Origin of the sequence: Marinobacter sp. W-8 (assembly GCF_044342215.1) — a bacterium.
GTDB lineage: Bacteria > Pseudomonadota > Gammaproteobacteria > Pseudomonadales > Oleiphilaceae > Marinobacter > Marinobacter nauticus.
The window spans coordinates 2580887-2695155 of sequence record NZ_CP172297.1 but is presented as its reverse complement, the minus strand read 5'-3'; the positions used below and the strand labels follow the sequence as shown (position 1 = coordinate 2695155).

The following is a 114269-nucleotide window of genomic DNA, read 5'->3' as shown; positions in this document are numbered from 1 at the left end:
GTATTTGATGCCATGGCACGCAAGTCCGTACCCGAGCTGGATCGCCTGCTGGGGGATTGTGTGCCGGGCTCTGCTGGTTGCCGGTTGCGCCAGCTGGCCAGGGTCAGCGGTGGGGTGGAATCTCTGGCCGATGCCCGGGAAATCCTCAGTGGCGCTTCTGGCGCCATCGATGCGGCGCTTGATCAGCTTGCCCGCGTCGCGGACATGCTCAACCGGGATTTTCCGGAAGTCAGTCTGGGCTTCGATTTTTGTGAATTGCGCGGATACAACTATCACACCGGTCTGGTGTTTGCGGCCTACGTGCCGGGCCATGGCGATGCCGTGGCGAAAGGTGGCCGATATGATGCTATTGGCAGTGACTTTGGTCGCGCGCGGCCTGCCACCGGGTTCAGCCTGGATATCCGTGCACTGGTGTCGCTGGGCGAACGCCCGTTCCGTAAAGCCGGGGCCATATGGGCGCCAGCGGACAACGACGCCGCGCTGGAAGGCGTGATTTCCGGCCTGAGAATGACTGAAACGGTGATCCGGGCATTGCCGGATGATCGTGAGACGGATCCTTCGGAGCGGGGGTGTGACCGTCAACTGGTGAATCGTGATGGCCAATGGGTGGTAGAAACCATCGCCTGAGCCGTTTTTGTTTAATTTCCGGGGTAAATCTTCAGGGCGTGTGCTTCTGGCCCGTCTGAATTGAGAGAGAATCATGGGTAAAAACGTAGTTGTGCTGGGCACCCAGTGGGGTGATGAAGGCAAGGGCAAGATTGTTGACCTTCTGACAGACAAGGTGGCTGCCGTTGTCCGCTTTCAGGGCGGGCATAATGCCGGTCACACACTGGTGATCGAAGGTAAGAAGACGGCTCTGCACCTGATTCCGTCCGGCATACTGCGGCAGGATGTCCAGTGCCTCATCGGTAACGGTGTGGTGCTGTCGCCGGAAGCCCTGCTGAAAGAAGTGCGGGAGCTGGAGGCTAACGGTGTTGCCGTTCGTGACCGCCTGAAAATCAGCCTGGCTTGCCCGATCATCCTGCGCACCCACGTGCGTATTGATCAGGCCCGCGAACGTGCCCGTGGCAATGACAAGATTGGTACCACCGGCCGGGGAATTGGCCCTGCGTATGAGGACAAGGTTTCCCGCCGGGGTGTTCGGTTGGGTGACCTGTGCAACCCCGCCGATTTCGAGATCAAGCTGCGGGAAATCATGTCGTACCACAACTTCGTTCTCACCGAGTACTTCAAGGAAGAGGCCGAGGATATCGATGCGGCCCTGGAAGAACTCAGACAGATGGGCGAGGAAATCCTGCCCATGGCCGCAGACGTAACCGACATTCTGCACGACTACCGCAAGCGCGGAGAGCACATCCTGTTCGAAGGCGCTCAGGGCTCGTTGCTGGATATCGACCTGGGTACCTATCCGTACGTGACGTCCTCCAATACCACCGCTGGCGGCACCGCTACCGGCTCCGGTTTTGGTCCGCTGTATCTGGACTATGTGCTGGGTATCACCAAGGCCTACACTACCCGGGTAGGTTCCGGCCCGTTCCCGACCGAACTGTTTGACGACATGGGCAAGCACCTCGCCGTCAAGGGCAACGAAGTGGGCACCACCACCGGTCGTTCCCGCCGTTGTGGCTGGTTTGATGCGGTCGCTCTGCGCCATGCTATCCAGATCAACAGTGTGTCCGGTATCTGCCTGACCAAGCTGGACGTTCTGGACGGTCTGGAAACGGTGAAGGTGTGTATTGGCTACAAGACTCCGAACGGCGAAATTACCCGTCCCCCCATCGGCTGCGACAGCTACAGTGATATCGAGCCGGTGTATGAGGAGCTGCCGGGCTGGAGCGAGAGCACGGTTGGCCTGACCAGCGTGGATCAACTGCCGGAGAATGCCAAGGCCTATATCCGCTTCCTGGAAGAGCAGATCGAGGCGCCGATTGATATTATTTCCACCGGTCCGGATCGTGTGGAAACCATTACTCTGCGGCATCCGTTCGGAGAGTAAGTTCAGAAGCTAATAAAAACCGCCTGTGGTGGATGCCCCAGGCGGTTTTTTGTGCCGGTTTTCTGGTGCAGGGTGTCAGGGCTTTTCCGCGATCAGTGTCGCCCGCTTGGGGCTCGGGTAGCCCTCAATGGTTTTCGAGGGATTGTCTGGGTCCAGAAAGTCCGCCAGTGAATTGAAACGCATCCAGTCGGTCTGGCGCTGCTCATCGGTGGTGGTCTCACTGACGTCTACCACCCGGGCGTTGCGAAAGCCGGTTCTGTCCAGCCACCGGAGCAGGGTCGGGCAGCTCGGCAAGAACCAGACGTTGCGCATCTGGCCGTAACGGTCTTCGGGCATCAGGCTGTAGCCCTCCGGGCCGTCTACAACCAGGGTTTCCAGCACCAGTTCGCCGCCGCGACGCAGCGTGCCCTTGAGTTCCAGCAGATGATCCAGCGGTGAACGACGATGATACAGCACGCCCATGGAGAAGGTGGTGTCAAAGCATTCCATGTCGGCCGGGAGGTCTTCCATGCGCACCGGGAGCAGATCGACCGGAGCCTGGCCCAGATACCCTTTGACCGCCAGGAACTGGAACATGAACAACAGCCCCGGGTCGATGCCGATCACCTGCCTGGCCCCCGCTCCAGCCATGCGCCAGCAATGGTAGCCGGAGCCGCAGCCCACATCCAGAATGGTACGCCCCGCCAGATCCGCCAGATGCGGTGCTACCCGGTCCCATTTCCAGTCTGAGCGCCATTCGGTGTCAATGTAGGTGCCGAAGAAATCGAACGGGCCCTTACGCCAGGGCATCAGTCCCCGTAATCCGTTCTCAAGGCGGCTCATGGCGTCTGGATCCAGGCCGCCGGGGCTGGTCAACGTGATTGCAGACTGATTCAGGTCGACCCTGGCATCGGCAACGTCTGGCAAGGACTGCAGTGCGTTGTGCCAGCGTTCCATATCGCCGTGGGGGTTGTCCTCAAACCGTCGAGTGAGTTGTTCTTTCAGGGCTGTGGTCCACCGGGTGTTACCGGATTCGTTCAGGTAGGAAAGAACGGGATCAAAGTGCTTGTGCCAGTCAAACAGTGCCATGGAGTGTCTTTCGGTGGATAAGTCAGGAATTCTTGATGGCCAGCATCGAGACAAAGTTGAAGCACTGGTACCACACCAGTACCTGGTCAAAGCCGGCGCGCTGCAGTCGGTCCCGGTGGTTTGCCAGGGTTTCCGGGATCAGCACTTTCTCGATGGCGGCACGCTTTTGGCTGATTTCCAGATCCGAATAGCCGTTGGCCCGCTTGAACTCGTGGTGTAGTCGGGTCTGGATGGCCTGTTCCGCGTCGGATTCAAATCGGATCTTCTCGGACAGAACCAGCACGCCGCCGGGCAGGGTGGCGTCACTGATGCGAGTCAGCAGGGCCAGCCTCTGCTCGGGCGGCACGAACTGCAGCGTGAAGTTCAGGGTGGTGACGGAGGCATTGCCTAATTCGGTGCTCAGGATGTCCTCGCAGCGCAGTGTTACCGGCAGGTCGTGGTCATCCAGGGCGACATAATGCTCGCAGCGCTCAATCATCGCCTCGGAGTTGTCCACGCCCACCAGAGTGCAGTCCGGGTAGGGGATGCCATGGCGCATGGCCAGAGTGGAAGCGCCGAGCGAGCAGCCCAGGTCGTAACAATGTGAGCCCGGCTGAACGTACTGTTCCGTGATCACCTCAATCATCGGGATGATGGTGGTGTAGCCGGGGACAGAGCGACGGATCATGTCCGGAAACACCCGGGCGACGGACGCGTCAAAGCGAAAATCCTCGGGATTGCGCTCAGTGGCAAATAACCGGTCGGTCAGTTGCTCCGGGGGCGTACGATTACTCATCGCCCGCTCCGGCCTCGCGCTCATCGGGGCGAGGTGTCGCCAGATCCTTGTCGGTAGGGGACGGCCGTGCGCAGCGAACCCCCCGGTTCTTGTAATCGACCAGGATGCCCCGGAAGGATGGGTCGACGTCAGCGGCAATGGCCAGGTAACCGTTTTCACAAACGGCATGCAGCTCCGAGGATTTTCGGGACATACGGAAGGTTTCGCCGGGTTTGATGTGGATGGCGGTAAATTCACCCACCGGAGCGTGGTCCTTGTTGTCGGAGTGATCAATCCGGCCAGACGCTTCCAGCACCAGTACCGTGCCGACGATGGCAGCAACTCCGGTCACAATCAGGCTCTTGGCTGTGAAACGCCGTTCGTTATCGCTCATGGGTACCTCGTGTCGGAAAATCAGAATTGGCCCGGCAGGCTGATGGCCGGTTCCTGTAACGCGGCCAGCTGTTCCCGTAAAGACAGGATCTGGTCTGACCAGAAACGCGGCTGTGAAAACCAGGGGAAGAATCTCGGAAACGCCGGATCTTCCCAGCGCCTTGCCAGCCACGCACAGTGGGCGATTTGCCGGTAGCATCGCAGGGGTTCAATCAGGTGGCGTTCGCGACGATTGAAATCCCGGAACATTTCATAGCCTTCGAGCAATTCGCCAAGCTGGGCGCCCCGCTCACTGGCGTCCCCGTTCAGAAGCAGCCACATGTCCTGGACTGCCGGGCCGGTGCGGCAGTCGTCCAGATCCACAAACAGCATGGTTTCGTCCCGGCACAGTATGTTGCCGGCGTGACAATCACCGTGAATGCGTAAGGTGTCTACCGGGCCGGCTTCAGCTATCCGCTCGCGGCAGTTGGCGATCAGGTCGGGAATCAGGGAATTCCAGGCCGGTTTGAGATCATCCGGAATCCAGTTACCTTCCACCAGCAGCTGGTTGTTCTGTTCCAGCCCCGCCAACAGATCAAACCCAGGTCTGTGCTCAAACGGTTTCAGGGCACCAATGTTGTGAATCTGCCCCAGCCACTGGCCCAGTCTATACAGGGTGTCGGTCACACTGGTATCCGGGGCCTGGCCGCCGCGTTGCGGAAATACCGCGAATCTGAAATCCCCGTACTGGCCGAGGGAATGCCCGCCCGGGAGCACCACAGGGGCGACAACCGGAACGCCGGCCTCCTGCAGTGACAGGGTAAATTCGTGTTCTTCCAGAATTGCCGCATCCGGCCAGCGGCCAGGACGGTAGAATTTGGCAATTACCGGTGGCTGGTCTTCAATGCCGACCTGATAGACGCGGTTCTCATAGCTGTTCAGGGCAAAGAGCCGGCCGTTGACCTCGAATCCCTCCACCTCAATGGCATCCAGAATGACTTCCGGGGTGAGGGCATCGTAGGGATGCGAGGACGGGGTGATCGCCGGAGGTTCAGTCTGCATAGGGCTCAGAATGTGGTGTCGTATCGGGTTTTCATGGATTGCAGATGGTACCAGTTTTCGTCCAGCTCCCAGCGAATGCGGTTGACTCGACCAGTGGCCAGGACAAGATCCCCGGCTCTGGCCTGAACCTGAGCAAGCTCCCGTTCAGCTTTCTGCCATTCACGATGGGTATCCGCCAGATGGCGCATGCCCGGGAACACGGCGGTCAGGGCCTTCTGGGTCGATACCGAGTGGGATCGAAGAGAACTGATTACGGCAGTATCTCCCTCTACCCGCAATACCCGGTGCTGGTACGGGTAACTGGCGACGGTTCTGTCTTCTTTCAGTTGCGCGTTCAGGTGGGTCACTTCAAAGCCGCGCCAGCCAATCCAGCCGACAAAAAGCGCGGCAACCACCATGACGGTAATAAACTGTTTTCGATCAGACATCGCCAGGCTCCCTGCGTTCGTTCTGTCTTGGGGCAAGTATAACGGTTCTTGGCGGGCAGGTAATGCAACCAGCGTTGATCTGCGGTAATTTCCTGACCAGAGAATAGCGTAGAGGAAAGCAGATTGGCCCAGGAGCAGTTCAGTATACAGACCGTAGTGATCGGTGCCGGTGTGGTCGGGCTTGCCATTGGGAGGGCGCTGGCCCGTTCCGGGCGGGAGGTGCTGGTGCTGGAAGCCGGTACCGCCATTGGTGAAGGCATATCCTCCCGCAACAGCGAAGTCATTCATGCCGGAATCTATTACCCGGAGCGCTCCCTCAAAGCCCGGCTGTGCGTGGAAGGCCGACAACAGCTCTATGAATACTGCGCCAGCCACAAAGTGGCGCACCGAAAATGCGGCAAGTGGATCATCGCCAGTGATGCCGCGCAGGCCGAACGTCTTGTTGGCATTCAGGCGCAGGCGGGCCGAAACGGTGTGTCCCTGGCGTTATATGAGGGCGCCGCGATGGCGTGCCAATTGCCCTCAATCCGGGCCACTGCCGGGCTCTGGTCTTCGGAAACCGGGATTGTGGACAGCCATGGCCTGATGCTGGCGCTGCAGGGTGAACTGGAAGACGCCGGTGGCCAGATTGCGTTCAACAGCCCGGTGGTGTCTGCCGAATCCGGTTCGGAGGGGCATGTTTTGACCGTGGGTAGGGCCGGAGATCTATTGCTGAAGGCACGGGAAGTGATTAATGCGGCGGGCCTGGGCGCTCCGGCGCTTGCGGGAGGATGGTCGGGATTGCCTGAGAGGGCACGGCCGAAACAATGGTTGGCTCGGGGTGTTTATTTCAGCTTCAGTGGCCGGCATCCGTTCAACACCCTGATTTATCCCATACCGGAACCCGGTGGGCTCGGCATTCATCTGACTCTCGATCTGGCTGGCCAGGCCAGGTTTGGGCCGGATGTGGAATGGATAGACGAGGAAAGCTATCGGGTCGATCCGCAGCGGGTTCGTGGATTTGCTGACAGTATCCGGCGCTGGTGGCCGTCCCTGGACGAGGCCCGTCTGCAGCCGGCTTATGCGGGCATTCGCCCTAAACTGGCGGGCCCGGATGGCGGCTTTGCGGATTTCCGCATCGATGGCCCTGAGGACCATGGTGTTGGTGGCCTGGTCAATCTGTTCGGGATTGAGTCGCCTGGACTCACCTCCTGTCTGGCCATCGCCGGGCACGTGCTGACAAAACTGGACAATTGATCAGCCGGGTGTGCGCGCCAGTGCCCAGACCTGGATGTCCCTGGCTCCCGCTCTGGTCAGCACCGATGCCAGCTCGCGAACGGTAGCGCCGGTGGTGACCACATCATCGACAATGGCGACGTTTGCCGGCACTGGCCCGGTAGCCTCAAACAGCCCCTGAAGATTGGCTAACCGGCTTGTCCGGTTCAGTTTCCGTTGTGCGTGAACGCGCCGTGTCCGTCTCACCAGGCCGGTGTTGACCGGGATGTTCAGCTGTTTTGCCACCGCCTCGGCAATATCCTGAGCCTGATTGAAGCCCCGCTGCCAGCGCCGGGTCCAGTGCATGGGGGCGGGGATCAGAACCTGCGGTCGGCCCTCGGTTGCCAGATGATGCTCAATGTAGTCGGTAAAACCCGCCAGTAATGGTCGCGCGAATTTGTGCTGGCCGTGGTATTTGTAGCGGCCGATCATGCCATCAACCGGGAACTGGTAACGCCAGGGGATCAGCGAACGGCTATAGCACGGTGGTGAGGCCTGGCATTCGCCACAACGTCCATCCGGGGTTGGAAAGGGCAAGGGCAGCGCGCAGGTCTGGCAGCACCAGCGGTTGGCGGGCAGGTCGTTCCGGCAGTCCTGGCAAAGGCCATCCTGGGCAGCGCCTGCGAGGCAGGTGACGCAGCGTCCGGCGCGTCTTGAGCTGTTAACCTTAACCTTTGTCGAGGTTGACAGCGAGATCAGTCCGTTTATCATCGCGGTTTATCCGTAAACCAAAAATCCCGGAAAGGTTAACAGGACTCTCACATGACTGCCACCGCTACCCGTCACGACTGGACGCTTCAGGAAGCTCGCGAGCTTTTCAATCTTCCGTTCAATGATCTTCTGTTTCGCGCCCAGAGCATCCACCGGGAGCACTTTGACCCGAATGAGGTTCAGGTGAGCACGCTGCTCTCGATCAAGACCGGTGCCTGCCCTGAAGACTGCAAGTATTGCCCGCAGAGTGGTCATTACAACACCGGGCTTGAAAAGGAGAAGCTGCTGGAAATCGAGAAGGTGGTGGCTGAGGCCCGCGTTGCCAGAGAAAAAGGGGCATCCCGGTTCTGTATGGGTGCCGCCTGGCGTAGCCCGTCAAAGAAAGACATGCCCTACGTTCTGGATATGGTCCGCCAGGTGAAATCCCTGGGCCTGGAAACCTGTATGACACTGGGCATGCTCAAAGAAGAGGAAGCCCGGGAGTTGGCAGACGCTGGCCTGGATTACTACAACCACAACCTGGATACCTCCGAGAAATACTATAACCACATCATCACGACCCGTACCTACCAGGACCGCCTGGATACGCTCGACAATGTGCGCAAGGCCGGTATGAAGGTTTGTTGTGGCGGCATCATGGGTATGGGTGAGGATGAGGATGACCGCGTCGGTCTGCTGGTTCAGCTTGCCAATTTACCCCAGCACCCGGAGAGCGTGCCGGTGAACATGCTGGTGAAGGTGAAGGGGACGCCGCTGGAAGATGTGGAAGACCTGGACCCATTTGATTTCATTCGCATTATCGCCGTCGCCCGGATCATGATGCCGGCTTCCCATGTACGTTTGTCCGCGGGCCGTGAGCAGATGAATGAGCAGATGCAGGCACTCTGTTTCATGGCGGGAGCCAACTCCATTTTCTACGGTGAGAAACTGCTGACCACCTCGAACCCGGAGGCGGATGCGGACATGCAGTTGTTCCGCAAGCTGGGTATCCGGCCGGAGCAGCGGGAGCAGTGCGCGACCGAGGAGCAGGAGGAAGAGGCCATTGCCGAGGCGGTGGAATATGAGGCCACACGGCACATGTTTTACGACGCGACCCGGGAGTCTGCGTGATTCCGCATGCGTGACTTCGCCAAAGAGATAGAAGAACGAAAGCAGGCCGGGTTGTACAGAACCCGCCGCCTGATCGCCGGCCCCCAGCAGCCGACGCTGACGGCGGATGGCCGGTCGTTGCTGTCGTTCTGCAGTAACGACTATCTGGGCCTGGCCAGTCATGGCGAAAACATGCGGGCGCTGGAGCAGGCGCTGCCGGAGGTTGGCCTGGGCGGAGCTGCTTCGCATCTGGTTTGCGGCCACCACGAGGCCCATCATCGCCTTGAGCAGAGGCTGGCAGCGTTCACTCGGCGGAGTGCGGCATTGTTCTTTTCCACCGGGTACATGGCAAACATGGGGGTCATTTCCGCACTGGCGGGCCGTGGCGATACCATCTTCTCGGATCGACTGAATCACGCTTCGATCATTGACGGCTGCATTCTCAGCCGTGCCCGCGTGCGCCGCTATGCTCACGGTGATGTGGCCGCGTTGGAAGCCATGCTCTCAGCAACCTCCGGCCACAAACTGGTGGTTACCGATGGCGTGTTCAGCATGGACGGAGACATTGCGCCACTCACGGAACTGGCTCGCGTCTGTAAGGCTCACGATGCGCTTCTGGTGGTGGACGATGCCCATGGCATTGGTGTTCTCGGGCCACAGGGCCGGGGGAGCGTGCTGGAAGCCGGGTTGTGCCAGGAGGATGTGCCGGTGTTGATCGGTACTCTGGGCAAGGGCGTGGGAACCTCCGGGGCCTTTGTCGCTGGCTCTGACGTGTTGATTGACTACCTGGTACAGAAGGCCCGGACCTATATCTACACCACCGCCATGCCGCCGGCACTGGCCGCGGCAACCTGCGCCAGCCTGGATGCTGTTGAGAGCGGCGATGAGCGACGCGCTCATCTTGACGCGTTGATTCAGCGATTCAGGGCAGGTGCTCAGGATCTGGGTTATGAGCTGATGTCATCCCGAACGCCCATTCAGCCCATCATGATTGGAGATAACTGGACCGCGCTGGCGCTCAGCCGCGCACTGGAGGATGAGGGGCTGCTGGTAACGGCGATACGGCCGCCCACGGTACCGGAGGGCGAGGCCCGCTTGCGGGTTACGCTCAGCGCCGCCCACACGGAAGCGGATGTTGACCGGTTGCTGCGGGCCCTGGCGAAGAGCCGTTCCGTCCTGAGTGAGGCCGTGGCCCGGGAGCCAGCACTATGACCATCTATACCCGAATCGAACCAGCGGCTCAGGCGGAAGGCGGAACCGGAAGCAAGCAGTCCATCGCCCGGGGGTTCGGGGGCGCCAGTGCCACCTACGACGGTGCATCCCGCCTACAGAAAATCATGGGCGACGCCATGCTCGCCGAGCTTGCAGACACGCCAGTGCCCGAATCGGTTCTTGATTTGGGCTGCGGAACCGGCTGGTTTAGCCGGAAGTTAGCGGAGCAATACCCCCATTCCGCAGTTACCGGCGCAGACCTTTCACCAGGCATGCTGGCTGAGGCTGCGAATCGGAGCCCGGGAGCAATCTACTGGCTACACGCTGATGCCGAACAGATTCCGTTGGCGGATAACAGCGTTGACCTGATCTTCAGTAATCTGATGATTCAGTGGAGCGCCCGGCCGGAACTGATCCTTCGGGAGTGCCGCAGAATTCTCAGGCCTGGCGGACGACTGGCCATATCGACACTGCTAGACGGCACCTTGTCTGAATTGAAGCAGGCCTGGGCCGAGGCCGATCCGGGACAGGCGCACGTAAACCGGTTTGTTCCGGAAGCACAGTGGAAAGCGCTCGTGGAGACGGTTCTGTCAAACGCAAAACAGGTTACTGAAACCATCTCACTGCCGTACCAGTCACCCATGCACCTCAATCGTGAGTTGAAAGAACTCGGTGCGGTGTTTAAAGGCGAAGAGCGCCGGCGGACGGTGACAGCGCCGGGGCGTTTTCGGGCGATGTGTCGTGCCTATCCGACGCGAGCTGACAACGTCGTTGAGGCTGGGTACTGTGCGGCTTGGGCGTATTGGGTTGGTTAGTTGAGCTGTTAGTATTTAGTGGTTGGACTTCCTCTGAAACATTTGGGCGAGGGTGCCATTTCTCCTTCCAGGACTGTTGAGGGCCAAGGACGGCCCGAAACAAGCGCACATGGGCGTAGCAAACGCTCTAGAAGCAAAGCTTCGAGTGCCGCGTAGGGACAGCAATCTGTGATTGCTGGCTGGACCCGCTTGCGGGTGCTTGTAGCGTGTCCTGGAAGGAGAAGTGGCACCCTCGCTTGCGCCAAAAGTAGGAATATAAAGCATGGCGAAACATACTTTCTTCGTTACAGGCACCGACACCGGCGTCGGCAAAACCATTGTCTCCGCCGCCATTCTCGAGGCAGCCAAAGCCGCCGGCAAACGTACCCTGGCCATGAAGCCTATCGCTTCCGGCTGCGACCAGACACCTGAAGGCCTGAGAAACGAAGACGCCCTGATGTTGCAGGCCGCCATCACCGAAAAACTTCCGTACGACACCATCAACCCCATCGCCCTGGAACCAGCCATTGCCCCCCACGTAGCTGCCCAGCAGGCCGGAAAACAGGTCACCGCCCAGCGAATCGTCGGGTTTTGTCGTGGCATGCAGATCCGCCCCGCCGATCTTCTGCTGATCGAAGGCGCCGGTGGCTGGCGAGTACCACTCAATGATCGGGAAACCTACGCAGCGGTGCCGGGAGAGTTGAAACTGCCGGTGATACTGGTTGTGCCGCTGCAACTGGGCTGTATCAATCATGCCATGCTCAGCGCCGAAGCGATTCGCGCCGACGGATTGGTTGTTGCAGGCTGGGTAGGTAACCATCCCGAAGAACAGGTGATGAGTTGCGAACAGGATACCCTGAACTACCTGTCCACCCACCTCGGCGCCCCTTGCCTCGGTGTGCTTCCCTGGTTGGAAAATACCGATACCGCCGAGATGCCGGCGATCCTGTCTCGGTATCTGAATATCACACCGCTGATTGAAAATTGACCAGAAATGTGAGTTAATCAGGTCAAAGGTTCGTCACAGGAATGGCTGCTCATGATCAACAACACACTTGCTATCGGGATTCAGGGTATCCAGGACGGCATGGTGGGCATGGAGAACGCGGCCCGGAAAATTGCCCGAGGTGGCGTTGACGGTCCTCAGGGCTCAGCGGAGGGCGCTGGAAATCTGGTGGAACCCATGATCGACCTGAAACTATACGAGCGCAGCGTCGAGGCCTCTGCTCAGGTCGTTAAAACCGCCGATGAAACGCTGGGTACCCTGCTGGATATTCGCGCCTGAGCCAGGTTTCTGTGAACGTATTCTCCTCAATCGCTCCCATCTTCTCCGGCTCTCCCACCGGTGTGTCCGCGCCGGTCGCAGGCAGTGGCCGAACACCGGAGGCTTCCGGTGAAAAGCCTGCCAGCGGCGATACTTCATCAACCTCAAAATCGGTTGAGCAGTCTTCCGAAGGACGAAAATCCGACCAGTCTTCCGAATCACGCTCTGACGAGCGCGAGAATCCGCAAGGCCTGACCGATGAAGAGCTGAAGCAGCTGACTGATCTCAAAGCCCGGGACAGGGAAGTGCGTGCTCACGAGGCGGCACATCAGGCCGTTGGTGGGCAGTACGCGGGTGCTATGTCGTTTACCTACCAGCGAGGGCCGGATGGCGCCCAGTATGCGGTAGGCGGTGAAGTTCCCATTGATGTTTCGCCGGTGGCGGGGGATCCTCAGGCTACCATTGAAAAAATGCGCGTGGTGCGGGCTGCTGCCATGGCTCCTGCCCAGCCCTCCGGTCAGGATCGCGCTGTTGCCGCCCAGGCCATGCAGACCATGTTGCAGGCACAGTCGGAGCTGGCGGCAGGTGAGGGCGAATCCCGGACGGCGGAAGCCTCTGCCCGTGTTGAGGGAAGCCAGGGTGATGTTCGCAGTGCCCGTTCCCGCGAGGCAGAAGAGAGCTACCGCAATGTCTCTGCCATGGCTGGCGACTCCCGCTATTCCGAGTCTGTGACTTCCCTGTTCGCCTGATCGCTTCGTCTGGCCTTTCTCTTTGTCTTCCCGTTTTCTCCGGGCCTTTCTGCCCTGAAAATTTACTGATCGAACACAAAACCAACACAAATTTCCGTCAAGGCTATTGACAATTCTGTGCCTCAAAACGTATGTTTCAAACAAGTGTTTAATTAAGGCCGTGATGCGGTGCATCATGGTGTCTGAGCAAACCCGAGGCCAGAAGCTGTAAACCCGTTTCAGCTGAGACCCAGAACCGAGGTGGATTCCATGCCTGAATACAAAGCGCCCCTGCGTGACATTAAATTCGTAATGAACGAGCTGCTGAACAGCGAGCAGCACTACGCCAATCTGGAAGGTGCCGAAGATGCAACTCCGGATATGGTTGATGCCATTATCCAGGAAGGTGCGAAATTCTGTGAGCAGGTACTGTCTCCGCTGAACCAGGTGGGTGATCAGGAAGGCTGTACCTGGAGCGAAGACGGCGTGAAAACCCCGACCGGCTTCAAAGAAGCGTACCAGCAGTACGTTGAAGGTGGCTGGCCGTCCATGACTGCCGATCCCAACTACGGTGGCCAGGGCCTGCCGCATTCCATCGGCCTGGTTATCAGCGAAATGGTTGGCACCTCTAACTGGTCCTGGGGTATGTACCCGGGCCTGAGCCACGGTGCCACCAACACGATCGAAGCCCACGGCACTGAAGAGCAGAAGCAGACCTACCTGACCAAGCTGATCAGCGGTGAGTGGACCGGTACCATGTGTCTGACCGAGCCGCATTGTGGTTCTGACCTGGGCACCCTGCGCACCAAGGCCGAGCCGAACGCTGATGGCAGCTACAGCATCACCGGTACCAAGATCTTCATCTCTGCCGGCGAGCACGACATGGCTGAGAACATCGTTCACATCGTACTGGCTCGTCTGCCGGGTGCTCCGGACGGCACCAAGGGTATCTCCCTGTTTATCGTGCCCAAGCAGTTGCCGAACGAAGACGGTTCTGCCGGTGAGCGCAACTCGGTTTCCTGTGGCTCCCTGGAGCACAAGATGGGTATTCACGGTAACGCGACCTGTGTGATGAACTTCGACGGTGCCAAGGGCTGGCTGATCGGGCCGGAGAACAAAGGCCTGAACTGCATGTTCACCTTCATGAACACTGCCCGTATCGGTACTGCTATCCAGGGCCTGGGTTCTGCCGAGCTGGGCTTCCAGGGTTCCCTGGCCTACGCCAAGGAGCGTCTGGCTATGCGTTCCCTGAGCGGTCCGAAGAATCCGGACGGCATCGCTGACCCGATCATCGTGCACCCGGACGTACGCCGCATGCTGCTGACTCAGAAAGTTGTGGCCGAAGGCGCCCGTGCTCTGATCTACCTGGCTGGCCAGCAAGTGGACGTGGTTCACTCTGGCAAGACTGAGGAAGAGCGCAAGCACGCTGACGCGCTGCTGGGCTTCCTGACCCCGATCGCCAAGGCATTCCTGACCGAGATCGGTTACGAGTCTGCCAACCTGGGTATGCAGGTATTCGGTGGTCACGGCTTCATCACCGAGTGGGGCATGGAGCAGAACGTTCGTGATTCCCGCATCGGCATGATCTACGAGGGTACCACCGGTATCCAGGCGCTGGATCTGCTGGGCCGTAAGGTTCTGATGACCCAGGGTGAAGCTCTGAAAGTGTTCACCAAGCAGGTTCACGTCTTCTGCAAAGAGAACGCAGACAACGAGCAGCTGAAAGAATTCATCGAGCCGCTGGCTGCGATCAACAAGGAGTGGGGCGATCTGACCATGAAGGTTGGTATGACCGCCATGAAGAACCGCGAGGAAGTCGGTGCTGCTGCTGTGGACTACCTGATGTACTCCGGTTATGCGGTCTTCGCTTACCTGTGGGCCCGCATGGCCAAGGTAGCACTGGACAAGATGGCCGAAGGCACCTCTGAGGAGATGTTCTACAACGCCAAGGTTCAGTCTGCACGCTTCTACTTCAAGCGTCTGCTGCCGCGCACCCGGACCCACGCAGAAACCATGCTGGCCGGTGCAGACAGCCTGCTGGATATGCCGGAAGAAGCCTTCGCTATCTAAGGCGGGGTTGCTATCTGGTTGATGGCACTGAGAAAGCCCGTTCTCCCGCAGGAGGCGGGCTTTTTTCATGAGTTGCCGGCGTGTTTTGAGGTAGAATAGCGCGCCATAGAACAACAACCTTGTTTCGGACACATAGCCGAGCGGGTGGGCTCCGACCTCCAACAGAAGAGGCATCAACACCGCCCCCCAAGTGACTGACTGAATTTCTGGAGAGTTTTACATGGCTGATTATCAGGCACCCCTTCGTGACATGCGTTTCGTTCTGAACGAAGTGTTTGACGCACCCTCCCTGTGGGCGTCACTGCCAAAGATTGCAGAAAACGTAGATCCCGACACCGCTGACGCCATCCTTGAAGAAGCGGGCAAGATCACCAGCGGCGTGCTGGCGCCCCTGAACCGCGAAGCCGACGAACAGGGCTGTAAGTGGAACGAAGGCGAAGTTTCCACGCCGGAAGGGTTCAAAGAAGCCTACCAGACCATCGTGGAAGGTGGATGGAATGGTTTGGGCGGTAACCCGGACTTCGGTGGTATGGGTATGCCGAAGACGCTGGTGGCCCAGTTTGAAGAAATGATGCAGGGCGCCAACATGGCCTTCGGTCTGGCTCCGATGCTGACCGCCGGCGCCTGCCTGGCCCTGGATGCCCACGGCAGCCAGGAGCTGAAAGAAAAGTACCTGCCGAACATGTACTCCGGCGTCTGGTCCGGTGCAATGGATCTGACTGAGCCCCACGCCGGAACCGATCTGGGTATTATCCGGACCAAAGCTGAACCGAGCGACGACGGCTCCTTCAACATCACCGGCACCAAGATTTTCATCACTTGGGGCGAGCATGACATGGCGGAGAATATTATCCACCTGGTGCTGGCCAAACTGCCGGACGCGCCGAAAGGCCCGAAGGGTATTTCTCTGTTCCTGGTGCCCAAGTTCATGGTGAACGACGACGGTTCCCTGGGCGAGCGTAACCAGTTCAGCTGTGGTTCCATCGAGAAGAAGATGGGTATCAAAGGCTCCGCCACCTGCGTGATGAACTTTGACGGTGCCAAAGGCTGGCTGGTTGGTGAAGAAAACAAAGGCCTGGCCGCCATGTTCACCATGATGAACTACGAGCGACTGGGTGTGGGCATCCAGGGCATTGGGGCCGCCGAAGCGTCCCTGCAGAGCGCCCGCGAATACGCCAACGAGCGTATCCAGAGCCGTGCGCCGACTGGTGCCCAGCAGCCCGAAAAAGCCGCTGACCCGATCCTGGTACACCCGGACGTACGCCGCATGCTGCTGACCATGAAGAGCTATGTGGAAGGCGGCCGTGCCTTCTCTACCTACGTAGCCCAGTGGCTGGATATTTCCAAGTACTCCCAGGACGATGAACAGCGCAAACACGCCGAAGGCATGGTTGCCCTGCTGACCCCCGTCGCCAAGGCCTTCCTGACCGACCGCGGCCTGGAAACCACCATCATCGGCCAGCAGGTCTTTGGTGGCCACGGCTTCATCCGCGAGTGGGGCCAGGAGCAGCTGGTACGCGACTGCCGCATCACCCAGATCTACGAGGGTACCAACGGCATCCAGGCCATGGACCTGATGGGTCGTAAAGTGGTGGGCAGCCAAGGCAAGCTGTACGAACTGTTCGCTCAGGACGTTGCCACCTTCATCGAAGCCAACAGCAGCGACGAAGCCCTGCGCCCCTACCTTGAGCCGCTGGCGGCCTCCCTGGAGCGCCTGTCAGACGTTACCGAGCACGTGGTGAACCAAGCGGCTAACAACCCGGAAGCCATTGGTGCCGCAGCCGTCGATTACCTCGATATGTTCGGCTACACCGCTCTGGCGTACATGTGGGCCAAAGTGGTCAAAGCTGCCGCTCCGAAAGCCGAGGGCGATACCTCTGGCTTCTATACCGGTAAAGTCAAGACTGCTCGCTTCTACTTCGATCGCCTGTTGCCAAAGACCGTGTCTCTGGCCGAAGGCATTCGCAGTGGCAGCGACGCCATGATGGCGCCGGCTGCTAACGAAATCTGATCAGATTTCTGAAGCAGAAATGAAAAAAGCAGGCCTCGATGGCCTGCTTTTTTTATGGATGCTATTAACTCAGGTTTGGGCCAGGAGGTGGGGTAGAGCTTTCCGAAACCTTGTGGAGCCAGGGATGGCGGAACAGAGCGTACATGGAAGTATTTACAGCGTGTTTCGGAAAGCTCTACCCCGCCTCCCGGCTTGCGTCAGTCTATAGACGTTCTATCAGTCCCGGATTCACCACAAACGGATTCTCATTGCCCTGAATTTCGGCAATTCGCTTATGCCGGCTCAACTCCCGGTCATCCGGAGGATCCAGTTTGCTCCAGCCCTTGAACACCGGTGTGGCCCCCAGCCAGGGCAGGCCATAAGTATCCACCATATAGGCCATGGTGCGGGCAACGTCGCCTTTAACCCGCTCTGGGGGTTCAAAGAACTGGGCGCTTTCACGGATTCCGCAATCATCGGCGCCCGTGGTTTCGCCAAGGTTTTCATACCGGGCGTTACGCCGCCGCATTTCAACCCGGGTTCGTACCGGCACCATATTGTGAAGGTCAGACGTAATCTGCCGATAACGATTGTCCTGGCGACACTGGGAGGTGGTTCCGCAGTCCAGGGCAGTGCGAATGTCGGCAAGTGGATAGACGTAGCCATCGGTCATGACAAACCCTTTGCCGGTGAAGGGCGCATCACAGAAGAACGACGAGCCACCGTCGGCATACAGGTTGCCCCAGAATTCATTATCAATGACCGTTTGAGGGTCGCTGAAACGGGTGTTCTGGCCCACGACCATGCCAGCGGTAAGTGAGAAAGTCAGGGTGACAGAGAGTGCGATTATTTTTTTCATATGACCGTTATACCTCACAGCACGTGTCATACGCCGTGGCCAGCCAGACGGCTGGTTGATGGCAAAATGAACAGTTCGACGAAATTATGACGAACTGTTCAGTCTTTACTGTGAAGTATGGCACAGAGGTAGTGAGACAAAAGCCCCTGTGCGCGGAGAGATGTGTCTATTTGTTAACCAGTTAACGCTTTATTTCAGTTTGTTACGGATGTTCTGATATCCAGTTTTCAGATCTTCACCCAGCTTTCGGGCGGTTTCCCTGGCCTCATTGCTGGCATTCTCGGCATCATGGAAAATCTGATCCAGCTTTGACCGGAACCGATCCCAATCCTGCTCCAGATCGTCCCATTCGTCTTTTACATCTTCCCTTGCAAGGTGCAACTGAACGCGCGCCTCGTCACGATATTGCTTGATCTTGTCGGACAGCTTGTTGAAATCGTCTTGCAGACTCATGGTATTTCTCCTTCCCTGATGAGTTGGGAGTTTTACAATGCGCCCGAACGTGAAAAAGTGTCAAGTCCCTGAGCGGGCCGGTGTTATCCCGCTTTGATTCAGATCAGCTGGCCCGCTTGCCGGCCAGAATAAGGGAGAGATCCCGGAGGTGATGCCAGGGGGAAAGATCATCGAAGCCCTTGGCAGCCCGATCAATCAGACTACAAAGGTTGATTGCCTGGTGTAACTGGGCCAGTGAAAGTCTTCGAGCCGCTTGCTGGACGGCGGACGAGCGCTTTGGCTGGAAAACGCCGCGCTTTTTCAGAAAGCCCGCGGGGTTTTCTCCACCGGGCAAGGCGGTTTTAAGCTCAACAATAAGATGAAGGTCACGAACGAGCACAGTGAGTAGTCCAAGAGGATTTTCGCCCTCCTGCTCCAGCACCCCGATCATGCGGCCGGCATGAACCGCCTTGCCGGATAGCAGTTCCGTGACCAGTTCAAAGCCGTTGAACCTGGCACTATCCTGTACGGCCTGTTCCACCGTCTCTTCATCGATGGTTTTGCCGTTGGTGAGCAGCGTCAGACGGTCCAGCTCCTGGCTGGCGGCCAGCAGATTGCCCTCCAGGCGCTCTGCAAGAATACCGAGTGCTCCACGTGTCAGGCTGAGGCCTTTTGCGGTGGCCCGTTGCTGCAACCATCCGGGAAACTTGTCTCCCTCGACCGGCCAGAGCGGAACGTGCACGCCATGGCCCTGAAGTTCCTTGTACCATTTGCGCTTGGTTTCGGCGGCATCCAGTCTGGCGCTGATCAGCAATAGAATGACGTCTTCCGGCGGGGATTGCAGTACCTGCTCCAGAACCCGGCGGCCATCGCCAAGTTTGCCGGTGGGCAGATGAATCTCAATGCGACGTTTTTCAGCGAACAGGGACAGGGCGTTGCATTCGTCAGCAACCGTATTCCAGTCGAACTGATTGTCTGCGTGAAAGGTGAGCCGGTCCAGATAGCCAGCTTCACGGGCGGCGGCGCGGATCTGGTCACAGCATTCCTGAACCAGCAGGGGTTCATCGCCGGAGATCAGGTAAACCGAAGCCAGGCCTTTCTTCAGAAGTTGCGGGAGTTGGCCGGGCTGGGTTTTCATGGTGATTCAGGCTCCCCGCCATCGACGGTGTGTTCCTGAACCAGGGCATCAATTCGTTGCCGGGACATGGGCGCCAGCCGGAAGATCACCTGCTGGGCAAGGCGATCGCCCAATTGTTGCCGCAATTCGTCTTCCTCGCGCTGTTTGGCGAGTACATTGGTCTCGTCGTAGCGGTAGGTTTCACTGGCGTTCAGGTCGGTGGTGGCAATCAGCGGGATCTGGTCCTTGGTCACCAGCTCCATGGCGACCGTGTGGCGCAGAATGTACTCAGCCGCCGCTGCCTGTGCGGTAATGGCTGAAGCCCGGCGGTCCTGGCGGTAGTCCGACAGGCGCAGCAGGTAGTCTGCCTGGCCCGGATTCCGCAGCTCGATGCCACCGAGCTCCAGCTGCTCATGCAGAGACTGGCAGAACTGTCCGGGCAGGGAGGACGGGCAGTCAATAGCCAGGGGTTGCAGGGCAGCCGGAACGGGGGAGCTGCCCCGTAACTGAAAGCCACAGCCGGTCAGGGTGAGCAGCGAGGCAAGCAGTGCCAGAAGGCCCAGCTTTTTCAGTTCAGGGGCAGGGCCGGGCATCTTAGTTAGCCACCACGTTCACGAGTTTGCCAGGCACAACGATCACTTTGCGTACGGTCTTGCCGTCGGTGAAACGCATGACGTTTTCGTTCTCCAGGGCAAGCTTCTCCAGATCTGCCTTGCCAATATCCGCCGGTACGTTCTCCTTGGCCCGGACCTTGCCGTTCACCTGCAGAACCACCTCGATTTCGCTGCGAACCATGGCGCTTTCATCGGCAACCGGCCAGGAGGCGTCGACCACCGTGTCGGAGTGCCCCAGGGCCTGCCAAAGGTTGTGACAGATGTGCGGGACAATGGGTGACAGCACCAGTACTGCGGTATCCAGGGCTTCCTGGCGAACCGCTCGGCTCTGGGGCTCGTCATCACTGAGGCGGCCGACCTCATTGAGCAGCTCCATCACCGCGGCAATGGCGGTATTGAAGGTCAGGCGGCGGCTGATGTCATCGCTGACTTTGGCGATGGTTTCGTGGGTCTTGCGGCGCAGGTCTTTCTGAGCACCATTGAGGCTGGCAGGATCAACCGCCGGAGCTTCGCCACTGGCGGTATGCTCATTGACCATCCGCCACAGTCGTTTGAGGAAGCGATGGGCGCCCTCAACGCCGCTGTCGGACCACTCCAGCGACTGCTCAGGTGGTGCCGCAAACATCATGAACAGCCGCACGGTGTCGGCACCGTGCTGATCGATGATGGCCTGGGGATCGATGCCGTTGTTCTTGGATTTGGACATCTTGGTAACGCCACCGATTTCCACAGGCTCGCCGTCCGATTTCAGCACCGCTCGCACTACCTGGCCCTTGCCATCGCGCTCAACCGTCACATCGGCCGGGTTGAACCAGGTTTTCCCGCCATTTGCTTCATTGCGGTAGTAGGTCTCGGCCAGAACCATGCCCTGGGTCAGCAGGCGCTTGAATGGCTCGGAACTGTTCACCAGACCAACGTCGCGCAGCAGCTTGTGGAAGAACCGGGCATACAGCAGGTGCAGAATCGCGTGCTCGATGCCGCCGATGTACTGGTCGACTGGCAGCCAGTAATTGGCGGCAGCCGGGTCCAGCATGCCCTTGTCGTAGTTCGGGCTGCAGAAACGGGCGTAATACCAGGAGGACTCCATGAAGGTATCGAAGGTATCGGTTTCCAGGGTTGCGGGTTGGCCGTTGTATTCGGTCTTGCACCACTCCGGATCAGCTTTGATTGGCGACTGGACGCCGTCCATTTCAACGTCTTCGGGCAGACGAACCGGCAGCTGGTCGTCCGGTACCGGCATTTCGGTGCCGTCTTCCAGCGTCATCATCGGGATGGGCGCACCCCAGTAGCGCTGACGGGACACACCCCAGTCGCGCAGACGGTAGTTCACAGTACGTTTGCCAATTCCCTGGGCTTCAAGATAATCCGCGATTTCCTCAAAAGCTTCTTCGCTGGTCAGGCCGCTGTATTTGCCGGAAGACACCAGAACACCTTTCTCGGTGAAGGCCTGCTCCTGGATATCGATATCGCGGCTGTCGTTCGGTGCAATCACCTGTTTGATGGGCAGCTTGTACTTGACGGCAAACTCGTGATCCCGTTCATCATGGCCGGGAACCGCCATCAGGGCTCCGGTGCCGTAGTCCGTGAGTACAAAGTTGGCGACCCAGACCGGGATTTCTTCCTGGGTCAGCGGGTGAATGGCCTTGAAGCCGGTATCTATACCTTTCTTTTCCATGGTCGCTAGCTCGGCTTCGGCCACCTTGCTGTTACGGCACTGGTCGACAAACTCGGCCACATCGCGGTGGCGCTCGGCCGCCGCCTTGGCCAGCGGATGCTCTGCGGCCACTGCCATGTAACTCACGCCCATCAGGGTGTCCGGGCGGGTGGTGTACACGGTCAGGCCGTCGTCACTGTCTTTCAGGGGGAAGGTCAGCTCGGTACCCACCGATTTGCCGATCCAGTTGCGCTGCATGGTCTTGACCTGCTCGGGCCAGCCTTCCATGTCTTCCAGATCGTTCAGCAGTTCTTCCGCGTAGTCGGTAATGCGAATGAACCACTGAGGAATTTTTTTCTGTTCGACCAGCGCACCGGAGCGCCAGCCCCGACCGTCAACCACTTGCTCGTTGGCCAGCACGGTCTGGTCAACCGGGTCCCAGTTGACGGTGGACATTTTCTTGTACACCAGGCCCTTCTCGTAGAGGCGGGCGAAGAACCACTGTTCCCAGCGATAGTATTCCGGGTCGCAGGTGGCCAGTTCGCGGCTCCAGTCGTAGCCAAACCCCAGCTGCTTGAGCTGGTTCTTCATGTAATCAATGTTGGAGCGGGTCCACTTGGCCGGTGCAGACTTGTTGGCAATCGCGGCATTTTCGGCAGGCAGGCCGAAAGCGTCCCAACCCATGGGCTGCATTACATTCTTGCCCTGCATACGCTGGTAGCGGGAAATCACGTCACCGATGGTGTAGTTGCGGACGTGGCCCATATGCAGCTTGCCGCTGGGGTAGGGGAACATGGACAGGCAGTAGTACTTGGGCTTGCCCGGCTCTTCCTTGACCTTGAAGGTCTCGTTGGTTTCCCAGAAAGTGCGGGCGGTCTGTTCTACTTCACGTGGGTTGTATTGTTCGTCCATTCCTGCCATTGCCAAAAGTACCCTGTGTGAAAAGGATGTTCGAGAAAAGGCCGAACATTCTAACGCACACGCGGCTTAACAGGTAGTCTGCCAATTCCGTGGGTTTGTGCCAGACTGAGAGTATGGTGAAAGGTGCAGATAAGGAGCCCAAATGAGCGAGCCAGAACGCAGTCACCTCTCCGGAAAAGCCCTTGAGGTTTACGACCGAATGCTTGAGCGGGTACAGATACGCCTGCATGAGCTACAGGAAACGTCGTTGCAGACGCTGGAGGAAGAAGTTCAGAAAGCGATAGAAGTGGAATACGAGATCGAGGAAATGACCCGGGAAGAAGCGGATCTGCTCGGGGCGTATCTTCAGCGGGATCTGGAGCACCTGTTGCATTTCGTGGAGGAGACCGGCGAAGGCCTGGGAGAATGGCTGCAACTGGATATCGCATTACTGGAACACACCCTGGCAGACCGGCTTCTCTCGGTGGCCGATCAGACCCTGGTTGATACTCTGGAACTGAAGCAGAAGCTGGAGAATCAGGACGTCAGTCACTATATCTCCGGTGAAGTGGCCACGGCGGGTATGTTCCGGTGCATGAACTGCAGCCACATGCTTTGTCTGACCAAGACCAGCCACCTGCATCCCTGCGAGGCCTGCGGCTCCCATTACTTTGAGCGGGTAACCAGCCGCTGGCCACCGAAAGAAAGCTGAAGCCATCGCCTCGAGCCTGCAAGCCATTTGAGCGGCAGGCTCAAGGCGCTCAGCTTTTCGGAATCACCCGTTCTCGGATGAACACAATCAGGATGATCGCCAGCGTCAGCACCGGCCAGGATCCTGTTTGCATGTAGGGTGTGCTCCCGGTTGCCGTAAATACCTCACCGGTCAGTACTGCGCGCTCGAACTGGGGGATGCGCTCGGTAATCTCGCCCTTGTGATTGATGATCGCAGTGACGCCGTTGTTGGTGCCCCGCAGCATGTAGCGGCCGGTCTCCAGGGCTCTCATGCGGGCAAGCTGCAGATGTTGCAGCGGCCCGATGGAATCACCGAACCAGCCGTCGTTACTGATCGTCAGCAGCAGATCGGTGTTGCGGGCATTAAACGCCACGAAATCGGGGTAGGCCACTTCATAGCAGATGTAAGGGGTGATTTTCATGCCATTGGCGACCAGCGGCGCTTGCTGCTCTGGCCCCGGCGTGAAGCTACTCATGGGCAGGTCAAAGAAACCGATTAGCCCCCGCAGCAGACCCTGAAGTGGCACATATTCGCCAAAGGGCACCAGCTTCTGTTTGTGGTACATGCCCTCGCCATTGCCGATGGCCATAATGCTGTTGTGGAAGGTGTAGTCTTCAATCTGGCCGCTGTAACCATACCAGGGGATGCCGGTGATCAGCGTGCTGTTTTCCCCTAACTGTTCCCGGATATGATCAATGACCTTGCCAGCCTGGTCCTGAGGAATGGGGATGGCTGTTTCTGGCCAGAGGATCAGGTCGGTTTGCCAGTGCGCTTCGGTCATGCCCAGATAAGCCACAATCTGATCGCGCAGGAAATCAGGATCCCACTTGATCTGTTGCGGTATGTTGCCCTGCATCGCCGCAAAGCTGACGGGTTCTTTGCTGAGCTCGGTCCAGTCAGCTTTGTTCATGGCCGGGGCAATCAACCAGGGCATCAGGGCTGCTACCAGAATGGCTCCAGCAGTGACCTTCCTGTCAAGTTTGAACAGCCACCAGGCGCCGTAAGCAGCCACTGCGGTAACGGTGATCCAGAAGGTAATGCCATGCACGCCAGTCAGTGGCGCCAGCCCGGCCAGGGGGCCGTCGGTATGGGCGGTGCCCAGATACAGCCATGGAAAACCAGTCAGCAGCCAGCCGCGCAGCCAGTCACCCAGAATCCAGATGGCAGGGAACAGCAAGAGTCGGCGTGGTGCGCTGTCTTTGGCGAGTTTGCCCCAGAACCAGAACGCCAGCCCATGGAACAGGGCCAGCCCGGCAATAAACAGGACCATGAGTACAATGGCCAGAGGTACCGAAGTATTGCCGTGCTCGCTGATGCTGACGTAAATCCAGCTGGCACCGGAGGCGAACAGACCAAGCCCGGCCAGCCAGCCGGAGCGGAACAGCTTGTCCGGCGCCTGATGGACGGTGACCAGCAGGATCAGAAACACCGACAAGGGCCCCAGCCACCACAGATAGAATGGCGAGAAGGTCAGTGTTTGCAGAGCGCCGGCAATCACAAGGATTGCGGCGCCCAGCCATTTTCGGGTGGTGAACGGGAGTTTCAGTGGCGGGTGCTGTGGATCATGACTCACTGCGGGTTACCTGCAACAGACGGATGACTCGGTTATCGGCGTTGGCAATAGTAAACTGCAAGCCGCCGAATTCAACCGTTTCGCCCCGTCTGGGCAGGTGTCCAAATTCTTTCAGTACCAGGCCGCCAATGGTATCGAACTCTTCTTCATCCATGTCTGTCTCGAAGAATTCGTTGAAATCATCGATGGGCGTTACGGCCTTCACCGCAAAGGTCCCGTCGCCCCGGGCCTTGATATGGGTCTCCTCATCGAAGTCATGTTCGTCTTCGATTTCACCGACGATCTGTTCCAGCACGTCTTCGATGGTGATAAGGCCAGCGGTTCCGCCGTACTCATCCACCACAATCGCCATGTGATTACGATTTTCCTTGAACTCCTTGAGCAACTGGTTCAAACGCTTGCTTTCGGGAACAAAGGTGGGCGGCCGCAGGATTTCGCGGATGCGGTTCCAGTTCAGATCGTTGTTGAGGGCAAGAGGAAGCAGGTCTTTCGCCAGCAGTACCCCGATGACGTCATCCTGGCTCTCGCCGATGACCGGAAAGCGGCTATGGGCGGAAGACATAATCTCGGGCAGGAACTCTTTGGGTTCCTGAGATGCCTTTACGGTGATCATCTGGGAGCGGGGGATCATGATCTCGTCCACTCGCATGTCGATCACCTGCATGGCGCCTTCAATGATGCTCATGGAGTCAGCATCAATAATGCTCTGGGATTCAGCATCCCGCAGGATTTCCAGCACGTCCTCTACGGACTCAGGCCCGCTGGAAAAGGCCTGTGATATACGCTCCAGCCAGGACTTGTTGCCCTGACTGCGACTCGACTGATCGTCGCTCATGAGTCTGGTTCCGTTTCCTCTGCTTCGTAAGGGTTAGCAAATCCGAGCTGCGCCAGCAGCCGGATCTCGAGGGCTTCCATGACCTCGGCTTCATTATCTTCAATATGATCGTAGCCCTGGAGATGCAACATACCGTGCACCACCATATGGGCCCAGTGGGCGACAGCGTCTTTGCTCTGCTCCCGCGCTTCCTGTTCAACAACTGGCGCGCAAATCACGAGATCTCCGGCCAATGGCACCGTTATACCCGCTGGTGCTTCAAATGGGAAGGACAAAACATTGGTAGGCTTGTCCTTGCCCCGGTACTGGTGATTCAGCTCACGGCTTTCGTCGTTATCGACAATACGGATGGTAACTTCGGTTGGATTCTCATCCTGCCACGCCGCCTCTGCCCAGGCTTCAAACAACGCCTCGGTAGGTACGCCCGTGCCGTCAAAGGCCATCTGAAGGTCCACAGTTACCTTGCTCATTGGCCTGTGGCACTCCCGTCGTTGAAAGAATCGTAGGCTTCAACAATGCGTTGAACCAGGGGGTGACGCACCACATCCTTGGCGTCGAAACGGGTAAAGCCAATACCCGGGACCTTGCTCAACACGCTGGCGGCATGAATCAGCCCGGAATTCTGTCCGCGGGGCAGGTCCACCTGGGTGGTATCGCCGGTAATGACCGCGGTAGAGCCAAAGCCTATCCGGGTCAGGAACATCTTCATCTGCTCCCGGGTGGTATTCTGGCTTTCGTCCAGAATAATAAACGAGTTGTTCAGGGTACGGCCGCGCATGAATGCCAGGGGGGCAATCTCGATCACACTTTTCTCGATCAGGCGGGTGACCTGATCGAATCCCAGCATTTCGTAGAGAGCGTCGTAGAGCGGGCGCAGGTACGGGTCCACCTTCTGGGCCAGATCGCCCGGCAGAAAGCCCAGCTTCTCGCCGGCTTCCACGGCCGGCCGAACCAGCAGAATCCGCTTCACCTGCTCGTCTTTCAGGGCCTCGACGGCGCAGGCCACGGCCAGCCACGTCTTACCGGTACCCGCCGGCCCGATGCCGAAGTTGATGTCATGAGTGCGAATGTTGTGCACGTACTTCTGCTGATTCCGGCCGCGGGGTTTGGCGGTCAGCTTCGGTGTCTTGATAACAGTGACCTGGCCTTCATCGTAAGGCACATCATCCGGCAGCCGTTCCAGGCCGGTTTCGCGGATGAACAGGTGCACGGTATCGGGCGGTATGTCGTCACTGGCCTCGGTTTCCCGGTACAGGTGCCGGATAACCTCGGTGGCCGCCGCTACGTTTTCAGTGCTGCCTTCCACCCGAAAATGATGCCCGCGCCGGCCGACTTTCACTTGCAAGCGCTGTTCGATCATTTTCAGGTGTTCATCAAACTGTCCGCACAAGGTTGCCAGGCGCCGCTGGTCCACCGGGTGCAGGTCAAATTGTCTGGTATCGTGAGTGTTCAATCTTGCTCCGTTCGGTGTTGCTCTCCGGCTTTAGTCTGCCGGGAGTATGTCTTTCAATTCTGGAGTATGGCCGATGTGCGGTACGGCTTCCACAGACACGCTACAAGCACATCCCTGTGCGCTTGTTTCGGGCCGTCCCTGGCCCTCAACAGTCTGTGGAAGCCGTACCGCACACCGGCCTACCTGAATATGTGCAGGTCCGCGACTCGAAAAACAAGTATGTGTTTATCTGGGGCTTGATTTCGCGTTAACAAGCGTCTTCGCAAACCGGGAGACGACAGGTATTTTTCAGCATGCCATCGTGCGGTCAGATGGAGGTGGGCTGGAAGGGCCTCCCAAAAATGTCGGAGGCCATGGATGGCCGGAGAGAAGCGCACAGGGATGTGCTCGAAGCGGTTTTTGGGAGGCCCTTCCAGCCCGCCTCCCAACTCCAAGCAAAGAGCACATGCGTTCCAGCGTTTAAAGCAACTCAGAGTTAACAGGCACACCGCGAAGAGAATTGGGATAGGCCTCCACAATCTCCACATCGATAAAGTGCCCAACCACCTCAGGATTCTCGTGGCGGAAATTCACAATACGGTTGTTCTCCGTACGTCCCGCATACTCGCCCGGATCCTTCTTGGACAAACCAGTCACCAGAATACGCTGAGTAGAACCCACCATCTTCCGGCTGATATCCATTACATTCTGATTCAGGCGATCCTGAAGAATGCTCAACCGCTGCTTCTTCACCTCCATCGGCGTATCGTCCGGCAAGTCAGACGCCGGTGTACCCGGGCGGGCGCTGTAGATGAAGCTGAAGGACATGTCGAAGCCGATGTCGTTGATCAGCTTCATGGTGTCCTCGAAATCCTTGTCGGTTTCACCCGGGAAGCCGATGATGAAATCCGAAGAAAAGCTGATGTCCGGGCGGATCTTGCGCAGGCGGCGCAGCTTGGATTTGTACTCCAGCGCCGTGTGGCCTCGCTTCATTGCCGCGAGGATGCGATCAGATCCGCTCTGTACCGGCAGGTGCAGGTGGCTGACCAGTTCGGGAACCCGCTCGTAGACTTCAATCAGCGCATCGCTGAATTCCACCGGGTGAGAGGTGGTGTAGCGGATGCGGTCAATGCCGTCGATGGTGGCGATGACTTCGATCAGTTCTGCAAGGTCCATCTGGTCGCCGTCGTGGGTTTCGCCACGGTAAGCGTTCACGTTCTGGCCAAGCAGATTCACCTCCCGCACTCCCTGGGTAGCCAGATGGGCCACTTCGGCGATGACGTCGTCCACCGGGCGGCTGACTTCCTCGCCACGGGTGTAGGGCACCACGCAGAAGGTGCAGTATTTGCTGCAGCCTTCCATAATGGAGACAAACGCAGAGGGGCCGTCGGCGCCGGGCTCAGGCAGGTTGTCGAATTTCTCGATTTCCGGAAAGCTGACGTCGACCACGCCAACGCCGTTACCCTTGGTGCGTACCTCGGTGATCATGTCGGGCAGGCGATGCAGGGTTTGCGGGCCAAATACCATATCCACGTAGGGCGCGCGGTCGATGATGGCCTGGCCTTCCTGGCTGGCGACGCAGCCGCCGACGCCGATGATCAGGTCGGGTTTTTTGGTTTTGAGACTTTTCCAGCGGCCAAGCTGGTGAAACACTTTCTCCTGGGCTTTTTCGCGGATGGAGCAGGTGTTCAGCAGCAGGATGTCGGCGTCATCGGCGTTGTCGGTGACTTCGACCGCTTCGCCGGTTTTGAGCAGGTCTGCCATGCGGGCAGAGTCGTACTCGTTCATTTGGCAGCCGTGGGTTTTGATGTACAGCTTCTTGGCCATGGGTCTCACGTAGTTTGGTGTGTTGGCGCCGGGGTGGAGTGGGGCGCTGGCAAAAATGGACTGCGTATTATAACGGGGTGCTTAATCTTCAACCACCGTTGTCTCGGTATTCCTCATTTGGCTCTGTGCTATTATTCGCCGCTTATGTGCATGAAGGCTTTTGGGGTGGGCTTTCCAAAAACCGCTACGAGCACATCCATGTGCGCTTCTCTCAGGCCATCCATGGCCTTCGAAATTTTTGGAAAGCCCACCCCAAAACCCTTCCCAGACACCTGTACTGGATTCTACAAGCTTGATTGTTGGTTTGTGGGAGCCGGAAAATCATCGCTAGCCAATTTACTAATGACTCCCGAACGCCTCGCCCGAATCAAGCAAGTCCTCAACACCCGTCAACCCGACCTGCGGGTGCTGACGGATCAGGTGCACAAACCCAGAAACCTGTCGGCCATTATTCGGTCCTGCGATGCCTTCGGCCTGGCCAATATGCACGTGGTCTGGCCCAAGGAGGGTTTTCGGGCATTTCGTAAGACAGCCGGTGGCAGCTTTCATTGGGTAACAACGCATACCCATCCGACCATGGATAACGCGGTAACGGAGCTGAAGGCCCAGGGGCACAAGCTGTATGCGGCGCAATTGTCAGACCGGGCGGTGGATTTTCGGGAGGTGGATTACACCGTGCCGTGCACGATTATCATGGGTAACGAAGTGGACGGTGTGAACCCGGTGACCGCCGAGCAGGCGGATGAGCATATTGTGATTCCGATGATGGGAATGGTGGAATCGCTGAATGTGTCTTCAGCCTGCTCGATTATCCTTTCCGAAGCCCAGCGTCAGCGGAAGCTGGCGGGGATGTTTGACCAGCGACGGATGCCCGATGACGAGTACAACCGTCTGCTGTTCTGTTGGTGCCAGCCAACAGTGAAGCGGTACTGTGATGATCGCAACCTGCCGTATCCGCCTATTGATCATGAAACCGGGGAGTTGATCGATGGCGTGGGCTGGATGCAGGAGGTCAGGAAGCTCAGGGCCAATCGCCCCCGGTGGGACGATCAGCCGGAGAATGTGGCAGAGGACTGAGTTTTGATCAGTCCTCGCGGGCTTCCAGGTACCGTTGCAGTTGTTCTCGCAGCGCCTTGGGCAGGCGGGTGATGGTGAGGGCATCTTTGTCACGGTCGTAGTACACCGCCTGGTTCACCAGGTCCGAGGAAAAAGACACGCTCATACCTCCACCGGAGCCCGCGATGCGCACCAGTTTTTTGACCTTGCGGTGGTCCGGGTGCAGTACGCCGGTTTCCGGTAGTTCGGCGTTCTGGCTGGCGAATTCCTTGAAGCGCTGGGGTTGGCTTTCGTCCAGGTAATTCGACAGAGCTTCGATTTCCACGGGCTCGCCCAGGGCGTGCTGGTCTTTGCAGAATTCGTAGGCCTTGGCGCGCACTTCGCCGGCTTTTTCCGGTTCGCTGGTTTTGGCGAATGCTTCCACTGCGTCCAGGAAGGTCATGGTTTCCTTTTCCACGTCCACGCTGTTGGTGAAGGCGCACAGGCGGATGAACAGCTCGCCGGGGTCGCCGGTGCCGCGGCCGTGGATCAGGGTCATGTAGTTTTCGCTGCCGTTGGCGTTGCGCCAGTCGTCCAGTTCAATTCGCACGGCCAGGTTCAGGCGCGACAGGCTGAGTACGTCGGTGGCGTCCAGTTTCTGGCTGCCGTCGAAGCGCATGGCGCTGTCGGTTTCCAGGATAAACAGGTACACCACTTCGGCATCGGCCAGGGCGTCGTGTACGATCATCAGGTGGCCGTCGAATTCTTCCTGGCTGCCGGTCAGCAGTTCCTGCCACTGGCCGAAAAGACGGTCAGTCATGGCCGCGAAGGTCTGTTTGTCTTCCAGGTAGTCTTTGAGCCAGGCGCTGAAGGGGCATTCGCCGATGTCGTCTGAGAAGCGGCCGTATTTCTTGCCGGGTTTGCTGTTGAACAGGCGCTTCATCTGCTTGTGCAGGGCTTCGTAGTCGCCGCCCGGTTCCTGCAGGGCCTCGCCCGCTACGAGGCGGGCAGGTTGGCCCGGCTGGTATTGGCTTGCGAAGGCGGTGCGCAGGTGTTTGATGGCCATGGGTCAGCTCCTGTCAGATTCAGTCGGCTTGGCGGAGCGTGATTGTGCCACGGTTGGCAGAGAAAGAAACCCCGGTCCCGACGTCTTCGTTCGGGCCGGGGTTCTCAATGGGCGTGTATGGAAATCAGATTCGCTTGCTGCGAATCAGTTCCTGGACCAGTGTCGAGACGGCGCCGGGAATGTCAGCTTCGTTCTCTGCGTTGGCACTGGCGTTGGCAATGTCCGAACCCAGGTTCACGGCAATGGCTGCCAGTCCGTGAGCGGTCAGCAACTGCGCTACCCGACGGCGTTCGTCTGCGTCGCCCGCATTTTCTTCGGATACCACGACGGCGGTCTTGCCCTGATCGAACAGAGCTCGCTCAACGGCCTGTGCCAGTTCCGGGCCATGTTTGCCGTTACAGGCGATGATGGCCGGTTTCTGGGCCAGGCGTCGTTCGCGTTCCTCGGCGGTGACCGGGTCCAGGGATTCCAGACCATCGGCCAGGCCAGCGATCATACCCGCCCCGATGGTTACGTTGGTCAGGCGGTCTATGACGATGAAGCTGCCGGTGGCGTGGTTACGCTGATAGGCGTCGAACGCGACCGGTTGGTTCAGGGTCAGTTCGCACAGGCCGATTTCGTTCAGGGCCAGTTGGCTTGGATTGGCTTGCTGATCCAGAGTGTTTACATCGGTCTGGTGGTGGATTTTCTTCACGGTGCCGGAGGTAAAGGTGGGGCCCAGCTTGATGTCATACAGCCGGCCGGTTTCCAGCGGTGCGTCGGTCATCCAGACAATGTTGGCATTGAAGCGGTTGTGGACTTCCGGTTCGTCCTCCACTTTTACCAGCATGTCGCCACGGCTGATGTCGATCTCGTCTTCCAGGGTCAGGGTAACCGCCTGGTCGATGTAGGCTTCGTCCAGGTTGCCGTCGAAGGTCACGACTTCCTTTACTTTGCTGGTACGGCGTGAGGGCAGGGCCATCACTTCATCGCCAGGGCGAATCACGCCTGAGGCGATGGTGCCGCAGAAGCCGCGGAAGTTCAGGTTCGGACGGGTCACGTACTGCACCGGGAAGCGGAAATGCTCCAGGTTCTTGTCACGGGACACTTCCACCGTTTCCAGAATTTCCATCAGCGGCTGGCCGGTGAACCAGGGAGTGTTTTCGCTCTTATTGACGACGTTGTCGCCGTCCAGCGCCGAGATGGGCACAAAACGGATGTCCTTGAGGCCCAGTCGCGTGGTGAAGGCCAGGTAGTCGTCGCGGATTTCGTTGAAACGCTCTTCGCTGAAATCCACCAGGTCCATTTTGTTCACGGCGACCACGATGTGCCGGATGCCTAGCAGCGAGGCAATATAGGAATGCCGGCGGGTCTGGGTGAGTACGCCGTGGCGGGCATCAATCATCAGGATGGCCAGTTGTGCGGTGGATGCGCCGGTGGCCATGTTGCGGGTGTACTGCTCATGGCCCGGGGTGTCCGCGATGATGAACTTGCGCTTGTCGGTGCTGAAATAACGGTAGGCGACATCAATGGTGATGCCCTGTTCCCGCTCGGCCTGAAGGCCATCCACCAGCAGCGCCAGGTCCAGTTTTTCGCCGGTGGTGCCCATTTTCGCGCTGTCAGTTTTCAGGCTGGCCATATGATCTTCATAGATCATTTTGGTGTCATGCAGCAGGCGGCCAATCAGGGTGCTTTTGCCGTCATCCACGCTGCCGCAGGTGAGCAGGCGCAGGAGTTCCTTATTCTCGTGTTGCTTCAGGTAAGCCTGAATATCTTCTGCAATCAGATCAGACTGGTGTGACATGTTAGAAATACCCTTCCCGCTTTTTCTGTTCCATGGAGCCCGCTGAGTCGTGGTCGATCACCCGGCCTTGCCGCTCTGAGCTGGTGGCCAGCAGCATTTCCTGAATGATGTCGGGCAGGGTGTTGGCCTCGGATTCAATGGCGCCGGTCAGCGGATAGCAGCCCAGGGTGCGGAAGCGTACCGATTTCATCATCGGCTTTTCACCTTCTTTCAGGGGCATGCGGTCGTCGTCCACCATGATCAGGGTGCCATCGCGCTCTACCACGGGCCGCACGGCTGCGTAATAGAGCGGCACAATGTCGATGTTTTCAAGGTAGATGTATTGCCAGATGTCCAGCTCGGTCCAGTTGGAGAGCGGGAAGACCCGGATGCTTTCGCCCTTGTTGACTTTGCCGTTGTAGATATTCCAGAGCTCCGGGCGCTGGTTCTTCGGGTCCCAGCGGTGGTGTTCGTCACGGAAGGAATATACCCGCTCCTTGGCGCGTGATTTTTCTTCGTCCCGGCGGGCGCCCCCGAAGGCGGCGTCGAACTTGTACTTGTTCAGGGCCTGCTTCAGGGATTGGGTTTTCATGATGTCCGTGTGCTTGGCGCTGCCATGAGTAAAGGGGCCGACGCCTTGCTTTACGCCTTCTTCGTTGATGTGCACGATCAGGTCTAGCCCGAACTTCTCCGCTACATTGTCCCGGAACGAGATCATGTCCCGGAACTTCCAGGTGGTATCCACGTGAAGCAACGGGAACGGTGGCTTGCCCGGGTAGAAGGCTTTCAGGGCAAGATGCAGCATCACGGCAGAATCTTTACCGATGGAGTAAAGCATGACCGGGTTGTCGAACTCGGCGGCCACTTCCCGAATGATGTGGATGCTTTCGGCTTCCAGCTGTTTGAGATGGGTGAGGTTATATGTGGTCATGTTCATCCGTTGCCATGGAGGGCGAAGTAATGGCTGTAATTTAGATGAACAACTATATCAGAGCAGCTTAGGGTATAAGAAGGAGTGCTGTAAGAATTTCAGGTTCTAATAATATAGCCTTCGCCGGTGTCTGGAGGCGGGGGTAAACGCCAGCGACGTCGCCACTGGCTTCCGTCAGTGAGCTTCGCTGGAGGGATTACGTGCGTCCGAAAGCAATTTGGCAACGTAACGATCGACATAGTCAAAGCCGTTACCTTCGAATTCACAGAACTGGATACCAATCTGGAACTCGTCTCGGGCAATGCGACGCATGTGTACGATGTTCCCATCCGCAAGCACCGTGACCGGCTGGTTTGCAATGACGGGCACCGAAAAACGGGTTTTGACTTCGATCCAGTGGCCGGGGGCCGGTGTTTTCAGGCCCGGAACCAGCTGTTTGACGGTGTCCTGATCACAGGAGAGCATCACGCCTGAGCGGGACAGGTTGGATACCTGGCAGGTAAGGCAGCAGCCATCCGGCTTTTCGATGGTAATGTCGGTTGAAACGTCCACCCGCTGCTGGTTTCGCAGATTGGGTTTGGCGGCAAGAGGTTTCATGTTCACTCTTCTGGCATGTGTGGTTTGAAAAGAAATTGCCTTTCCCATAAACGCCTTCCAGAAAAACGCATAAACGATTGAAAGTTTAGCTGTTTAAAAAGTGAACAGCAAGAATCCTGTCGGTAATTGTGGCACTTTTACTACAAATTTCTGAACACGGTGTCACAGTTTTAGTCGGTAAGTTGATCTGCGTCAGCGGATTTGTGGTGGCGGAGTAGGTGGTGCTACTGCTGCAGTTCTTCCGGTCGTGAGGTAAAATTGCCCGCTACACTCATCGGGAGCATGGCTCCGGACATCCTGCAGGCTTTTATGACCGAGAAAACGCAAAACGCGCCCCAGAGCGGAAAAGTAGGCTTTATCAGCCTTGGTTGCCCGAAGGCGCTGGTAGATTCTGAACGTATCCTGACCCAGTTGCGCCTGGACGGCTACGATGTGGTGCCCACCTACGACGACGCCGATATTGTGGTGGTGAACACCTGTGGTTTTATAGATGCCGCCAAGCAGGAATCCCTGGACGCCATTGGTGAGGCAATCAGTGAGAATGGTAAGGTCATCGTCACCGGTTGCATGGGGGTTGAGGCCGACCGGATCCGTGAAACCCATCCGGGCGTGCTCGCAGTGTCCGGTCCTCATGCCTACGAAGAAGTGGTCGGCGCCGTCCACCAGTATGTGCCGCCCAGGAAAGAGCATGACCCGTTTGTGGACCTGGTGCCGCCCCAGGGCGTCAAGCTGACGCCCCGCCACTATGCCTACCTGAAAATCTCGGAAGGCTGTAACCACCGTTGCACCTTCTGCATCATTCCCTCAATGCGGGGCGACCTTGTCAGTCGCCCGATTGGCGACGTGATGGACGAGGCCAAACGGTTGGTGGATGCGGGGGTGAAAGAGATTCTGGTGATTTCCCAGGACACCTCCGCCTACGGCGTCGACATCAAATACCGCACCGGTTTCTGGCAGGGGCGCCCGGTAAAGACCAAAATGCAGGCGTTGTGTGAAGCGCTGGGTGAGATGGGCGTGTGGGTTCGGTTGCACTATGTCTATCCCTATCCCCATGTGGACGACATCATTCCGCTGATGGCCGAAGGCAAGATCCTGCCGTACCTGGACATCCCGTTCCAGCACGCCAGTCCGAGAGTACTCAAAGCCATGAAGCGCCCGGCCCATGACAGCAAGACCCTGGAGCGCATCAGGAAGTGGCGGGAAATCTGCCCGGAACTGACCATTCGTTCCACCTTCATCGTGGGTTTTCCGGGGGAAACCGAAGAAGATTTCCAGTACCTGCTGGACTGGCTGGACGAGGCTCAGCTGGATCGAGTCGGCGCCTTCACTTATAGCGCGGTGGAAGGGGCGCCGGCGAACGAGCTCGAAGGTGCGGTCCCCGAGGACGTGAAGGAAGATCGCCTGGCTCGCTTTATGGCCAAACAGGCAGAAATCTCGGCTGCCCGCCTTAAGGCAAAGATTGGCAAGACCATTGATGTGCTGATTGATGAAGTGGACGAGGAGGGTGCGATTGGCAGATCAAAAGCCGACGCGCCTGAGATTGACGGGATGGTCTACCTGAACGACGAAACCGACCTGGTTCCCGGTCAGATCGTTCAGGCCGTGGTTGAGCATGCCGACGAGCATGATCTCTGGGCGGTTCTGGTTTGACCTGATCAATGCGTCGGCGAAGCGGGGCAGCCAATCGGTTGCCCCGCTTGCGTTTGGGGTCAGGCGATTTCGATCAGCACTTCGCCTGGCGTGACCCGATCGCCTTTGGCGACATACACACCTTTCACCGTGCCATCAACACTTGTATGTACCTCGGTTTCCATTTTCATGGCCTCGGTAATCAGCACCGCCTGGCCAGCTTTTACGGTGTCACCTTCCTTAACCAGCACGTCCACCACATTGCCCGGCATGGTCGTGGTGACGTGGCCGGGATCGGTGGCCTGTTTCCGACCGCTGCCGGCGCCGGCTTCGTATTCGTTCAGGGATTCAAACACCACTTCCTGGGGCATGCCGTCCAGAGACAGATAGAGCTTGCGCTTGCCCGGTCCTGAGCCGCCAACACCGGTAACGGCCACTTCGTAGCTTTCGCCGTGTACGTCAATGCGGAACTCGGTGGCGATGGCGGTGCCCAGGCGGTCCCGGCCCTTGTGCTCGGCCGGTTGCAACTCTTCGGGCTTCAGTGTGCCATCCTGCCGTTGTTGCAGATATTCCCGGCCAAGATCCGGAAACATGGCGTAAGTCAGCACGTCTTCCTCGCTGGTGGCCAGGCTGCCAATGTCTTCTCGCAGCTTGTTCAGTTCCGGGCTAAGCAGGTCGGCGGGGCGACCGTCATTGACGGTTTCGTTGCCGATAGCCTTTTTCTGGATTTCGGCGTTCACCTCGGCAGGTGGCTGGCCGTAACCTCCCTGAAGGTAGCGTTTCACTTCGTTGGTGATGGTCTTGTAGCGTTGACCAGCCAGCACGTTATAGACCGCCTGGGTCCCCACAATCTGGGAGGTGGGGGTGACCAGTGGCGGGTAGCCCAGATCCTTGCGCACACGGGGAATCTCGTCGAAGACCTCGCGTATGCGGTCCAGGGCGTTCTGCTCTTTGAGCTGGTTGGCCAGGTTGGACATCATGCCGCCCGGCACCTGATTGATCTGTACCGAAATGTCCTCGCGGGTAAATTCGCTTTCAAACTGGTGGTACTTCTTGCGCACTTCCCGGAAGTAGTCGGCAATCTCGCTTAACAACTCCAGATCCAGCCTGGTGTCATAGTCCGTGCCCTTCAGGGCGGCCACCTGGGATTCTGTTGCAGGATGGCTGGTGCCGTTGGCAAAGGCGGAAATGGCGGTGTCGATACGGTCTGCGCCGGCTTCCACCGCTTTCAGTTGGCACATGGCGGCCAGGCCGGCGGTTGCGTGGCTATGGATGACCAGAGGCAGATCCACGGACGATTTAATGGCTTTGGTCAACTCGTAGGTGGCGTAAGGAGTTAGCAGCCCGGCCATGTCCTTGATGGCAATGGAGTCGGCGCCCATGGCCTTGAGTTCCTGGGCCTGCTTCACGAAAAGCTCGGGTGTATGCACCGGGCTGGTGGTATAGCAAATGGTACCCTGAGCGTGCTTGCCCGCCTTCTTCACCGCTTTCATGGCGGTTTCCAGATTGCGCAGATCGTTCAGGGCATCAAAGATGCGGAACACATCAATGCCGTTGTCGGCGGCTTTTTGCACGAACGCTTCCACCACATCGTCAGCGTAGTGACGGTAACCCAGCAGGTTCTGCCCCCGCAGCAGCATTTGCAGGCGGGTGTTGGGCAGCGCCTTGCGCAACTGGCGCAGGCGTTCCCAGGGGTCCTCTTTCAGAAAGCGCACGCAGGCGTCGAAAGTGGCGCCGCCCCAGACCTCCAGGGACCAGTAACCCACCTGGTCCAACTTGTCACAGATCGGCAGCATGTCTTCGGTGCGCATGCGGGTCGCAATCAGGGACTGGTGGGCATCACGAAGGATAAGATCGGTAACTTCAATTTTTTTGGCGTTGCTCATATTCAATCCTCCTGTGGATTACCAGCCGGCGTGGGCCGCGATCGTGGCTGCGATGGCCAGCGCAATTTCGCTGGGGTGGCGTTTGGTGGAATAGTTCAACAGCTCCGGATGGCTGGGCACGAAACTGGTGTCAAACACGCCAGCCTGGAAATCCGGATGATCCAGTATTTGCTGGTAATAGTTGGCGGTTGTGGTGATGCCATGCAGGCGCATGTCATCCAGAGCCCGCTTGCCGCGCGCGATAACTTCATCCCAGGTCAGTGCCCAGACCACCAGTTTCAGGCACATGGAGTCGTAGTAGGGCGGAATCTCGTAGCCCGTGTAGATGGCGGTGTCCACTCGAACACCTGGGCCACCGGGGGCGTAGTAGTGGGTAATGCGCCCGAAACTGGGCAAGAAGTCGTTTTTGGGATCTTCGGCGTTGATGCGGAACTGCAGCGCATAGCCCCGGTACGAAATATCCTCCTGCCGGTAGCTGAGGGATTCCCCCGCGGCGACCCGCAACTGTTCCCGGACAATATCCACCCCGGTAATGGCTTCGGTGATGGTGTGCTCCACCTGCACCCGGGTGTTCATCTCCATGAAGTACACCTCGTTGCCCGAGAGTAGAAACTCCACCGTGCCGGCATTCTCGTAGCCCACTGCTTTTGCGGCCTTGACGGCGAGGCTGCCGATGTACTGGCGCTGTTCCGGTGTCAGTTGCGGGCTGGGGGCGATCTCAATCAGTTTCTGGTTACGACGCTGAATGGAACAATCGCGCTCATACAGGTGAATGGCGTTGCCCCGGCTATCCGCTAGAATCTGCACCTCGATATGGCGCGGATTGACGATGCATTTTTCCATGAACACCTCGGCCGAGCCGAAAGCCTTGGTGGCCTCCGAAATCACCCGTGGGTACTGGGTTCTAAGCTCCTCCGGTGTATCGCAACGGCGAATCCCCCGGCCGCCACCGCCGGAGGTGGCCTTCAGCATCACCGGATAGCCAATCTCATTAGCCAGCTTCAGGGCCTCATCCAGATCGGCCAGATTGCCCTCGGAGCCGGGAGTAATGGGCACGCCGGCCGCCCGCATGCTGTCGCGGGCCTGGGTCTTGTCACCCATCTTGTGAATAACGTCGGATTTCGGGCCAATAAAGGTCAGACCCTTTTCTTCGCACAGCTGAGCGAAGCGGGCGTTCTCCGACAGGAAGCCATAACCAGGATGGATGGCATCGCAGCCCACCTCCAGGGCGAGATTGACGATGCGGGCGGGATCCAGGTAGCCGGCAATCGGATCCTCGCCCAGGGAGTAGGCTTCATCAGCGCGCTTGACGTGCAAGCCGTAGCGATCGGGCTCGGTGTAGATCGCCACAGACCGGATCCCGGCCTCGGCGCAGGCCCGCACGATACGCACCGCAATTTCGCCTCGGTTGGCGATCAGTACTTTCTTCAACATGGGCGATTCCTCGTTTCGTCGTCCCGAATGAAGGTGTTAAAAGCCTAACGATGGCAACTGATGAGTTAAAATTGATATTATTTGGGTTATATATAAGTAATGACTTATGAATAGGTGAGGCGGGAGAAGTTGTGCCATTAAGTGTCCAGAAACTGGCTAGCCGCCTTACATTTCGGCAGCTGCAGGTGTTCAAGGCCGTTTACGATCTGAAAAGCTACAGCAAGGCCGGTGACCTGCTTGGACTGACCCAGCCCGCCGTATCCAGCCAGATGCGTCATCTGGAGCAGGCCGTGGGCATGCCCATGTTCGAATACGTGGGCCGGAAGCTGTATTGCACCGCCGCCGGCGAGGAGATGGCCGCGTGCGTGGGCGCGGTATTTCGCGAGCTGACGGACATGCAGAACCGGCTGGCGGCGCTGGAAGGGCGGGTGGCCGGTGATCTCAAGCTGGTGGCGGTCAACACCGCGCAATATGTGGTGCCCTACCTGTTGCGGTCGTTTCTGCAGATTAACCCGCAGGTGAACGTCTCTGTGGCTGTCGTCAACCGGGCGGCGGCCCTGGAACGGCTGAGCGATAACAGCGGCGATCTGGTCATTATGGGCATGGTGCCTCCAGACCGGCCGCTGACCTCGTTTCCCTTTCTGGATAACGAGTTGATTCCGATTGTTCCTGATGGACATCCATTGCTGGATCAGCGTTCTGTCAGTGCCGAGGAATTTCTGGATAACCAGCTTCTGACCCGTGAGCCTGGTTCAGGCAGTCGTCTGGCGCTGGAAGTCTATTGCCAGCAACACCGTTTGAAAATGGAATCCACCATGGAGCTGGGTTCGAACGATGCGGTAAAACACGCGGTATTGGCGGGGCTCGGGGTGGCGGTGGTGCCGAAGCTCAGTGTTGTTTCAGAACTGGCACTGGGTTCGCTGCATGCCCTCAACATAACCGGCTTCCCCCTGCGCCGCAGCTGGTGCGTGGTCTACCCACAGGCCCGGCATCCGACGCCGGCCATGCAGGCCTTTATTGATTACATCCAGCAAAATATAGCGCAGTTTGAGAGGGTGTTTAGAAGGCTGGGGTCTTAGTGGTCGTGTTTTCTGAGGGCAGAGGGTTTGGAAAAGACTATTTCACTGGGGTTCGAGAGGGTGGGTTTTGAGCCCCTTCCCAAAAATGTCGGAGGCCATGGATGGCCGGAGAGAAGCGCACATGGATGTGCTTGTAGCGGTTTTTGGGAAGGGGCTCAAAACCCACCCCTCCCCAACGTCAAAAGGCTAGGGCCAAAACAAGATGGCCCACGCCAATGCTAGCCGCCAAGCTTGCGAACGAGAATCTCATTGAACAGCTTGGGATTGCCCTGGCCCTTGGAAGCCTTCATCAGAGGGCCCATGAAGCCGCCAAGCATCTTCTTGCGCTTCTTCGGATCTTCCTCGCTCTGGTATTGAGCCACCTGATCCGGCATGCCGGCCAGAACCTCGTCCACCATGGACTCCAGGGCGCCGGTGTCAGACACCTGCTTCAGGCCCTTGGCCTCGATGATGGCGTCTACATCGTCGTTCTCGCCCGTCCACAGGGCTTCGAACACCTTCTTGGCGCCGGCAGAGGACAGGGTGTTGTCGGCGATGCGGGTTACCATGGCACCCAGCTGTGCGCCGGTGATCGGTGCTTCGGCTACGGACTTTTCTTCTGCATTCAGGCGTGCGGAGAACTCGCCCTGAATCCAGTTGGAGGCCAGTTTGGCATCTTTGCCGTGTTCAGCGGTTTCTTCGAAGAACGCGGCCAGTTTGGCATCGGCAGACAGGATGCCGGCGTCGTAGTCGTTCAGGCCGTATTGCTCCTTGAAGCGGGCCTTGCGGGCGTCCGGCAGTTCCGGCAGGCGAGAGCGGGCGTCTTCGATGAAGGCGTCGTCGATTTCCACCGGAAGAAGGTCCGGGCAGGGGAAGTAGCGGTAGTCGTTGGCTTCTTCCTTGGTGCGCATGGAGCGGGACTCGTCGCGGTCGCCGTTGTACAGGCGGGTTTCCTGGGTGATGCTGCCGCCGTCTTCCAGGATGTCCATCTGCCGCTCCACTTCGTGGGCGATGGCCTGTTCCATGAACCGGAAGGAGTTCAGATTCTTGGTTTCGGTGCGGGTGCCCAGGGTGTCGGAGCCTTTTGGCTTCAGAGAGATGTTGACGTCAAAGCGCATGGAGCCCTGAGACATATCACCGTCGCAGATGCCCAGGGAGGTCACGATGCTGTGCAGCTTCTTTGCGAAGGCTACGGCTTCCTCGGCGGTGTTCATGTCCGGCTCGGTCACCACCTCAATCAGCGGTGTGCCGGCGCGGTTCAGGTCGATGCCGGACATGCCATGATAGTCCTCGTGCAGGGATTTACCGGCGTCTTCTTCCAGGTGGGCGTGGTGAATGCGCACGCGCTTGGTGCTGCCGTCAGCCAGGTCGATGTCCACGTAGCCCGGGCCGACAATGGGCTGGGCCAGCTGGGTGGTCTGGTAGCCTTTGGGCAAGTCCGGGTAGAAGTAGTTCTTGCGCTCGAAGACCGAGCGCCGGCCGATTTCGGCATTGGTGGCCAGGCCGAACATCACCGCGTAGCGGAACGCCTGCTCGTTGGGCACCGGCAGGGTGCCGGGCATCGCCAGGTCAACCGCGTTGGCCTGGGTGTTGGGCTCGGCACCGTAGGCGGTGCTGGAGCCGGAGAAAATCTTGGTCTGGGTGGCGAGCTGAACGTGAATTTCCAGCCCGATCACGATATCCCACTGCATGTGTTCGTCTCCTAATCCGGGCTTATTGAGGTTCACGCTGGTGCCAGTCGGTCACCTGCTGGAACTGATGGGCGGCGTTCAACAAGCGCGCTTCGGAGAAGTAATCCCCGATAATCTGCAGCCCCACCGGCAAGCCGTCAACAAACCCGGCCGGCACCGACATGGCCGGAATGCCTGCCAGGTTGATGGCGATGGTGAACACGTCTTCCAGGTACATGGACACCGGATCGGTGTTCTTCTCACCCAGCTTGAACGCCGGTGTTGGCGATACCGGGCTCATCAACACGTCCACTTCCTTGAACGCATTGATGAAATCCTGCTGGATCAAACGCCGAACCTTCTGGGCCTTCAGGTAATAAGCATCAAAGTAACCGGCGGACAGGGCATAGGAACCCACCAGAATCCGGCGCTTCACTTCGTTGCCGAATCCTTCCGCCCGGGTGCGGGTGTACATATCCATCAGGTCTTTCGGATCTTCACAGCGGTAGCCGTAACGCACACCGTCAAACCGGGACAGGTTGGCGGACGCCTCTGCCGGCGCAATCACGTAATAAGCCGCAATGGCCAGCTTCGCGTTGGGCAGGGACACTTCCTTTACCGTCGCGCCCAGCTTTTCATACTCTCGAATCGCGTTGCGAACCTGCTCTTCCATAGCCGGAGCCAGCTGGTCGCTGAAGTATTCCTTCGGCAGGCCAATCTTCAGGCCCTTCAGCGGCTCGTTCAGGGTGGCCGTGTAATCCGGAACCTCCCGGTCGATACAGGTGGAATCCTTCGGATCGTGCCCCGCCATCACATTCATCATCAGCGCCGCATCTTCCGCCGTGCGCGCCATCGGCCCGCCCTGATCCAGGGAAGATGCAAAGGCAATCATCCCGTACCGGGACACCCGGCCGTAAGTCGGCTTCAGGCCAGTAATGCCACACAACGCCGCTGGCTGGCGAATAGAACCGCCGGTATCCGTCCCCGTCGCCGCCGGCACCAGCCTCGCGGCAACCGCAGCGGCAGAACCACCGGAAGAACCACCCGGCACCCGCTTGTCACCGCTGGACAGCCCCCAGGGATTGGTCACCGCGCCATAAAAACTGGACTCGTTGGACGAGCCCATGGCGAACTCATCCATATTGGTCTTGCCCAGACACACCGCACCGGCCGCCTTGAAATTGGCGGTTACCGTGGCGTCGTAAGGAGGCACAAAATTATCCAGCATCTTCGAACCACAGCTGGTGCGAACCCCGCTGGTACAGAAGATGTCTTTATGGGCAAACGGCACCCCGGTCCACACCGTGGCCTTACCGGCTGCGCGCATCTCATCAGCGGCCTTCGCCTCAGCCAGCGCCTGCTCGTCGGAGATGGTAATAAAACTGTTGTACTTGCCGTCTTCAGTCTTCAGACGGTCCAGGAACTGCTGAGTCAGCTCCACACTCGAAATCCTGCCACTCTCCAGTTCTCTGGAAAGCTCTGCTACAGACTTGTTATGCATGATAAATCCCGAAATCTCTGATGGACGACCAAATCACTCAATAACCCTGGGCACCAGATACAACCCATCCTCGGTAGCCGGCGCAATCGCCTGGAACGCCTCCCGCTGATTGGTTTCAGTAACCACATCCGGCCGCAGCTTCTGCACGGCATCCAGCGGATGCGCCATAGGCTCCACCGAATCGGTATCCGCGGCGCTCAACTGATCCACCAGATCCAGAATATTGCCAAGATCCTTCTCCAGAGCCGAAACCTGCTCGCTGTCCACCTTGATGCGGGCGAGCACGGCAACTTTCTCGATGTCCTCGCGGGAAATGCTCACGTTGCCTCCAAAAGCGTGTGTGAAAACAATTTAATGTCAGTTTTGAAGCCAGGAATAACGTATGGGGATGCTTGTGGGGATGGCTTTCCAAAACTGTGCGGAGCCATGGATGGCGGAGCTCAAGCGACACAGGGATGTGCCGAAGGAGCGTGTTTTGGAAAGCCATCCCCACAAGCAGCCATGCTCCACTGTTAACTGCGCGCGGAATCCTGGCGACAACAAAGCCCGACATATTAGCAGAATCGCACGCAACATTGGCCCCGTGTAAACCCATAAAATGTGAGAATGGTAAGCGCCAAAGCCCCGATGGCGCCTTGCCTGAGTAGGTGCTCACTGCTAAAGTTGCCGCATTCTTTTCTGCAACCGCAACTCTCAGGTTGAAACAACACGAATGTTAATCAAAAGACTCCGAGGCTTATTCTCAAGCGACCTGTCCATCGACCTGGGCACCGCCAACACCCTTATCTATGTACGCGAACGCGGCATTGTACTTAACGAACCCTCTGTCGTGGCCATCCGTACCAACAACTCCCAGAAAATGGTCGCCGCCGTCGGGTCCGAAGCCAAACGCATGTTGGGCCGCACCCCAGGCAATATTACTGCCATCCGCCCCATGAAAGATGGTGTGATCGCCGACTTCGTCGTGACTGAAAAAATGCTCCAGCACTTTATTCACAAAGTGCATGAAAACAGCTTTATTACTCCTAGCCCCCGCGTGCTCGTGTGTGTGCCCAGCAAATCTACCCAGGTAGAACGCAAGGCCATCCGCGAGTCGGCCCTGGGTGCGGGCGCCCGCGAAGTGTTCCTGATCGAAGAACCCATGGCGGCCGCCATTGGTGCCGGCCTGCCGGTGGAAGAAGCCAGCGGCTCCATGATTGTCGACATCGGTGGCGGTACCACCGAGATCGCGATTATCTCCCTGAATGGCATCGTCTATGCCGAATCCGTCCGGGTTGGTGGCGACAAGTTCGACGAAGCCATCGTTACTTACGTCCGTCGCAACTACGGCAGCCTGATCGGCGATTCCACAGCCGAGCGTATCAAGCATGAAATCGGCTGTGCCTATGAAGGCCTGGAAGTGCGAGAAATCGACGTTCGTGGTCGCAACCTGGCTGAAGGTGTGCCCCGGGCCTTTACCCTGAACAGCGAAGAAATTCTCGACGCGCTTCAGGAATCCCTGGCCCAGATCGTCCAGACCGTGAAGAGCGCCCTGGAGCAGTCTCCGCCTGAACTGGCCTCCGACATTGCTGAGCGCGGCATTGTGCTGACCGGTGGCGGTGCGCTGCTGCGGGGCCTGGACAAGCTCATCAGCGAAGAGACCGGCCTGCCGGTCATTATTGCGGAAGATCCGCTGACCTGCGTAGCCCGTGGCGGCGGTAAAGCCCTGGAAGTGATTGATCGCGGTGGCATCGGAATGTTCTCCCAGGAGGGGTAACCCCGTGGGAGGGCTAAGCCATTAAGACCATATTCGTCCAGGGGCCGGTACCCGGTTTCCGGCTGTTTCTCGTCGTTCTGTTATCGGCAGCGTTAATCGCTGCCGATGCCCGTTTTGACAAGCTCACCACCGTCCGCAGCACTCTTGCCACCGGTCTGGCACCGGTGTACTGGCTTGGCAATGCCCCATATTCCTTTGCTGACTGGTTTTCCGGCCTGTTTGTTAGCCGTGATGATCTGCAGCAGGAGAACGAAGAGCTCAAAACCCGCCTGCTGATTCTGGAGCGTCGTGCTCTCAAGTACGCGGCTCTGGCGTCGGAGAATAACGAGCTGCGCCGGCTGCTGAATTCTTCCGAAGTACTGGATGACCGGGTCATTGTGGGCGAAGTGGTGGGGGTCTCCCCGGATCCGTTCTCCCACGAGATCATCATTAACAAGGGCGAGAGTGATGGTGTCACGACTGGTCAGGCGGTACTGGACGCAGAGGGCCTGATGGGCCAGGTGATCCAGACCAGCCAGTTCACCTCCCGTGTCCTCCTGGTGTCCGACAGCAGTCACGCCGTTCCTGTTGAGGTGGTACGTAATGGTCTGCGTTCGATTTTGCTGGGTAACGGCGAAACCGATGAACTGGATCTGGTTCACGTACCAGATACTGCCGACATCCGCGAGGGCGACATGCTGGTGAGCTCCGGCCTTGGCGGGCGCTTCCCCAGAGGTTATCCGGTGGCTGAGGTCAGCTCGATCGAGAAAGAGCAGGGTGAACCGTTTGTGACTATCCAGGCTGCGCCGAAAGCCCGACTGAACCAGAGCCGACTGGTGCTGATCGTATTCCAGCCGGAAGAGCGTTCAGCGCCTGAAAACGGGCAGGCAGCTCCGGACAATGAGGAGACAAACTGATGTTGTCTGTCATCAGTTATCCGCTGTTCGCCATCACCGTAGTGTTATCGTTGGTACTGAGTATCTCCCTGTTCCCGGTGGACTGGTTTCAGTTTCGCCCGGAGTGGCTCGGACTGATTGTCTTCTACTGGACCTTCCGCGCCCCGGCCCAATTCGGCATCCTGATGGCCTGGTGCCTGGGGTTGTTGCTGGATATTCTGGAATCCACACCGCTGGGCGTGAACGCCATGGGTATGGCCCTGATCGCCTTTCTGGTACTGACCATTCACCAGCGGTTACGCATGTATCCGCTGCCTCAGCAATGCTTGATGGTGTTTCTGTTGTTGGGGATCAACCAGATGCTGGTGCATTTCGTGAAACAGTTACTGGGCGCCGAAAGCGCCGGGTTCAGTTACTTGTGGCCAGCCTTGACCAGCGCTCTGGCCTGGCCTGTGGTCAGTGGCGTACTGGACACAATCAACCGTAAACTGGGATAACTGTATGAGCTGCCTCATTCTGGCCTCGGCGTCACCGCGCCGGGCCGAGTTGCTGAGACAGATCGGTGCCGACTTTCAGGTGGCGCCTGCCGAGATAGACGAGACGCCGCAACCGGATGAAGCGGCTCAGCACTATGTTGAGCGCCTGGCCAGGGAGAAAGCTCTTTGTGTTGCCGATGGAGCTCCGGGAGCCCGGGTACTGGGATCCGACACCTCCGTTGTTGTAGACGGGGAGATTCTTGGGAAGCCGGAGTCCGATGAACAGGCTTGTGAGATGTTGCGTCGGTTATCTGGAAGAACCCATCAGGTGATGACCGCGATCGCACTGGCGCAGGAAAAGACGTGTCGGTCATTAGTGGTGGTTACCGATGTCACCTTTCGGGAGCTCTCAGAGGCCGAAATCGTCGCCTACGTTGCTACCGGTGAACCCATGGACAAGGCGGGAAGCTACGGAATTCAGGGACTTGGTGGTATCTTTGTTCGGGAACTCAAGGGCAGCTACAGCGCTGTGGTGGGTTTGCCCTTGCAGGAAACCGCAGAGTTATTGGCTGATGCCGGCGACCCTGTCTGGCGCCACTGGCCATGCAGTAAGGAGAGCCAAGCATGAGTGAAGAGATCCTGATTAACGTGACTCCGGTAGAAACCCGGGTGGCCCTCGTTGAAAACGGCATGTTGCAGGAAGCCTATATCGAGCGCACCAGTCGCAAGGGGATTGTTGGCAACATCTACAAGGGCAAGGTGGTTCGGGTGCTGCCCGGCATGGAAGCGGCATTCGTGGACATCGGCCTGGAACGGGCGGCTTTCATTCACGCGTCCGATGTCGTCAGTGGTCAGGCCTCTGGCGACGAACCGTCAGACACCCCCAGGACCGTACCCGATATCCGTACTCTGTTGCGGGAGGGGCAGTCTCTGGTGGTGCAGGTAACCAAGGATCCGATTGGTACCAAGGGCGCGCGACTCACCACCCAGCTTTCCATTCCGTCCCGTTATCTGGTGTTCATGCCCGGGGTTTGTCACATCGGGATTTCCCAGCGTATTGAAGATGATAATGAGCGCGCGCGACTGAAATCCCTGATTGAGGAAGGCGCAGCGGAACACGACGATGTGCAGGGTGGCTATATCATCCGCACGGCGGCGGAGGCTGCCTCGGCAGAAGATCTGATTGCCGATATGACCTATCTGCACCGGCTCAGCCAGTCGATTCAGGAACGCATCGCCAAAGCACCGGCGCCGTCGGTGGTCTATCAGGATCTGCCGTTGTTTATTCGCACCATCCGGGATCTGATCCGACCGCAAACGGAAAAAGTGCGTATTGATAGTCGCGAGAGCTATCAGCGGGTAATGGAGTTTGTCAAAGAGTTCGTCACTGAGTTTGCCGACAAGGTGGAGTACTACCCGGGTGAGCGGCCTATCTTTGACCTGTATTCGGTTGAAGATGAAATCCAGAAAGCCCTGAGCCGCAAGGTGCAGCTCAAATCCGGTGGCTATGTGATCATCGATCAGACCGAAGCGATGACGACCATCGACATCAACACCGGTGCCTTTGTGGGCCACCGCAATCTGGAAGAGACCATCTTCAAAACCAATCTGGAAGCCGCCCGGGCGATCAGTCGTCAGCTTCGGCTGCGGAATCTGGGCGGGATCATCATCATCGACTTTATCGACATGGAAGATCCCGAACACCAGCGCCAGGTGCACCGGATGCTGGAGAAAATGCTGGAACGGGATCACGCCAAAACCAAGATCACTGGCGTTTCCGAGCTGGGCCTGGTGGAGATGACCCGCAAACGCACCACCGAGAGTCTGGGCCAGGTTCTGTGCGAGCCGTGCCCGATCTGTGACGGCCGGGGGTTCCTGAAAACCGCCGAAACCGTGTGCTACGAAATCTTCCGGGAAATCCTGCGCGTTAACCGGGCCTATGAAGCAGAGAATTATCTGGTGATGGCGTCCCAGAAGGTGGTGGACCGCCTGCTGGATGAAGAGTCAGACAACGTGGCAGACCTTGAAACCTTTATCAGTAAAACCATTCGCTTCCAGGTTGAGCCTTTCTACAGCCAGGAACAGTACGACGTTGTTTTGCTCTGACACCTGAGCAGCAGGGCGTTGCAGGGAGCTGAGTCTTATGTCGATCCGCGAGCCGGACAGTTCGCAACCAGCCGAGGATGAGCGTGATCTGGTTGCCCGCGGGTTGGCGGGCTTTGCCAGCGTGGTCTGGTGGTCAATCCTGGCCCTGCTGGTGTTGTTCGCATTGTATGTTGGTGTCGGTCGCCAGCTCACCTCTAATATCAACAGCTTTTCTGATGAGCTGGCGGCTTCGCTCTCCGAAGCCACAGGCCTGGATGTTTCTGTTGGCAGCTTATCGTCCCAGTGGTATTGGCTGGACCCCTCAATTACCGCCAAAGACATCACTATTGTCTCCCCGGATTCAGACCGTATAGCTGCGGAACTCGAGCATCTGGAATTGCGGCTCGATTTTTTTGCCTCCCTGTTCCGCTTCCGCCTGGTGTTTCGCAATTTTGACGCTGATGGTCTGGCGTTAACAGTAGTGCGCCCTACCGAGGATCCGTTTATCAATCCGGTGGAGGAGATTGTGGAGCTGGCCGAGCCGGGTGCGCCGGAACTCCAGGAGTGGATTCGCCTGGCGGGCCGCTGGTTGTCTAATCCGGAAGTGCGGGTTACACGGGTCAGTCTGGCACTGGGCCCCAGCCGACAGAACCTCCGCTTTCTGGATATTCCCCAGCTCGATCTGTCCTACCAGGGCGGCTTGTTCCAGGCCGCCGGTCGGGCCATGCAGAGTGGCACAACCACGCAGCTGGCGAGTTTTGCCCTGGTCGGGCAGCGGTTTTTCAGGGGTGAATTTACCGGCCAGCTCTATCTGGATGTGGATTCCGGTCGTCTGTTCGACGGCCTGATTGATGATCTGAACTGGCGGGGTATTCGCGTTGAAGGCTTCGATCTGGGAGGCAGTGCCTGGCTGAGCTTTGAGGATGGCGAGCTGCAGCAGGTTCAGGGCCAGGTTCGCACCCCTTATCTCCAGTTGGGTGTTAACCGTGAATCCCTGGCGCCTCTTGAAGACATCCAGGCTCACTTCGGGTGGCGGCAGGGGGAGGCCCTCCGTTTACAGAAGCTTCGCTGGGACTGGATTGGTGATCAGGTTCTGCCGTTCAGTGTTCGCATCGAAGACGGACCGGATGAGCTCAAGCTGGTGGCGGACTCGTTGCCGCTCAAGCCTTTGCGGCGACTGGTTCAGGCACTGGAGCTGCTGCCGGATGCCGCCAGCGAGGCGCTGGAGCATTACCAGCCTGCGGGTTTTCTGGATGATATGTTGTTTAGTCTGCCAGAGCAGGGCTCCCGGTTCTCGTTAAGTGCCAGATTGCGGGAGTTCGGGGTGCGGGCCTGGTCTGGCGCCCCCCGCGCCGAGGGGCTATATGGCTTTATCCAGATGACTGCAGACAGCGGCAGGGTAACCCTGGATACGCCTGAACCTGCCGTGCTGGGCTTTCCGCAACTGTTCAACACCGACTGGACACTCGACTCTTTATCCGGAACCGTCGCCTGGACCCTGGCAGACGGAATAACCAGAGTATTCTCCGATGATCTGGAGTTTGTCTATCAGACAGATACCCGGTTAACCGGCGCCTTTGATCTGCGGCTGGACCGATACGGAGAAGACAATCTTGGTTTGAGCGTCGGCGTAGAAGGCGGCAATGCCGGTATGCTGGCGGATTTCGTGCCGGCTAATGCCGTGGGTGACGGACTGTATGAATGGCTTACCAACAGTATTCCGGAGGCCGGTATCCGGGGGCAGTACTACGGCCACGGTCGTATTGATTCCTCCGCGCCGGCTGGATCCTTTGTTTCCTCCATGTGGTATGAATTCGATAATGCCAGGATTCGATACGACCAGCGCTGGCCATCTGTGGAGCGGGCCAGCGGGCGGGTTGAGATCCAGAATGCTGACACCCGGGTAACACTCGCTCGGGGCGAGATTGGTGGGTTGGAGCTGGAAAACGCCAGTGTTCACGTCCTTCCCGGAGATGGGGAGGCTGGCACGCTGGTGCGCGTAGATGCAGTGTCGACGGTTCCGGCAGAGAGAATACCCTGGTGGCTGGCCAATACTCCGTTGGGGGAATTGTTGGGATACGGTAACACCCGTGCCCGTTATGAAGGGGAGTTTGAGCTGAGTCTTGGGCTGGAGCTACCGCTATCGCAAGGGCAGGACACCCGGGTTACGGCGCAGGTAAAAACCGATAATGCCGGATTCCAATTACCGGATGCGGGACTTCGCTGGCGGAATATTCGGGCTGACCTGACTTACGACAGTGTTGATGGTTTTTCCGGGCCACCGGTTACTGCCCGCTTTTTTGACCAACCGGTCAGTGTCGTTTTTTCCACCGCTGAGGCCGGTGATGCAATGCTGATACGTCAGCAAGGTGGTCTGAAGTTGCCTGGTTCCCTGGCGGCCTTTGGCCTGACCGACGATGCTGCCCCCGGGCTTGCCGGAGAACTGCTCTACACCGCAGAGCTGGAATTAGGGGGTGCCAACGAGCCGGTGATTTCCCTGTTTTCGGACCTTGAAGGCCTGCAAGTGGATTGGCCTGAACCGCTGGCAAAGACCCCGCGCGAGCGGACCCCTCTGTCGGTTCGGGTTGACCCGCTCCAGAGTGAGGGCGTGTCCATCTCGGCCCAGTGGCAGGATCGTCTGGACGCGGAACTCCGTTTTAAGGAGACGTGCTTCGAGCTGGTGTTCGGACATTTGAATCTGGGCGCTCACCACCTGACCAATATCAGCATTGATGCGCTTGAGCTGGAGGACCGGTGGGTCGTTCATACCGACTCGGATCGAGCCCGGGGGCGGGTGGTACTGCCCAAGGAAGCAGGCGCGGTAGAGGCGGATTTCGAAACTCTGCGCCTGATGCGCGAGGCCAGTGCCGCAGAGCAGGACAACGAATTTCTGACTCTTGAGGAGCAGTTGCAGGCGTTCAGGGAGCTGGATATGGGAAATTGGCCCGACATTGATGCCAGAATCTCGGATCTCCGGCTGGATGGCGAGTCAGCGGGAAGCTGGCGTTTCAAGCTGCGCCCTGAGCCCTATCGGTTGTGGGTGCAGGAGGTGGAAGGCCGGCTAGGATCCCTGGTGTTGTCCGGCGATATGACCTGGAGCATTGTGGACGACCGGGAGACCACCCGGTTCAACGGTACGCTGGCGGGAGGGGCCCTTAAAGACCTGGAAGCGCTGACCGGCACCACGATCCCGATGACCAACGAAGAAACCGCGGTTGAACTGGATCTGGATTGGCCGGGAAGCCCGGATGACATTGCTCTCAGCAAGATCAGCGGTACGGTCAGTGCCCGCCTGGATGACGGCATGATCATGGAGCAGAGCAATTCGGCGCAACTGTTCCGGATCTTCAACCTGCTGAACACCGATACGCTCTGGCGCCGCCTGCGGCTGGATTTCTCGGATCTGTACGAGCGGGGCGTAGCCTTTGACGCCATTTCCGGTAAAGCCAACATTATTGATGGCCTGGTAACCATGGACCCGGAACTGCAGCTGGTTGGCCCGTCCGGCGCGTTCAAACTCAGTGGCAATACCAACATGGCCAATGAAACGCTGGATATGCGCCTGGTCCTGGTACTACCCGTGACACAGAATCTGCCCCTGGCTGCCATACTGATGGGGGCGAGCGCCCCCATCGGCGGCGCCTTGTTCGTGCTCGATAAAATTCTGGGCGACCCGTTGAGCAAACTGACCAGTGCCACGTACAGTGTCACAGGAACCTGGAGCAATCCGGAAGTGGATCTGCGGGGCGTGTTCGATACCGGTGAGTAAGGAGGCCATGATGGTTCAGGTAGCGGCAATACAAATGGTCAGTACCCATGACATCGATGCCAACCTTGAAGAGGCCCGCAGACTGCTGGCTGAAGCGGCAGGCGCAGGGGCGAAGGTGGCGGTGTTGCCCGAGAACTTCGCCGTTCTGGCGACCGCACAGATGCTGGAGTGCGGCCGCCGGGAGGCGGGTAGCGAGCCTGTTATCCGTCGCTTTCTGGCCGAGCAGGCCCGGGCATTGGGGCTCTGGATTGTTGGTGGCTCCCTGCCGTTGGCCAGTCGACGAGATGGCTCAAAGATAACAGACCGGGTGCGCGCCACCTGTCTGGTGTACAACGATCGTGGTGAGGAAGTGGCCCGCTACGACAAGATTCATCTGTTTGACGCCATGGTTGAAGACGCCCACGGCCAGTATCGGGAATCGGATACCTTTGAGCCGGGTGATCAGGTGATTACGGTGGATACGCCGGCCGGGCGATTGGGGCTGGCGATCTGTTACGACCTTCGCTTTCCGGAGCTGTTCCGGGCCTTGAGAAAGCAGGGCGCCGAATGGGTTTGCCTGCCCAGCGCCTTTACCTGGCAGACGGGTAATGCCCACTGGCACGCCCTGATACGCGCCCGCGCTATTGAAAACCAGGTCTGGGTGGTGGCACCGGGGCAAGGGGGGCAGAACAGTAGCCGGCGCAGAACCTTTGGCCACAGCCTGATCTGCGATCCCTGGGGCAAGGTCGTCAGTGAGTTCGACGAAGGCCCCGGCATGGCTTGCGCCGACCTGGATTTAGAGCAACTACATCAGTTGCGCAGCCGTATGCCCGTGTGGGAGCACCGGCGGCTCTGATTACTGCTCGGCGTCGTCGATCCATTCCCGCAGAGCCCGGAACAGCTTCCGGGCCTGGCCGGTATTCTTACCTTTCTCGACTTCCTTGCGGGCGTTGCGGACCAGATTGCGCAGGTGCTGCACGTCGGCCACAGGACAGTAATCAATAAACTCTCCTACCACCTTGTCGCCTTCGGAAATCATCCGGTCGCGCCAGCGCTCGGCCAGATGGTGCCGGCGGGTATGTTCTTCACTGCCGGCGTGAAAGGCGTCGATGGCACGGCCAATAGCTTCGGGGTCGTCCTCCTGGCGCAATACCTTACCGATGTATTGCAAGTGCCGACGGCGGGCCTCACGCTGGGGAATCCGGCGTGATTCAATGATCGCCGCTTTCAGGGTTTCGCTGATGCTCAGGGTGGCCAGCTGTTCGTCGTTAAGGTCGAGCATGCGTTTGCCCAGATCCTGAAGCGCGTGCATCTCACGCTTCAGCTGCGATTTGCTGGGGCCAAGGTCGTCCTGGAATTCGTCGTCAAATTGGTCAGTCATGGTAGGTCACAGATTGCTCAGGCATAGAAAATGGTGGCCAGTCCCAGGAAGGCCATGAAGCCGACAACGTCGGTTACGGTGGTGAGTATCACACTTCCGGCCAGGGCCGGGTCGATGTTCCGGGATTTCAGGAACAGCGGCAAGACGGTGCCCACCAGCGCCGCTGCCACCAGGTTAATCACCAGTGCCGCCGCGATGATGGCACCAATCAGCCAGTCCTGGAACCAGACCACGGCGGCGGTGGCAACCACCACGGCCCAGAGCAGGCCGTTCAGTACCCCGGACAGAAACTCGCGGTTCAGAAGCCAGCCCACGTTGGCACCGCTGATCTGGCCAACGGCCATGCCCCGGATCACCAGGGTCAGGGTCTGGCTACCGGCAATGCCGCCCATGCTGGCCACAATAGGCATCAATACAGCCAGGGCAACGACCTTGGCGATGGTATCTTCGAACAGACCAATCACCGCAGATGCAGTAAAGGCGGTAATCAGGTTGATACCCAGCCAGACCGCACGCCGGCGGGTGGTCTTCATCACCGGGGCAAAGGTGTCCTCGTCTTCATCCAGACCGGCCATACTCATCAGGGAGTGGTCGGCATCCTCACGGATAACGTCGACCACGTCATCGATGGTAATCCGGCCCAGCAGCTTGTTGTTCTCATCCACCACCGGAGCAGAAATCAGGTCGTAGCGCTCGAACAGGGTGGCGACCTTGGTATCGGACAGCGACACCGGAATTGGTTCAATGTCCGTGTCCATCACTTCCCGCACGGTAGCGGCGGGGTTGGATACCAGCATCCGGGTAATGGGCAGCATGCCGATAAACTCGTCCCGGCGGCTGACCACAATCAGGCTGTCGGTCATCGGGGGCAGGCTGCGGTGCCGGCGCAGGTAACGCAACACTACGTCGATGCTGATGTCCGGTCGCACCGTGATGGTGTCGGTGTTCATCAGGCCGCCGGCGGTGTCCTCCGGGTAAGCGAGGACTTCCTCTACCCGCTGACGATCCTGCTCGTCCATGGTGTCCAGTACTTCCTGGATCACCGTGTCCGGCAGTTGCTGAAGCAAGTCGGCCAGGTCATCCGACTCGAAATCTTCCAGAATGTCCGCCAGTTCCTGTGCGTTCAGCTGGCTCAGGAAATAGCTACGGATGTCGTCGCCAAGGTACTGGAGGACTTCCCCTTCCAGCTGCTTGTCGACCAGGTTCCACAGCAGGGCCCGCTGGCGTGGTGGCGAGGATTCCAGAAGGTGAGCAATATCGCTGGGGCTCAGACCGCCATTCAGAATGCGGGCCACCTGCTTGAGGGCACCACTGTCCAGCGCTTCACTGAGTGAGCGAAGACGTTGGCGGGCCTGGCTTTTTTCCAGAATATCGGTCATTGAACCACCTGCGATCAGAAAACCTTTGCATTATAGCGGAGTTAGGTGGCACACGTGAGAAAGGATTGTAGGTGAATGACGAAACCGGAGGTTATTCCCCTTCACCAAAATAATCGTCAATCAAGGCAGTCAGGGCATCGATGGCGTCCTGTTCATCCGGGCCATCGGCAACCAGCTCCACTTCGGTGCCCTGGCTGGCAGCCAGCATCATCACCTGCATGATGTTCTTGGCGTCTACGTCCCGGCCTTTGCCCCGGATTCGTACCTTGCTGTCAAAGTTCGAAGCGGTGGCCACAAGCTTTGCTGTGGCCCGTGCATGCAGGCCCAGTCTGTTGATGATGGTGATGGAGCGGCAAATCATAGGCGCTCAGATTTCTCCCCGGGCTTGGAGGTGCGGCAGTTCGGTGTGGCGTACCTGCACATTGCGGTAATGATCCCGGAAATAGCGCCCGAGCTGCTCACACACATAAACCGAGCGGTGCTGACCACCGGTGCAGCCGATGGAAATGGTCATGTAACTACGATTGCTGTCGGCAAACGAGGGCAGCCAGGTGTTCAGGAAGCCGGTAAGGTCATCCACCATCTGACGGGTCAGCGGCTCCCGCTCCAGAAAGTCAATAACCGGCTGATCAACACCGGTATGCTTGCGCAGGCTGGTGTCCCAGTACGGGTTGGGCAGGCAGCGTACGTCGAAGACGTAATCCGAATCCACCGGCACGCCGTGCTTGAAGCCGAAGGACTGGAACAGCAGAGCCAGTTCCTGATCCTTGCGGCCGGCTACGCGCTGCTTGATCATGTCGCGCAACTCGTACATGGAAAGGCCGGTGGTGTTCACATACAGGTCGGCCAGTTTTGACAGGGGTTCCAGCAACTGCTTTTCGTTGGTGATCGCCTCCCGCAGCGAAGTCTTGTCATCGCTCAGCGGGTGTTTGCGGCGGGTCGCGTGAAAGCGCTGCAGCAGAGACTGCTCGTCGGCATCCAGGAAAATGATTTCAAGCTCGACACCGGTCTGCTTCAGTTGCTGGTAGATGGTTTCAAAATTGGCCAGCTCGGCAGAGAGGTTGCGGGCATCAATACTGACGGCCATTTTCTTCAGCCGGCCCGGTGCTTCCTGGGTGGCTGCCTCCCGGGTCAGCGGGAACAGCAAACCAATGGGCAGGTTGTCGATGCAGTAGAAGCCCAGGTCTTCCAGTACATGCAGGGCTGTACTCTTGCCGGAACCGGATCGGCCACTGACGATAATCAGCTTCATGGGGCTGTTACTCCTTCAATCTGCCTGGCAGCCTGTCAGACGTCAGGCTGATCTCAGTGATGACTTTCCGCCATACGCTGGTAAAGGGTAGCGGCGTCTTCGCACTGGCGCAGCCGGGCGCAGAACGTGCTGTCATTGAACCGTTCCGCCAGCTGGCTCAGTAGCTCCAGGTGTTCACTGGTGGCTTCTTTGGGGACAATCAGCGCAAACACCAGGTCCACCGGCTGGTTATCGATGGCATCAAAGTCTACCGGCTCCTCCAGGGTCATCAGCACGCCGATGACGCGGTCCAGGCCGTCCAGCCGGCAGTGGGGGATGGCAATGCCTTCGCCGATGCCGGTGCTGCCCAGCCGTTCGCGGGAGACCAGATTGTTGAAGATCTGGGTGTCGCTGAGAATTTCATCCTGAAAGTGAATCCGTTCAGCGATGAACTCCAGCACACGTTTCTTGCTTGAGGCCGGCACCTTACACAGGGTCAGTTCAGGGGCAAGAATATTGTCGATGGTCAGGGATGGCTCGCTCATGGATCGACTGCATGTCCGTAAAAAAAAGGCTGCGGCCGGTTAGCCCCGCCGCAGCTCGTTTCATGAAACACCCGGTAAGGTTCGCGCTTCAGCGACCGCCGTTACCGTGCATCCGGTCTACGTTCTTTTCCTTGTGCTTGAGGATCTGACGGTCCAGCTTGTCGACCAGAGCGTCGATTGCGGCGTACATGTCCTCATTTTCTGCCTTTGCGTGAATCTCACCACCAATCACGTGCAGCGTGGCTTCCGCCATCTGGCGCACCTTCTCGACCTCCAGGGTGACCTGGCAGTTACTGATGTGGTCGAAGTGACGCTCCAGCTTCTCGAACTTGGTGTTGACGTAATCCTTCAGAGCGGGAGTCAGTTCTACGTGATGGCCTGAAATGTTGAGTTGCATAGGCGTCTCCTGTTGTCATACTGCCGGCGTGCTTGCCGGCTTGCATGCCAGTGCATCTTGCACCAGCGAAAGTTTAAACCAGGCGTTTTCGTTCGTTCGAGGGAGGAATATGCATGGCCTCCCGGTATTTGGCCACGGTACGCCGCGCCACGTTGATTCCCTGTTCCCCTAGCATGGCTGCAATTTTGCTATCGCTCAATGGCTTTTTCGGGGTTTCCTCGGCAATCAGCTTCTTGATCATTGCCCGGATGGCTGTAGACGAGCATTCGCCGCCCTCGGCGGTGCTGACGTGGCTGGAGAAAAAGTACTTCAGCTCGAAAATACCGCGGGGCGTGTGCATGTACTTCTGGGTGGTAACCCGGGAAATCGTGGACTCGTGCATTTCCACCGCCTGGGCAATGTCAGACAGGATCAGAGGCTTCATGGCTTCTTCGCCCTGATCCAGGAACCCTTGCTGGTGTTCAACGATGCGGGTGGCAACTTTCAGCAGGGTTTCATTACGGCTTTGCAGGCTCTTGATAAACCATTTCGCTTCTTGCAGCTGGTCGCGCAGGTAGGTGTTATCGGCACTGCTGTCAGCCCGGCGGATCAGTGACGCGTAGCTGGCATTCACCCGGATACGCGGAGCGATTTCCGGATTGAGTTCAACCCGCCATCGGCCTTCGTGTTTGCGTACGATAACGTCCGGGATAACGTAATCCGGTTCGGCCCGGTCCACGACATCGCCAGGGCGCGGGTTCAGGCTCGTGATCAGGGCCAGTACCTGTTTCAGCTGGTCTTCCTTGAGCCGGCTGCGGCGCAACAGCTGTGCGTAGTCCCGGTTGCCAAGCAGATGCAGGAACTGGGTAACCACCAGTCTCGCCTGGCGCAGCCAGGGGGTATCCGGTGGCAGCTGGTTGAGCTGAATCAGCAGGCATTCCTGGAGATCCCGAGCGAACACGCCTGGCGGGTCGAAGTGTTGCAGGCGGTGGAGTACCGCTTCCACTTCGTCCAGTTCCAACGGGTCTTCTTCGGTTTCGTCCAGCAGGCCTGCGTGAATGTCCTCAATGTCAGACGTCAGGTAGCCGCGCTCATCCACAGCATCCAGCAGCGCGTGGGCAATGGCCTGATCCCGCTCGCTCAGAGGCGTCAGGTTCAGCTGCCACTCAAGGTGATCCTGCAGGGTTTCGGTAGGCGAGTTCCGGGTTTCGAAATCCGATTCGTGCTCGTCTTCGCCTTTGCTGGCCGGAGCCGGGGCAGACTGGTAGATGTCGTCCCAGGCGGTATCCACTGGCAGATCATCGGGAATGTTGTCCGGAATATCGTTCTCGGACGACCAGTCAGGGCCGTTCTCGGTTTCGTCCCAGTCCGGGCTCGCGTCCTGGTGGCTGTCGTCCTGGTTGGCCTCAGAGCTGGAAGCGTCACTGTGCTCGTGCTCTTCGCGCTCGTCGCCTTCAGCGTGCTCATCGTCCTCTGAGGTTTCCAGCATTGGGTTGGATTCCAGCGCCTGCTGGATTTCCTGCTGGAGATCGAGGGTAGAAAGCTGTAGCAGGCGTATGGCCTGCTGCAGCTGGGGCGTCATGGTCAGACTCTGGCCCAGCTTAAGCTGTAATGAGGCTTTCATAACCATGGCTCAAGATCCATAACTCGTGGGCATCCCGGTTGTTGCTTTGCCGGCGCACAGGCCGAAAAAAATGTTGTACGCTGGTTACTTGCCATTGTCTGTGAACAGTATAAGCAAGTTTTTTGCCGAGTTTACTTGCTACAGATCATCAAAACAATCAGACCTCGGATAAACCCAGTTTTATCAGGTCAGAGCCGGAACTCATCACCCAGATATACTTCTTTCACCTGCTGGTTTGCCAGAATGGCTTCGGCATTGCCGGAGGCGATGATGTGGCCGCCGGAAACGATGTAGGCATTCTCGCAGATGTCGAGGGTTTCCCGAACGTTATGGTCGGTAATCAATACGCCAATACCTTTATCCCGCAGGTGCCGGATAATGTGCTTGATGTCACTGACGGAGATAGGGTCTACGCCCGCGAAGGGTTCGTCCAGCAGGATAAACGCGGGCTCCATGGCCAGCGCCCGGGCGATTTCAACTCTGCGGCGTTCGCCGCCGGATAGCGCCATACCCACGCTGTCACGGATGTGAGTAATATGAAACTCTTCCAGCAACTCTTCCAGCTTGGCCTCCCGTTCCGCCCGACTCATGCCTTTGCGGGTTTCGAGGATGGCCATGATGTTGTCCCGCACGGTCAGTTTGCGAAACACGGAGGCTTCCTGGGGCAGGTAACCGATGCCCTTGCGGGCGCGCCCATGCATTGGCAGCGGGGTGATGTCCTGGGTGTCGATGGTGATCCGGCCGTGATCCGCAGGCACCAGGCCCACGATCATGTAGAAGCAGGTGGTCTTGCCGGCGCCATTGGGGCCGAGCAGGCCGACAATCTCTCCGGAGCGAATTTCCAGAGAAACGTCCAGTACTACTTTTTTCTGCTTGTAGCTTTTTGCCAGATTACTGGCCCTGAGAACTGCCATCCGAACCTTTCCCGTCACTGGATTGAGCTGAATTACGAGGCTGAATCACCATTTCCACCCGGCCGGAGCCGCCGTCGGATGGCGTGCCGCCTTCCGCAGTAACAACGCGGCGAACGGTGTCGTAGTGAATGACGTCGCCCCGGAATACGTTGCCGTCTTGTTCAATAACGGCCTGGCGTTCAAAAATAACCAGGTTTTCATCGCCAGACCAGGTGATGTTCAGGGCCTTGGCATCGGTCGTGCCTTCGCCTTCCTGGCTGGGTTGCCGGTAATGGGCGGGGTTGCCGGCGGCTTCAATCCGGCTGACACCCTGTTGGTTGCGGTAAAGTACCACCCGATCCGCGTCCAGCCGGGTTTCGCCCTGAATCAGTTCGACAGCGCCGGTGTAAACGGCCGTTCCGGCGCTTTCATCCAGGCGGGCCGAATCTGCACTGACCTTTATGGGGATATCGGAATCCAGGTTGAATGCCGATGCCGGGCCGGCCAGCAATGCCAGAGCCAGGAGTGCTGGCCGGCAGAAAGATCGTTTACCTGACGGTTTCATATTGTCCCTCTACCCGGGAGTTGAGTTCGAGAATGCGTTCGTTGATCCAGGCTTTCATGCCGGTGGAGCGGGTGACGCCGAAAGGCTCGGTGATGGTCACCGGCTGGTCGGTGTAGACGGTGCCGTTGCTGTTGTCCAGGGTCAGTGCCTCGGTCTCCAGAACGGCTTCGCGGCCTTCGGCCTGTCGGGTCAATCGGACGTTCCCCGTAAGTTCCAGCTTTTCATTGTTCTGCTGAAGGCTACCTTCATTGGACTCGACGAGCCAAGGGTCGGGGCTGCCCTCACTGAAAAGTCGGGCTCTCGGCGTATCCAGATGAGCCGTGCCGGTTGCTTCAAACTGCTCAATTCTGGGGCTTTTGAGATCAATCTGGAGGTTCCCTTGCTCATCCCAGGCGCGGTATTGGCCGCCGATCACAAAGCCGTCGGGCTCGGCGGGCCCCCGTAGTTCGCTGGCGGCATTCCGCGAACTGACAGGCTCGTCACTTTGCCACAGCAGAAAAACGGTTGCTGTTACGGTGGCGGCAAGGGCCAGGGCTGTAATCCGCCGTTTGCCGCGATCGCCGAAAAGCCGCTCGGTGATCATGCTGGCTCATCCAGATAGGGGGCAAGCGTGTTGTCCAGGTGCCCTTGAGCCCAGAGCAGAAGATCGCAGGCCTCGCGCACAGCGCCCTGTCCACCGTGGCTGCGGGTACAGTAGTCGGCGTGTTGCTGAACCAGCCAGTAGCCGTTGGGTACCGTGATGCCAAGGCCGGCAAAACGCAGCGCAGGCAGGTCGGGCAGGTCGTCGCCCATGTAGGCAATCTGCTCCGGCGCAAGGTTCATATCCCGGATCAATTCCAGCAATGCGATTTTTTTGTCTTCGCGACCCTGCATCAGGTGCGGGATGCCCAAGTCCGACATTCGTCTTTCCGTAAGAGGAGAGCGTCGTCCGGTAATCACCGCCACGGTGATGCCTGCCTGCATCAGTTGTTTCAGGCCCAGGCCGTCAAGAATGTTGAAGGCCTTGAGTTCATCGCCGCTGGCACTGAAATAGATGCGGCCATCGCTCATGATGCCGTCCACGTCCAGGGCGATCAGGCGAATGTCCGAGGCTTTGGCCTTCAGGGCTGCGTCCCAGTGGGTTTGTAACGGATGCGCTGTCTGAGTCATCAAATCACTCCGGCCCGGAGCAGGTCGTGCATATTAATGGCGCCCACCAGGGTGCCGTTGGCGTCGGTAACCGGCAAGGCGTTGATCTTCATTTCTTCCATGATATTCAAGGCTTCTGCCGCCAGGTGGTCTGCCCGGATGGTTTTGCCGTTGCGGGTCATCACGTCCTGGATGGGGGTAGTGTGCACATCCACGGATTTGTCCAGGGTCCGGCGCAGGTCGCCATCGGTGAAGATGCCCGTCAGGGTGCCGGCGGCATTAACGACCGTGGTCATACCTAGGCCCTTGCGGGTTATTTCCAGCAGTGCCCCGCTCAGGGTTGTGCCCTCGGCAACCTGAGGAATCTGGTCACCGGTGTGCATGATGTCGGATACCCGCAGCAGCAGGCGGCGTCCAAGGCTGCCGCCAGGGTGGGAAAACGCGAAATCCTCGGCGCTGAATCCCCGGGCTTCAAGCAGCGCTACGGCCAGGGCATCCCCCATGACCAGGGTGGCGGTGGTGCTGGAGGTCGGGGCCAGGCCCAGCGGGCAGGCTTCAATGGCCACGCTGACATCCAGGTTGGCAACGGCCTCCTGTGCCAGTACGGAATCGGGTTTGCCTGTCATGCTGATCAATGGTGCGCCCATGCGCTTGATCAGAGGGAGAATGGTGACCACTTCGCTGGTGCTGCCGCTGTTGGATATGGCGATGACCACATCCTGGGGTGTTATCATGCCCAGATCGCCATGGCTGGCTTCGCCGGGATGAACAAAAAAGGCGGGCGTGCCCGTGCTGGCGAGCGTGGCGGCAATCTTGTTGCCGATGTGCCCCGATTTGCCCATACCTGTCACCACAACCCGGCCTTTGCAGGCCATGATGACCTCGCAGGCGCGGCTGAAATCACCGTTTATACGGCTTTCCAGCGCTTCAATGGCTTCGCGCTCGATGCGGATTGCCCGTAGGGCCGAGTTGCAAAAGTCCTGGGTGTTGAAGGTATTTGATTCGGTCATGTCGGCTGGCTGTCTGCTCGATCTGGGATTTGAGGCCGAAGTATATCACTTCTGGTGCCCCCGGCTCGCCTGCATCAGGGATTCTGATCATTGCCATCAAGACATTTTACGTTGCTTTAATTGAGGTCTGGGAGAGCTTGTCATAATGTAGGCGCTCCTTGAAAGGGATGGATTATGGAGTCATCTGCGTACATAACACTTAGGGATGTGGTGTTTTCCCGTTCCGGGCGCCGGATTTTTGATGGAATCAGTCTGGATATTCCCAAAGGGAAGGTGACTGCCATCATGGGGCCCAGTGGTACCGGTAAAACCACGCTCCTCAGGCTCATCGGAGGTCAGCTTCGCCCGGATTCCGGCCAGGTGAGTGTGGCAGGCCATGACGTGCCCCGGCTAAAGCGCAAGGCGCTTTACCAACTGCGCGAAAAAATGGGCATGCTGTTCCAGAGTGGCGCGCTGTTTACCGATCTCAGTGTCTACGAGAATGTCGCTTTTCCGCTGCGTGTGCACACGTCGTTACCCGAGGATATGATCCGGGACATTGTCCTGATGAAACTGGAGGCGGTGGGCTTGCGTGGTGCCAGAGAGCTGATGCCCTCAGAGTTGTCTGGTGGCATGACCCGGCGGGTGGCCCTGGCCCGCAGTATCGCGCTGGACCCGGAGTTGATCATGTACGACGAGCCCTTTGCCGGGCAGGATCCGATTGCCATGGGCGTGCTGGTCAAGCTGATCCGGGATCTCAACAGTTCCATGGGGCTGACCAGCGTTCTGGTGTCGCACGATGTGCCTGAATCCCTGAGTATTTGCCATTACGCCTGCATTATTGCCGACGGCAAGGTGATCGGTGAGGGCACTCCCGAGGAGCTGCGGGCACATCCGTCTGAGCGGGTTCAGCAGTTTCTTGAAGGGCAGCCTGATGGCCCGGTGCCGTTCCATTACCCGAGTGGCGATGCAGCGGCTGATTTTGGTGTGGGAGGGCGGTCTTCATGATGGATCGTATTGCCGGCCTGGGGCGGCTCGGGATCGCGATCATCGCCTCCTTCGGTCGTTCCGGGCAGTTTCTTTTTGGCGTGCTGGCCGGCGTCCCCAGGCCTGCAACAGGTTTCCCCCTGCTGGTCAAACAGCTATACGCAGTCGGCGTGTTGTCGCTGGCGATTGTGGTGGTGTCTGGCTTGTTCATCGGGATGGTGTTGGGGCTTCAGGGCTATACCATTCTCAGCGATTACGGCTCGGAGTCGGCGATTGGCCAGATGATCGCGCTCACGCTGGTGCGCGAATTGGGGCCGGTAGTGACGGCCCTGCTGTTCGCCGGTCGCGCGGGCTCCGCCCTGACGGCAGAAATCGGCCTGATGAAGGCGACGGAACAGCTCTCCAGTATGGAAATGATGGGGGTAGATCCGTTGCGCCGGGTTGTTGCACCGAGACTTTGGGCCGGTTTTCTCGCCATGCCGGTACTTGCCATGATTTTCTCGGTAGTGGGGATCTGGGGCGGCATGCTGGTTGGCGTGGAATGGCTGGGTGTGTTCGAGGGCTCCTTCTGGGGCAACATGCAGTCCTCCGTCGATTTTGTGGATGACGTGCTTAACGGCTTTATCAAGAGTGTGGTGTTCGGGTTCGTATGTGCCTGGATTGCGGTCTACCAGGGCTATGACTGCGTGCCCACCTCTGCTGGTATCAGTTCGGCGACCACCAAAACCGTGGTCTACTCATCGCTGGTAGTGCTCGGTCTCGATTTCGTACTGACTGCCGTCATGTTCGGTGATTTTTAACAGGATTCAGGGAGCCTTTCATGGCACAAAGAAGCACAGAAATCATTGTTGGGCTGTTCATGGTTGCCGGTTTGGCCGCGCTCATGTTTCTGGCGCTGCAGGTGAGTGGCCTGTCGCCGAAATCCGCGGAGCAGACCTATACGCTGTATGCCAATTTCAACGATACCGGTGGCTTGACGCCCCGAGGCAAGGTTTCCATGGCTGGTGTCACTGTCGGTACCATCGAATCCATCACCCTGGACAGGGACACTTTCCAGGCGCGGGTAACCATGTCTATCCACGCTGAGGTTGATAACATCCCGGCCGACAGTGCAGCAGTAATACGTACATCCGGACTGCTGGGTGAGCAGTACATTGATATATCGATTGGCGGGGACCTGGAGTCGCTGAACGCGGGGGATACCTTTTATTCCACCCAGTCCGCCATGAATCTGGAACGGCTGATCAGTAACTTTGCCTCCGGCCGCTGAGCCAGAGCCATGCACAGGAGAAACTAATGAGTGTCCTTAAACACCGTTTGACGTTGATGATTGCCATGGTCGCCCTGATGGTGGGCCAGGTCTGGGCCGGCCCGGAGGAGGATCTGAAGCGTTACGTGGACGAGAATACCCAGAAGCTGGTGCAGAAGCTCAATGCCGAGAAAGGGTTGTACGAAAAGGATCCCGAGGCGTTTTATGCCAGCATGGATGAAACCCTTCAGGAGTTTGTCGATTTTCGCCGGATTGCTGCCCGGGTGATGGGGCGATATGCCCGCCAGACCACGCCAGAGCAGCGGGATGCTTTTGTCGAGAAGTTCAAGCGCAGCCTGTTTGACAGTTACGCCCAGGCCCTGGTTTCTGCGGAAGATTTCGAGATCATCGTCAAGGAAGCCACCATCCTTCCTCAGAATGAGGATCGCGCTTCGGTAGAAATGGAGTTGATCAGTGCCTCCGGCAACCGTTATCCGGTCACTTACTCGATGTACCGGACAGGTGACGACCGCTGGATGATGGAAAACGTCATCGTAGAGGGCGTCAACATCGGCCTTGCCTTCCGGGATCGCTTTGCCCAGGAAATGGAAGAGAATCGTGGCCAGGTTCAGGCGGTCATTGACGGCTGGGGTGACGCAGTTGAGGCCCTGAATCTGGACGAGCAGGTGGATCGTTCATGAGTGATCGGTTGCCGGGCATCGTCCGGAACGGCAAAACTCTTTGCGTAACCGGCGATGTCGATGCCGACACGGTCCTGGCGCTGCGCAAGCAGGGCGAACAGGAAATAAAGCAGGCCGATGGGACGCTTGAGGTTGATCTGTCCGGGCTTGGCACCGCGCACAGTGTGGTGCTTTCGATGCTTTTGTGTTGGCAGCGTCTGGCGCTAAGCCGACATTGCCATCTCTCCTTCACAGGCGCCAGTGAGCGACTTCGTTCTCTGGCCGCACTCAGTAATCTTCAGGATCAGATTCCCGGATTTGCCGAGCACAGCTGACCGGCGCCCGGGAATTGGTTACAATTCCGCCCCTGATTTCAACTTAGTCGAGGAATCCTTATGGACGCCGCCCAGGTTACCGAACTTGTCAAAGAAGCCCTGCCCGGTTGCGAGGTTCAGGTACAGGTTGATGGCAACCACTATCTTGTTGTGGTGGTGGGTGACGTATTTGAGGGACTGCCCACCATCAAACGGCAGCAAATGATCAACAAGGTGCTATTCCAGCATGTCATGGACGGCACCATTCACGCCCTTCACCCGAAAGCCTTTACCCCGAGCGAGTGGGCCGATCAGCAGGCCGGCGCCTGAACCGAACAGGATAATTACCGTGGACAAACTATTGATCAGGGGTCGAAAGCCCCTGGATGGCGAAATTCGCATTTCCGGTGCCAAGAACGCGGCCCTGCCCATTCTGGCGGCGACACTGCTGGCGGATGAGCCGGTTACCGTCGGCAACCTGCCGCACCTGAACGATATTACCACCATGATCGAGCTGCTCGGTCGTATGGGGGTGGAGCTGCTCATTGACGAAAAGATGAGTGTTGAAGTGCACGCCAACACCATCAAGCACTTCCATGCACCGTACGAGCTGGTAAAGACCATGCGCGCCTCCATACTGGTGCTTGGCCCGCTGGTGGCACATTTTGGCGAAGCCGAAGTCTCCCTGCCGGGTGGCTGTGCCATCGGTACCCGACCGGTTAACCTGCACATCCACGGTCTGGAAATGATGGGTGCCGACATAAAGGTGGAGAATGGCTACATCAAGGCCAAGACCAACGGCCGGCTGAAGGGCGCCCACATTTTCCTGGATACGGTCACCGTAACGGGTACCGAAAACCTGATGATGGCAGCTGCGCTCGCCGAGGGTAAAACCATCCTCGAAAACGCGGCCCGTGAGCCGGAAGTGGTGGATCTGGCCGAGTGCCTGATCGCCATGGGTGCCGATATCAAAGGCCACGGTACCGCGACCATTGAAATCAATGGTGTGGAGCGCCTGCACGGATGCCACTACAACGTGTTGCCGGACCGGATCGAGACCGGAACCTACCTGGTGGCGGCGGCTGCGACCGGTGGCCGGGTGAAAGTAAAAGATACTCGGGAAGATATCCTGGAAGCGGTGCTGCTCAAGCTGGAAGAGGCGGGGGCGCACATCACGACCGGCCCGGACTGGATTGAGCTGGACATGAAAGGCAAGCGGCCCAAGGCTGTCAGCCTGCGGACCGCGCCGTATCCGGCGTTCCCAACGGATATGCAGGCTCAGTTTGCGGCCATGAATGCGGTCGCCGAGGGTTCCGGAACCATCGTCGAAACCGTATTTGAAAACCGCTTCATGCATTTGCAGGAACTGATCCGGATGGGTGCAGACATTACCCTTGAAGGTAATGCGGCCATCATCAAGGGCGTTGAACACCTGACCGGTGCTCCGGTGATGGCAACCGATCTGCGGGCCTCAGCCAGTCTCGTGATCGCCGGTCTGATGGCAGACGGCGATACCATTGTCGACCGCATTTACCACATTGACCGCGGTTACGAGTGCATTGAAGAGAAATTGCAGCTGTTGGGTGCCAGCATCCGCCGTCTGCCAGCCTGAATTTGACCAACGGGAACCCGGAAGGATACATGACAGATTCCATCACCATCGCCTTGTCGAAGGGTCGCATTCTGGAAGAAACCTTGCCGCTGCTGGCGGAAGCGGGCATTGAGCTTGTCGACGACGTGAAAAAGTCCCGCAAACTGGTGTTTCCCACCACCGACCCGAACGTGCGGATTCTGATCATCCGGGCGACCGATGTGCCCACCTATGTTCAATATGGTGGCGCGGATCTGGGCGTTACTGGTAAGGATGTTCTGATGGAGCACGGTGGCGACGGCCTCTACGAACCGCTTGATCTGAACATCTCCCGTTGCCGGTTGATGACCGCAGGCAAAAAAGGCGAGCAGCCACCGGCAGGCAGGATTCGTGTTGCCACCAAATTCGTCAACCTGGCCCGGCGCTACTATGCGGCTCAGGGCCGGCAGGCCGATATCATCAAGCTCTACGGGGCCATGGAACTGGCACCGATCCTGAATCTGGCCGATGAGATTGTTGATATCGTGGATACCGGCAATACCCTCAAGGCCAACGGGCTGGAGCCAAGAGAACTGATTGACCACATCAGTAGCCGACTGGTGGTTAACCGGGCCTCCATGAAGATGAAACACAGCCAGATAAACCCCATAATCGAGAAGATGTCCGCGGCCGTTGAACGACGCCGCGATTCGTAGTGTTACTCCAAGACAGGATCTGAAAAATGACCGACAGAATCACCAGACTGAACACCACCCAGAGCGACTTTGACAGTGCGCTGGCCCAGCTGCTGGCCTGGGACGACAGTGTGGATCATCAGGTGAATGAGTCGGTTCGGCATATCCTGCACGAGGTGAAGACCCGGGGCGATGCGGCGGTGCTGGAGTTTACGGCCAAGTTTGATCGCCTGGACGTTGGCTCCATGGCTGAGCTGGAAATGGATAAAAGCCGTTTGCAGGCAGCTTTGGACCGAATTCCCCAGGATCAGCGTGAGGGTCTGGAAAAAGCGGCGGGACGCATCCGTGACTACCACGAACGCCAGAATCAGCAATCCTGGCAATACCAGGACGAAGACGGAACCGTGCTGGGCCAGAAGGTAACGCCGCTGGATCGCGCCGGTCTGTACGTGCCGGGTGGCAAGGCGGCCTATCCTTCGTCGGTACTGATGAATGCGATTCCGGCCAAAGTCGCTGGTGTGTCTGAAGTTATCATGGTGGTGCCGACCCCGGATGGTGTGGTGAATGACATGGTGCTGGCAGCGGCCGCCATTGCCGGGGTAGACCGCGTGTTTACTATCGGTGGCGCCCAGGCCGTGGCCGCGCTGGCCTATGGCACGGACACGGTGCCCTCTGTCGACAAGATCGTCGGCCCCGGTAACATCTTCGTGGCCACCGCCAAGCGCGAAGTCTTCGGAGTTGTCGGTATCGACATGATTGCCGGCCCTTCGGAGATACTGGTGATCTGTGACGGCAAGACCGACCCGGACTGGATCGCCATGGACCTGTTTTCCCAGGCCGAACACGACGAGCAGGCCCAGAGCATTCTGGTCAGCCCGGACGCAGACTTCCTGGATGCGGTGGAAGCCAGTATCAATAAGCTGTTGCCGACCATGGAACGAGAAGAAATTATCCGCACCTCCATGCTGGGACGGGGTGCACTGATTCAGGTGGCAGATTTGAAAGAAGCCGCTGAAGTGAGTAATCGAATTGCACCGGAGCACCTGGAGCTCTCAGTGGAAGACCCGCAGGCCATGCTCGATGACATCCGCCACGCCGGTGCGATTTTCATGGGCAGGCACACGGCCGAAGCCCTGGGTGATTATTGCGCAGGCCCGAATCACGTTTTGCCAACCAGCGGCACAGCACGGTTCAGTTCACCTCTGGGTGTGTACGATTTCCAGAAGCGCTCTTCCCTTATTGGCTTTACTGCTCAGGGTGCCGACCGTATGGGGCGGGTGGCATCGGTTCTGGCTCGTGGCGAAGGTCTGACTGCACACGCACGTTCAGCGGAGTACCGGATCAATGAGTAAGTACTGGAGCGACCTGGTCAGTGAACTCAAGCCTTATGTGCCGGGTGAACAGCCGAAAATGGCCAATCTGGTTAAGCTGAACACCAATGAAAACCCGTTCGGCCCATCGCCAAAAGTGATCGAAGCCATTCAGAGAGAACTGAATGACAGCCTGCGTCTGTATCCGGACCCGGAAGGCCAGGCCCTGAAAGATGCCATTGCCGAATACCACGTGGATTTTGGAATCAATCCCAAACAGGTGTTTGTTGGCAACGGCTCCGATGAAGTGCTGGCGCATATCTTTCAGGGGCTTCTGAAACACGACAAGCCGATCCTGTTTCCGGACATCAGCTATAGCTTTTACCCGGTGTATTGCGGCTTGTTCCAGATCGAGAGTGCGGTTATTCCGTTGACCGACAGCTTCGAGATCGATCCGAACGACTACAAGCGTGACAACGGCGGCATTATCTTCCCGAACCCGAATGCGCCGACGGGACGCTACCTCGGACTTGGGCACGTAGAGGATATCCTGCAGGCCAACCCGGATAGCGTGGTGGTGGTTGATGAAGCCTATGTGGATTTCGGTGGCGAGACGGCGATTCGTCTGGTGAACCAGTACCCGAACCTGTTGGTGTGCCAGACCCTCTCCAAGGCCCGTTCACTGGCTGGCCTGAGAGTTGGCTTTGCGGTTGGTAATGAAGATCTGATCGAGGCTCTCAATCGTGTCAAAGACAGCTTCAATTCCTATCCGCTGGACCGTCTGGCTCTGGCTGGTGCCGTGGCTGCGTTTGAGGACAAGCAGTGGTTCGAGGATTCCTGCAGTGGCGTGATCCGCGAGCGCGAGCGGGTGACCAGGGAGTTGGAAACTCTGGGTTTTGAGGTGCTGCCATCCAAGGCAAACTTTGTTTTTGCCCGCCATCCCGGCCATGAAGGGGCTGAGATTGCGGCGAAGCTTCGGGAGCAGGGCATTATTGTCCGGCATTTCAACAAGCCACGAATAAGTGATTTTCTGCGAATCACGATTGGTACCAGTGACCAGAACAATGCACTGATAAAAGGCCTGGATGCGCTGTAGTCGAATGTCGAAGTAGAACGAGGAATCGGCGCGCTGAGTTACGCTGGCGTTTCAGCTTCGAGGTGCCGCAAGGGTCAGCAGGGGTTTCCGGAAACCGCTACAAGCACATCCATGTGCGCTTCTCTCCGGCCATCCATGGCCTCCGACATTTCCGGAAACCCCTGCTGACCCTTGCTTTCAAACGTTGTGCACGCCAGCTGCCATGCGTCCAGAAACCGAAATGTGTTCGAGGTGTTTAATGGCGAGCAGAAACGAGATTATAGCCAAGATAAATCAATGGCTTCAGCCGGATACCTTCCAGGATTACTGCCCGAATGGCCTCCAGGTTGAAGGTAACGAGCAGGTTATGACCCTTGTTACCGGTGTAACGGCCAGCCAGGCACTGATTGACGCCGCAGTCGCACAAAACGCAGACATGATCCTTGTCCACCACGGCTATTTCTGGAAAGGCGAAGATCAGGCCATCCGTGGCATGAAGAAAAAACGGATCAAGCAGCTGCTGGATAACGACATCAACCTCGTTGCCTACCATCTGCCACTGGACGATCATCCGGAGTACGGTAACAACCGACAACTGGCCGACGTGCTCGGAATCCAGAATCCGAGGCCGCTCGGTGGCCTGGTTTGGCAGGGTGAGTTGCCGGAGCCCTTATCAGTGGAAAAGTTTGAGTTGCAGATGGCCCGGGCTCTGCACAGGCAGCCGTTGCACGTTGGTGCCGGGGCAGACAAAATCAAAACCGTCGCCTGGTGCACGGGTGCCGCTCAGGGCTTCATCAACGTTGCTTTGGAGGCGGGCGTAGACGCCTACATCAGTGGTGAAATCTCGGAGCCGACAACTCATACCGCCCGGGAATGCGGCATTCATTACTTTGCGGCGGGCCATCACGCGACAGAGCGTTATGGAGTGCAGGCGTTAGGGGCGGCGATTGCTGAGGCGTTTGGTGTTACACACCGTTTTGTCGACTGCGATAACCCGGTTTAAGCGCAGCTATTGGGTTGCACCTAACGTATGGGCGTAGTCAGGGGAGAGCTTCCCAAAACCTTGTGGAGCCATGGATGGCGGAACAGAGCGTACAGGGAAGTATTCACAGCGTGTTTTGGGAAGCTCTCCCCTGACTGCGCCTGGTACCACTCTGGTGGAGAATCAAGCCGGGCGCTTCTCGCCCTTGTCCAGGCCGTAGTCCTCGGCAAGCGTGCCTTTGGCCTCAGGGTCGGCCTTGGGTGCATAATCCCTGGGAGGTTCTGAAGGCTCGCCATCACTGCCATGCTCCAGTCTGCCCTTGGATTCCTGATCCAGCTCTTCCATCCAGTCTTCGTCATTGCACAGACGGTTGGCGCCACGAGCCATATGCTGGTTCACATCCCGGTAGGCGTCGTTGAACCGGCGCAACAAGTGCGCGGATTCCATAAAGTGTTCGTTCACCTGGGCCTGATAGCGCGTAAACTCGCTGCGGAGCTCTTCAATCTGCTGCTCCGCCCGGCGCTGCCGTAACGTTGCTCCCTGGCCGGAACGGCCAACCAGAATCCCGATGACAATGCCAACTACCAACGCGGCAACTGCCGCCAGAATCAGGTTTGTCATATGAAAATCGTCCTTATATTGCCTGGAAGTGAGCCAATCCCCGTAAACGGAGTATAACGCCCCAAACCGATTGAGCCCATGCTGAAACACTGAGCCAATCGTCGTATTGCCTCGAGAGCCGCCCGGCGTGGCGAAAAAACGCGAAATAGGCGACAATACCGCGCCGATTTCTCACTCGACTCAACTATTCAGGAAGCCTGATGACTGCAGCTACGTCCTCCGATACCGTTGCGAACCTGACCCCTTGGGAGCGTTACCAAAAGGATCTTGAACGCCCGGATTTTCACAAGGACCCCGCCCAGGTAGATGCAGTTCAACGCTTGCAGGCACTTTACGATAAATTGGTGGCTGCTGAAAACGAGCGCAACAAAGGGCTGGCCAAACTGCGCCGCAAACTCAAGAAGGGCCGGGAAGAGCCGGTTAAAGGCCTGTATTTCTGGGGCGGCGTTGGCCGGGGTAAAACCTATCTGATGGACACCTTTTTTGAGTCGCTGCCGTTTGAGCGCAAGATGCGGGTGCACTTCCACCGTTTTATGCAGCGCGTTCACAACGAATTGAAAGCTTTGAAAGGGGAGAAAAACCCCCTTGAGATGGTGGCTAAAAAGTTTGCGGACGAGACCCGTGTCATCTGTTTCGACGAGTTCTTTGTTTCCGATATTGGCGATGCCATGATCCTTGCCACGCTGATGGATGGGCTTTTTGGTCGTGGTGTTACCTTGGTGTGTACGTCCAATATCGTCCCCGATGGCCTCTATAAAGATGGTCTCCAGCGCGCGCGGTTCCTGCCTGCCATTGAGCTGGTAAAGAAGTACACCGATGTGGTGAATGTGGATGGCGGCGTGGACTATCGCCTGCGTACCCTGGAGCAGGCAGAGCTTTATCACTGTCCGCTGGATGATGAGGCGGATATCAGCTTGCGGAACAGTTTCGACGCCCTGGCCGTCGAAGCGGCGAAGCACAGTAAAACCATGGAAATCAACGGTCGCAAGATTCCGGCCCAGGCCCACGCAGACGATGTGGTCTGGTTTGACTTCAAAGACGTGTGTGACGGCCCCCGGAGTCAGAACGATTACATCGAAATGGCGCGCCAGTTCCACGCCATTATCGTCAGCAATGTACCGGTGCTTGGTGGCGACAAGGACGACCAGGCGCGCCGTTTTATCAACATGATCGATGAGTTCTACGACCGCAACGTCAAGGTCATTATCTCCGCTGCGGCGCCCATCACCGAGCTCTATTCGGGCGGGCGTCTGAGCTTTGAATTCGAGCGCACGGAATCCCGATTGCTGGAAATGCAATCCCAGGAGTATCTCGAAGCGCCCCACAAACCATAACCAGAATCATAAAGAACCAACAGAGAGGTCACAGCATGAGTCAGGACAACGTTGTCATCGTGAGCGGTGTTCGCACCCCCATGGGTGGTTTTATGGGTAGTCTTGCCCCGGTTTCCGCGCCGGAACTGGGCGCAATTGCCATCGCTGAGGCGGTGAAGCGCGCCGGCTTGCAGTCTGCCGATATTCAGGAAGTCATTATGGGTAACGTGCTGCCGGCTGGCCTGAAACAGGGGCCCGCTCGCCAGGCCATGCGCAAGGCGGGACTGCCAGACAGTACTGGCGCCACCACCATTAACAAACTTTGTGGCTCCGGCATGAAAGCCACCATGTTTGCCCATGACCTGATCAAAGCCGGCTCAAACGACATTATGGTAGCCGGTGGTATGGAGAGTATGTCCAACGCGCCTCACATTTTGCTGGGCGCCCGCCAGGGCTACCGCATGGGGCCTGGGCAGGCGCCCCAGGACCATATGTTCCTGGATGGCCTCGAAGACGCCGAGACTGGCCGTTTGATGGGATCTTTCGCCCAGGAAATGGCGGACAAGAAAGGCTATACCCGGGAAGAAATGGACAACTACGCGATTTCCTCCCTGAATCGTGCCAAGAAAGCGATTGAAGAAGGCCTGCTCAAAGAGGAGATCATCCCCGTTACCGTCAAGACCCGTAAGGGCGAGGTGGTGGTAGAGGATGATGAGCAGCCCCACAACGCCAACATTGAGAAGATTCCGACACTGCGCCCGGCGTTTGCCAAAGACGGTACCGTGACTGCGGCAAACGCGTCTTCCATTTCTGACGGCTCCTCAGCACTGGTGCTGATGCGTGAATCCGAAGCCGAAAAACGTGGCCTCAAGCCCCTGGCGCGGATCGTTGCCCATAGCACTCAGTCCCAGCATCCCAGCGAGTTCACCTGTGCGCCAGTGGGCGCGATCCAGACACTTTTCCAGAAAACCGGCTGGACCAAGGACGATGTTGACCTTTACGAGATCAACGAAGCCTTCGCCATGGTGGCCATGATGCCTATCAAAGAGCTGGGCCTGGATCCGGACAAAGTCAATATTCACGGTGGCGCCTGTGCCCAGGGGCATCCGGTTGGGTCTACCGGTTCCCGTCTTCTGGTTACCCTGATGCATGCCCTCAAGCGCTATGGCAAAAACAAGGGTGTCGCCGCGCTCTGCATCGGCGGTGGTGAAGCCACTGCAATGGCAATCGAAATGCTGTAAGACGACAGGTGGTTGCACTCCTGAATCTTGTCTATAGTGAGGGAGTGCGAGCCCCGGCTGAACAGAGAGTGACAGCAAAATCATACTTTTGACTGATCAAAGCCCCCGAAAGGCTTAGCTATAGTGCAATCATCACGGTACTGTGTGTACAGCCGTCAGGACACCTAACACCAGAACAATCGAGCAGCGACTCAGAACAACAACGGAGTAGCCTTCCAATGACAAGAAAAACTCAACCGTGGCAGCGTTGGACCAAGTTACCACTTGCCGTAGCCATAGCCGCCGGTGTGTCCGGCCAGGCAGCAGCATACTCGTTCTATATGGGGGATGTTGAGGCTCAGTTCAATACCACGTTATCTGCCGGTGCTTCCTGGCGAGTAGAAGAAGCTGACAAGCGTCTTCTGGCTCCGCATGATGGGCGGGGTACTGCTTCCACCAACAACTATGACGACGGTAACCGCAATTTCGACAAAGGCGATACCATCTCCAAGATCGTCAAGGGTAACAGTGAGCTGTTCCTGGATTATGCAGTCGACAGTCAGTATCTGACCCGCGTAGGTGGTTTTGTTCGTGGCCGCTATTGGTATGACTTCGAACTCAAAGACGAGAATCGCCGTTACGTAGAGCTCAACGAGAAAGCAAAGGATAATGCCTCAGGCGGCGAAATCCTCGATGCCTACGTGTTTTCTGACTGGTACTTCGGCAACATCCCTGTGAGCCTGCGCTATGGTAAGCAGGTAGTGAGCTGGGGTGAGAGTACTTTTATCCAGGGTGGTATCAACACCATCAACCCGGTAGACGTTCAGGCGTTCCGTGCTCCAGGCTCCGAATTGAAGGATGCGTTGCTGCCGGTTGAGATGTTCTACATGTCTGCCGGTGTGACTGAAAACGTCTCCATTGAAGCCTTCGTTCAGGCCAAATGGGAGCCGGTCCGGCCGGACGATTGCGGGACCTTCTTCTCCACCATTGATTTTGTCGCCGATGGCTGTGGCCCTATCTGGCCAGCGGGTGACGTGAGCGAGGCTCAGAGTCAGATACTTGATGCGGCCGACTCATTGGGCCTTGGCGGCTATGCCATTAATCGCCTTGCTGATGTAGAGGCGGATTCGAAGGATCAGTTCGGTGTTGCTGTTCGTTGGTATGTGCCTGAGCTGAATGATTCAGAACTGGGCTTCTATTACATCAAGTACAACAGCCGCCTGCCGTATGTAAGTGGTGTGCTGAACGATGGTCCTGGGCCCCAGGCGGGTGGGTTCCCTGAGTACTTTATGGAGTACCCGGAGAACATTGACCTCTACGGTATCAGTATCAATACCACCACGCCCGGCGGCTGGTCGCTGGGCGCAGAGTACAGCTTCCGTGAGGATGTGCCCCTTCAGTGGAACGCTTTTGAGCTGATCTATGCTGGTCTGCAACTGCCGACCAATCCCAATGATCCAAATTCGACGCCTGTTAGCCTCTTGCAACAACAGCGGCAAAAAGAACTTGGAGCGGACTTCGATATCAACGGTCTGAGGGCTTCTGGCTATGACCGTTACAATGTCTCCCAATTCCAGTTCACGCTGATCAAGTTCTTCGATCAGGTTATGGGAGCCAGCCGTCTGTCCCTGATCAATGAAGTGGGTATGACCTGGGTACACGATCTGCCGGGCTACGACGAGGCACGTTATGGGCGCTCCGGGACCTTTGGCGTAGGTCCGGTGCCCACGCCTGCGGGTGATATCTGTCCCCAGCTGAATCTGAACCCGGACTACTGTGAGAACGACGGCTATACCACAGACTTCTCCTGGGGTTATCGCACGCGTCTGGTTTGGGACTACCCGAACGTGTTTGCAGGCATTAACCTGTCGCCGCAGCTGGCCTGGAGTCACGACGTAGAAGGTTACTCTCCGCAGCCGGGCGGTGCCTTCAATGAAGGAAGCAAGGCGCTTGGTCTGTCCGTTCAGGCGGTTTATCAGAACAAGATCACAGGCAACATCGGCTACACAAACTTTTTCGGTGGCAAACCGTATAACGAGTTGACCGACCGTGATTTCGTGAGTGCGAGCGTTTCCTACTCATTCTGAACCGGACCGAATTCGTTCAACGAGGTAACTTAGATGAAACTGAACAAGAAACTACTGGCCACAGGTGTACTGGCTGCAAGTCTCTTTACCGGTCAGGCCTGGGGCGCGGTTTCTGCAGAAGAAGCGGCCAAACTGGGAGACACTCTGACCCCGATGGGTGCAGAGAAGTCCGGTAACGGTGGCGCCATCCCGGCGTGGACCGGCGGGTTAACGACTCCGCCAGCCGGTTACAAAGGCGACGGTATTTATGTGAATCCGTTCCCTGATGAGCAGCCTGAGTTTGTTATCGATCAGAGCAATGTTGATCAGTACGCCGACAAGCTGTCACCGGGCCAGGTAGCGATGATTCGTCAATACTCTGATTACAAGATTCCGGTGTATCCGACCCATCGTACGGCGGCGTACCCGAAAGAGGTGATGGACGAGACCGTTGAAAACGCCACCAAGGTGGAGTTGATTCAGAACGGTAACGGCCTGGGTAATTACGAGAGCGCAACGCCGTTTCCGATTCCCCAGAACGGCCTGGAAGCTATCTGGAACCATATCACCCGTTATCGTGGTGGTTCGGTGCAGCGGAACGTTGGCCAGGTTACCCCGACGGCTGGTGGCGACTACTCAGTGGTCAAGTTCCAGGACGAGCTGACATGGCGTACTTACCTGAGCGATTACAAGCCGGGTGAGGACGACAACGTTCTGTTCTACTTCAAGCAGGCCATTACTGCCCCGGCACGTCTGGCGGGTAACGTACTGCTGGTTCATGAAACGATTGATCAGGTGAAAGAGCCGCGCCGGGCGTGGATCTACAACGCCGGTCAGCGTCGGGTTCGCCGTGCTCCGCAGGTTGCCTACGATGGCCCGGGTACTGCAGCCGACGGCATGCGTACCTCTGATAACTTCGATATGTACAACGGGGCGCCAGACCGCTACAACTGGGAGCTGCTGGGCAAGAAGGAAATGTACATTCCGTACAACTCCTACAAGCTAGTGGATCGCAGCCTGAGCTATGACGAGATCATCAAGGCCGGCCACATCAATCAGGACCTGACCCGTTACGAGCTGCACCGTGTATGGCACGTGCGTGCAACTCTGAAAGACGGTGAGCGCCACGTTTACGCACAGCGTGACTTCTACATTGATGAGGACTCCTGGCAGGCGGCGGTTATCGATCACTACGATGGCCGTGGTGAGCTCTGGCGTGTAGCAGAAGCACATGGAATGCAGTTCTATGACCAGAACGTACCCTGGTACGCCATTGAAGTACTGTACGATTTGCTCTCCGGTCGCTACCTGGCCCTTGGCCTGACCAACGAGGAAAATCAGCCCTACGCCTTTGGTGTGGAGCGTCAGTCCCGGGACTACACGCCGGCTGCTCTGCGTCGCGCTGGAACCCGTTAATACCGGCGATGTAAAGTTGTTAGAAAAAACGAGCCCCAAGGGCTCGTTTTTTTTTGCCCCCAATTTTCCCGTGGCGTTAAAAATTCGCCTCTAACCTCTTTTTTCCCCGTCAATTTTTTGCAGCGGGCACCTGCTTTAGTTTAACCTCTCCCTGAAGACTCATACTAAAGGCGTACCCCATGCAGGGCGCCATGCCGTTTTCGGCAAGAGCAAGACTCTTATTTTCCGGTTCAGGCTTTCGTCTGGCCGGTTTCAAACGGGGCAGTGCGTGAAATCCTTTAAAGAAGGCTGTGCAGCCAACGACGAGTTCCAGACCGCGAACAGTGGTCTACAGAGCGGTGAGCTGGTGCGGGATCTTATGGAGCACCGGTTGCGGGTCCCCTCTGTACCAGGTGATACCCTGGCAAGGCCGAATCTGGATCGAATAATCTGCCAGGCCTTGCAGCCGGGGCGGTTGCTTCAGTTAGAGGCACCGGGAGGCTATGGCAAAACCCACGCGCTGGTCAGTGCGCTTGCCAGTGCACCGGATGTGAATGTTCGCTGGATCTCCCTGAATGCCGGCGACAACGCGCCCTCCCGCTTTCTGTCAATACTTGCGATAGCGTTAGGGCTGGCAGAGGTGCTGCCGCCCAATGGCGGTACCTTTGAAGATCATATGACCATGCTTCTGGTCAATCGAGGTCGGCAGGCCCGCGCGGCCAGAGAAGTGCTGGTCCTCGACAATGTCCATTATCTTACCAACCCGGCGGTCAGTGGCTTATTGCATCAGCTGGTCACCCATTTGCCTTCGGGTCTTTCAGTTGCTATGGCTTCTCGGCGTCCGGTGCCATTTGAGAGCCACACACTGGAATTGAATGGCAACTACACCAGGCTGGGGCCCGATATCCTCGAGTTTTCACGGTCTGAAACCTTTGAGTTTTTTGCGAAAGCGCGTTCCGACGGCCTGATTACCAGCGTCGCGATTGATCATTTATTCGGGCTCACTGAAGGTTGGCCAACGCCACTGGCACTGTATCGGCGAGAGCTGAAACAGGGCGGGGAGCGTAGGGCCCTGCATGAAACCCCTTCGGTAGAGCGTTTCCTGAAAGACTGTATTGCGGCCCAGTTGGGTTCTACCCAATTGAAATCAATGCGGGCGATTGCCGAGCTGGACACCTGTTCGGATGAGTTGTTTTTCGCTATCGAGCCCTCTGTGTCCGAGTCGGGGATGCCACCTTCAGAGGCTGCTGAACGTGGGCTGCCCCTGAAGCCGGTCCCTGGCCGGGGCCGGTGGTATCGCCTCAATCCATTGCTACAGGCCTGGCTGCAAACCCCGGTGATGGGGGGCTACATAACCCGCATGTTGATGGCCAGCCGATGGTTCGAGCAACGTCAGCAGTTCCCGGAGGCGCTGAAATATGCTGTGTTGGCGGGAGATAGCAATGAGGTTGTTCGTATTGCCTCAGAGAGTACCGAGGCTTTGTTACTGGGCCAGGACACTGCCTCTTTGCTGAGCTTGAGAAAAAACCTGCCGGCAGAGTTGCTGGAGCGAAGCGCCCGGTTGCGTATTGTCTATGGCTGGGTACATGCCATTGGTGGTCAGTTCCAGCAGGCAAAGCAACTTCTTGAAGGCTTCAATGACCGGGACCGGAAAGAGCATGAGGCCCGCATCTACGCTTTGAAGGCGTTTATATTGCGCGGCGAGGGTTTTGTGCAGCCAGCGTTGGCCATGGCTGACAAGGCACTGGCGATGGGTAGCATGTCGACCCAGGCGCAGCTGGTGACTCAAATTGTTCGTTCCAGCGCGCTTTGTGCGGCCGGGTGTTTTCAGGAGGCACGGGATGCCAACCGTATCGCCTCCAAGCTGGCCCGTGAAGCTGGCGATTCCGGGTCCGAGGCCTTGGCCGTTTACGCCCACGCCCGTATTGAATTGGGTAAAGGGGCACTGCGCCACGCGGAGCAACTGTTGCGAACCGGGCTGGATACGGCCATGCAGGAGCTTAGCCGGCCGGCACGAATCGGGGAAACCCGCCTGCAGCTGAATCTGGTTCTGGTGCTCTGGCATCAGGGGCGTCTGACGGAAGCCGATCGACTGCTGGTCAACTGTGCCCGTCATGCCGAACAGACCCGCGATCTTGGGTTGCTGCTCGCCATGGCGTTGAGGGTGCTGATGTGTCGCGCCCAGGGCCGGATGGATGATGCCTTCGTCTGGGTGGGCCGGGCAGAGCGCACCATGCATACCTGGCAGGTGGATGAGAGCCTGTACGTACCGGTGCTGGAAGCGTTAAAAGCCAGCTGTTGGCTGGCCCAAGGCCAACACGACAGTGCGACGCAGGCGATCGCCAAACTGGAACCTTACCGTAAAGGTGGATGTGTACCAGAGCTTTTCCCGATGATGCCAGGCCTGCTGGATTGCTTGCAGGTGCGGGCTGATATGGCCAATGGCGACCTGGTGAGAGCCCGGGAGCATCTGGATGCTGTCTCTGAGAAATACCAGGGCAGCATGCCCTGGGGGCTGCAGCTGCATGCGGGTTTGCTGGATGCTGTTCTGCTGGAAGCCGAGAAAGGCCTTCCTGCCGCCCGGAAGAGGCTGGAGAGCGTCGTTGCCCAGGCGAGCCGGGAGCATTTTATAAGCCCGTTTGCAGAGCTTATGAAAGAGCTTGGGCCACTGATGGAAAAATGTTATCGCCATCTGGATAATGGGGACTTTACCGCAGCGCTTGGGCAGCTGTTTGGTTGTGAGCCAGTGGCAGCGGCGGCAGATCCGCTGGCCGAACCTATCAGTGATCGGGAGCAGGGCGTTCTGGAATTGATCGCCCAGGGGCTATCAAACCAGGAAATCGCCGACAAATTGCATATTTCGCTGCATACCGTGAAAACCCATGCCAGAAGGATCAACGCCAAGCTGGATGTAAAATCACGGACGCAGGCAATTGTCCGGGCCCGGGAGCTGGGGCTGCTGTAATACTGCAGCCCCGCGTGGGTTATTCGTTAGCTGTTCTCGGCCAACAGTGTTTCAATTCGCTGGTCTTTCTCCGCCCAGATCTCACTTACCCATCGCTGGAAGTCGACCCTGACCTCCCGGTTGTTTTCGTAATCCATTCCAAGAAAACGCTCCGGCACTTCGCGGGTGCGAATATCGATCACGATCTTGTGCACCCGTCCGCACAGGTAGTCCCAGATGCCGGGTCGACCACCGGGATACACGATAGTGACATCCAGCATGGTATGAATCATCTCGCCCATGGCGCCAAACACAAAGGCCGTACCGCCCGCTCTGGGTTTCAGCAGATGCTTGTAGGGTGAATTCTGGCGCTGATGTTTTTCCGGGGTGAAACGGGTGCCTTCCATAAAATTGAAAATGGTCACTGGTGTGTACCGGAATTTTTCACAGGCGGCCTTTGTCGCTTCAATGTCCTTGCCTTTCAGTTCCGGGCGTTTGGCGATCTGTTCCTTGGTATGTCTGTGCATAAACGGGAAATCCAGAGCCCACCAGGCCACCCCTAATAAAGGCACCCAGATCAGCTGCTTTTTCAGGAAGAACTTCAGCAGCGGGATTTTGCTGTTCAGTACATACTGAATAGCGGGAATGTCAGCCCAGCTCTGATGGTTGCAGGTGACAAAATACCAGTGCTCCTTGCTGAGTTCTTCCGCACCACGGACCTCCCATTCCACCCGGTGGAGTAGGTTCATCAGGGTGTTGTTGAAGCCGATCCAGTACCAGGCAATGGCATTCAGCACGATAGTGCACGCCTTACGAAACGGAAGGACTGGAACAATGAGTTTGGCCAGTGCTACCAGCAACAGTAGCGGAAGGAACAACAGGGTGTTGGTCAGTATCAACAGCACCGCAAGGATGCCTTTTAGCGGCGCGGGCAAGAAATCAAGCATCGGAGAATCTCGAATCTGTCAGGTTCAGGGATTAGCCTTCAAACGGGCTTACTTGGCCACCGGTTCCACCGGGCAGGAGGGTTGTGTCCGGTATGGCGGATGCCAGCCGTTCAAACTGCGCAGGGGTTCGGTCACCCAGCAGGGTTCTGAACTCCTTGTCGTAGAACCCCAGGTTGTTGTAACGGATCATGGCGCGAATCTCTTTTATGTACTCTTCACCGCGTTCGGAATAGCCCAGCAGGCCCTCTGCAAGCTCCCATCCAGACAGGGGTTTCCGGGCTTTGCGATCAGCGAGCCGAATGTCGCGAACTGTTTGGTAAGTGGGATGACGGTTCAGGTTCTGAATGTAGGAGCGTACGGAGTAATAAGGTGACGGGAATTTTGCCACTTCGTGATTGGCACCCTCGATTCGACTCTGCGGAACCAGCCCGCAGCCCCGGGAGAAACACCATTGACCAAAGAGATTGTTACCTTCGGTCGCAAACCGGGAGGTCCCCCAGGCGGATTCATTCGCTGCCTGAGCCAGGATCAGAGACGGAGGAATGACATCCAGGCGTTTCCGAAGCAGGTCGAACTGCTGGTCAGTTCCGGCCTCGGCCTCAATGCGCAGTCGATCCCCCTGGCTTGTTAGCCATGCGAGTTCATCTTTAGTCAGAGCATCCTTGCCTTCAAGCGTGGTGAGATATTCGCGCTCCAGCAGAATACGGGAATTGGCAAGCACTATCCTGGGATAGAGGTAAGAGAAGAACGCGACTTTCTTTTCAGTGGTGTCCTGATAGGTTGAGAAGTCCGGAAGACCCTCATTCGCCCAATTTGGAAGCTGTGGCAGAGAAGACAGCGTAACTTCGCCTTCGCCTTCTCCCGGCAGGGTGTTCTGACTTGCGGTTGGTGTGTAAATAGCACCCGCAACAGCAAACGCAAACAACGGTATCAACAGCATCAGCGCCCGGTTAACTGCAGTCATAAACCCCTCGTTACTATCGATATGGCTTGAATTATAACAGGTTATACGGGGCTGTCCGCGGTTCAGGTTTTAAGGCGCAGAGGATTCCTCAACAAGGGTTGCGAGCAATAGCCCGGTTTTCATTTCCGGGCCGGTATCGTCGCTGATAACCAGGAAGACCTGGTTGCCGGCCGCGGTATAGAAGCCGCGCATCTCGTATTCTCCGGCGCTGGTAATCGAAATGCCCCCTTCCAATGTTGTTGTGAAGCTGCCATTAAATTGCATCGGCAGTTCTTCAGGGGCCACCACCTCGTTGTCTTCGATAAGGTGGTTCACCATCATGGTTGTGCCCTCGAAGCTGGCAGAACTGTTCGCCAGGGTCAGCTGTGCATTGTTCACGTGGTAGAGCCGGTTTTCCTCCTGGGTCACGCCAACGATGGCGCCCTGTAGCCGATAGGTGCCTTCTGTCAGTGCTCCGTCTGTGAGCGTTTTTCCTGCCACCAGGAGGCCACTGCCCAACGTGCCATCATTGAGGTTAAAGGCCATCAGATCCTGATTTGGGGTTGCCGCCCCCAGGCCCATGTCGGGGATGCCAAAGTTGGGGTCGTTGAAGTTGGTTCGTTCGTCGATCTCGTTGCGGAACAACCCCAGCCGCCCCATATAAATATCACCAGAACTCAGGCGGGAAAGTCGGTTGATCAGGTTCCAGGAATCATTGCTGGTATCGGGTGTGGCCACGCCACCGGAGGCGTCGCGGGCCAGGGTGAACTGGCTTACGTTGGCTGCACCGTTCAGGGTCTGATCGCTCGCTGAGCCGAATGTCCACTGACCGTGCCCGGTTTCGAATGTCGCAGGGGCTTCATCGGAAAAGCGGGTAGCCAGGTAGGTCACGTTATAGGCCTGTTCGGCCATATCGGAGACCTTGAATTCCTCCGCACGTTGGAGGTGTAGCTCGAATACGCTCAGGTAGTGGTTTTCGAGAATGTTCCGGCGTTTGAGCTTGCCGTTATCATCTTCCAGCGCGATCGCTTTGCCGCCGGTGAAATAGTTGGTCAGTACCCGGTCTGGCCCGCTCTGGTCATTCACCGGTTCGGAAGTAAAGGCATCCAGATAGTAAGGGTTTCTGGTCCAGCCATTGATCAGGCTGCTGTTTCGTTTGGTGATGGTTTGGTACAGGGCTCTTCCTGCCAGCAAGCGAGCCGGTGTTTCGGTGGTCAGTGTGGCAGCACCCGGGGCGCTGGAATGGCTGTTTCGTTCCCAGGTTTCGGTCCCGCGCTCGAAAAAGAGCTGCTCTGGAATGCCGGAATTATTCCGCTCGAAAAAACCGTGAATCTGCGTTTGGCGATCGTAAGGTATGTCCGTGGCCAGAGACGTGATGTTAAGGTTGAAGGCATCGAACGACGTGAGCGTCAGTGCGGGATACAAAAAGGCGCGGTTGTCCTCGGTCAGCCGCTCTACCTGAGCCATACGGACGCCCCACTGGCCGGCTCCTGCCACATTGGATTCGCGAAACGTCTGGCCCAATTCCAGGCCGAGAAACACGGAGTTGTAATCCGCCGCACTGGCGGAAATACGGTCTGAGGATGCCTGGCCGAGCAGTGCGTAGTCCGCCATATCTGCTACATAGCTGGCAAAATCAGCCCGGTTAGCCAGTGTAGAGGTCGCTTGGGTAACGTTAGCGTTCTCCGGAATCTCAATCTCAAAATCGTGTACCTGATCGGCCAGCGTTCCCCATACATACTTGTTCAGGCACGAAGCGTTATCCACACAGGCCAATACGGTCTGAAAATCATTGGTGGAGTACCGTCGCCAGAGCACCTCGGTAACCAGATAATGGGAAAAGGGGTTCACCTTTACATCCCGGTCGGTGTCTGCTGCCAGAGCGGTCATTGTGGCTGTGCCATAACGGGCCTCAATGATCACATCCGGACCAACGGGAACGCCATTATCAAAGGTCAGAATAAAGTGGCCGTCCGTCCCTTTTTCAGTGGAGTAACGAACATCATCAAAGGTTTGTGCGCTGGTGTTGGTGCGGTAAACCCGAACCTGATCGGGAATCACAATACGAAGGTTACGCCGTGTTTGCTCGCCCTCAGGTGCCAGATTAACGGGTAATTCCATGGTAACCCGTACCTGATTTGGCTTCAGGCCCCGGGCATTGCTGGAATCCCCGGTACTGCCGGAACTGAAATCATCCAGCGCGTTCTGAGTGTTGCCAAACCGGTTGGGAATGTCTTTGGCGCCGTCAATCGCACTATCTCCGCCCCCACAGGCGGAAAGCAACAGGGAAGTAGCCAGTATGGAAGGGATTGTCAGTCTCATGAAAGCGCAGTCCGGTTTGCAAATGTCCGGACAGACTAGCAGTAATCAGGAGGGCAGGGCGTGAATGGCTGCACGAATCGGTCACCCGGCAAGGCGCCGGGTAACCGAGGCGAAGGGGTCAGAAGAAGATCTTGATACCTGCCAACACGCCCTCATCCAGATTCACATCTGGAGAACCGGAAAAATCCAGTTCTGTATTCAGGTAACGGTAACCGGCAAACACTTCCGCATTACGGATAACGCGGTAGCTGCCCCGAAGTTCCACGCTGGTCATGTCGTCGGAATCTCCGAACGACAGAATGCTTGGAGCGTAGTGCAGGCTGCCGCCAAACGACAGACCGGGCACGGTCGGAATGTTCACCGTGGCGAAACCGCCAAGGCCGATGGCACCGCCATCAACATCGTCGTCATCCCAGCCGACGCCACGCATGCCGATGCCGGCAGTTGTTGGCAGATTCCCAAGGGCAGTGCGGCCCTGAGCGTGAAAATCGGCGTTGATAATGTGGCGACTACCTTCATGGTAGGTGTATCCAGCACCCATTTGCAGCTCTTCCTGGCTGCCGAAGAAGTTAACCTGACCCTTGACCGAATCGTTGGTCAGACTCAGATCCAGGTCACTGGCCAGAACCGGAGCGGCGGCAAGAGAAAGTGCCAGTGCTGAGATGCGGGTAATCTTCATGTGTACACCTTTATTGCTGTCGTTATGAGAGCGTGGCCGGCGCAACTGCCGGTATATGCGATAGTTTCAACGTCAACGGATGTTAAACATCTGCCGGGTGGTTAACAACTTAAAAGCCCGTAAGTGGCTCGCAACCAACACGTTAGTGACGGGTAACCTCGCCGCCCTGGTCGAGATCATCGGGAGAGGCGTTTTCGGCCGGCACCCGATACTCCTCATTGGCCCAGGCACCCAGATCGATCAGTTTGCAGCGCTCAGAGCAGAAGGGGCGCCAGGGGTTGGTCTCGCTCCACTCCACGGATTTCTTACAGGTGGGACACTCTACATTCATGGCATGATTCCGGGCAGGTGACTTGCGGCTTCATCAGGATGTTGCAGAAGCCTGACAATATTGTTCCAGCACTGCCCGTAGCATTTCAAGGTTGACAGGTTTAGCCACAAAGGAATCCATGCCCGCTTCGCGGCAACGTTCCTCGTCTTCTTCCATGGCGCTGGCCGTCAGTGCCACAACCGGTACCCGGCTGCGACCATGGTTGGTTTCCCAGGCCCGGAGCTGGCGTGTTGCTTCGTAGCCGTCCATCCGGGGCATAACGCAGTCCATGAAAACCACATCAAACTGATGCCATTGCCACAAAGAGGATGCGGCCTGCCCGTCGTTTGCCGTCATGACTTCGCAGCCCAGTTTTTCCAGCAATCGCCGGGTAAGGGTGCGGTTCACGGGATTGTCTTCCACCAGCAGCACCCGCATCCGACCGCAAGGGATTTCCCGCTGGCGACTTCCGGCATCCGCCATGGTCTTCAGAGAAAAGCGGGTAAGAAACCGGCGTTCCTGTTGAGTGTCATGGGTAAACAGCTGGTTCAGGATCGGAATCAGGTAGGATTCCCGGAGCGACTTGCTCAGGAAGGCATCAGCACCGGCCTGGCGAAAATGCTCGGCGTCCCCTCGCTGGGGGTTGGAGGACAGGATCAGAAGCCTCATTTCTGCCCATTGCGGGTTGCTCCGTACCTGGCGGCACAGTAAATCCGCATCCATGTCGGGCACGAAGCCGTCCAGAATTGTAGCGTCGTAGGGTATGCCTGCATCAAAGGCTTGTCGCAGGGCGGTCAGTGCTTCCCCGGCTGACCGGACGGCATCAATATGAACATCGTAGCGGGATAGCATCTCCAGGGTAATCTTGCGTGACAGCTCGTAGGAATCAACGACCAGTACCCGTCGGCCCTGCACCTGCCTTGAATCCGGCCGCACCTTGGCAGAGCCGTCGGTTGCTTCCTGAAGTGACAGTTCCACCCAGAAGGTAGAGCCCTCGCCGGGCCGGCTCTCCAGATCCATCGAGCCGCCCATCAAATCGACCAGTTGACGGCAGATGGTGAGCCCAAGCCCCGCACCAGGTAACTGACGCTGGAAGCGCTGACCAAGTTGAACATAGGGCTCGTAGACCAGAGGTATGTCCTCCGGATTTATACCAACCCCGGTGTCCTCAACCGCCAACCGTAGGCGCACTTTGCCTTCTTTTCTGCCAAGAACCTCAATGCTGATAAGCACATGGCCGGAATCCGTGAATTTGATGGCATTGGATAACAGGTTAAGCAACACCTGGCGAATGCGTACCGGGTCCCCCGTCAGCGCCCAGGGCAGGTTTTCATCCACCCGTACTTCCAGGGCCAGACCTTTTTCCCGGGCCCGGGAGCCAAGCATGTGAATCAGATCGTTCAGGGTTTCGCGCAGGTCAAAAGGAATAGCCTCAAGCTCCAGCTTGCCGGCTTCCATGCTGGAGATATCCAGCAGGTCATTGATGATGGAGGACAGGCTTTCCGAAGCATTGAGCAGGGTATTCACATACTCCCGTTGCTCCTGGTCCAGAGGCGTGTCGGTCAGCAAATTGGCGTAACCGAGGACAGACTGAAGCGGAATACGCAGCTCGTGGCTGACATTGGCCAGGAACTGATTCTTGGCGTGATTGGCTCGGATGGCTTCGTCCCGTTCGCCCTGAGTCTGGATGGTGGTCTGCCTTAATGAGCGGGTGTCCTCGAGAATCTGCAACCGCATTTTATTCAATGCCTGTTCCAGTTCTGAAAGTTCATCAGGCCGGGAAGGGTTGCGCCGGCGCAGCTTAAGAGGTTCAACAAGCGCATCCAGATTCAGCTTCGCCGCATAGTCCGCCATGGTTTCCAGGTGGCGGGACAGTGCTACCCGTACAATCAACAGCAATCCCAATGTGCCCAGCATCACCACAATGGACTGGAACAGGAGATTCAGCAGGGCGCGATCGAGGATATCCTGGTATACCTGTTCAATAGACGAAACAATGGTCAGTTCCCCCACTCGTTGCGGACGGTCAAAACTGGAACGGTTGAATTCGAGGGGGAATGTCTGGGTAATTACCCGGCCTTCAGGGTAGGAGCCGGTACTGAATTCTTCGCCGGTGGTCGTGATTACCCGCGCATAGCCAATAAAAGGCATGGAACGCATGTCGTCCAGGCTATTGGCCACTTCACTGAAATTCATCACCCACAAGTTGGTGCTCATGCCGCCGGCGATAAGTTCAGCGGCGCGCTCCTGACTGCTCTGCAATTCCGATTTCTGGCGTTCGAATTCGCCAATCATCTGAACACCCGTTGCCACCAGTGACAATATCAGGCTGTACAGCAGCACCCACCCAAGCAACCGCAGTGCCAGTGGGCGCAAACCCAAACGCTTGAAGAACTGGTTTGAAGGCAAGGCACAAGTTCCCTGTGTCGACTACAAAATCACCAAGGTGCATCTTAACAGACGGATATCACTTCCACACGCATGATTGAATCTTCATTCACAAATCGAAACCGAACATTCTTGTCGAACAGGTTGGCTCCGTAGATTCGTTGTTCATCCCGTCCACGGCGGAATGACGGGCGCGGGTCGTAACTGACGACGTCCTCAATCAGGGCGCGGAAATCCGGATAGTCGGCCTCCGGAAGCTGGCTTAGCTGGTCAGAGGCTTCCGGAGCAAAGGTCACCTCCAATCTGTCGGTCGGCGCGCTGTCTGCCCAGCCCAGTGATGCCTCCGGGACGGAGTCCGAAAACGGCAGGTAGGGCTTGATGTCGAGAATTGGTGTGCCCTCAATAAGATCATGATTACTGATCTTCAGGACCAGTTCGCCATTCTTGCGAGCGAGGCCTTCGTTCCTGACGACTGACAGGCCAAGACTGTTCGGGCGAAAAGGCGAACGGCTGGCAAACACACCGATTTTCTTGTTACCCCCAAGCCTCGGGGGCCGAACCACCGGGCGCCATTCGGCGCGAACGGCTTCATGAAACTGGAAGGTAAGCCAGATATGGCTCGCTGACTCAAGGCCCCGGAAAGCGTCTTCACGATCAAAGGGACTTTGTATAACCAGTTCCGCGTGGGCATGGCGGGTAAGGCCGGGTTGCCGGGGAACGCCGAACTTGTCCTGAAAGCAGGAGCGAGTGATGGCAATCGGTGTGAGTGTCAGAGCTTCCTCGGCGGGCCGGCTTTTATGCAGTGGTCTGCTCATTTCTGATGTCATTCCCGGTCAATGGTGCCTGCAAAGTACATTTCGATTCGGAATACGATTGACGCCTGGTCGTCAAACCCGTCATCGCGCCGATACTCCAGGGCCGGAATCAGCTCCGCGAACAGCCAATTGTCATACACCCGGTAGCGCCATGTGATATCTGTAAAGTAGCTTGTGGTGCGCCAGGTTGGCTGGCTCTCGCCAAGCACGCCAATACGAGGGGTGATCACCGACCGGGTATTCAGACGTTTCTGCACGCTGTGAACATGGGCCCCGACAAATTCGCGGTCAGAATGAATCCATTCCAGCTCGGATGAGTTGTAGTAATGCCAGCCGTTACCCAGTGAGCGGTTTAAACCAACCCAACTGCGAGCCCCCCAGCCTTCGGTATGATAATAGTAAAAACGTTGCTGGGCATTGAGTGCCCAATCGTTGTCGATTTTCCAGCCCTTGCGCGCTTTCATACGCCAGAAGAGTTCGGGTGGCAGCCTCAGTCGGCCACCAATATCGGTCGAGAGGTTGATGGCATCACCGACATCGGTCAGAAATCTCAGGGCGCCGGTTGTTTCAGTGTCGGTTCGCTCTGGCTCTGTCAGTTGCCTGTCCCGCTCACGCTCCGCCAGTGGGATCAGTTCCTCGCTTTCACTCTCTACTACCAGTCGCAGTTTCTCCTCAGCGGTGGGTACATCAAGACGAAAACGCAGCTCAGGCTCGAACTGGGCCGGATCGCTGTATTCGGATTCTGCTGCAAACCCCAGTCTCAGGTAGCTTTCGTTATTTGGCAGCGCCTGGGAAGATCCGGAGAGTGTCCGGTCTGCCCATGCACCCAGGGACTGCACTGTTGGGCCATGCTGACGTTCCTGCCGAATAACCCAGTCGCTGACTCCCAGCCACCAGGAATCCCTGGGCTCTGCCCAGAACTCATCGGGTTTGAAGGTATAGAACGAAATCGGCAGGCGCTCCGGCGCCAGAAGGGCGGGCACCGAGATATCACGCATGGTGATAACCGGTTCTGCCGCTTTCGTGAAGGAACAAGCGAGGAGGCCGGTGGCAAGTGCAGTAAGAATAAGTGCGGGGCGGATCAGACTATGCTCCTTGGCTGAAATCCGCCAGAAAACGTTGGTGCAGAGCGTGTACTGAAGCTTTCACACGCTCCAGCGGCTGCGCGTTGTCGATAATCGCATCGGCTTTTTCGCGGCGGGCGGCTCTGGGCATTTGGGCAGCGAGTATCCGCTCCACTTGTTCGCGGCTATTCCCGTCTCTCGTCATGGTGCGGTTAATCTGGGTTTCTTCCGGTACATCCACCACAACAATCCGCTCCACCAGTTCGTGCTGGTTGGTCTCCAGAAGCAGGGGAGAGACCAGCATCACATAGGGCAGATCGTAATCCTCGGGTGATAACTGGCGGATCAGTTCCTGGCGGATAATGGGGTGCAACAGCGCCTCCAGCCAATGTCGTTGTTCCGGATCCTCAAATACCTTTTGGCGCAGGGCGGCACGGTCCAGTTCGCCGTTACCCTGAATAATACTCTCGCCGAAGTGATCAGCGATGGCTCTCAGGGCCTGTGTGCCTGGTTCTACGACCTGTCGGGCGACGTCGTCAGCATCCACCCAATGCACGCCGAGAGCACCAAACATGCGTGCAACCGTGGATTTTCCGGAGCCAATACCTCCGGTGAGGCCGATAACCGAATAGCGGGACATTCAGACTCCCAGGTACCCGAACCATATGGCCTGGATTTCAGGCCCAAACCACAACGAGAGTAAGCCTGCAGCGGCCAGGTAAGGGCCGAAAGGAATCGGCACTTCACGCCCGTGTTTGCGGAATACCATCAGACTGATGCCCACAATCGCGCCCACCAGAGAGGAGAGCAGAATCACCGCAGGCAGCAGTTGCCAACCCAGCCAGGCGCCCAACGCCGCCAACAGCTTGAAATCCCCGTGCCCCATGCCCTCCTTGCCAGTAGCAAGCTTGAACAACCAGTACACACTCCAGAGTGACAGATAACCGGCAACAGCGCCCCAGAAAGCGCTGCCAAAATCCGTCAGCACACCAAAGTAGTTAAGCACCAGTCCAAGCCACATCAGGGGCAGGGTGATGCCGTCTGGCAGGAGTTGTGTGTCGAAATCGATCATGGTCAGCGCCACCAGCGCCCAGACCATCAGCAACGCCCAGAGTGCGGACTCAGATGGACCCAACAGGTAAACCGTTACTACGGAAAAAACCGCAGTCAGTGCTTCAATGATGGGGTAACGCGGCGAAATACGTGTTTTGCATGAAGAGCATTTGCCGCCAAGCATTAGCCAGCTGATGACCGGAATGTTTTCCCAGGCGCGAATTTTGTGGCCGCAGGAGGGGCAGGTGGATGCCGGTTTTGAAAGAGTTATCCGCTCATCCGGCTTGCGGCCGCTCTCCGGTACTTCCAGAAACTCCTCGCACTGGCAGCGCCATTCCTGCTTCATCATTTTGGGCAGGCGCAGGATGACGACGTTAAGAAAGCTGCCGACGCAGAGAGAGATGAAAATGACCGCCAGGTAGAGAAGCCAGGGGGTGGACAGGATTGTTTCTAGGGGGAGCATTCAGAGACTCAATTATATCCTTGTTTTGCCCCCTCTCCTTGGAGGAGAGGGGCAGATGAAAATGGTGTGCTGAGTAAACCGCTAGACAACCTGACCCATCTGGAAGATTGGAAGGTACATGCCAACGATCAGGCCGCCAACCAGTACGCCGAGTACGGCCATAATCATGGGCTCCATCAGGGCTGTGAGGTTATCAACCATATCGTCGACGACACCTTCGTAATGCTCGGCCACTTTTGACAGCATATCGTCCAGATTGCCCGACTCTTCGCCGATGGCAGTCAATTGAACTGCCATCACAGGGAAGACGCCCTGTTGCCGCATAGAGGCTTGCAGTTGGGTACCGCTTGAGACATCGTTTTTAATGTTCATCACAGCGTCCCGATACACGGCGTTGCCGGTTGCGCCAGCAACCGAATCGAGCGCGTCAACGAGCGGGACGCCCGCCGCGAACGTGGTAGAGAGTACACGGCCGAATTTAGCGACAGCAGATTTGTCCAGGATTTCTCCGACAATCGGCAACTTCAATACATATTTATCGACGAAATCCGAAAATTTCTGGGATCTTCGCTTCGATTCTTTGAAAAGAAAAATCGTACCGACGATTCCAAGCAAAACAATAAACCACCAGGACTGAAGCCATTCGGATATTCGAATAATGAACTGTGTGAATACAGGTAGATCCGCCCCAAAGCCCTGGAACAAGCTCTCAAACTGAGGAACGACTTTTATCAAGAGAATAGCCGTAACGACAATTGCGACAACGATAACCGCAATTGGGTAAGTCATGGCCTTTTTGACTTTTTTCTTCAGGATCTCCGTTTTCTCAAGGTAAGTCGCGATACGATCCAGCATTTGTTCCAACGCACCGGCTTTCTCACCTGAGTCCACCAGGTTGCAATAAAGATCATCAAAATATTTAGGATGCTTGCGTAGAGAAGATGCGAAACCGGTACCGGAGGAAATATCGTTCCGGATAGTCATCACCAGTTCCTGTAAGCCTTTATTTTCGAGGCCATCGGCCACGATATCGAAGCTCTGAACCAGCGGAACGCCGGCTTTCATCATTGTTGCCAGCTGGCGGGTGAGCATTGCAATGTCGAAAGGCGTAATCTTCTTGCTGCCGCCAAACAGTGGCTTTGGCTTTTTCTTAACCTTATCCGGAATGATGCCCTGTTTGCGCAACTGGGCTTTTACCAAGGCGATATTGGAGCCCGCAAGCTCCCCTTTGGCTTTATTACCTTTGCGGTCTTTGCCTTCCCAAACGTATGCTTCGAGCTTCTGCGCTTTTTCTGCCATGCTTAATCCTTCGTCACACGGTTGGCTTCTTCCAGGCTGGTCACTCCTTCAATAACCTTGAGAAGCGCTGATTGCCTGAGATTACGGAAGCCTTCCGCCTGAGCCTGCTTTGCAATTTTGATGGAGCTGGCCTCTTCCATAATCATGCTTGCCAACTCGTCGGTGATCTTGACCACTTCGTAAATACCTACGCGGCCTTTATATTCACCATTGCATTTATCACAGCCCTTGGGGCGGTACAACGTGAAGCCTGTTTCAATTTGTTCTTGTGTGAACCCTTCCTTCAAAAGCACGTCTTTAGGCACATCGGCGGGTTGTTTGCAGCTGCTGCAGAGTCGTCGGCCCAGTCGTTGGGCAATAATCAAACTTACCGATGTGGCTATGTTAAACGCGGGCACCCCCATGTTCATCATTCGTGTGAGAGTCTCGGCGGCGCTGTTAGTGTGTAGGGTAGATAGAACCAGGTGCCCGGTCTGTGCGGCTTTGATGGCAATGTTGGCGGTTTCCAGATCCCGGATCTCACCCACCATGATGACGTCCGGGTCTTGGCGCAGGAAGGCGCGCAGTGCCTCGGCAAAGCCAAGCCCTACTCGGTTGTTTACGTTTACCTGATTAATGCCTTCCAGGTTGATCTCTGCCGGATCTTCCGCTGTGGAAATGTTGATGCCCGGGGTGTTCAAAATGTTCAAGCCGGTATAAAGCGATACGGTTTTACCGGAACCTGTCGGCCCTGTGACTAGGATCATGCCCTGGGGCTGGGCCAAAGCATCCATATACAGCTTCTTCTGGTCTTCCTCGTAGCCCAGAACGTCAATGCCGAGTTTTGCCTGACTAGGATCCAGAATCCGCAAAACGATCTTTTCACCCCAGAGCGTTGGCAACGTATTTACGCGGAAATCGATAGCCTTGGTTTTGGACAGCTTCATTTTTATACGGCCATCCTGTGGCACCCTACGCTCAGAAATATCCAGTTGCGCCATAATCTTTACACGGGCCGAGATCTTGGGCGCCAACTTGATGGAGGGGCGAGATACCTCTTTTAATATGCCATCGGTCCGGTAGCGAACCCGGTAGATCTTCTCGTAGGGCTCAAAGTGAATATCCGAAGCCCCGCCCCGAATTGCATCCAGCAGCATCTTATTCACATATTTAACAATGGGCGCATCATCAACATCCGTGGCGGATACGGCGCCATCGTCGTCCTCACCCTCACCGCCTTCTGTTTCGACCCCTTCCAAATCTGCATCGTCCAAGTCGCCCATTGTGGTGTCCTGGGACTCCAGATATTTGTCGATAGCAGCGCGGAGTTTTGAGTCGTCTACCAGAATCGCGTCGGTGCTCAGGCCGGTATTGAACTTGATTTCATCCAAAGCCTGAATATTGGTGGGGTCTGAAACAGCGATAAATAGCCGGTTACCCCTTTTGTACAGTGGGAGCGCGTTATGTTTGCGAACCAGTTTTTCGTCGACCACCTTCTCCGGCATCATTTCGGGAAGAAAGGAATCCAGGTCCAATACCGAAACGCCGAATTCCATAGCTGCCGAGAAGGCGAGCCTGGAGCTATCGGCAAGTTGATTCTGGGTCAGGTAGGTAATCAGTGGAATTCGGTTCTGAGATGCCTGGATAAATGCATCTTTTGCGGTTTCTTCATCCAGAAGGCCGTCGTCCACAAAACGACGGGCGAGGCCCGTCAAAGTCACGTTTCGGTTGCTGTTCGCCATAAATGCTCTGAGAAAAGTCGTCTAAGTGGCTGAATCGCGTGTTTATGCTCAGAGAGTTTAGATGTGTCCTTCACGTTTGGAAAGCGCAGCCCGTCCCAGACTTGATCATTCGCAATAATCTGTCGTACTCTGCGCCACGTCGAAATGCGCGGGTTGGGGTGACGAAAAATGTCACTTCGAGACGCTGGTTGGCGGGAAAACGACTTCGAATCAGTGTGTGAAGTTCGTCACAAAAGTTTGCAACGTGCTGTGAAAAAAAGGATGTTTTAACATTTTCTTGCAATTGGCACGGTAACTGCTTAGTTTACACCACGCTCAGCGCGGAAACGGGGCAAAGCTCCACCGCCCCGGAGCTGGATAAACGAAAAATGACAACTCTTGAGGTTGATAACATGCAAAAGATTCAGATGAACAAAGGTCAGCAGGGTTTTACTCTGATCGAACTGATGATCGTTGTGGCGATTATTGGTATTTTGGCGGCTGTGGCTATTCCGGCTTATCAGGATTATACGATTCGGTCTCAAGTCTCTGAAGGGATGTCCTTGACAAGCGGTGTTAAGACAGCGGTTTCTGAATTTGTTCAGACAAATGGGGCTTATCCAAGCAATAACGCGAACGCCGGAATTGCAACAACCATTACAGGAAACTATGTCTCATCAGTGACGAATGCCAGCGGCGTTATTACTGTGACATACAGCAACACTGGCTCACAGAGTGCTAACGCTCAGATCAACGGCAAGACAATGGTGCTTTCCGCTTTCACTTCCGCTGGAAGTGTTCAGTGGACCTGTAAGGCGGGAACAATCGAAGCGAAGTATCTGCCTTCTAGCTGCCGCTAAATCGTATTTCTGACTCTTATAGTAAAAGCACCCCGCTCGCGGGGTGTTTTTTTTAGGGTGCTGTAAAAATGTCTTTCACCTCGCGCTCCCAGGTTTTCGCTGCAGCGGTCCTTTTGTCGTTAGCGGTATTTTTAGTTTATTGGCCCGGGCTGAGTGGTGGCTACATTCTCGATGATTTTCCGAATTTGGTAGATAACGATCGTACTAATCTGACGGGTTTGAATTTTAGCCAGTTGTGGCAAGGGGCAATGGCAAGTGACTCAGGCCCGCTTAAGCGGCCGATTGCCATGCTGAGCCTGTCGGTCGAGCGTTATTTTTTCGGGCTTGATCCGCGACCGATGAAACTTGTCAACGTCGGTATACATATCGCCAACGCTTTGCTGCTGTTTTATCTGGCGAGCTTGATTTTACGGCGTTACGAGCGGCAATTCGGGGAACAATGCGGGCGATGTTTTCTGTTGCCTAAGCCCCTAGTCGCACTGCTGGTGGCGCTAGCGTGGGCGCTTGCGCCGATTAATCTCACCGGCGTTTTGTTTGTTATCCAGCGGATGGAAAGCCTGTCGGCGCTGTTCATGCTGCTGGGCGTATTGGCATTTTGGCGCGGGCGGGCCCGTTTGACGGAGGGGAAAAAAGGCGCCCTACGCTGGATGTGGGGGGGGCTGCTTCTGGGGACTGGGCTGGGCGTCCTGAGTAAAGAAAGTGCGGTGATGCTACCGGTGTATGCATTGCTGGTTGAGTGGTTAATGTTTGGCTTTGGGGCACGAAAATCAGCCGAGCGAGCGGCGGTGCTGCGTATGTTTATGGTGCTGCTGGTGATTCCTGCTTTGCTTGGGCTGGCGTGGCTGTTGCCGAGGGTATTTTCCAATCCAGAGTTTAGTAACCGTCCCTTTAATCTGTATGAGAGACTATGGACCGAAGCGCGGGTACTGTGGCATTACCTTGTCTGGATTGTGGCACCCAACCCGGGAGCGTTAAGTCTTTACCACGATGCCTTTCCTATCTCGCGTGGCCCGTTTACACCTTGGACCACGCTAACCTCGGTGTTGAGCTTGTTGTTGATGGTAGTGGGTGTATTCTTCGCCCGGCATCGCATGCGGTTGTTGAGCTTTGGTATCTTCTGGTTTTTTGTAATGCACTTGCTGGTGTCAACTTTTTTAAATCTTGAGCTAGTCTACGAGCATCGTAATTATCTGGGTTCCTTCGGTATTTTGTTAGCTCTGTTTGCGGTGTTGCTGGATGGACGTTTGCCGGGAATGGTCTTCGTGCGGCAATTTGCCGTGGTGACGCTGGTGGTGCTATATGGTTTTCTTACCTTTCTTAGGGCCAACGAATGGAGTGACCCACTGCAGCACGCCTATTTTGAGGCTGCTCGCCAAACTGATTCGCCGCGGGCTCAGTATGCGCTTGGGTACGAACTAATGCGGCACGCACCGCAGCCTGATTCGCGAGAGTTTTTATTGGCTATGGATGCTTGGCGCAAGGCGGCAGAGTTACCTGGCACTAGTCTGTTGCCCTGGCAGGGGCTGATCTTTGAGCATGCCCGGCATGACTTGCCGATTGACCCGGCCTGGTGGTCTGGAATGCGGGATTATGTTTCATCAAGATCGTTATCGGCTCAGGACAAAACGGCGCTATATAGCTTGATTGCAGCACGGGGAAATCGCGATATACCCATTCCGGTCGAGCCACTGCGGCAGGTGATTGAAGCCGCGCGTGTGGCGCAGCCGCGGGATGTCATGCTGATGACACTTCAGGCTAACTTTCTACTGAATGTGACCCACGAAATCGCCAAGGCTGAGCCATTGTTGTACCTGGCCGTGGCCATTAGCCCCAAAAACCCGGCTGGCTGGCGTAATTTGATTACTCTTCAGCTGTCGCTGGGACAATATGATCGGGCTGCGGCAAGTATAGAGCGGTTGGCGGCGGTAAACAGCTTGGGGCGTGAGGATGCTGCCATCAAGCGCTTCCGCGCCAGACTTGAGTCGGGGCGTAATGCAAAGCCAGGCCGTGCAACAGTAAGCGAGGCAACGCCATGAGCAGATGGTTGGCAAAAGCTGCTACCCGGCCGGTGGCGCTGTTTGTCACCATGGTTCTGACTATGGGCCTGGCCTGGCTGGTTTACTGGCCCGGGCTGAAGGGCGATTTTCTGTTCGACGATTATAGCAACCTAGCCTTGCTGGGGATGTATGGGCGCATCGATAACTGGCAGAGCTTCTGGTTGTACTTGCTATCTGGGTTTTCCGGCCCAACCGGTCGACCGCTGTCGCACTTATCGTTTCTGATGGATGCTGACGTCTGGCCTGCAGATCCGTGGCCGTTCAAGCGTAGCAATCTGCTGATTCACCTGGCAAACGGCCTCCTGTTGTTCGGTTTGCTACGCTCTTTATTGCGGGCTGCCGGGAAGCCGAAGATGTGCTCTGGCTGGATTGCGCTTCTGGCTATGGCGTTATGGTTGCTGCACCCATTTTGGGTATCAACCACTTTATATGTGGTACAGCGTATGGCGCAGCTTGCGGCTTTATATACTCTGGCCGGGTTGTGGATGTGGGTGTCGTGGAGGCGGCTTCATTCCCCGAAGGGCGATTGGCGTATGTGGCTGACCGCGCTGGTGGCGGTCTGGGGCTTTGGTCTACTGTCGGTGCTGTCTAAAGAAAACGGGGCGCTGTTGCCTGGGTTTGTGCTGGTACTGGAAGTGACTGTTCTGGCGTCCATGGATGCACGGCGCGGTTACGAGGCGAAGACGAGTTTTCACTGGTTACGCAGAATTGTACTGGGCATTCCTCTGTTACTGCTGTTGCTTTATGTGGCTCGTGCGGTACCGGCCCTGCTGGCCGGTGAGGCAGGAAACCGGGATTTTACGCCATTTGAGCGCCTGTTGACCGAAGGGCGAATCCTTTGGGATTACGTTTTTAACCTTATCTTGCCGCGACCGTACCCGGGCGGCTTATTCAATGATGATGTTCGTTTGTCCACTGGCATATTCACGCCGTGGACGACGGCTCTGGCTTGGGCCGCGTGGCTTGCGTTCATGGTTTGGGCGGTTAGAGTACGGCGCCGCTATCCGTTCGTGGCAGCGGCGGTATTATTCTTTCTGATGGGGCATGTGCTGGAATCGAGCTTTCTGCAGCTGGAGCTTTACTTCGAGCACCGTAACTACCTGCCCGCGATGTTGGCTGGTTTGCCGCTGGCAACTTGGTGGCTGACGCGTGCAGCCGTGCCGCAGGATATTCGCGTTGCGGTTCCCGTTGGCGTTGTGTTGATGCTCGCAGCGATGACGTTTATGCGGGCAGATCTGTGGTCTAACCCATACTTGCAGGCATTAAAATGGGCGCAGGTTAATCCAGACTCGCCACGGGCGCAGAACTATCTAGCTGGTTTCTGGTGGGACGTGGGCAATTATGAGGAGGCTGCTCGCTTGAACCAACGTGCAATCGAGCTCGACCCAAATGGGTTGGCCTGGTTGATAACGCGGGTAATGTACCAGTGTGCGCAAGATCAGTCGCCCGATGCAGCCCTCGACAGGGTCGAGTCGGTCTTGCAGGCTAAAGGGCGAATGGGAGCAGTAGGCACGTACCAGACCGAGAAATTGCTCGATTATTTGATGGCGGGTAATTGCGGGCGCTTTAGTGAACTGAGTGAGTTGCTGGCATTAATCGAACGCTTGCAGCAAGCTGGCAATCACGATGGAGGACAATTTGAGCAGTTACTATTGCAGCGCCGAGCTGCATTGTTTCTTCTCGATGGAGATGCGCAGGCAGCCTATCGGAGTTTGCGCGAGTTAATCGCTGTAAGTGGCCAGCTGGGGACACAGTTGCGCGGCGCAGCTATGCTGGCCAGTGCTGGGCATTACCAGGAAGCACTTGAGTTGCTGGACGATTCCAACGTCCCCGGGGGGCAAGGTGATGGTGAGATTTCCCTTCAGTCCTTACGCAACTGGTATTTGAAGTGGACAAATTATTACGAAGGTGAGCGGGAAAGCCTGCGGGTGATTATTCGTTCAGATTTGGATGCTCATCTGCGCCAAAAGGAGAGTTGATTGTCGTCTTGGTGGTTAAGTTTGCTCTGCCGGAGAATTACTGAATGAAAACCAGTTTGTCCGTTGTTATACCTGCAAAAAATGAGTCCGTAGCCATTGGTGGCACGGTGCAGGGAGTCCTACGCCTTTTTCCTGACGCTGAAGTGATAGTGGTAAATGATGGTTCCAGCGATGAGACTGCAGCGGTTGCAGCGCAGGCTGGGGCAAAAGTATTGAATCAGCCATATAGCAAAGGTAATGGAGCCGCCATCAAAACTGGGATGCGGGCGGCCACCTGGGATATTGTGGTGTGCATGGATGCGGATGGCCAACACCGGCCGGAAGATATTGCGCCATTACTAGCAAAGCTGAATGATGGCTACGATATGGTGGTGGGCGCACGCAGCCACGAGGGGCAGGCGGGCCTGCACCGATCATTAGCAAACGGATTTTATAATCGTTTTGCCAGCTGGATGGTGGGGCACCGGATTGATGACCTGACGTCAGGCTTTCGGGCGGTTCGCCGCAGCAAGTTCCTGGAATTTATCAGCCTGCTGCCAAACAAATTTTCGTACCCAACCACTATTACTATGAGTTTTTTTAGAGCAGGGTACTCGGTTGCTTACGTACCGATAACTGTGTTGAAACGAGCGGAAGGCTCTAAAAGCCACATCAGCCTTTCGAAAGATGGCCTTCGCTTTCTGCTGATTATTTTCAAGATTGGCACTTTGTTCTCACCGTTAAAGCTATTTTTTCCAATTTCTATGGTGTTGGGTGGCGGTGGTGTACTTTACTATGCATATACTTACATGACGGATGGGCGTTTTACCAACATGGGGGCATTGCTGTTAACTACGGCGATTCTGGTTTTTCTAATGGGGTTGGTGTCGGAGCAGATAACGGCTTTGCTGTATCGGGAGAAGGAGTAACGTGACCAAAGCAGAGCGACTGGATAAGCCCTCAAATTGGTTAGCTAACAAGTCTGGCGAATGATAGGGCCGATCGCGCGCGGCACCATTCGCACTAGCTTAGTTTTCGGTCTGCGTCTAGCCGTGCAGGCGGGAAATTTGCTTATTGTGGCCCGCATGTTGGGCCCAGGGCAGTTCGGTGCATTTGTAGGATTTGCTGCGCTGGCACTGATTCTCGGTACGTTATCAACTTTTGGTACCCATTTGGTATTGCTGAAGGAGGTGTCTCTCGCACCTGAGCGCCGCGAAGATATATTCCGGTTTGCTATCCCAACAACCTTGATTTTTGGTGCGGCACTTCTCTTCATTTATCTTTTGGCAAGTACTCTTCTACTTCACACAAGCAGCATCGGTTTTATGGTGCTGCTTGCAATTGGTGTCAGCGAGATCTGGCTGCAACCTGTGGTTTTGCTAATTGCGACGGAACATTTAGCACTTGGGCGGACGGCTCGTTCACAGCTACTGACCATGCTGCCTTTGGCTTTGCGCCTGCTTGTTGCAGCAACTGTATTTTTGTCTGGGATCAATGACTCTATGGCTGCTTATGGATTCGGGTATTGGTTTGCATCATTGGTAGCTCTCTTAATCGCATCGCGCACCATGCCGGTACCGTTCCCCAAGTTACGCAGTTGGAAACTGCCTAGCAAGAGTGAACTACGGTCCGCTTGGGGCTATGCTGCACTTAATATCACGGCGGCGGGCCCGTCAGAATTTGATAAAACTCTTGCCTTCAAGCTGTTGCCCCCTGATTCGGCGGGATTGTATGCGGCGGGTGCGCGTGTCATTGGAGCGACGATGTTGCCTGTGATGGCGATGATATTATCTGCGCTGCCCAGGTTGTTCCGCGAAGGTCAGGATGAATCTCAGCACACTAATCGTTTGTTGCGCTGGATCTTCGCCACCTCGGTAGTGTTTAGTCTAGTGCTAGTAGCCATATTCTGGCTCCTTGGGCCTGTTTTCGCGTGGTTATTCGGTACAGCCTATCATGGGGTAGAGCAGATGATCCAATGGTTGACTTTTGCTATACCGGCGATAGCCTTGAGATTGGCCGTCGGTAGCGCCCTGATGGCTGCGGGAAAACCCTGGATGCGGGTTAGTTTTGAAGTGACGGGGTTAGTCGTCCTCGCAGGTGCTGCTGTAATGTTTACCGAGCATTTCGGTACCCTTGGAATGGCGTTGGCGTTGGGGTTGTCTGAGTGGATTATGGTCCTGTTGGGCATGGCGCTAACCGTTTTTACTTTACGCCATACGGAGGATATGCGCGACATAGATAAAGATGGCCGTGTCGGTGAACTTCGAAAGTGGTAGATGCCATCCTGATAATAGGCGTGCCGAGCTCAACATAGAATTGCCGGACGGCGCGGTCTCTAGAAATAGCAGGTACTGTGAGATTGGTGTCTATTTCTCGCTTTTTGGTGGTGGGGTGAAGGAGCGAAATTGCCCGCGTATCAAATCGACAGAAGCTGTAATGAAACCCAACAAGGGAGTTAACGATTTGAGCCGCCAACACCTTATGGATGCCCGGAGTGGAAGAACAACACAGCGGCAAGTTAGGTATAGATTTTTTTCAAATGAGTTGCGTGCCAATTTTTTAGCCAAAAGCCAGTGGCCACGGTTTATGTGATACTCATAGAAAAGCGAGCCATTTTTTGAGCTTTCTGAACCTGAATGTTGTATCAGGGCGGCTTTCTCTTCTATGATTTTTGCACCAACCTTCAGAAGTTCTGAAGATAAGGCGACATCTTCTCCATAAAAGAAAAAATCCTCATCGAATAATGCACCTCGAGCTATATTCGATCGCACTAACATGCAACAGCCGCTAGCGTACTTTAGCGATTTTTGGCATGGTTTCTTGATCAATAGTGAAGTCATTGCACAGTAGTAGTTAAATAAGCTGCGAGAAGCTCCAGTGTTGTCACATACACGAGGAATGACAATGTCCGCGTTCTGGAGTCCGCTTGCCAAACGCGCAACACTGCCAGCTTCAACAATTGCGTCTGAATTTATCAGAAGTATTGCAGTAGTATTGTTTACATTCGCTCGTGATAGCCCCAGATTTACGCCTTTTGCAAAGCCTAAATTTTGCGCTGGGTCGACAACTTGGATACTCATCCCACTGCGACGCAACTTAGTTAAGGCTGATGCCATTATGTCAATAGACCGACCGCTATCTTCGGAATTATCAACTAGAACCGCATTCCTAATTCCTTCCTGGGACAACGAGCGCAGACATTGCAGTGTTGGTTCTGGCGATCGGAAATGTAGAACTAACGCGCTGATCGTTGCAGGATAAATGGTCATGTGTGCTTCCCTGGTCGTTGGGCCATGATAATTGTCTCTTCGCCCCACCGCGCACTGCAAGTGGATAGAAGGTTTGAGAGCAGCCAGATAGATTTATTCAGCGGCATCGAAAGGGAGCAGCCTTCTCTGCGTGAGAGGGCGACGGACTCAGTCCACAGATTCGAACTTTGTGCACCACGCCTAACTAACTTAATATTTATAAAGCCCGCACTTCTCAGCCAATCATGAAGAACTTTTTGACTTGGTATTAACAAATGGTAGGGGGGGTGGAAGCCTTTCCAGCCTTGCTTGAAACAATGAAGCCCTATTGCATCCGGGTTCGGCAAAGCCATCCATAACCATCCTGAAGGAGCGATGAGTTCGTGTAACTTGGTAAGTGTTGTTTGGGGATTAATGACGTGCTCGATCACATGGTTTAGGGTTATATAATCGAAGTGGGTTAGTGGTAGTGCCGCTGACTCAAGGTTTCCCGCTACGATATTCAGTCCCCTACGCCTACCAATAACAACAGCTTTCTCATCTGGCTCGCACCCTATCGCGCTCAATCCCATCTCTTTGGCCCGCATTAGAAAATCACCGCTGCCACATCCGACGTCTAGAAGAGTGGTTTGTGCTCGACATGATTGTCGAGGTATGTGTCTTCCGTATACATCTAGTTTCATTCTCAGGTGCGGAAATAATCGAAAAATATTATAACCTGAAAGATTAGAATTGGATCTATGCATTCCAAATCGTGTGTTGAGATACCCATTAATGAGCCTCGTTAATATGGATTTGTCAGTCAAAGTTTTATCTAAGTGCTCCCTATGTGTGTAGTAGTTTTCATATGCAAGAGAGAGTGAGATTTCATCAGGCCGATTGACAAGATAAATTGAGCCACAATTGGAGCAAAGGTTATATCTCCAAATGTCGGGAAAATTCAACGTATCATCACGCCGTCTATATCTCTTATCAACCTTATCGGAGCCGCAGGCCGGACATGTTATAAGGGTTGTGCAGAGTCCTCGGGACCATTTATATTGTGGTTGTTTCATTTAAATAAACTTCTAGATACTGAGATGTTGATTTTGTATGGGAAAACCTTACTTTTGCATGTTGTCTTGAAAGGTTTGAAATTTTTCGTCGCAAGTCCTCATTGTTGAAGATTTTTTTTATGGCCGAAACAAAACTGTTTACATTGGATGGGCTACAAAGGAGCCCTGTCTTCCTATCTTCAATTACTTCTGCGAGTGATGACCCGCGACTTGCTATTACAGGCAGTCCGCACGCCATGGCTTCAGCAGCAACCAGTCCAAAACCTTCGCTGAGTGATGGAAATACAAAGGCATCTGCAGTCTGCATCGCAGCAACGACATCGACAGGGGTTTGTAGGCGGCCGATATCATGCATGTTGGGCGGCAAGAAAGGTTTGCTGCGATTTGCAGTTGGGCCACCGGTGTAATACAGTTCAAAGTCTTCGCCTAATTCACGCATGATTGGCGCAAGCAGATCGACGCCTTTCAGAGCTTTCCAGCTACCGACATAGAGCAAACGAAAAGGTTTATGGGGTTTGCGCTCGTCTGTCGAAGGGTGGAATCTTTGTATGTCGACTCCGTTATAAATCACCTCTATTGGAATGTCTAACAGTGTTTTTCGGCCAATATTGGCTGCATAATGGCTGACGGCAACTACTCTGTTAGCTAATTCCATGACACGGCGTTCATTGGGGGCAATCCACCATCGATGGTAGCAATTGCGAGCGAAGCCTTTGAGTTTGGCTAAAGCTGGATCGTGAATGGAATGATGTAGCGTTGCAATTACCGGCAGTTGTTGTGGTAAAAAACGCGGATGAAGCCATGTATTGACGTGTGCGACTGTCGCCCAGCTTGGAGGAGTAGGTACAGGTACTGTCCAAGGAGCATATTCGGCACGTAAAGGGAGCCAACTGATCTCTGCTCTAAAACCTTCCTCATTAAGATTTTGAACCAGTCGCTCTGTAAATACATCTGTGCCTGTATTGCTGCGAACAGTCGGGAACCATACGCCTAAGGGGTTATCCATTTTTTGAAGGCTCGCTACTGTTAACTATATTGCTGGATATATTATTTCCAAAGTTCGCGCATGCTAGTATTTTGGCAAAATTCTGTATAGCACGGGCAGGTAATAGTTCTTTTCTGCAGGTGACAACACGCTTGCCCATCCCTGAGTAGTTGCCACACTCAACCAAATATCCCGAAATATTATTTCTAACGGCATCCACGATTCTACCTGCTTCAAAATCCACCGTTGCTAGGCCATGCGCTGCAGCTTCGATGGCGACCATGCCAAATTCTCTCGGCCGGTGTTCCATAAGCGTTGCAGTGTGTGAATTCTTGGAATTGGAGGTTAGATCCTTTTCTAAAGGGATAGGAGTGACTCCGTCTTCAAGTTCTTTTGGCCAGGTGACCACGGATCCGTACTGAATCTGGGATGCTGGTGTGAGATTGTTCCTTTTCATAGCTTCAGTGCCGGGAGCTACGCATGCTGCGTTTTGATCGGATCTGCCCTTAAAAGTGCTCTGTTTCCTCACTTTCTAGGTAATTCACGATAAAAATCGAGGGACTAGCTAGTTGCTCGCCAGTTTGAGAACGTTCCAGAGATTGATATTCTTTTTCTTCAATGAACGCAAGCACACCATTGGGAAGCTCGCCTTCTAAAATGGCGTTCTTTCCTAAGCCGTCACTCCGCTCAGTTGCTTGCCGCATGATGATCGTGGGCACTCCAATTACAGCAAGCTCCTCTTGGTTTGAGCCGCCGTCAGTTAGGATGCAGGCAGACTCGGCAGCTAAGTGAAGAAACTGACTGTACCCCAAACGAGGGAGTAATCTGATAGCGGAGTGTTCTTCAAGGCGCTCGAAAAGTCCAGCCTTGACCAGTCGCTTGCGTGTTGCAGGGTGTAGAACAAAATAAACCTCATTAAGTTTGGCTATGTTTTCAAGCAGCTCAACTAAGCTTTTGAGTCGCATCTTGTTATAGATATTCTGAAAGCGGTGTAGTGAGGCGACAATATAGTCTTGCCCTACGCTAGAGCCCCCGCCGCGACTAGCTCCTGTTAATTTTATTGAGTCTACTATTGTATTGCCGCCAGTGTTAATAGCCTTACATGCTGGATGAGTGGATTTCATGTGCGCCAGAGTTTCCGCGTCTGGGCACATGGCGATATCGCTTAGTCGGAAAACAATTCGTCTTGATAGCTCCTCCGGGAACGGGTCGAGAATTTTTTTCGATGTCAGTCCGCTCTCCAGATGGACAACACGTGCGCCGATTTGCCTGCCGACTAACGCACCCAGCACGGTTGAAAGGGTGTCGCCATGTACTAAGACGTTAATAAGTGTTCCGTTGAGATGTAGCGCTTTGAGCTGACGCCTGATACCAAGATAAGCTCTTGGAAGCCATGCGATAAGAGCTAACACGGTGGCATGCTCCTTAGCAGGGGCAGCCGTAACCTGCTCAGACTTTACCCGAAACTCGTCCAGTAGATCTTGCATGGTCTCCTGATGCTGCCCGGTCATTAGCAGCGTTACCGGTAGGCCTTTTTGTTCGCATTCGACAATGATCGGGGCGACTTTGATTAGCTGTGCACGTGTACCTATGACAAAGACAAAGTGCTGATTAGATCCCTGTGTCACTTGGTTTACCTATATTGCTTCAGTCGAGGGGAGAGCCTGTTTTGAAAGCTTTCGTCTAGGCTCGTAGTATGCCAGAGTTGGTCGGTTTTCGCCGGGATGGGGTGGTTTTGGGCTGTAAGCAATGGGATGGACTCCTCCTCACCTCACCGGCATCTACGTGCCAAAATGGTGAGTGACTAGTCAACCATCATGAAGATGAGGAGAAGCCCAGATGAATATTATCCGCGTCGGTGTTGATATTGCCAAATCAGTTTTCCACGTGCATGGCGTAGACCGTCACGGTAAGACGCAATGGCAGGGCAAATACTCTCGGCAGAAGTGGCTTGATGCCCTCAGCCGCAAAGTATCCGCCGGTGCCGAGATCGGCATGGAGGCTTGCGCGTCATCACACCGCTGGGCTCGGGAACTCCAGAAGCGGGGGTATCACCCTATGTGTCAGCGTAGTTGTGTGTGCCACAGCAATGCGCACAGTAAGACAGGAGTCATATTTGTGCAGCATGAGAAGCTGTTGAAATGATGGAGGAACCGACCCTCCGGAGCCTGCCTGTAGGGGCTGGCTTCAAACCATCCTGGGCGGCATTTGACACAAATCATGCACAAATCATGGACAGGCACTAGCCTGACCCGATCCCCAAAGGCCCGGCGGTTTCGACCCCGGGCCTTTGTTGTTTCTGGCTTTCGGTTTACTGCGTCTATTTCGGGGTTATGGCAAAAAGGCAGCGGCATTCCGCCGCGAATTCTGGACATGCGCCGATTTCAGGCAAGCGACATTCTCGGCGGGAACACCGATAAAGGGATTGGAGTAATTGGGGGTGGTTGTCTAAGCCGCTCGTCGTCGCCGTCCAGGATTTCGGTAATCCTGGTAACTGTCCTCAAACGCGGTCGCCCGGTGGCACCATCGTTCCGGGTCCAGATTCAGCCGTTCCAGAATCGGTAGCGCCTTCTCATCAATAGCGCCCCGTTTGTCGCTTCGGCTGATCCGCCCAGTGCAATCTACCAGTTCCAGGTAATCTTCAAAGCTGAACAGGATGCCTCGCTGGAAGCCGTTTCGAATCACGCCTTCAAAACCCAGTAGCGGTTTTAACGGCACCGAAAACTCATTCAGCGCCTGCTGTTCTGTTTGCCGGGCAATGGCTTCTGCCAGATCAAAGGTGGGATGAATTCGCTCCTTGATGCTGGTGTGTTCGGAGGTTTCTGGCGTCTCCGCCATGGCAGCGCGGATTGGATTCAGGTCGACATAGGCCATGCAGGAAAGGAGGGCTTCTTCGGTATCCAACGCTTGAGACTTGAACCTGCTCTCCCAGAAGTGCCCGGTGCACTCATCTTCCCGGTTGGCCTGCCTCGCAATCGGCTCGTTCAGGCATTTCATAAACCAGCTCAAATCCGCCAACCGCTGCCGGAAGGTTTCCGCGTATTCCTCCACTCGCCCAGTTGATCATGGACAGGCACTAGCTTACTAGCTTGTCTCCACAAAATTGATGCCCAAGAACCATGCGCATATACTGAGTAGAACATTTCTCGAGAGGGCAACACCATGCAAACTGCCGAAACTACAAAGTCCATACGTAAACCAACGAATCTATCGCTGGATAGCACTCTTCTCAAAGAGGCAAAATCCCTTGGAATCAATGTCTCTCGGTCTGCAGAAGCAGGAATTGCGGAAGCGGTTAAACTCCATAAGCGGAGTAAATGGCTTAACGAGAATGCTGAAGCGCTTGAAAGCTCGAACTCTTATGTTGAAGCCAACGGCTTGCCTCTTGCACGGCATCGCCAGTTCTGATGTCTCGTTTCGATATCTTTGAAAATAAAAACGGGGCGGGATATCTGCTGGACGTTCAGTCAGACCTTCTCAGTGGCTTGAACACACGAGTAGTTGTGCCGTTACTGCCCAAATCGTCGGCGCCATTTCCTGCTCAGAGGCTGAATCCTGTGTTTAGCATCAACGGCCTGGAAGTCGTCATGGCGACTCAATATATGGCGGCTGTGCCGGAAAGCGAATTGCGTTTTTGCTCCGGTAGCCTTGCTGAGCAGCAAGATGACATTGCCGCAGCACTGGATATGCTGCTTTTGGGCTTTTAGGGGTGATCATGGGCAGGCGCTAGTGTCCCGTCTGGCTAATTCCTTAATCTACTGCTTGCCTCTGAGGACTCTGACCAAGGCGCCAGTCTGCAGATGTGGTGGTTCCACATCAAGGACTGGTAACACAGGGCTCAGAGTCCTCAGAGACAAGCCCTCCGGGAGCTTCTGAAAAACCGAAGAACGTCGTTCTGCTGGCTCGATTTGGAACCACCAAACCTTCACCAGCACGCCTAGCTCTTCGGTTTTTCAGAAGCTCAGTAGGTTAAGGAATTAGCCAGACGGGACACTAGCTATCGCAAACTCAGCTTTTAACACCCGGTATGGTAAATTGGCAGTCTTGAAAACAACTGAAAGTTGCACCGCCAACCGGAGCCGAAATGCCCACCGCCACAGACAACCACTGGTCAATGCCACCCAACCCCGAAAAAGCACTTATGCTTGCACAACGTGCGGTGTCGGTATTTGTATACGATGCAGTGCGCCTGGAGGGCATCAACTTTACGTTACCGGAGGTACAAACCCTGCTGCAGGGTGTCACAGTGGGTGGGCATCGGCTGAGCGATCAGCAAATCGCCGTTAATCAGGGCGAGGCCTGGAAGCTGCTCTTTCAAATGATCCGGGAAGGGAGCTTCAGTTTATCGCCCGATTGCGCCATAGCTCTGCATGCGGTTGCTGCAAGGGAAGAAGCGTTGGAGTGGGGCTGCTTTCGCAGTGGCTCCGTACTCATTGCCGGCACTGATTACGAGCCACCGGCGGCTAGTGAGTTACCGGAACGTTTTGACCGCATGATCGATGAACTACAACACATGGATGATGTTTACGATCAGGCTGTCCACCTGTTCCTAACCATGGCCCGTTGCCAGTTTTTCTACGATGTGAACAAGCGCATGGGGCGTTTTATGATGAACGGCCACCTGCTGAGCAACGGCTATCCGGCCGTCAATATCCCGGCTTCAAGCCAGCTCGAGTTCAATGAACTTATGCTCCGCTTCTACGAGTCCGGCGACCAGCGTGAAATGAATGCATTTGTGCGTAGCTGCATGGACGAACGGGTTGTTCGTATTATGAAAGAAGAGTAAGCGGGTTAGGCCAGCAGTATATTCGGGGGGGATCATTGGCAGACGCCAGCCTGATCAGAGCTTCTCTCATTTTGATACTGATTTGATCACCACCCAGCCAAATACCCCGCCAAAGCCTCAATCTCCCCCTCCGACAAAACTCCAGCCACCCCAATCATCGGCGTACTGTGTTTGGTGGGGTCCATCTCTTTGAACCGCCTCAGGGCAATCCCAAGATATTCAGCCGGTTGCCCGGCCAAGCGGGGCATATCCCTGAAACCTTGTGCTTTGTCGCCGTGGCAACCTGCGCAGCGCACAGCAAACAGTCTCTCGCCGGCGTCAACCTTGGTCGGGTCTCCACCGGTGCGGGGCTTCGCAGTCTGCTGGCTGTAATAAACCGCAATATTAATTCGCTCCTCCAACGACAGTGTTTTCGCCAGTTTGGACATCACATAGTCCTCACGGGTACCGTCGCGGAATTTCTCGAACTGGTTGAACAGGTAGAGCGGGTGTTGGGCGGCCAGGTTGGGTATGTATTCGCGCTTGCTGTTGCCGTCCTCGCCGTGACAATAGCCACAAAAGCGGATGCGCTCGTGACCGGCCTCGTAGCTGGCCTGGCGCTTGGCGTCATCGGCCATGATGGCGTTCAGTTGTGACATTGCATCGTCGGCAGAGCTGGCTGAAACCATTTGAGAGGCCGCAAGGCCGACGACGATCATTAGTTTCCTCAAGTGAGAACTACCCAGCATAAGCCACCTACTTCTTCGGAAAGGCCAAAGAATAGTCGGCTGCCCCGGTTGTGGTCTTGCCAAAGATCAAAAATTCGGAATTCAGGTCATCCGCATCGTCAAATGTTTAAAACAAACGAGATCGTGACTACGCTTGTTAGCAGGCGCTCACCATGCGGAGCATCGCTATCTTCTTTAACAGCAATGGATAAGGAGAACAGTATGCATAGCAAGAAACAGGGATTATCCCTTGTCACAACGTCCGCTGCTTTGATTCTGGCGGCTTCCCAGGCACTCGCAGAGCCAAAGCTTGAGGTGGAAATGTTTGAAGCCGGCGTGGAAGGCCGCGGGGATTTCATAGGCACGGTTACACTCACCGCTTACGATCAGGGCGTACTCATTGAGTCTGATCTCACTGGTCTCTCGCCCGGAGTTCACGGCTTTCACCTTCATGAAAAACCGGACTGCAGCCCGGTAGAAAAGGACAGAAAAACAACGCCTGCAGGTGCCGCTGGTGGGCATTACGACCCACAAAACACCGGGAAGCACAAAGGCCCGTTCGATAAATCCGGGCACCTTGGCGACCTCCCGAGACTGCATGTGGGCCAAGAGGGAGAAAACGCCCAGACCAACATTGCGCCAAGGCTGCAGCTGAGCGATTTCAAAGGCCGGGCACTGGTGATTCACGGTGGAGGAGATAATTACTCGGATTCGCCCCAGCCTCTTGGGGGTGGCGGTGCCCGAGTGGCCTGTGGTGTTGTTCCGGGTTAAAACATTCATCGGGCCCCGGTGATCACCACTGACCGGGGTCAATTCCTCTCTCCACAGCACTCCCTTCACCGGAAAATTACGTTAAGCTTTGTCTATCGCCAACCAGACAAGGACTTACGCGCCTATGAAACTCCGCTTCCTCGGTGGTACAGGCACCGTCACCGGCTCCCGCTATCTGCTTTCCGACGACAATCACCGTATGCTGGTGGATTGTGGCATGTACCAGGGCGTGAAGACTCTGCGTCGCCGAAACTGGGCCAAGTTTCCGGTAGATCCTTCAACTATTGATGCGGTGGTGCTTACCCACGCGCACATTGACCATTCCGGCTACCTTCCTGCGTTGGTCAAGAACGGGTTTAAAGGCAAGATCTACTGCACCAAAGCCACTCATGAGCTCTGCAAAGTACTGCTGCCCGATGCCGGGTTTCTGCAGGAAGAGGATGCCAAGTACGCCTTCCGGAAAAAGTTCTCAAAGCACGAAAAACCGGAACCTCTGTTTACCGAAAAAGACGCCTGGGAAGCCCTGAAGCACTTTGAATCCCTGCACTACCACGAGAAATTCGAGCCGGTGAAGGGCTTTGAGGTTCAGTTCACTCCTGCCGGGCATATCCTGGGTTCCTCCTGCGTGCACGTTACGCACAAGAGTTCCTCCCGCACCGTGGTGTTCAGTGGCGATGTCGGGCGCCAGGACGACATCATCATGCGCCCGCCAGAGCCCATCAGTCATGCCGATGTTTTGGTGTGTGAATCCACCTATGGCGACCGCACCCATGGTGAAACCGATCCAGAAAAGGATCTGGAAGAGATCATTACTAAAACCGCGGGCCGCGGCGGGATCGTATTGATGCCTGCTTTCGCCGTGGGCCGGGCCCAGATGTTGTTGTACGTTGTGCACAAACTGATGGGGCAGGGGCGCATTCCCAAACTGCCGGTGTATCTCAACAGCCCCATGGCCATCAAAGCCACGGAAATATTCTGCAAACATCACAAAGAGCACAAGCTGAACGGCGCCCAGTGCGAGCTGATCGACGACAAAACAGAGTTCGTTCGCACCGTCGAGGAATCCATTGAGCTGGATGCCGTGAGATATCCCTGCGTGATCATCTCAGCCAGTGGAATGGCCTCGGGCGGCCGGGTGTTGCACCACCTTAAAACCCTGCTGCCCAACCCCAGAAACAGCGTTGTCTTTGCCGGCTTCCAGGCACCTGGCACACGCGGCGATGTCTTGGTGCATGGCGCCGAATCGGTCAAAATCCACGGTGAATACTGGCCGGTGAAAGCAGAGATCCATAACATGGATTCCATGAGTGCTCATGGTGACTATCGGGAAATCCTGCACTGGCTGGAACAAGGTACCTTGAAGCCCGAAAAGGTGTACGTGACTCACGGCGAAGCGGTAGCCAGTGATACCATGCGCAAGCGCATCTCGGAAAAATTCGGATGGGATGCCGAAGTGCCAGATTTGTTTGAAGAAGTGGAGATATAGGGAAGATGCCAGGGCCTTTTGTCCAAGGCCCTAAATTTACGAGGTTTTACAATACGCCTATTGCGGCGACACGTGGTAGCTGCAACTATCCACATTGCAGATCTATGTTATGGACATTTAGTTGTAACAATTAAGGAAAAGCCGTGCTCCACCTTCGTTACCTTCCTTTCGTGTTTCTTTTGCTGGCTTCCGGCTGTTCAGAGAGTCCCGAATCCGCCATCGACGATATCGCAGACAAAAGCAAAGACCTGGTTGAAAGCGCCCGAGAGCTTGCCGACGACGCATCAGAACGTGTCGACGAGGAGCTTGAAAAAGCGAAGCAAACCGCCTCAGAAAGAGTCTCCAACGCTGTCGACGAGCTGAAAGGAGACTGATCATGGTTGAATCTGCAGACCAGGGTGCAGCCGCGCCCAGGGCAGGCTTTCGCCAGAAAATGGTCACCTGGGTGGCGGCCCTGTCACTTCCGGTCATTGCGCTCGGTAATTTCTCTGAAGCAGTGATGATTGTCGAAGACACCGTCGACCGGGTTGTCTCCACCTTTACCAATCTTCCCGAATACGAAGACCTATCTTACCTGCGCGCCGGCATCAGCCAGGACTATGTTCGCGAGATCTTCGGCACACCACAGGTAAACAGAGATCTCGGCGATGGCCTGGGTGCTGAGTACTATTTCGACAAAAAGTACTTGCTCACGTTGCTGGTCCGTTCCGGCGAAGTCACTGCGTTCACTGTAATCAGTCTTCAGGACGACTTTTCTCCGGAGGTCTTTGAAGAGTGGGGCGGCCCACTCGGAGAATTTACCTTTGCAGCCCTTAAAGGCATGCCCGGCGAATTCCTGGTTGATTGGACCAAAAACAGCGCCCTGTACCTGGAGCTGGTCAATCTCGGCGGAGGTTCCCTCAACCAGAAGGCTTACGCCGGCTGGGTTAACTATGGTGCAGGGGCCGAAGCAGCCGGGCTGAGTAAACTTTACCAGAGTGTATTGACCGACGAGGCCACCGAAAAAGCCCGAGCGGCTGTGCGCGAGTCGGTACGTCCAAACCTCTATGGCTGGGGCCGCCTGAGCTTGGCTGATATCCGGAATTCCATCCTTAGCCCGACAGATCTTGCCCATTATCTGTCTGCCTACCAGAAATAAAACCAAAATCGCGAGGAGTGCGAGATGATTCGATCAACAGTAAAACTGATGACTGCAGCGGTAACGATTGGCCTGATGGCTGGTTGCGCTGGCAACCCCCCTTCTGAACAGCAAAGTGCAACCAGTGGCCTGCCGGCATGGGTGATTACCCCAGGCAAGCTGGTGCCGGAAGGTGCTATGGCAGCAACCGAGTGCGTGCCCGCCAACGCCAGCATGAGCATCCTCAAATCCAAGGCGACAGCACTGGCGCGTGCGACCCTGGCTCAGCAGATTCAGGTAAACGTTCAGGCCATGGATAAAACCTATCAGGATCTGACTGAAAACGGTAACGAATCGGCCTCTGGCTCAACCTTCTCCAGCGTTTCCAAGCAGGTCACCGATCAGATGCTGAATGGCGCCATCCCGGAGCGTGTGGACTACATTCCG

The 114269-nt window shown here is 56.6% G+C and carries 109 protein-coding genes (2 of these 109 running past the window's edge); 52 read left to right on the top strand and 57 right to left on the bottom strand.

What is annotated here, in order from left to right:
• Positions 1-627 carry the 3' portion of an ATP phosphoribosyltransferase regulatory subunit gene (locus ACF8YQ_RS12470; RefSeq protein ID WP_023011130.1) on the top strand. 555 nt of this gene lie to the left of the window's left edge, so the window shows 627 of its 1182 coding nt (coding positions 556-1182); its start codon lies off the left edge, out of view; its stop codon occupies positions 625-627.
• Between the two features lie 73 nt (positions 628-700).
• Positions 701-1996 (top strand): adenylosuccinate synthase, encoded by a 1296-nt coding sequence (locus tag ACF8YQ_RS12465; RefSeq protein ID WP_011786209.1) that lies wholly within the window; start codon positions 701-703, stop codon positions 1994-1996.
• Positions 1997-2071: 75 nt separating this feature from the next.
• On the opposite strand, the gene cmoB is transcribed toward ACF8YQ_RS12465, so the two are convergent.
• Genes cmoB through ACF8YQ_RS12440 form a run of 5 tightly spaced genes read right to left on the bottom strand, consistent with a single transcriptional unit; the run spans position 2072 to position 5680 of the window.
• Complete coding sequence (cmoB, locus tag ACF8YQ_RS12460) at positions 2072-3064, bottom strand: tRNA 5-methoxyuridine(34)/uridine 5-oxyacetic acid(34) synthase CmoB (protein ID WP_396621572.1); 993 nt, start codon at positions 3062-3064, stop codon at positions 2072-2074.
• 22 nt (positions 3065-3086) lie between these two features.
• Entirely contained in the window at positions 3087-3839 is a 753-nt protein-coding gene (gene cmoA, locus ACF8YQ_RS12455; RefSeq protein WP_396621571.1) for a carboxy-S-adenosyl-L-methionine synthase CmoA, read from the bottom strand.
• Complete coding sequence (locus ACF8YQ_RS12450) at positions 3832-4212, bottom strand: kinase (RefSeq protein WP_396621570.1); 381 nt, start codon at positions 4210-4212, stop codon at positions 3832-3834. The genes cmoA and ACF8YQ_RS12450 overlap by 8 nt, the downstream gene beginning before the upstream one ends.
• Positions 4213-4232: 20 nt before the next feature.
• Positions 4233-5252: a serine/threonine protein kinase gene (locus tag ACF8YQ_RS12445; protein WP_396621569.1), complete on the bottom strand. Its 1020-nt coding sequence runs from the start codon at positions 5250-5252 to the stop codon at positions 4233-4235.
• A gap of 5 nt (positions 5253-5257) precedes the next feature.
• Entirely contained in the window at positions 5258-5680 is a 423-nt protein-coding gene (locus ACF8YQ_RS12440; RefSeq protein WP_114434178.1) for a hypothetical protein, read from the bottom strand.
• A gap of 123 nt (positions 5681-5803) precedes the next feature.
• On the opposite strand from ACF8YQ_RS12440, the gene ACF8YQ_RS12435 reads away from it, so the two are divergent.
• A complete protein-coding gene (locus tag ACF8YQ_RS12435) occupies positions 5804-6916 on the top strand; it encodes an NAD(P)/FAD-dependent oxidoreductase (RefSeq protein ID WP_396621568.1) in 1113 nt (370 codons plus the stop codon).
• Here ACF8YQ_RS12435 and ACF8YQ_RS12430 read toward each other — a convergent pair whose 3' ends face one another.
• Positions 6917-7645: a ComF family protein gene (locus ACF8YQ_RS12430; RefSeq protein ID WP_396621567.1), complete on the bottom strand. Its 729-nt coding sequence runs from the start codon at positions 7643-7645 to the stop codon at positions 6917-6919.
• A gap of 51 nt (positions 7646-7696) precedes the next feature.
• On the opposite strand from ACF8YQ_RS12430, the gene bioB reads away from it, so the two are divergent.
• The 8 genes from bioB to ACF8YQ_RS12390 all read left to right on the top strand — a co-directional run bounded on the left by bioB (position 7697) and on the right by ACF8YQ_RS12390 (position 16813).
• Entirely contained in the window at positions 7697-8755 is a 1059-nt protein-coding gene (bioB, locus tag ACF8YQ_RS12425; RefSeq protein WP_014422142.1) for a biotin synthase BioB, read from the top strand.
• A gap of 6 nt (positions 8756-8761) precedes the next feature.
• Complete coding sequence (bioF, locus tag ACF8YQ_RS12420) at positions 8762-9946, top strand: 8-amino-7-oxononanoate synthase (protein ID WP_014422141.1); 1185 nt, start codon at positions 8762-8764, stop codon at positions 9944-9946.
• Positions 9943-10761, top strand: coding sequence for a malonyl-ACP O-methyltransferase BioC (gene bioC / locus ACF8YQ_RS12415; RefSeq protein WP_222448957.1), 819 nt, complete (start codon positions 9943-9945; stop codon positions 10759-10761). The genes bioF and bioC overlap by 4 nt, the downstream gene beginning before the upstream one ends.
• A gap of 262 nt (positions 10762-11023) precedes the next feature.
• Complete coding sequence (gene bioD / locus ACF8YQ_RS12410; RefSeq protein WP_011786198.1) at positions 11024-11728, top strand: dethiobiotin synthase; 705 nt, start codon at positions 11024-11026, stop codon at positions 11726-11728.
• A gap of 51 nt (positions 11729-11779) precedes the next feature.
• A complete protein-coding gene (locus ACF8YQ_RS12405) occupies positions 11780-12025 on the top strand; it encodes a flagellar basal body rod C-terminal domain-containing protein (protein ID WP_011786197.1) in 246 nt (81 codons plus the stop codon).
• Positions 12026-12036: 11 nt separating this feature from the next.
• A complete protein-coding gene (locus ACF8YQ_RS12400; protein WP_396621566.1) occupies positions 12037-12753 on the top strand; it encodes a putative metalloprotease CJM1_0395 family protein in 717 nt (238 codons plus the stop codon).
• A 249-nt stretch (positions 12754-13002) separates the two neighbouring features.
• Positions 13003-14802: an acyl-CoA dehydrogenase C-terminal domain-containing protein gene (locus ACF8YQ_RS12395; RefSeq protein ID WP_396621565.1), complete on the top strand. Its 1800-nt coding sequence runs from the start codon at positions 13003-13005 to the stop codon at positions 14800-14802.
• 220 nt (positions 14803-15022) lie between these two features.
• Positions 15023-16813 carry an acyl-CoA dehydrogenase C-terminal domain-containing protein gene (locus tag ACF8YQ_RS12390; RefSeq protein WP_396621564.1) on the top strand — a complete coding sequence of 597 codons (1791 nt, stop codon included), beginning with the start codon at positions 15023-15025 and terminating at the stop codon, positions 16811-16813.
• 202 nt (positions 16814-17015) lie between these two features.
• Here ACF8YQ_RS12390 and ACF8YQ_RS12385 read toward each other — a convergent pair whose 3' ends face one another.
• The 5 genes from ACF8YQ_RS12385 to leuS form a co-directional block, all read right to left on the bottom strand.
• Positions 17016-17651: an endonuclease gene (locus ACF8YQ_RS12385; protein WP_224849993.1), complete on the bottom strand. Its 636-nt coding sequence runs from the start codon at positions 17649-17651 to the stop codon at positions 17016-17018.
• 189 nt (positions 17652-17840) lie between these two features.
• Entirely contained in the window at positions 17841-18104 is a 264-nt protein-coding gene (locus ACF8YQ_RS12380) for a hypothetical protein (protein ID WP_014422133.1), read from the bottom strand.
• Positions 18105-18207: 103 nt separating this feature from the next.
• Positions 18208-19221: a DNA polymerase III subunit delta gene (gene holA, locus ACF8YQ_RS12375; protein WP_226595659.1), complete on the bottom strand. Its 1014-nt coding sequence runs from the start codon at positions 19219-19221 to the stop codon at positions 18208-18210.
• Positions 19218-19793: an LPS assembly lipoprotein LptE gene (lptE, locus tag ACF8YQ_RS12370; RefSeq protein ID WP_396621563.1), complete on the bottom strand. Its 576-nt coding sequence runs from the start codon at positions 19791-19793 to the stop codon at positions 19218-19220. Before lptE ends, holA begins: the two co-directional genes overlap by 4 nt.
• Before the next feature lies 1 nt (position 19794).
• Positions 19795-22380 (bottom strand): leucine--tRNA ligase, encoded by a 2586-nt coding sequence (gene leuS, locus ACF8YQ_RS12365; protein WP_396623303.1) that lies wholly within the window; start codon positions 22378-22380, stop codon positions 19795-19797.
• Between the two features lie 151 nt (positions 22381-22531).
• On the opposite strand from leuS, the gene ACF8YQ_RS12360 reads away from it, so the two are divergent.
• On the top strand, positions 22532-23080 hold the full coding sequence (locus tag ACF8YQ_RS12360) for a zinc ribbon-containing protein (protein ID WP_199452346.1): 549 nt from the start codon (positions 22532-22534) through the stop codon (positions 23078-23080).
• A 49-nt stretch (positions 23081-23129) separates the two neighbouring features.
• Here ACF8YQ_RS12360 and lnt read toward each other — a convergent pair whose 3' ends face one another.
• The 5 genes from lnt to miaB form a co-directional block, all read right to left on the bottom strand.
• Positions 23130-24674, bottom strand: coding sequence for an apolipoprotein N-acyltransferase (gene lnt, locus ACF8YQ_RS12355; protein ID WP_396621562.1), 1545 nt, complete (start codon positions 24672-24674; stop codon positions 23130-23132).
• Complete coding sequence (locus tag ACF8YQ_RS12350; RefSeq protein ID WP_011786186.1) at positions 24664-25509, bottom strand: HlyC/CorC family transporter; 846 nt, start codon at positions 25507-25509, stop codon at positions 24664-24666. The genes lnt and ACF8YQ_RS12350 overlap by 11 nt, the downstream gene beginning before the upstream one ends.
• Positions 25506-25979 (bottom strand): rRNA maturation RNase YbeY, encoded by a 474-nt coding sequence (ybeY, locus tag ACF8YQ_RS12345; protein WP_014422126.1) that lies wholly within the window; start codon positions 25977-25979, stop codon positions 25506-25508. The genes ACF8YQ_RS12350 and ybeY overlap by 4 nt, the downstream gene beginning before the upstream one ends.
• Complete coding sequence (locus tag ACF8YQ_RS12340; protein WP_011786184.1) at positions 25976-26962, bottom strand: PhoH family protein; 987 nt, start codon at positions 26960-26962, stop codon at positions 25976-25978. Before ACF8YQ_RS12340 ends, ybeY begins: the two co-directional genes overlap by 4 nt.
• A gap of 459 nt (positions 26963-27421) precedes the next feature.
• Positions 27422-28768, bottom strand: coding sequence for a tRNA (N6-isopentenyl adenosine(37)-C2)-methylthiotransferase MiaB (gene miaB / locus ACF8YQ_RS12335; RefSeq protein WP_023011350.1), 1347 nt, complete (start codon positions 28766-28768; stop codon positions 27422-27424).
• 342 nt (positions 28769-29110) lie between these two features.
• Between miaB and trmH the strand changes: the two genes are divergently transcribed.
• On the top strand, positions 29111-29845 hold the full coding sequence (trmH, locus tag ACF8YQ_RS12330; RefSeq protein WP_011786182.1) for a tRNA (guanosine(18)-2'-O)-methyltransferase TrmH: 735 nt from the start codon (positions 29111-29113) through the stop codon (positions 29843-29845).
• Between the two features lie 7 nt (positions 29846-29852).
• On the opposite strand, the gene ACF8YQ_RS12325 is transcribed toward trmH, so the two are convergent.
• From ACF8YQ_RS12325 to ACF8YQ_RS12310, 4 genes are all read right to left on the bottom strand, one after another.
• Complete coding sequence (locus ACF8YQ_RS12325) at positions 29853-30869, bottom strand: nucleoid-associated protein (RefSeq protein ID WP_011786181.1); 1017 nt, start codon at positions 30867-30869, stop codon at positions 29853-29855.
• A gap of 124 nt (positions 30870-30993) precedes the next feature.
• Positions 30994-32652, bottom strand: coding sequence for a sulfate adenylyltransferase subunit CysN (gene cysN / locus ACF8YQ_RS12320; protein ID WP_396621561.1), 1659 nt, complete (start codon positions 32650-32652; stop codon positions 30994-30996).
• A gap of 1 nt (position 32653) precedes the next feature.
• Positions 32654-33568 (bottom strand): sulfate adenylyltransferase subunit CysD, encoded by a 915-nt coding sequence (cysD, locus tag ACF8YQ_RS12315; RefSeq protein ID WP_014422122.1) that lies wholly within the window; start codon positions 33566-33568, stop codon positions 32654-32656.
• A 168-nt stretch (positions 33569-33736) separates the two neighbouring features.
• Entirely contained in the window at positions 33737-34159 is a 423-nt protein-coding gene (locus ACF8YQ_RS12310; protein WP_014422121.1) for a PilZ domain-containing protein, read from the bottom strand.
• Between the two features lie 282 nt (positions 34160-34441).
• Between ACF8YQ_RS12310 and rimO the strand changes: the two genes are divergently transcribed.
• Positions 34442-35809, top strand: coding sequence for a 30S ribosomal protein S12 methylthiotransferase RimO (rimO, locus tag ACF8YQ_RS12305; protein ID WP_023009080.1), 1368 nt, complete (start codon positions 34442-34444; stop codon positions 35807-35809).
• A 59-nt stretch (positions 35810-35868) separates the two neighbouring features.
• Here the strand turns inward: rimO and oadA are convergent, their stop codons facing one another.
• Both oadA and ACF8YQ_RS12295 read right to left on the bottom strand, forming a co-directional pair.
• The gene (gene oadA / locus ACF8YQ_RS12300; RefSeq protein WP_396621560.1) at positions 35869-37674 is read right to left on the bottom strand and encodes a sodium-extruding oxaloacetate decarboxylase subunit alpha; all 1806 of its coding nucleotides are present in this window, start codon (positions 37672-37674) and stop codon (positions 35869-35871) included.
• A gap of 18 nt (positions 37675-37692) precedes the next feature.
• Positions 37693-39108 carry an acetyl-CoA carboxylase biotin carboxylase subunit gene (locus ACF8YQ_RS12295; protein ID WP_014422118.1) on the bottom strand — a complete coding sequence of 472 codons (1416 nt, stop codon included), beginning with the start codon at positions 39106-39108 and terminating at the stop codon, positions 37693-37695.
• Positions 39109-39239: 131 nt separating this feature from the next.
• On the opposite strand from ACF8YQ_RS12295, the gene ACF8YQ_RS12290 reads away from it, so the two are divergent.
• Entirely contained in the window at positions 39240-40187 is a 948-nt protein-coding gene (locus ACF8YQ_RS12290) for a LysR family transcriptional regulator (protein WP_396621559.1), read from the top strand.
• Positions 40188-40405: 218 nt separating this feature from the next.
• On the opposite strand, the gene gatB is transcribed toward ACF8YQ_RS12290, so the two are convergent.
• Genes gatB through gatC form a run of 3 tightly spaced genes read right to left on the bottom strand, consistent with a single transcriptional unit; the run spans position 40406 to position 43658 of the window.
• Complete coding sequence (gene gatB / locus ACF8YQ_RS12285; RefSeq protein ID WP_396621558.1) at positions 40406-41857, bottom strand: Asp-tRNA(Asn)/Glu-tRNA(Gln) amidotransferase subunit GatB; 1452 nt, start codon at positions 41855-41857, stop codon at positions 40406-40408.
• A gap of 22 nt (positions 41858-41879) precedes the next feature.
• On the bottom strand, positions 41880-43337 hold the full coding sequence (gene gatA, locus ACF8YQ_RS12280) for an Asp-tRNA(Asn)/Glu-tRNA(Gln) amidotransferase subunit GatA (protein WP_396621557.1): 1458 nt from the start codon (positions 43335-43337) through the stop codon (positions 41880-41882).
• Positions 43338-43370: 33 nt separating this feature from the next.
• The gene (gene gatC / locus ACF8YQ_RS12275; RefSeq protein WP_036219802.1) at positions 43371-43658 is read right to left on the bottom strand and encodes an Asp-tRNA(Asn)/Glu-tRNA(Gln) amidotransferase subunit GatC; all 288 of its coding nucleotides are present in this window, start codon (positions 43656-43658) and stop codon (positions 43371-43373) included.
• Between the two features lie 391 nt (positions 43659-44049).
• On the opposite strand from gatC, the gene ACF8YQ_RS12270 reads away from it, so the two are divergent.
• From ACF8YQ_RS12270 to ACF8YQ_RS12240, 7 genes are read left to right on the top strand one after another with little or no spacing between them, the layout of a single operon-like run.
• Complete coding sequence (locus ACF8YQ_RS12270) at positions 44050-45093, top strand: rod shape-determining protein (protein WP_011786173.1); 1044 nt, start codon at positions 44050-44052, stop codon at positions 45091-45093.
• A 29-nt stretch (positions 45094-45122) separates the two neighbouring features.
• Complete coding sequence (gene mreC / locus ACF8YQ_RS12265) at positions 45123-45989, top strand: rod shape-determining protein MreC (protein WP_396623302.1); 867 nt, start codon at positions 45123-45125, stop codon at positions 45987-45989.
• Complete coding sequence (gene mreD / locus ACF8YQ_RS12260; RefSeq protein WP_011786171.1) at positions 45989-46465, top strand: rod shape-determining protein MreD; 477 nt, start codon at positions 45989-45991, stop codon at positions 46463-46465. The genes mreC and mreD overlap by 1 nt, the downstream gene beginning before the upstream one ends.
• Before the next feature lie 4 nt (positions 46466-46469).
• Positions 46470-47072 carry a Maf family protein gene (locus ACF8YQ_RS12255; RefSeq protein WP_396621556.1) on the top strand — a complete coding sequence of 201 codons (603 nt, stop codon included), beginning with the start codon at positions 46470-46472 and terminating at the stop codon, positions 47070-47072.
• Positions 47069-48550, top strand: coding sequence for a ribonuclease G (rng, locus tag ACF8YQ_RS12250; RefSeq protein WP_396621555.1), 1482 nt, complete (start codon positions 47069-47071; stop codon positions 48548-48550). The genes ACF8YQ_RS12255 and rng overlap by 4 nt, the downstream gene beginning before the upstream one ends.
• A gap of 37 nt (positions 48551-48587) precedes the next feature.
• Positions 48588-52298 carry a YhdP family protein gene (locus tag ACF8YQ_RS12245; RefSeq protein WP_396621554.1) on the top strand — a complete coding sequence of 1237 codons (3711 nt, stop codon included), beginning with the start codon at positions 48588-48590 and terminating at the stop codon, positions 52296-52298.
• 10 nt (positions 52299-52308) lie between these two features.
• Positions 52309-53133 carry a carbon-nitrogen hydrolase family protein gene (locus ACF8YQ_RS12240; protein ID WP_396623301.1) on the top strand — a complete coding sequence of 275 codons (825 nt, stop codon included), beginning with the start codon at positions 52309-52311 and terminating at the stop codon, positions 53131-53133.
• On the opposite strand, the gene yjgA is transcribed toward ACF8YQ_RS12240, so the two are convergent.
• From yjgA to ACF8YQ_RS12180, 12 genes are all read right to left on the bottom strand, one after another.
• On the bottom strand, positions 53134-53658 hold the full coding sequence (gene yjgA, locus ACF8YQ_RS12235; protein WP_023011337.1) for a ribosome biogenesis factor YjgA: 525 nt from the start codon (positions 53656-53658) through the stop codon (positions 53134-53136). It lies immediately after the preceding gene.
• Positions 53659-53675: 17 nt separating this feature from the next.
• Entirely contained in the window at positions 53676-55037 is a 1362-nt protein-coding gene (gene mgtE / locus ACF8YQ_RS12230; RefSeq protein ID WP_224850043.1) for a magnesium transporter, read from the bottom strand.
• Positions 55038-55128: 91 nt separating this feature from the next.
• Positions 55129-55398, bottom strand: a complete 270-nt coding sequence (locus ACF8YQ_RS12225; RefSeq protein ID WP_396621553.1) for an HPr family phosphocarrier protein — start codon at positions 55396-55398, stop codon at positions 55129-55131.
• 6 nt (positions 55399-55404) lie between these two features.
• Positions 55405-56289, bottom strand: coding sequence for an RNase adapter RapZ (rapZ, locus tag ACF8YQ_RS12220; RefSeq protein WP_396621552.1), 885 nt, complete (start codon positions 56287-56289; stop codon positions 55405-55407).
• 53 nt (positions 56290-56342) lie between these two features.
• Positions 56343-56813 (bottom strand): PTS IIA-like nitrogen regulatory protein PtsN, encoded by a 471-nt coding sequence (ptsN, locus tag ACF8YQ_RS12215; protein ID WP_396621551.1) that lies wholly within the window; start codon positions 56811-56813, stop codon positions 56343-56345.
• 88 nt (positions 56814-56901) lie between these two features.
• Positions 56902-57210 carry a ribosome hibernation promoting factor gene (hpf, locus tag ACF8YQ_RS12210; RefSeq protein WP_011786161.1) on the bottom strand — a complete coding sequence of 103 codons (309 nt, stop codon included), beginning with the start codon at positions 57208-57210 and terminating at the stop codon, positions 56902-56904.
• Between the two features lie 73 nt (positions 57211-57283).
• The gene (locus tag ACF8YQ_RS12205) at positions 57284-58813 is read right to left on the bottom strand and encodes an RNA polymerase factor sigma-54 (RefSeq protein ID WP_041655572.1); all 1530 of its coding nucleotides are present in this window, start codon (positions 58811-58813) and stop codon (positions 57284-57286) included.
• A 188-nt stretch (positions 58814-59001) separates the two neighbouring features.
• The gene (gene lptB, locus ACF8YQ_RS12200) at positions 59002-59727 is read right to left on the bottom strand and encodes an LPS export ABC transporter ATP-binding protein (RefSeq protein ID WP_014422107.1); all 726 of its coding nucleotides are present in this window, start codon (positions 59725-59727) and stop codon (positions 59002-59004) included.
• A complete protein-coding gene (gene lptA, locus ACF8YQ_RS12195) occupies positions 59705-60271 on the bottom strand; it encodes a lipopolysaccharide transport periplasmic protein LptA (RefSeq protein ID WP_396621550.1) in 567 nt (188 codons plus the stop codon). The genes lptB and lptA overlap by 23 nt, the downstream gene beginning before the upstream one ends.
• Positions 60255-60854 (bottom strand): LPS export ABC transporter periplasmic protein LptC, encoded by a 600-nt coding sequence (lptC, locus tag ACF8YQ_RS12190; RefSeq protein WP_153741144.1) that lies wholly within the window; start codon positions 60852-60854, stop codon positions 60255-60257. Before lptC ends, lptA begins: the two co-directional genes overlap by 17 nt.
• Positions 60851-61420, bottom strand: coding sequence for a KdsC family phosphatase (locus ACF8YQ_RS12185; RefSeq protein WP_396621549.1), 570 nt, complete (start codon positions 61418-61420; stop codon positions 60851-60853). The genes lptC and ACF8YQ_RS12185 overlap by 4 nt, the downstream gene beginning before the upstream one ends.
• The gene (locus tag ACF8YQ_RS12180) at positions 61420-62409 is read right to left on the bottom strand and encodes a KpsF/GutQ family sugar-phosphate isomerase (RefSeq protein WP_011786155.1); all 990 of its coding nucleotides are present in this window, start codon (positions 62407-62409) and stop codon (positions 61420-61422) included. The genes ACF8YQ_RS12185 and ACF8YQ_RS12180 overlap by 1 nt, the downstream gene beginning before the upstream one ends.
• A 174-nt stretch (positions 62410-62583) precedes the next feature.
• On the opposite strand from ACF8YQ_RS12180, the gene ACF8YQ_RS12175 reads away from it, so the two are divergent.
• From ACF8YQ_RS12175 to ACF8YQ_RS12125, 11 genes are all read left to right on the top strand, one after another.
• On the top strand, positions 62584-63396 hold the full coding sequence (locus tag ACF8YQ_RS12175) for an ATP-binding cassette domain-containing protein (RefSeq protein ID WP_011786154.1): 813 nt from the start codon (positions 62584-62586) through the stop codon (positions 63394-63396).
• Positions 63393-64175: a lipid asymmetry maintenance ABC transporter permease subunit MlaE gene (gene mlaE / locus ACF8YQ_RS12170; RefSeq protein ID WP_396621548.1), complete on the top strand. Its 783-nt coding sequence runs from the start codon at positions 63393-63395 to the stop codon at positions 64173-64175. Before ACF8YQ_RS12175 ends, mlaE begins: the two co-directional genes overlap by 4 nt.
• A 20-nt stretch (positions 64176-64195) precedes the next feature.
• Complete coding sequence (gene mlaD / locus ACF8YQ_RS12165) at positions 64196-64645, top strand: outer membrane lipid asymmetry maintenance protein MlaD (RefSeq protein ID WP_153741142.1); 450 nt, start codon at positions 64196-64198, stop codon at positions 64643-64645.
• 26 nt (positions 64646-64671) lie between these two features.
• Positions 64672-65325 carry a phospholipid-binding protein MlaC gene (locus tag ACF8YQ_RS12160; RefSeq protein WP_014422102.1) on the top strand — a complete coding sequence of 218 codons (654 nt, stop codon included), beginning with the start codon at positions 64672-64674 and terminating at the stop codon, positions 65323-65325.
• The gene (locus ACF8YQ_RS12155; protein ID WP_224850048.1) at positions 65322-65639 is read left to right on the top strand and encodes a lipid asymmetry maintenance protein MlaB; all 318 of its coding nucleotides are present in this window, start codon (positions 65322-65324) and stop codon (positions 65637-65639) included. Before ACF8YQ_RS12160 ends, ACF8YQ_RS12155 begins: the two co-directional genes overlap by 4 nt.
• Before the next feature lie 60 nt (positions 65640-65699).
• Complete coding sequence (locus ACF8YQ_RS12150; RefSeq protein ID WP_014422100.1) at positions 65700-65948, top strand: BolA family protein; 249 nt, start codon at positions 65700-65702, stop codon at positions 65946-65948.
• Between the two features lie 19 nt (positions 65949-65967).
• Positions 65968-67230 carry a UDP-N-acetylglucosamine 1-carboxyvinyltransferase gene (murA, locus tag ACF8YQ_RS12145; protein WP_011786148.1) on the top strand — a complete coding sequence of 421 codons (1263 nt, stop codon included), beginning with the start codon at positions 65968-65970 and terminating at the stop codon, positions 67228-67230.
• Between the two features lie 29 nt (positions 67231-67259).
• Positions 67260-67904, top strand: a complete 645-nt coding sequence (gene hisG / locus ACF8YQ_RS12140) for an ATP phosphoribosyltransferase (protein WP_224850049.1) — start codon at positions 67260-67262, stop codon at positions 67902-67904.
• Between the two features lie 26 nt (positions 67905-67930).
• Positions 67931-69235 carry a histidinol dehydrogenase gene (gene hisD / locus ACF8YQ_RS12135; protein ID WP_153741140.1) on the top strand — a complete coding sequence of 435 codons (1305 nt, stop codon included), beginning with the start codon at positions 67931-67933 and terminating at the stop codon, positions 69233-69235.
• Positions 69228-70289 (top strand): histidinol-phosphate transaminase, encoded by a 1062-nt coding sequence (hisC, locus tag ACF8YQ_RS12130; protein WP_141067218.1) that lies wholly within the window; start codon positions 69228-69230, stop codon positions 70287-70289. Before hisD ends, hisC begins: the two co-directional genes overlap by 8 nt.
• A 238-nt stretch (positions 70290-70527) precedes the next feature.
• Positions 70528-71271 carry a Nif3-like dinuclear metal center hexameric protein gene (locus tag ACF8YQ_RS12125; RefSeq protein ID WP_396621547.1) on the top strand — a complete coding sequence of 248 codons (744 nt, stop codon included), beginning with the start codon at positions 70528-70530 and terminating at the stop codon, positions 71269-71271.
• A gap of 162 nt (positions 71272-71433) precedes the next feature.
• Here the strand turns inward: ACF8YQ_RS12125 and ACF8YQ_RS12120 are convergent, their stop codons facing one another.
• Positions 71434-71871 (bottom strand): YhcB family protein, encoded by a 438-nt coding sequence (locus tag ACF8YQ_RS12120; protein WP_023011323.1) that lies wholly within the window; start codon positions 71869-71871, stop codon positions 71434-71436.
• Between the two features lie 236 nt (positions 71872-72107).
• On the opposite strand from ACF8YQ_RS12120, the gene zapE reads away from it, so the two are divergent.
• The 5 genes from zapE to ACF8YQ_RS12095 all read left to right on the top strand — a co-directional run bounded on the left by zapE (position 72108) and on the right by ACF8YQ_RS12095 (position 80830).
• Positions 72108-73205 (top strand): cell division protein ZapE, encoded by a 1098-nt coding sequence (gene zapE, locus ACF8YQ_RS12115; protein ID WP_031210185.1) that lies wholly within the window; start codon positions 72108-72110, stop codon positions 73203-73205.
• 35 nt (positions 73206-73240) lie between these two features.
• Entirely contained in the window at positions 73241-74425 is a 1185-nt protein-coding gene (locus ACF8YQ_RS12110) for a thiolase family protein (RefSeq protein WP_396621546.1), read from the top strand.
• 218 nt (positions 74426-74643) lie between these two features.
• Positions 74644-76491: a DUF1302 domain-containing protein gene (locus ACF8YQ_RS12105; RefSeq protein WP_396621545.1), complete on the top strand. Its 1848-nt coding sequence runs from the start codon at positions 74644-74646 to the stop codon at positions 76489-76491.
• Between the two features lie 33 nt (positions 76492-76524).
• Positions 76525-77886: a DUF1329 domain-containing protein gene (locus ACF8YQ_RS12100; RefSeq protein WP_224850078.1), complete on the top strand. Its 1362-nt coding sequence runs from the start codon at positions 76525-76527 to the stop codon at positions 77884-77886.
• Between the two features lie 268 nt (positions 77887-78154).
• On the top strand, positions 78155-80830 hold the full coding sequence (locus tag ACF8YQ_RS12095; protein WP_396621544.1) for a LuxR C-terminal-related transcriptional regulator: 2676 nt from the start codon (positions 78155-78157) through the stop codon (positions 80828-80830).
• Positions 80831-80856: 26 nt separating this feature from the next.
• On the opposite strand, the gene ACF8YQ_RS12090 is transcribed toward ACF8YQ_RS12095, so the two are convergent.
• The 12 genes from ACF8YQ_RS12090 to pilB all read right to left on the bottom strand — a co-directional run bounded on the left by ACF8YQ_RS12090 (position 80857) and on the right by pilB (position 94813).
• A complete protein-coding gene (locus tag ACF8YQ_RS12090) occupies positions 80857-81756 on the bottom strand; it encodes an acyltransferase (RefSeq protein WP_153741134.1) in 900 nt (299 codons plus the stop codon).
• 31 nt (positions 81757-81787) lie between these two features.
• Complete coding sequence (locus ACF8YQ_RS12085) at positions 81788-82720, bottom strand: glucosaminidase domain-containing protein (RefSeq protein WP_396621543.1); 933 nt, start codon at positions 82718-82720, stop codon at positions 81788-81790.
• Positions 82721-82789: 69 nt separating this feature from the next.
• Complete coding sequence (locus tag ACF8YQ_RS12080; protein WP_396621542.1) at positions 82790-85021, bottom strand: hypothetical protein; 2232 nt, start codon at positions 85019-85021, stop codon at positions 82790-82792.
• 118 nt (positions 85022-85139) lie between these two features.
• A complete protein-coding gene (locus ACF8YQ_RS12075) occupies positions 85140-85700 on the bottom strand; it encodes a YfaZ family outer membrane protein (RefSeq protein ID WP_222179190.1) in 561 nt (186 codons plus the stop codon).
• Positions 85701-85842: 142 nt separating this feature from the next.
• Complete coding sequence (gene yacG / locus ACF8YQ_RS12070; protein WP_011786133.1) at positions 85843-86031, bottom strand: DNA gyrase inhibitor YacG; 189 nt, start codon at positions 86029-86031, stop codon at positions 85843-85845.
• Between the two features lie 33 nt (positions 86032-86064).
• Entirely contained in the window at positions 86065-88419 is a 2355-nt protein-coding gene (locus ACF8YQ_RS12065) for a response regulator (protein ID WP_121207110.1), read from the bottom strand.
• Between the two features lie 44 nt (positions 88420-88463).
• Positions 88464-89213 (bottom strand): tRNA (N6-threonylcarbamoyladenosine(37)-N6)-methyltransferase TrmO, encoded by a 750-nt coding sequence (tsaA, locus tag ACF8YQ_RS12060; protein WP_011786131.1) that lies wholly within the window; start codon positions 89211-89213, stop codon positions 88464-88466.
• An 8-nt stretch (positions 89214-89221) separates the two neighbouring features.
• Complete coding sequence (locus ACF8YQ_RS12055) at positions 89222-90211, bottom strand: hypothetical protein (protein ID WP_396621541.1); 990 nt, start codon at positions 90209-90211, stop codon at positions 89222-89224.
• A gap of 88 nt (positions 90212-90299) precedes the next feature.
• The gene (gene coaE / locus ACF8YQ_RS12050) at positions 90300-90917 is read right to left on the bottom strand and encodes a dephospho-CoA kinase (protein WP_396621540.1); all 618 of its coding nucleotides are present in this window, start codon (positions 90915-90917) and stop codon (positions 90300-90302) included.
• Positions 90918-91793 (bottom strand): prepilin peptidase, encoded by an 876-nt coding sequence (locus ACF8YQ_RS12045; RefSeq protein WP_396621539.1) that lies wholly within the window; start codon positions 91791-91793, stop codon positions 90918-90920.
• Between the two features lie 81 nt (positions 91794-91874).
• Positions 91875-93092 (bottom strand): type II secretion system F family protein, encoded by a 1218-nt coding sequence (locus tag ACF8YQ_RS12040; RefSeq protein WP_396621538.1) that lies wholly within the window; start codon positions 93090-93092, stop codon positions 91875-91877.
• 2 nt (positions 93093-93094) lie between these two features.
• On the bottom strand, positions 93095-94813 hold the full coding sequence (gene pilB, locus ACF8YQ_RS12035) for a type IV-A pilus assembly ATPase PilB (protein ID WP_396621537.1): 1719 nt from the start codon (positions 94811-94813) through the stop codon (positions 93095-93097).
• Between the two features lie 368 nt (positions 94814-95181).
• Here pilB and ACF8YQ_RS12030 point away from each other — a divergent pair, with 368 nt between their 5' ends.
• From ACF8YQ_RS12030 to ACF8YQ_RS12010, 5 genes are all read left to right on the top strand, one after another.
• Positions 95182-95652, top strand: coding sequence for a pilin (locus ACF8YQ_RS12030; protein WP_396621536.1), 471 nt, complete (start codon positions 95182-95184; stop codon positions 95650-95652).
• Positions 95653-95720: 68 nt separating this feature from the next.
• On the top strand, positions 95721-97688 hold the full coding sequence (locus tag ACF8YQ_RS12025; protein ID WP_396621535.1) for a tetratricopeptide repeat protein: 1968 nt from the start codon (positions 95721-95723) through the stop codon (positions 97686-97688).
• Positions 97685-99688 carry a tetratricopeptide repeat protein gene (locus ACF8YQ_RS12020; protein WP_396621534.1) on the top strand — a complete coding sequence of 668 codons (2004 nt, stop codon included), beginning with the start codon at positions 97685-97687 and terminating at the stop codon, positions 99686-99688. Before ACF8YQ_RS12025 ends, ACF8YQ_RS12020 begins: the two co-directional genes overlap by 4 nt.
• A gap of 44 nt (positions 99689-99732) precedes the next feature.
• Complete coding sequence (locus ACF8YQ_RS12015) at positions 99733-100596, top strand: glycosyltransferase family 2 protein (protein WP_396621533.1); 864 nt, start codon at positions 99733-99735, stop codon at positions 100594-100596.
• A 60-nt stretch (positions 100597-100656) separates the two neighbouring features.
• Positions 100657-101943 carry a lipopolysaccharide biosynthesis protein gene (locus ACF8YQ_RS12010; protein WP_396621532.1) on the top strand — a complete coding sequence of 429 codons (1287 nt, stop codon included), beginning with the start codon at positions 100657-100659 and terminating at the stop codon, positions 101941-101943.
• Between the two features lie 90 nt (positions 101944-102033).
• On the opposite strand, the gene ACF8YQ_RS12005 is transcribed toward ACF8YQ_RS12010, so the two are convergent.
• From ACF8YQ_RS12005 to ACF8YQ_RS11985, 5 genes are all read right to left on the bottom strand, one after another.
• Positions 102034-102936 (bottom strand): glycosyltransferase family 2 protein, encoded by a 903-nt coding sequence (locus tag ACF8YQ_RS12005; protein ID WP_396621531.1) that lies wholly within the window; start codon positions 102934-102936, stop codon positions 102034-102036.
• Positions 102933-103598, bottom strand: coding sequence for a class I SAM-dependent methyltransferase (locus tag ACF8YQ_RS12000; RefSeq protein ID WP_396621530.1), 666 nt, complete (start codon positions 103596-103598; stop codon positions 102933-102935). Before ACF8YQ_RS12000 ends, ACF8YQ_RS12005 begins: the two co-directional genes overlap by 4 nt.
• A gap of 352 nt (positions 103599-103950) precedes the next feature.
• A complete protein-coding gene (locus ACF8YQ_RS11995; protein ID WP_396621529.1) occupies positions 103951-104976 on the bottom strand; it encodes a glycosyltransferase family 4 protein in 1026 nt (341 codons plus the stop codon).
• Complete coding sequence (locus ACF8YQ_RS11990; RefSeq protein ID WP_396621528.1) at positions 104969-105412, bottom strand: glycosyltransferase; 444 nt, start codon at positions 105410-105412, stop codon at positions 104969-104971. The genes ACF8YQ_RS11995 and ACF8YQ_RS11990 overlap by 8 nt, the downstream gene beginning before the upstream one ends.
• 49 nt (positions 105413-105461) lie before the next feature.
• Positions 105462-106583: a UDP-N-acetylglucosamine 2-epimerase gene (locus ACF8YQ_RS11985; protein WP_396621527.1), complete on the bottom strand. Its 1122-nt coding sequence runs from the start codon at positions 106581-106583 to the stop codon at positions 105462-105464.
• Between the two features lie 211 nt (positions 106584-106794).
• Here ACF8YQ_RS11985 and ACF8YQ_RS11980 point away from each other — a divergent pair, with 211 nt between their 5' ends.
• Positions 106795-107100: a hypothetical protein gene (locus tag ACF8YQ_RS11980; protein ID WP_396621526.1), complete on the top strand. Its 306-nt coding sequence runs from the start codon at positions 106795-106797 to the stop codon at positions 107098-107100.
• A gap of 303 nt (positions 107101-107403) precedes the next feature.
• On the opposite strand, the gene ACF8YQ_RS11975 is transcribed toward ACF8YQ_RS11980, so the two are convergent.
• Complete coding sequence (locus tag ACF8YQ_RS11975; protein ID WP_396621525.1) at positions 107404-107952, bottom strand: hypothetical protein; 549 nt, start codon at positions 107950-107952, stop codon at positions 107404-107406.
• 165 nt (positions 107953-108117) lie between these two features.
• Between ACF8YQ_RS11975 and ACF8YQ_RS11970 the strand changes: the two genes are divergently transcribed.
• The 3 genes from ACF8YQ_RS11970 (at position 108118) to ACF8YQ_RS11960 (ending at position 109741) form a co-directional block, all read left to right on the top strand.
• Positions 108118-108363 (top strand): type II toxin-antitoxin system CcdA family antitoxin, encoded by a 246-nt coding sequence (locus tag ACF8YQ_RS11970; protein ID WP_228223898.1) that lies wholly within the window; start codon positions 108118-108120, stop codon positions 108361-108363.
• Positions 108363-108662: a CcdB family protein gene (locus ACF8YQ_RS11965; RefSeq protein ID WP_023011844.1), complete on the top strand. Its 300-nt coding sequence runs from the start codon at positions 108363-108365 to the stop codon at positions 108660-108662. Before ACF8YQ_RS11970 ends, ACF8YQ_RS11965 begins: the two co-directional genes overlap by 1 nt.
• A 377-nt stretch (positions 108663-109039) precedes the next feature.
• The gene (locus tag ACF8YQ_RS11960) at positions 109040-109741 is read left to right on the top strand and encodes a Fic family protein (protein ID WP_396621524.1); all 702 of its coding nucleotides are present in this window, start codon (positions 109040-109042) and stop codon (positions 109739-109741) included.
• Between the two features lie 86 nt (positions 109742-109827).
• On the opposite strand, the gene ACF8YQ_RS11955 is transcribed toward ACF8YQ_RS11960, so the two are convergent.
• A complete protein-coding gene (locus ACF8YQ_RS11955; RefSeq protein WP_396621523.1) occupies positions 109828-110439 on the bottom strand; it encodes a c-type cytochrome in 612 nt (203 codons plus the stop codon).
• Between the two features lie 231 nt (positions 110440-110670).
• Between ACF8YQ_RS11955 and sodC the strand changes: the two genes are divergently transcribed.
• The 5 genes from sodC to ACF8YQ_RS11930 form a co-directional block, all read left to right on the top strand.
• On the top strand, positions 110671-111219 hold the full coding sequence (gene sodC, locus ACF8YQ_RS11950) for a superoxide dismutase [Cu-Zn] SodC (protein ID WP_396621522.1): 549 nt from the start codon (positions 110671-110673) through the stop codon (positions 111217-111219).
• 124 nt (positions 111220-111343) lie between these two features.
• The gene (locus ACF8YQ_RS11945) at positions 111344-112705 is read left to right on the top strand and encodes an MBL fold metallo-hydrolase (protein WP_023009043.1); all 1362 of its coding nucleotides are present in this window, start codon (positions 111344-111346) and stop codon (positions 112703-112705) included.
• A gap of 143 nt (positions 112706-112848) precedes the next feature.
• On the top strand, positions 112849-113079 hold the full coding sequence (locus ACF8YQ_RS11940; RefSeq protein ID WP_224850109.1) for a hypothetical protein: 231 nt from the start codon (positions 112849-112851) through the stop codon (positions 113077-113079).
• Between the two features lie 2 nt (positions 113080-113081).
• Positions 113082-113843 carry an ETEC_3214 domain-containing protein gene (locus tag ACF8YQ_RS11935; RefSeq protein ID WP_224850115.1) on the top strand — a complete coding sequence of 254 codons (762 nt, stop codon included), beginning with the start codon at positions 113082-113084 and terminating at the stop codon, positions 113841-113843.
• A gap of 24 nt (positions 113844-113867) precedes the next feature.
• On the top strand, positions 113868-114269 hold the 5' portion of the coding sequence (locus tag ACF8YQ_RS11930; RefSeq protein ID WP_224850117.1) for a hypothetical protein. The gene runs 186 nt beyond the window's last position; only the first 402 of its 588 coding nucleotides appear in the window; it begins with the start codon at positions 113868-113870; the stop codon falls past the right edge of the window.

Coding starts and splice junctions, on each gene's coding strand:
- ACF8YQ_RS12465 (WP_011786209.1), top strand. CDS start 701: ATGGGTAAAAACGTAGTTGTGCTGGGCACCCAGTGGGGTGATGAAGGC.
- cmoB (WP_396621572.1), bottom strand. CDS start 3,064: ATGGCACTGTTTGACTGGCACAAGCACTTTGATCCCGTTCTTTCCTAC.
- cmoA (WP_396621571.1), bottom strand. CDS start 3,839: ATGAGTAATCGTACGCCCCCGGAGCAACTGACCGACCGGTTATTTGCC.
- ACF8YQ_RS12450 (WP_396621570.1), bottom strand. CDS start 4,212: ATGAGCGATAACGAACGGCGTTTCACAGCCAAGAGCCTGATTGTGACC.
- ACF8YQ_RS12445 (WP_396621569.1), bottom strand. CDS start 5,252: ATGCAGACTGAACCTCCGGCGATCACCCCGTCCTCGCATCCCTACGAT.
- ACF8YQ_RS12440 (WP_114434178.1), bottom strand. CDS start 5,680: ATGTCTGATCGAAAACAGTTTATTACCGTCATGGTGGTTGCCGCGCTT.
- ACF8YQ_RS12430 (WP_396621567.1), bottom strand. CDS start 7,645: ATGATAAACGGACTGATCTCGCTGTCAACCTCGACAAAGGTTAAGGTT.
- bioB (WP_014422142.1), top strand. CDS start 7,697: ATGACTGCCACCGCTACCCGTCACGACTGGACGCTTCAGGAAGCTCGC.
- bioF (WP_014422141.1), top strand. CDS start 8,762: ATGCGTGACTTCGCCAAAGAGATAGAAGAACGAAAGCAGGCCGGGTTG.
- bioC (WP_222448957.1), top strand. CDS start 9,943: ATGACCATCTATACCCGAATCGAACCAGCGGCTCAGGCGGAAGGCGGA.
- bioD (WP_011786198.1), top strand. CDS start 11,024: ATGGCGAAACATACTTTCTTCGTTACAGGCACCGACACCGGCGTCGGC.
- ACF8YQ_RS12405 (WP_011786197.1), top strand. CDS start 11,780: ATGATCAACAACACACTTGCTATCGGGATTCAGGGTATCCAGGACGGC.
- ACF8YQ_RS12395 (WP_396621565.1), top strand. CDS start 13,003: ATGCCTGAATACAAAGCGCCCCTGCGTGACATTAAATTCGTAATGAAC.
- ACF8YQ_RS12390 (WP_396621564.1), top strand. CDS start 15,023: ATGGCTGATTATCAGGCACCCCTTCGTGACATGCGTTTCGTTCTGAAC.
- ACF8YQ_RS12385 (WP_224849993.1), bottom strand. CDS start 17,651: ATGAAAAAAATAATCGCACTCTCTGTCACCCTGACTTTCTCACTTACC.
- ACF8YQ_RS12380 (WP_014422133.1), bottom strand. CDS start 18,104: ATGAGTCTGCAAGACGATTTCAACAAGCTGTCCGACAAGATCAAGCAA.
- holA (WP_226595659.1), bottom strand. CDS start 19,221: ATGAAAACCCAGCCCGGCCAACTCCCGCAACTTCTGAAGAAAGGCCTG.
- lptE (WP_396621563.1), bottom strand. CDS start 19,793: ATGCCCGGCCCTGCCCCTGAACTGAAAAAGCTGGGCCTTCTGGCACTG.
- leuS (WP_396623303.1), bottom strand. CDS start 22,380: ATGGACGAACAATACAACCCACGTGAAGTAGAACAGACCGCCCGCACT.
- ACF8YQ_RS12360 (WP_199452346.1), top strand. CDS start 22,532: ATGAGCGAGCCAGAACGCAGTCACCTCTCCGGAAAAGCCCTTGAGGTT.
- ACF8YQ_RS12350 (WP_011786186.1), bottom strand. CDS start 25,509: ATGAGCGACGATCAGTCGAGTCGCAGTCAGGGCAACAAGTCCTGGCTG.
- ybeY (WP_014422126.1), bottom strand. CDS start 25,979: ATGAGCAAGGTAACTGTGGACCTTCAGATGGCCTTTGACGGCACGGGC.
- miaB (WP_023011350.1), bottom strand. CDS start 28,768: ATGGCCAAGAAGCTGTACATCAAAACCCACGGCTGCCAAATGAACGAG.
- trmH (WP_011786182.1), top strand. CDS start 29,111: ATGACTCCCGAACGCCTCGCCCGAATCAAGCAAGTCCTCAACACCCGT.
- ACF8YQ_RS12325 (WP_011786181.1), bottom strand. CDS start 30,869: ATGGCCATCAAACACCTGCGCACCGCCTTCGCAAGCCAATACCAGCCG.
- cysN (WP_396621561.1), bottom strand. CDS start 32,652: ATGTCACACCAGTCTGATCTGATTGCAGAAGATATTCAGGCTTACCTG.
- cysD (WP_014422122.1), bottom strand. CDS start 33,568: ATGAACATGACCACATATAACCTCACCCATCTCAAACAGCTGGAAGCC.
- ACF8YQ_RS12310 (WP_014422121.1), bottom strand. CDS start 34,159: ATGAAACCTCTTGCCGCCAAACCCAATCTGCGAAACCAGCAGCGGGTG.
- rimO (WP_023009080.1), top strand. CDS start 34,442: ATGGCTCCGGACATCCTGCAGGCTTTTATGACCGAGAAAACGCAAAAC.
- oadA (WP_396621560.1), bottom strand. CDS start 37,674: ATGAGCAACGCCAAAAAAATTGAAGTTACCGATCTTATCCTTCGTGAT.
- ACF8YQ_RS12295 (WP_014422118.1), bottom strand. CDS start 39,108: ATGTTGAAGAAAGTACTGATCGCCAACCGAGGCGAAATTGCGGTGCGT.
- gatB (WP_396621558.1), bottom strand. CDS start 41,857: ATGCAGTGGGATATCGTGATCGGGCTGGAAATTCACGTTCAGCTCGCC.
- gatA (WP_396621557.1), bottom strand. CDS start 43,337: ATGCATAACAAGTCTGTAGCAGAGCTTTCCAGAGAACTGGAGAGTGGC.
- ACF8YQ_RS12270 (WP_011786173.1), top strand. CDS start 44,050: ATGTTAATCAAAAGACTCCGAGGCTTATTCTCAAGCGACCTGTCCATC.
- mreD (WP_011786171.1), top strand. CDS start 45,989: ATGTTGTCTGTCATCAGTTATCCGCTGTTCGCCATCACCGTAGTGTTA.
- ACF8YQ_RS12255 (WP_396621556.1), top strand. CDS start 46,470: ATGAGCTGCCTCATTCTGGCCTCGGCGTCACCGCGCCGGGCCGAGTTG.
- rng (WP_396621555.1), top strand. CDS start 47,069: ATGAGTGAAGAGATCCTGATTAACGTGACTCCGGTAGAAACCCGGGTG.
- ACF8YQ_RS12245 (WP_396621554.1), top strand. CDS start 48,588: ATGTCGATCCGCGAGCCGGACAGTTCGCAACCAGCCGAGGATGAGCGT.
- ACF8YQ_RS12240 (WP_396623301.1), top strand. CDS start 52,309: ATGGTTCAGGTAGCGGCAATACAAATGGTCAGTACCCATGACATCGAT.
- yjgA (WP_023011337.1), bottom strand. CDS start 53,658: ATGACTGACCAATTTGACGACGAATTCCAGGACGACCTTGGCCCCAGC.
- mgtE (WP_224850043.1), bottom strand. CDS start 55,037: ATGACCGATATTCTGGAAAAAAGCCAGGCCCGCCAACGTCTTCGCTCA.
- ACF8YQ_RS12225 (WP_396621553.1), bottom strand. CDS start 55,398: ATGATTTGCCGCTCCATCACCATCATCAACAGACTGGGCCTGCATGCA.
- rapZ (WP_396621552.1), bottom strand. CDS start 56,289: ATGAAGCTGATTATCGTCAGTGGCCGATCCGGTTCCGGCAAGAGTACA.
- ptsN (WP_396621551.1), bottom strand. CDS start 56,813: ATGAGCGAGCCATCCCTGACCATCGACAATATTCTTGCCCCTGAACTG.
- hpf (WP_011786161.1), bottom strand. CDS start 57,210: ATGCAACTCAACATTTCAGGCCATCACGTAGAACTGACTCCCGCTCTG.
- ACF8YQ_RS12205 (WP_041655572.1), bottom strand. CDS start 58,813: ATGAAAGCCTCATTACAGCTTAAGCTGGGCCAGAGTCTGACCATGACG.
- lptB (WP_014422107.1), bottom strand. CDS start 59,727: ATGGCAGTTCTCAGGGCCAGTAATCTGGCAAAAAGCTACAAGCAGAAA.
- lptA (WP_396621550.1), bottom strand. CDS start 60,271: ATGAAACCGTCAGGTAAACGATCTTTCTGCCGGCCAGCACTCCTGGCT.
- lptC (WP_153741144.1), bottom strand. CDS start 60,854: ATGATCACCGAGCGGCTTTTCGGCGATCGCGGCAAACGGCGGATTACA.
- ACF8YQ_RS12185 (WP_396621549.1), bottom strand. CDS start 61,420: ATGACTCAGACAGCGCATCCGTTACAAACCCACTGGGACGCAGCCCTG.
- ACF8YQ_RS12180 (WP_011786155.1), bottom strand. CDS start 62,409: ATGACCGAATCAAATACCTTCAACACCCAGGACTTTTGCAACTCGGCC.
- ACF8YQ_RS12175 (WP_011786154.1), top strand. CDS start 62,584: ATGGAGTCATCTGCGTACATAACACTTAGGGATGTGGTGTTTTCCCGT.
- mlaE (WP_396621548.1), top strand. CDS start 63,393: ATGATGGATCGTATTGCCGGCCTGGGGCGGCTCGGGATCGCGATCATC.
- mlaD (WP_153741142.1), top strand. CDS start 64,196: ATGGCACAAAGAAGCACAGAAATCATTGTTGGGCTGTTCATGGTTGCC.
- ACF8YQ_RS12160 (WP_014422102.1), top strand. CDS start 64,672: ATGAGTGTCCTTAAACACCGTTTGACGTTGATGATTGCCATGGTCGCC.
- ACF8YQ_RS12155 (WP_224850048.1), top strand. CDS start 65,322: ATGAGTGATCGGTTGCCGGGCATCGTCCGGAACGGCAAAACTCTTTGC.
- ACF8YQ_RS12150 (WP_014422100.1), top strand. CDS start 65,700: ATGGACGCCGCCCAGGTTACCGAACTTGTCAAAGAAGCCCTGCCCGGT.
- hisG (WP_224850049.1), top strand. CDS start 67,260: ATGACAGATTCCATCACCATCGCCTTGTCGAAGGGTCGCATTCTGGAA.
- hisD (WP_153741140.1), top strand. CDS start 67,931: ATGACCGACAGAATCACCAGACTGAACACCACCCAGAGCGACTTTGAC.
- hisC (WP_141067218.1), top strand. CDS start 69,228: ATGAGTAAGTACTGGAGCGACCTGGTCAGTGAACTCAAGCCTTATGTG.
- ACF8YQ_RS12125 (WP_396621547.1), top strand. CDS start 70,528: ATGGCGAGCAGAAACGAGATTATAGCCAAGATAAATCAATGGCTTCAG.
- ACF8YQ_RS12120 (WP_023011323.1), bottom strand. CDS start 71,871: ATGACAAACCTGATTCTGGCGGCAGTTGCCGCGTTGGTAGTTGGCATT.
- ACF8YQ_RS12110 (WP_396621546.1), top strand. CDS start 73,241: ATGAGTCAGGACAACGTTGTCATCGTGAGCGGTGTTCGCACCCCCATG.
- ACF8YQ_RS12105 (WP_396621545.1), top strand. CDS start 74,644: ATGACAAGAAAAACTCAACCGTGGCAGCGTTGGACCAAGTTACCACTT.
- ACF8YQ_RS12100 (WP_224850078.1), top strand. CDS start 76,525: ATGAAACTGAACAAGAAACTACTGGCCACAGGTGTACTGGCTGCAAGT.
- ACF8YQ_RS12090 (WP_153741134.1), bottom strand. CDS start 81,756: ATGCTTGATTTCTTGCCCGCGCCGCTAAAAGGCATCCTTGCGGTGCTG.
- ACF8YQ_RS12085 (WP_396621543.1), bottom strand. CDS start 82,720: ATGACTGCAGTTAACCGGGCGCTGATGCTGTTGATACCGTTGTTTGCG.
- ACF8YQ_RS12080 (WP_396621542.1), bottom strand. CDS start 85,021: ATGAGACTGACAATCCCTTCCATACTGGCTACTTCCCTGTTGCTTTCC.
- ACF8YQ_RS12075 (WP_222179190.1), bottom strand. CDS start 85,700: ATGAAGATTACCCGCATCTCAGCACTGGCACTTTCTCTTGCCGCCGCT.
- yacG (WP_011786133.1), bottom strand. CDS start 86,031: ATGAATGTAGAGTGTCCCACCTGTAAGAAATCCGTGGAGTGGAGCGAG.
- tsaA (WP_011786131.1), bottom strand. CDS start 89,213: ATGAGCAGACCACTGCATAAAAGCCGGCCCGCCGAGGAAGCTCTGACA.
- ACF8YQ_RS12055 (WP_396621541.1), bottom strand. CDS start 90,211: ATGCGTGATATCTCGGTGCCCGCCCTTCTGGCGCCGGAGCGCCTGCCG.
- coaE (WP_396621540.1), bottom strand. CDS start 90,917: ATGTCCCGCTATTCGGTTATCGGCCTCACCGGAGGTATTGGCTCCGGA.
- ACF8YQ_RS12045 (WP_396621539.1), bottom strand. CDS start 91,793: ATGCTCCCCCTAGAAACAATCCTGTCCACCCCCTGGCTTCTCTACCTG.
- ACF8YQ_RS12040 (WP_396621538.1), bottom strand. CDS start 93,092: ATGGCAGAAAAAGCGCAGAAGCTCGAAGCATACGTTTGGGAAGGCAAA.
- pilB (WP_396621537.1), bottom strand. CDS start 94,813: ATGGCGAACAGCAACCGAAACGTGACTTTGACGGGCCTCGCCCGTCGT.
- ACF8YQ_RS12030 (WP_396621536.1), top strand. CDS start 95,182: ATGACAACTCTTGAGGTTGATAACATGCAAAAGATTCAGATGAACAAA.
- ACF8YQ_RS12025 (WP_396621535.1), top strand. CDS start 95,721: ATGTCTTTCACCTCGCGCTCCCAGGTTTTCGCTGCAGCGGTCCTTTTG.
- ACF8YQ_RS12020 (WP_396621534.1), top strand. CDS start 97,685: ATGAGCAGATGGTTGGCAAAAGCTGCTACCCGGCCGGTGGCGCTGTTT.
- ACF8YQ_RS12015 (WP_396621533.1), top strand. CDS start 99,733: ATGAAAACCAGTTTGTCCGTTGTTATACCTGCAAAAAATGAGTCCGTA.
- ACF8YQ_RS12010 (WP_396621532.1), top strand. CDS start 100,657: ATGATAGGGCCGATCGCGCGCGGCACCATTCGCACTAGCTTAGTTTTC.
- ACF8YQ_RS12005 (WP_396621531.1), bottom strand. CDS start 102,936: ATGACCATTTATCCTGCAACGATCAGCGCGTTAGTTCTACATTTCCGA.
- ACF8YQ_RS12000 (WP_396621530.1), bottom strand. CDS start 103,598: ATGAAACTAGATGTATACGGAAGACACATACCTCGACAATCATGTCGA.
- ACF8YQ_RS11995 (WP_396621529.1), bottom strand. CDS start 104,976: ATGGATAACCCCTTAGGCGTATGGTTCCCGACTGTTCGCAGCAATACA.
- ACF8YQ_RS11990 (WP_396621528.1), bottom strand. CDS start 105,412: ATGAAAAGGAACAATCTCACACCAGCATCCCAGATTCAGTACGGATCC.
- ACF8YQ_RS11980 (WP_396621526.1), top strand. CDS start 106,795: ATGAATATTATCCGCGTCGGTGTTGATATTGCCAAATCAGTTTTCCAC.
- ACF8YQ_RS11975 (WP_396621525.1), bottom strand. CDS start 107,952: ATGAAATGCCTGAACGAGCCGATTGCGAGGCAGGCCAACCGGGAAGAT.
- ACF8YQ_RS11970 (WP_228223898.1), top strand. CDS start 108,118: ATGCAAACTGCCGAAACTACAAAGTCCATACGTAAACCAACGAATCTA.
- ACF8YQ_RS11965 (WP_023011844.1), top strand. CDS start 108,363: ATGTCTCGTTTCGATATCTTTGAAAATAAAAACGGGGCGGGATATCTG.
- ACF8YQ_RS11960 (WP_396621524.1), top strand. CDS start 109,040: ATGCCCACCGCCACAGACAACCACTGGTCAATGCCACCCAACCCCGAA.
- ACF8YQ_RS11955 (WP_396621523.1), bottom strand. CDS start 110,439: ATGATCGTCGTCGGCCTTGCGGCCTCTCAAATGGTTTCAGCCAGCTCT.
- sodC (WP_396621522.1), top strand. CDS start 110,671: ATGCATAGCAAGAAACAGGGATTATCCCTTGTCACAACGTCCGCTGCT.
- ACF8YQ_RS11945 (WP_023009043.1), top strand. CDS start 111,344: ATGAAACTCCGCTTCCTCGGTGGTACAGGCACCGTCACCGGCTCCCGC.
- ACF8YQ_RS11935 (WP_224850115.1), top strand. CDS start 113,082: ATGGTTGAATCTGCAGACCAGGGTGCAGCCGCGCCCAGGGCAGGCTTT.